The 115,343-nt window shown below is 52.7% G+C and carries 101 protein-coding genes, 6 tRNA genes, 3 rRNA genes and 1 pseudogene (2 of these 111 cut by a window edge); 73 read left to right on the top strand and 38 right to left on the bottom strand.

Annotated elements, in window-relative coordinates; all coding sequences use genetic code 11:
* Positions 1-829, bottom strand: partial view of an HTH-type transcriptional activator IlvY gene (gene ilvY, locus LCS67_RS22220; protein WP_001530887.1) — the 5' portion only. The gene continues 59 nt to the left of window position 1, outside the view; the window shows 829 of its 888 coding nt (coding positions 1-829); it begins with the start codon at positions 827-829; its stop codon lies off the left edge, out of view.
* A gap of 164 nt (positions 830-993) precedes the next feature.
* On the opposite strand from ilvY, the gene ilvC reads away from it, so the two are divergent.
* Positions 994-2,469: a ketol-acid reductoisomerase gene (gene ilvC, locus LCS67_RS22215; protein WP_000024943.1), complete on the top strand. Its 1,476-nt coding sequence runs from the start codon at positions 994-996 to the stop codon at positions 2,467-2,469.
* Positions 2,470-2,560: 91 nt separating this feature from the next.
* Here ilvC and ppiC read toward each other — a convergent pair whose 3' ends face one another.
* Positions 2,561-2,842: a peptidylprolyl isomerase PpiC gene (ppiC, locus tag LCS67_RS22210; protein ID WP_001096806.1), complete on the bottom strand. Its 282-nt coding sequence runs from the start codon at positions 2,840-2,842 to the stop codon at positions 2,561-2,563.
* 193 nt (positions 2,843-3,035) lie between these two features.
* Here ppiC and LCS67_RS22205 point away from each other — a divergent pair, with 193 nt between their 5' ends.
* From LCS67_RS22205 to rep, 4 genes are all read left to right on the top strand, one after another.
* Positions 3,036-3,737, top strand: a complete 702-nt coding sequence (locus tag LCS67_RS22205; protein ID WP_001024339.1) for a Crp/Fnr family transcriptional regulator — start codon at positions 3,036-3,038, stop codon at positions 3,735-3,737.
* Between the two features lie 28 nt (positions 3,738-3,765).
* A complete protein-coding gene (locus LCS67_RS22200) occupies positions 3,766-4,509 on the top strand; it encodes a nucleoside phosphorylase (RefSeq protein ID WP_001182428.1) in 744 nt (247 codons plus the stop codon).
* Positions 4,509-5,237: a nicotinamide riboside transporter PnuC gene (gene pnuC / locus LCS67_RS22195; protein ID WP_001543647.1), complete on the top strand. Its 729-nt coding sequence runs from the start codon at positions 4,509-4,511 to the stop codon at positions 5,235-5,237. Before LCS67_RS22200 ends, pnuC begins: the two co-directional genes overlap by 1 nt.
* Before the next feature lie 99 nt (positions 5,238-5,336).
* Positions 5,337-7,361 carry a DNA helicase Rep gene (gene rep, locus LCS67_RS22190; RefSeq protein ID WP_001238842.1) on the top strand — a complete coding sequence of 675 codons (2,025 nt, stop codon included), beginning with the start codon at positions 5,337-5,339 and terminating at the stop codon, positions 7,359-7,361.
* Positions 7,362-7,400: 39 nt separating this feature from the next.
* On the opposite strand, the gene gppA is transcribed toward rep, so the two are convergent.
* Both gppA and rhlB read right to left on the bottom strand, forming a co-directional pair.
* Positions 7,401-8,882, bottom strand: coding sequence for a guanosine-5'-triphosphate,3'-diphosphate diphosphatase (gppA, locus tag LCS67_RS22185; RefSeq protein WP_001089447.1), 1,482 nt, complete (start codon positions 8,880-8,882; stop codon positions 7,401-7,403).
* Between the two features lie 118 nt (positions 8,883-9,000).
* Positions 9,001-10,266: an ATP-dependent RNA helicase RhlB gene (gene rhlB, locus LCS67_RS22180; protein WP_000047524.1), complete on the bottom strand. Its 1,266-nt coding sequence runs from the start codon at positions 10,264-10,266 to the stop codon at positions 9,001-9,003.
* Between the two features lie 143 nt (positions 10,267-10,409).
* Between rhlB and trxA the strand changes: the two genes are divergently transcribed.
* The 20 genes from trxA to LCS67_RS22080 all read left to right on the top strand — a co-directional run bounded on the left by trxA (position 10,410) and on the right by LCS67_RS22080 (position 26,914).
* A complete protein-coding gene (gene trxA / locus LCS67_RS22175; RefSeq protein ID WP_001280776.1) occupies positions 10,410-10,739 on the top strand; it encodes a thioredoxin TrxA in 330 nt (109 codons plus the stop codon).
* Positions 10,740-10,986: 247 nt separating this feature from the next.
* Positions 10,987-11,070 carry a rho operon leader peptide gene (locus LCS67_RS22170; protein ID WP_134820045.1) on the top strand — a complete coding sequence of 28 codons (84 nt, stop codon included), beginning with the start codon at positions 10,987-10,989 and terminating at the stop codon, positions 11,068-11,070.
* 87 nt (positions 11,071-11,157) lie between these two features.
* On the top strand, positions 11,158-12,417 hold the full coding sequence (gene rho / locus LCS67_RS22165) for a transcription termination factor Rho (RefSeq protein WP_001054532.1): 1,260 nt from the start codon (positions 11,158-11,160) through the stop codon (positions 12,415-12,417).
* Between the two features lie 229 nt (positions 12,418-12,646).
* Positions 12,647-13,750 carry a UDP-N-acetylglucosamine--undecaprenyl-phosphate N-acetylglucosaminephosphotransferase gene (gene wecA / locus LCS67_RS22160; RefSeq protein WP_000771937.1) on the top strand — a complete coding sequence of 368 codons (1,104 nt, stop codon included), beginning with the start codon at positions 12,647-12,649 and terminating at the stop codon, positions 13,748-13,750.
* 11 nt (positions 13,751-13,761) lie between these two features.
* Entirely contained in the window at positions 13,762-14,808 is a 1,047-nt protein-coding gene (gene wzzE, locus LCS67_RS22155) for an ECA polysaccharide chain length modulation protein (RefSeq protein WP_000193413.1), read from the top strand.
* A 55-nt stretch (positions 14,809-14,863) separates the two neighbouring features.
* Positions 14,864-15,994 carry a non-hydrolyzing UDP-N-acetylglucosamine 2-epimerase gene (wecB, locus tag LCS67_RS22150; RefSeq protein WP_000866685.1) on the top strand — a complete coding sequence of 377 codons (1,131 nt, stop codon included), beginning with the start codon at positions 14,864-14,866 and terminating at the stop codon, positions 15,992-15,994.
* A complete protein-coding gene (wecC, locus tag LCS67_RS22145; protein WP_023197569.1) occupies positions 15,991-17,253 on the top strand; it encodes a UDP-N-acetyl-D-mannosamine dehydrogenase in 1,263 nt (420 codons plus the stop codon). Before wecB ends, wecC begins: the two co-directional genes overlap by 4 nt.
* On the top strand, positions 17,253-18,320 hold the full coding sequence (gene rffG / locus LCS67_RS22140) for a dTDP-glucose 4,6-dehydratase (RefSeq protein ID WP_031570786.1): 1,068 nt from the start codon (positions 17,253-17,255) through the stop codon (positions 18,318-18,320). Before wecC ends, rffG begins: the two co-directional genes overlap by 1 nt.
* Positions 18,263-18,577 carry a sugar phosphate nucleotidyltransferase gene (locus tag LCS67_RS22135; protein WP_223151143.1) on the top strand — a complete coding sequence of 105 codons (315 nt, stop codon included), beginning with the start codon at positions 18,263-18,265 and terminating at the stop codon, positions 18,575-18,577. Before rffG ends, LCS67_RS22135 begins: the two co-directional genes overlap by 58 nt.
* On the top strand, positions 18,555-19,232 hold the full coding sequence (gene rffC, locus LCS67_RS22130) for a dTDP-4-amino-4,6-dideoxy-D-galactose acyltransferase (protein ID WP_001145154.1): 678 nt from the start codon (positions 18,555-18,557) through the stop codon (positions 19,230-19,232). Before LCS67_RS22135 ends, rffC begins: the two co-directional genes overlap by 23 nt.
* Before the next feature lie 4 nt (positions 19,233-19,236).
* Positions 19,237-20,367, top strand: a complete 1,131-nt coding sequence (gene rffA / locus LCS67_RS22125) for a dTDP-4-amino-4,6-dideoxygalactose transaminase (protein ID WP_000612080.1) — start codon at positions 19,237-19,239, stop codon at positions 20,365-20,367.
* A 1-nt stretch (position 20,368) separates the two neighbouring features.
* Entirely contained in the window at positions 20,369-21,619 is a 1,251-nt protein-coding gene (wzxE, locus tag LCS67_RS22120) for a lipid III flippase WzxE (RefSeq protein WP_000050299.1), read from the top strand.
* Positions 21,616-22,695 carry a TDP-N-acetylfucosamine:lipid II N-acetylfucosaminyltransferase gene (locus LCS67_RS22115; protein ID WP_000217187.1) on the top strand — a complete coding sequence of 360 codons (1,080 nt, stop codon included), beginning with the start codon at positions 21,616-21,618 and terminating at the stop codon, positions 22,693-22,695. The genes wzxE and LCS67_RS22115 overlap by 4 nt, the downstream gene beginning before the upstream one ends.
* The gene (gene wzyE, locus LCS67_RS22110) at positions 22,692-24,050 is read left to right on the top strand and encodes an ECA oligosaccharide polymerase (RefSeq protein WP_000055605.1); all 1,359 of its coding nucleotides are present in this window, start codon (positions 22,692-22,694) and stop codon (positions 24,048-24,050) included. The genes LCS67_RS22115 and wzyE overlap by 4 nt, the downstream gene beginning before the upstream one ends.
* Positions 24,047-24,787, top strand: a complete 741-nt coding sequence (wecG, locus tag LCS67_RS22105; protein WP_000183625.1) for a lipopolysaccharide N-acetylmannosaminouronosyltransferase — start codon at positions 24,047-24,049, stop codon at positions 24,785-24,787. The genes wzyE and wecG overlap by 4 nt, the downstream gene beginning before the upstream one ends.
* 206 nt (positions 24,788-24,993) lie before the next feature.
* Positions 24,994-26,379: a bifunctional threonine/serine APC transporter ThrP gene (gene thrP, locus LCS67_RS22100; RefSeq protein WP_000818378.1), complete on the top strand. Its 1,386-nt coding sequence runs from the start codon at positions 24,994-24,996 to the stop codon at positions 26,377-26,379.
* 102 nt (positions 26,380-26,481) lie between these two features.
* Positions 26,482-26,558, top strand: a tRNA-Arg gene (locus LCS67_RS22095).
* A gap of 54 nt (positions 26,559-26,612) precedes the next feature.
* A tRNA-His gene (locus LCS67_RS22090) sits at positions 26,613-26,688 on the top strand.
* Positions 26,689-26,708: 20 nt separating this feature from the next.
* Positions 26,709-26,795: transfer RNA gene (locus tag LCS67_RS22085), tRNA-Leu, on the top strand.
* 42 nt (positions 26,796-26,837) lie between these two features.
* Positions 26,838-26,914 (top strand) — tRNA-Pro (locus tag LCS67_RS22080).
* Between the two features lie 581 nt (positions 26,915-27,495).
* On the opposite strand, the gene hemY is transcribed toward LCS67_RS22080, so the two are convergent.
* From hemY to hemC, 4 genes are read right to left on the bottom strand one after another with little or no spacing between them, the layout of a single operon-like run.
* Positions 27,496-28,692 (bottom strand): protoheme IX biogenesis protein HemY, encoded by a 1,197-nt coding sequence (gene hemY, locus LCS67_RS22075; protein WP_001546072.1) that lies wholly within the window; start codon positions 28,690-28,692, stop codon positions 27,496-27,498.
* A 2-nt stretch (positions 28,693-28,694) separates the two neighbouring features.
* Positions 28,695-29,864, bottom strand: a complete 1,170-nt coding sequence (gene hemX / locus LCS67_RS22070) for a uroporphyrinogen-III C-methyltransferase (protein ID WP_000138961.1) — start codon at positions 29,862-29,864, stop codon at positions 28,695-28,697.
* Between the two features lie 21 nt (positions 29,865-29,885).
* Positions 29,886-30,626 (bottom strand): uroporphyrinogen-III synthase, encoded by a 741-nt coding sequence (gene hemD, locus LCS67_RS22065; protein ID WP_000025502.1) that lies wholly within the window; start codon positions 30,624-30,626, stop codon positions 29,886-29,888.
* Positions 30,623-31,564, bottom strand: a complete 942-nt coding sequence (gene hemC, locus LCS67_RS22060) for a hydroxymethylbilane synthase (protein WP_001521319.1) — start codon at positions 31,562-31,564, stop codon at positions 30,623-30,625. The genes hemD and hemC overlap by 4 nt, the downstream gene beginning before the upstream one ends.
* Positions 31,565-31,940: 376 nt before the next feature.
* Between hemC and cyaA the strand changes: the two genes are divergently transcribed.
* Entirely contained in the window at positions 31,941-34,487 is a 2,547-nt protein-coding gene (cyaA, locus tag LCS67_RS22055; protein ID WP_000281719.1) for a class I adenylate cyclase, read from the top strand.
* 77 nt (positions 34,488-34,564) lie between these two features.
* Here cyaA and cyaY read toward each other — a convergent pair whose 3' ends face one another.
* From cyaY to LCS67_RS22040, 3 genes are all read right to left on the bottom strand, one after another.
* Positions 34,565-34,885: an iron donor protein CyaY gene (gene cyaY, locus LCS67_RS22050; RefSeq protein WP_000999927.1), complete on the bottom strand. Its 321-nt coding sequence runs from the start codon at positions 34,883-34,885 to the stop codon at positions 34,565-34,567.
* A 69-nt stretch (positions 34,886-34,954) separates the two neighbouring features.
* Positions 34,955-35,344, bottom strand: coding sequence for a DUF3021 family protein (locus LCS67_RS22045; protein ID WP_001125571.1), 390 nt, complete (start codon positions 35,342-35,344; stop codon positions 34,955-34,957).
* Positions 35,332-37,335 carry a hypothetical protein gene (locus LCS67_RS22040; protein WP_024151720.1) on the bottom strand — a complete coding sequence of 668 codons (2,004 nt, stop codon included), beginning with the start codon at positions 37,333-37,335 and terminating at the stop codon, positions 35,332-35,334. The genes LCS67_RS22045 and LCS67_RS22040 overlap by 13 nt, the downstream gene beginning before the upstream one ends.
* A 185-nt stretch (positions 37,336-37,520) precedes the next feature.
* Here LCS67_RS22040 and lptM point away from each other — a divergent pair, with 185 nt between their 5' ends.
* The 8 genes from lptM (at position 37,521) to corA (ending at position 44,624) form a co-directional block, all read left to right on the top strand.
* On the top strand, positions 37,521-37,724 hold the full coding sequence (gene lptM, locus LCS67_RS22035; RefSeq protein ID WP_000799903.1) for an LPS translocon maturation chaperone LptM: 204 nt from the start codon (positions 37,521-37,523) through the stop codon (positions 37,722-37,724).
* A 36-nt stretch (positions 37,725-37,760) separates the two neighbouring features.
* Positions 37,761-38,585 (top strand): diaminopimelate epimerase, encoded by an 825-nt coding sequence (gene dapF / locus LCS67_RS22030; protein WP_001160671.1) that lies wholly within the window; start codon positions 37,761-37,763, stop codon positions 38,583-38,585.
* Entirely contained in the window at positions 38,582-39,289 is a 708-nt protein-coding gene (locus LCS67_RS22025) for a DUF484 domain-containing protein (protein ID WP_000812760.1), read from the top strand. Before dapF ends, LCS67_RS22025 begins: the two co-directional genes overlap by 4 nt.
* The gene (gene xerC / locus LCS67_RS22020; protein ID WP_000132872.1) at positions 39,286-40,188 is read left to right on the top strand and encodes a tyrosine recombinase XerC; all 903 of its coding nucleotides are present in this window, start codon (positions 39,286-39,288) and stop codon (positions 40,186-40,188) included. Before LCS67_RS22025 ends, xerC begins: the two co-directional genes overlap by 4 nt.
* Positions 40,188-40,904: a 5-amino-6-(5-phospho-D-ribitylamino)uracil phosphatase YigB gene (gene yigB / locus LCS67_RS22015; RefSeq protein WP_001213560.1), complete on the top strand. Its 717-nt coding sequence runs from the start codon at positions 40,188-40,190 to the stop codon at positions 40,902-40,904. Before xerC ends, yigB begins: the two co-directional genes overlap by 1 nt.
* A gap of 135 nt (positions 40,905-41,039) precedes the next feature.
* A complete protein-coding gene (gene uvrD / locus LCS67_RS22010; protein WP_000383436.1) occupies positions 41,040-43,202 on the top strand; it encodes a DNA helicase II in 2,163 nt (720 codons plus the stop codon).
* Between the two features lie 259 nt (positions 43,203-43,461).
* Entirely contained in the window at positions 43,462-43,518 is a 57-nt protein-coding gene (gene ysgD / locus LCS67_RS22005) for a YsgD/CorL family protein (protein ID WP_213083418.1), read from the top strand.
* A 155-nt stretch (positions 43,519-43,673) separates the two neighbouring features.
* Complete coding sequence (gene corA, locus LCS67_RS22000) at positions 43,674-44,624, top strand: magnesium/cobalt transporter CorA (RefSeq protein ID WP_000947139.1); 951 nt, start codon at positions 43,674-43,676, stop codon at positions 44,622-44,624.
* Between the two features lie 47 nt (positions 44,625-44,671).
* On the opposite strand, the gene LCS67_RS21995 is transcribed toward corA, so the two are convergent.
* On the bottom strand, positions 44,672-45,052 hold the full coding sequence (locus LCS67_RS21995; protein ID WP_000619299.1) for a hypothetical protein: 381 nt from the start codon (positions 45,050-45,052) through the stop codon (positions 44,672-44,674).
* Between the two features lie 174 nt (positions 45,053-45,226).
* Between LCS67_RS21995 and LCS67_RS21990 the strand changes: the two genes are divergently transcribed.
* Positions 45,227-45,523, top strand: a complete 297-nt coding sequence (locus tag LCS67_RS21990) for a hypothetical protein (RefSeq protein WP_001156607.1) — start codon at positions 45,227-45,229, stop codon at positions 45,521-45,523.
* A 39-nt stretch (positions 45,524-45,562) separates the two neighbouring features.
* Here LCS67_RS21990 and rarD read toward each other — a convergent pair whose 3' ends face one another.
* Positions 45,563-46,450 carry an EamA family transporter RarD gene (rarD, locus tag LCS67_RS21985; RefSeq protein ID WP_000339081.1) on the bottom strand — a complete coding sequence of 296 codons (888 nt, stop codon included), beginning with the start codon at positions 46,448-46,450 and terminating at the stop codon, positions 45,563-45,565.
* Between the two features lie 43 nt (positions 46,451-46,493).
* The gene (gene yigI / locus LCS67_RS21980; RefSeq protein WP_001277145.1) at positions 46,494-46,961 is read right to left on the bottom strand and encodes an acyl-CoA thioesterase YigI; all 468 of its coding nucleotides are present in this window, start codon (positions 46,959-46,961) and stop codon (positions 46,494-46,496) included.
* A 164-nt stretch (positions 46,962-47,125) separates the two neighbouring features.
* On the opposite strand from yigI, the gene pldA reads away from it, so the two are divergent.
* The 3 genes from pldA (at position 47,126) to rhtC (ending at position 50,592) form a co-directional block, all read left to right on the top strand.
* Positions 47,126-47,995: a phospholipase A gene (gene pldA / locus LCS67_RS21975; protein WP_001201692.1), complete on the top strand. Its 870-nt coding sequence runs from the start codon at positions 47,126-47,128 to the stop codon at positions 47,993-47,995.
* Positions 47,996-48,078: 83 nt separating this feature from the next.
* The gene (recQ, locus tag LCS67_RS21970) at positions 48,079-49,908 is read left to right on the top strand and encodes an ATP-dependent DNA helicase RecQ (RefSeq protein ID WP_001614753.1); all 1,830 of its coding nucleotides are present in this window, start codon (positions 48,079-48,081) and stop codon (positions 49,906-49,908) included.
* Between the two features lie 63 nt (positions 49,909-49,971).
* Positions 49,972-50,592: a threonine export protein RhtC gene (rhtC, locus tag LCS67_RS21965; protein ID WP_000980078.1), complete on the top strand. Its 621-nt coding sequence runs from the start codon at positions 49,972-49,974 to the stop codon at positions 50,590-50,592.
* 39 nt (positions 50,593-50,631) lie between these two features.
* On the opposite strand, the gene rhtB is transcribed toward rhtC, so the two are convergent.
* Entirely contained in the window at positions 50,632-51,252 is a 621-nt protein-coding gene (rhtB, locus tag LCS67_RS21960; protein WP_000142520.1) for a homoserine/homoserine lactone efflux protein, read from the bottom strand.
* A gap of 110 nt (positions 51,253-51,362) precedes the next feature.
* Here rhtB and pldB point away from each other — a divergent pair, with 110 nt between their 5' ends.
* From pldB to LCS67_RS21945, 3 genes are all read left to right on the top strand, one after another.
* Positions 51,363-52,379 (top strand): lysophospholipase L2, encoded by a 1,017-nt coding sequence (gene pldB / locus LCS67_RS21955; RefSeq protein WP_000487685.1) that lies wholly within the window; start codon positions 51,363-51,365, stop codon positions 52,377-52,379.
* A gap of 15 nt (positions 52,380-52,394) precedes the next feature.
* Positions 52,395-53,195: a sugar/pyridoxal phosphate phosphatase YigL gene (yigL, locus tag LCS67_RS21950; RefSeq protein WP_000285336.1), complete on the top strand. Its 801-nt coding sequence runs from the start codon at positions 52,395-52,397 to the stop codon at positions 53,193-53,195.
* Positions 53,196-53,275: 80 nt separating this feature from the next.
* Positions 53,276-54,175, top strand: a complete 900-nt coding sequence (locus tag LCS67_RS21945) for a carboxylate/amino acid/amine transporter (protein WP_001196254.1) — start codon at positions 53,276-53,278, stop codon at positions 54,173-54,175.
* Here LCS67_RS21945 and metR read toward each other — a convergent pair.
* Complete coding sequence (metR, locus tag LCS67_RS21940) at positions 54,063-55,016, bottom strand: HTH-type transcriptional regulator MetR (protein ID WP_000569782.1); 954 nt, start codon at positions 55,014-55,016, stop codon at positions 54,063-54,065. The two genes, LCS67_RS21945 and metR, sit on opposite strands and share 113 nt — an antisense overlap.
* A gap of 248 nt (positions 55,017-55,264) precedes the next feature.
* On the opposite strand from metR, the gene metE reads away from it, so the two are divergent.
* The 3 genes from metE to LCS67_RS21925 all read left to right on the top strand — a co-directional run bounded on the left by metE (position 55,265) and on the right by LCS67_RS21925 (position 59,207).
* The gene (metE, locus tag LCS67_RS21935; protein ID WP_000154196.1) at positions 55,265-57,529 is read left to right on the top strand and encodes a 5-methyltetrahydropteroyltriglutamate--homocysteine S-methyltransferase; all 2,265 of its coding nucleotides are present in this window, start codon (positions 55,265-55,267) and stop codon (positions 57,527-57,529) included.
* 179 nt (positions 57,530-57,708) lie between these two features.
* Positions 57,709-57,855, top strand: coding sequence for a hypothetical protein (locus LCS67_RS21930; protein ID WP_001614756.1), 147 nt, complete (start codon positions 57,709-57,711; stop codon positions 57,853-57,855).
* 8 nt (positions 57,856-57,863) lie between these two features.
* Positions 57,864-59,207 carry an anaerobic sulfatase maturase gene (locus LCS67_RS21925; protein ID WP_023213954.1) on the top strand — a complete coding sequence of 448 codons (1,344 nt, stop codon included), beginning with the start codon at positions 57,864-57,866 and terminating at the stop codon, positions 59,205-59,207.
* A 79-nt stretch (positions 59,208-59,286) separates the two neighbouring features.
* Here the strand turns inward: LCS67_RS21925 and LCS67_RS21920 are convergent, their stop codons facing one another.
* Positions 59,287-60,099, bottom strand: coding sequence for a dienelactone hydrolase family protein (locus LCS67_RS21920; protein WP_000213959.1), 813 nt, complete (start codon positions 60,097-60,099; stop codon positions 59,287-59,289).
* A 258-nt stretch (positions 60,100-60,357) separates the two neighbouring features.
* On the opposite strand from LCS67_RS21920, the gene udp reads away from it, so the two are divergent.
* The 9 genes from udp (at position 60,358) to tatD (ending at position 68,411) form a co-directional block, all read left to right on the top strand.
* Positions 60,358-61,119, top strand: a complete 762-nt coding sequence (gene udp / locus LCS67_RS21915) for a uridine phosphorylase (protein WP_000045169.1) — start codon at positions 60,358-60,360, stop codon at positions 61,117-61,119.
* Between the two features lie 139 nt (positions 61,120-61,258).
* Positions 61,259-62,689: a DNA recombination protein RmuC gene (gene rmuC, locus LCS67_RS21910; protein ID WP_000355562.1), complete on the top strand. Its 1,431-nt coding sequence runs from the start codon at positions 61,259-61,261 to the stop codon at positions 62,687-62,689.
* A 95-nt stretch (positions 62,690-62,784) separates the two neighbouring features.
* A complete protein-coding gene (gene ubiE, locus LCS67_RS21905; RefSeq protein ID WP_000229009.1) occupies positions 62,785-63,540 on the top strand; it encodes a bifunctional demethylmenaquinone methyltransferase/2-methoxy-6-polyprenyl-1,4-benzoquinol methylase UbiE in 756 nt (251 codons plus the stop codon).
* Positions 63,541-63,549: 9 nt separating this feature from the next.
* Positions 63,550-64,155, top strand: a complete 606-nt coding sequence (gene ubiJ / locus LCS67_RS21900) for a ubiquinone biosynthesis protein UbiJ (protein WP_001116092.1) — start codon at positions 63,550-63,552, stop codon at positions 64,153-64,155.
* Entirely contained in the window at positions 64,152-65,792 is a 1,641-nt protein-coding gene (gene ubiB / locus LCS67_RS21895) for a ubiquinone biosynthesis regulatory protein kinase UbiB (RefSeq protein ID WP_000187559.1), read from the top strand. Before ubiJ ends, ubiB begins: the two co-directional genes overlap by 4 nt.
* A 206-nt stretch (positions 65,793-65,998) precedes the next feature.
* Complete coding sequence (tatA, locus tag LCS67_RS21890) at positions 65,999-66,253, top strand: Sec-independent protein translocase subunit TatA (RefSeq protein ID WP_000508972.1); 255 nt, start codon at positions 65,999-66,001, stop codon at positions 66,251-66,253.
* 3 nt (positions 66,254-66,256) lie between these two features.
* Entirely contained in the window at positions 66,257-66,805 is a 549-nt protein-coding gene (gene tatB, locus LCS67_RS21885; protein WP_000459612.1) for a Sec-independent protein translocase protein TatB, read from the top strand.
* Positions 66,806-66,807: 2 nt separating this feature from the next.
* Entirely contained in the window at positions 66,808-67,587 is a 780-nt protein-coding gene (gene tatC, locus LCS67_RS21880; RefSeq protein ID WP_000257554.1) for a Sec-independent protein translocase subunit TatC, read from the top strand.
* A 41-nt stretch (positions 67,588-67,628) separates the two neighbouring features.
* Positions 67,629-68,411: a 3'-5' ssDNA/RNA exonuclease TatD gene (gene tatD / locus LCS67_RS21875; protein ID WP_000459642.1), complete on the top strand. Its 783-nt coding sequence runs from the start codon at positions 67,629-67,631 to the stop codon at positions 68,409-68,411.
* A 7-nt stretch (positions 68,412-68,418) separates the two neighbouring features.
* Here the strand turns inward: tatD and rfaH are convergent, their stop codons facing one another.
* A complete protein-coding gene (gene rfaH, locus LCS67_RS21870; RefSeq protein WP_001192410.1) occupies positions 68,419-68,907 on the bottom strand; it encodes a transcription/translation regulatory transformer protein RfaH in 489 nt (162 codons plus the stop codon).
* Positions 68,908-69,092: 185 nt separating this feature from the next.
* Between rfaH and ubiD the strand changes: the two genes are divergently transcribed.
* The 3 genes from ubiD to LCS67_RS21855 all read left to right on the top strand — a co-directional run bounded on the left by ubiD (position 69,093) and on the right by LCS67_RS21855 (position 73,435).
* Positions 69,093-70,571, top strand: coding sequence for a 4-hydroxy-3-polyprenylbenzoate decarboxylase (ubiD, locus tag LCS67_RS21865; RefSeq protein WP_000339760.1), 1,479 nt, complete (start codon positions 69,093-69,095; stop codon positions 70,569-70,571).
* An 85-nt stretch (positions 70,572-70,656) separates the two neighbouring features.
* The gene (gene fre, locus LCS67_RS21860; protein WP_000209832.1) at positions 70,657-71,358 is read left to right on the top strand and encodes an NAD(P)H-flavin reductase; all 702 of its coding nucleotides are present in this window, start codon (positions 70,657-70,659) and stop codon (positions 71,356-71,358) included.
* A gap of 253 nt (positions 71,359-71,611) precedes the next feature.
* Positions 71,612-73,435, top strand: coding sequence for an aryl-sulfate sulfotransferase (locus LCS67_RS21855; protein WP_000669888.1), 1,824 nt, complete (start codon positions 71,612-71,614; stop codon positions 73,433-73,435).
* Positions 73,436-73,631: 196 nt separating this feature from the next.
* On the opposite strand, the gene fadA is transcribed toward LCS67_RS21855, so the two are convergent.
* Positions 73,632-74,795, bottom strand: coding sequence for an acetyl-CoA C-acyltransferase FadA (gene fadA / locus LCS67_RS21850; RefSeq protein ID WP_000438778.1), 1,164 nt, complete (start codon positions 74,793-74,795; stop codon positions 73,632-73,634).
* 9 nt (positions 74,796-74,804) lie between these two features.
* A complete protein-coding gene (gene fadB, locus LCS67_RS21845; protein WP_000966016.1) occupies positions 74,805-76,994 on the bottom strand; it encodes a fatty acid oxidation complex subunit alpha FadB in 2,190 nt (729 codons plus the stop codon).
* 189 nt (positions 76,995-77,183) lie between these two features.
* Between fadB and pepQ the strand changes: the two genes are divergently transcribed.
* From pepQ to rrf, 9 genes are all read left to right on the top strand, one after another.
* Complete coding sequence (gene pepQ / locus LCS67_RS21840) at positions 77,184-78,515, top strand: Xaa-Pro dipeptidase (protein ID WP_023137093.1); 1,332 nt, start codon at positions 77,184-77,186, stop codon at positions 78,513-78,515.
* Complete coding sequence (locus tag LCS67_RS21835; RefSeq protein WP_000378897.1) at positions 78,515-79,129, top strand: IMPACT family protein; 615 nt, start codon at positions 78,515-78,517, stop codon at positions 79,127-79,129. The genes pepQ and LCS67_RS21835 overlap by 1 nt, the downstream gene beginning before the upstream one ends.
* A gap of 38 nt (positions 79,130-79,167) precedes the next feature.
* On the top strand, positions 79,168-80,619 hold the full coding sequence (trkH, locus tag LCS67_RS21830) for a Trk system potassium transporter TrkH (RefSeq protein WP_000545688.1): 1,452 nt from the start codon (positions 79,168-79,170) through the stop codon (positions 80,617-80,619).
* An 11-nt stretch (positions 80,620-80,630) separates the two neighbouring features.
* Positions 80,631-81,176 (top strand): menaquinone-dependent protoporphyrinogen IX dehydrogenase, encoded by a 546-nt coding sequence (gene hemG, locus LCS67_RS21825; protein WP_000853983.1) that lies wholly within the window; start codon positions 80,631-80,633, stop codon positions 81,174-81,176.
* Positions 81,177-81,553: 377 nt separating this feature from the next.
* A 16S ribosomal RNA gene (locus LCS67_RS21820) occupies positions 81,554-83,095 on the top strand.
* 69 nt (positions 83,096-83,164) lie between these two features.
* Positions 83,165-83,241: transfer RNA gene (locus LCS67_RS21815), tRNA-Ile, on the top strand.
* Between the two features lie 111 nt (positions 83,242-83,352).
* Positions 83,353-83,428 (top strand) — tRNA-Ala (locus LCS67_RS21810).
* A 182-nt stretch (positions 83,429-83,610) separates the two neighbouring features.
* Positions 83,611-86,516: ribosomal RNA gene (locus LCS67_RS21805) — 23S ribosomal RNA — on the top strand.
* Between the two features lie 197 nt (positions 86,517-86,713).
* A 5S ribosomal RNA gene (gene rrf, locus LCS67_RS21800) occupies positions 86,714-86,829 on the top strand.
* The 16S, 23S and 5S rRNA genes sit together here with 2 tRNA genes alongside, the layout of an rRNA operon.
* 303 nt (positions 86,830-87,132) lie before the next feature.
* On the opposite strand, the gene mobB is transcribed toward rrf, so the two are convergent.
* Positions 87,133-87,648 carry a molybdopterin-guanine dinucleotide biosynthesis protein MobB gene (gene mobB, locus LCS67_RS21795; protein WP_076167072.1) on the bottom strand — a complete coding sequence of 172 codons (516 nt, stop codon included), beginning with the start codon at positions 87,646-87,648 and terminating at the stop codon, positions 87,133-87,135.
* The gene (mobA, locus tag LCS67_RS21790; RefSeq protein ID WP_001046880.1) at positions 87,645-88,229 is read right to left on the bottom strand and encodes a molybdenum cofactor guanylyltransferase MobA; all 585 of its coding nucleotides are present in this window, start codon (positions 88,227-88,229) and stop codon (positions 87,645-87,647) included. Before mobA ends, mobB begins: the two co-directional genes overlap by 4 nt.
* A gap of 69 nt (positions 88,230-88,298) precedes the next feature.
* On the opposite strand from mobA, the gene LCS67_RS21785 reads away from it, so the two are divergent.
* The 3 genes from LCS67_RS21785 (at position 88,299) to dsbA (ending at position 90,271) form a co-directional block, all read left to right on the top strand.
* Complete coding sequence (locus tag LCS67_RS21785; protein ID WP_000649858.1) at positions 88,299-88,568, top strand: YihD family protein; 270 nt, start codon at positions 88,299-88,301, stop codon at positions 88,566-88,568.
* Positions 88,569-88,644: 76 nt separating this feature from the next.
* Positions 88,645-89,631, top strand: a complete 987-nt coding sequence (locus tag LCS67_RS21780) for a serine/threonine protein kinase (RefSeq protein ID WP_000999260.1) — start codon at positions 88,645-88,647, stop codon at positions 89,629-89,631.
* 16 nt (positions 89,632-89,647) lie between these two features.
* A complete protein-coding gene (gene dsbA / locus LCS67_RS21775; protein ID WP_000725364.1) occupies positions 89,648-90,271 on the top strand; it encodes a thiol:disulfide interchange protein DsbA in 624 nt (207 codons plus the stop codon).
* A 12-nt stretch (positions 90,272-90,283) separates the two neighbouring features.
* On the opposite strand, the gene LCS67_RS21770 is transcribed toward dsbA, so the two are convergent.
* On the bottom strand, positions 90,284-91,192 hold the full coding sequence (locus tag LCS67_RS21770; protein ID WP_000196900.1) for an acyltransferase: 909 nt from the start codon (positions 91,190-91,192) through the stop codon (positions 90,284-90,286).
* 387 nt (positions 91,193-91,579) lie between these two features.
* On the opposite strand from LCS67_RS21770, the gene polA reads away from it, so the two are divergent.
* Complete coding sequence (gene polA, locus LCS67_RS21765) at positions 91,580-94,366, top strand: DNA polymerase I (RefSeq protein WP_000249960.1); 2,787 nt, start codon at positions 91,580-91,582, stop codon at positions 94,364-94,366.
* A 333-nt stretch (positions 94,367-94,699) separates the two neighbouring features.
* Here the strand turns inward: polA and yihA are convergent, their stop codons facing one another.
* A complete protein-coding gene (gene yihA / locus LCS67_RS21760; protein ID WP_000183327.1) occupies positions 94,700-95,332 on the bottom strand; it encodes a ribosome biogenesis GTP-binding protein YihA/YsxC in 633 nt (210 codons plus the stop codon).
* Positions 95,333-95,570: 238 nt separating this feature from the next.
* Between yihA and LCS67_RS21755 the strand changes: the two genes are divergently transcribed.
* From LCS67_RS21755 to hemN, 3 genes are all read left to right on the top strand, one after another.
* On the top strand, positions 95,571-95,795 hold the full coding sequence (locus LCS67_RS21755) for a hypothetical protein (protein ID WP_001541209.1): 225 nt from the start codon (positions 95,571-95,573) through the stop codon (positions 95,793-95,795).
* A 118-nt stretch (positions 95,796-95,913) separates the two neighbouring features.
* A complete protein-coding gene (gene yihI, locus LCS67_RS21750) occupies positions 95,914-96,429 on the top strand; it encodes a Der GTPase-activating protein YihI (RefSeq protein ID WP_000743297.1) in 516 nt (171 codons plus the stop codon).
* Positions 96,430-96,617: 188 nt separating this feature from the next.
* Entirely contained in the window at positions 96,618-97,991 is a 1,374-nt protein-coding gene (hemN, locus tag LCS67_RS21745; protein ID WP_000003520.1) for an oxygen-independent coproporphyrinogen III oxidase, read from the top strand.
* An 89-nt stretch (positions 97,992-98,080) separates the two neighbouring features.
* Here the strand turns inward: hemN and LCS67_RS21740 are convergent, their stop codons facing one another.
* The 4 genes from LCS67_RS21740 to glnA all read right to left on the bottom strand — a co-directional run bounded on the left by LCS67_RS21740 (position 98,081) and on the right by glnA (position 102,455).
* Positions 98,081-98,191 carry a YshB family small membrane protein gene (locus LCS67_RS21740; RefSeq protein WP_001578131.1) on the bottom strand — a complete coding sequence of 37 codons (111 nt, stop codon included), beginning with the start codon at positions 98,189-98,191 and terminating at the stop codon, positions 98,081-98,083.
* 112 nt (positions 98,192-98,303) lie between these two features.
* The gene (gene glnG, locus LCS67_RS21735) at positions 98,304-99,713 is read right to left on the bottom strand and encodes a nitrogen regulation protein NR(I) (protein WP_001188781.1); all 1,410 of its coding nucleotides are present in this window, start codon (positions 99,711-99,713) and stop codon (positions 98,304-98,306) included.
* An 8-nt stretch (positions 99,714-99,721) separates the two neighbouring features.
* Positions 99,722-100,771, bottom strand: a complete 1,050-nt coding sequence (gene glnL / locus LCS67_RS21730; RefSeq protein WP_000146192.1) for a nitrogen regulation protein NR(II) — start codon at positions 100,769-100,771, stop codon at positions 99,722-99,724.
* A 274-nt stretch (positions 100,772-101,045) separates the two neighbouring features.
* The gene (glnA, locus tag LCS67_RS21725) at positions 101,046-102,455 is read right to left on the bottom strand and encodes a glutamate--ammonia ligase (RefSeq protein ID WP_001271699.1); all 1,410 of its coding nucleotides are present in this window, start codon (positions 102,453-102,455) and stop codon (positions 101,046-101,048) included.
* A gap of 375 nt (positions 102,456-102,830) precedes the next feature.
* Between glnA and typA the strand changes: the two genes are divergently transcribed.
* On the top strand, positions 102,831-104,654 hold the full coding sequence (typA, locus tag LCS67_RS21720) for a ribosome-dependent GTPase TypA (protein ID WP_000572060.1): 1,824 nt from the start codon (positions 102,831-102,833) through the stop codon (positions 104,652-104,654).
* Positions 104,655-104,708: 54 nt separating this feature from the next.
* Here typA and LCS67_RS21715 read toward each other — a convergent pair whose 3' ends face one another.
* The 10 genes and pseudogenes from LCS67_RS21715 to LCS67_RS21670 all read right to left on the bottom strand — a co-directional run.
* A complete protein-coding gene (locus LCS67_RS21715) occupies positions 104,709-105,443 on the bottom strand; it encodes a Cof-type HAD-IIB family hydrolase (RefSeq protein WP_001270582.1) in 735 nt (244 codons plus the stop codon).
* On the bottom strand, positions 105,428-106,306 hold the full coding sequence (locus LCS67_RS21710; protein WP_001530741.1) for an STM4011 family radical SAM protein: 879 nt from the start codon (positions 106,304-106,306) through the stop codon (positions 105,428-105,430). Before LCS67_RS21710 ends, LCS67_RS21715 begins: the two co-directional genes overlap by 16 nt.
* Positions 106,303-107,543: pseudogene (locus LCS67_RS21705) on the bottom strand (STM4012 family radical SAM protein). Before LCS67_RS21705 ends, LCS67_RS21710 begins: the two are co-directional and overlap by 4 nt.
* A gap of 1 nt (position 107,544) precedes the next feature.
* The gene (locus LCS67_RS21700) at positions 107,545-108,420 is read right to left on the bottom strand and encodes an STM4013/SEN3800 family hydrolase (RefSeq protein WP_000282804.1); all 876 of its coding nucleotides are present in this window, start codon (positions 108,418-108,420) and stop codon (positions 107,545-107,547) included.
* The gene (locus LCS67_RS21695; RefSeq protein WP_077916041.1) at positions 108,413-109,438 is read right to left on the bottom strand and encodes an STM4014 family protein; all 1,026 of its coding nucleotides are present in this window, start codon (positions 109,436-109,438) and stop codon (positions 108,413-108,415) included. Before LCS67_RS21695 ends, LCS67_RS21700 begins: the two co-directional genes overlap by 8 nt.
* Before the next feature lie 12 nt (positions 109,439-109,450).
* The gene (locus LCS67_RS21690) at positions 109,451-110,299 is read right to left on the bottom strand and encodes an STM4015 family protein (protein WP_001042077.1); all 849 of its coding nucleotides are present in this window, start codon (positions 110,297-110,299) and stop codon (positions 109,451-109,453) included.
* 156 nt (positions 110,300-110,455) lie between these two features.
* The gene (gene ompL / locus LCS67_RS21685; protein ID WP_000838829.1) at positions 110,456-111,148 is read right to left on the bottom strand and encodes a porin OmpL; all 693 of its coding nucleotides are present in this window, start codon (positions 111,146-111,148) and stop codon (positions 110,456-110,458) included.
* 67 nt (positions 111,149-111,215) lie between these two features.
* The gene (locus tag LCS67_RS21680; RefSeq protein ID WP_000064888.1) at positions 111,216-112,637 is read right to left on the bottom strand and encodes an MFS transporter; all 1,422 of its coding nucleotides are present in this window, start codon (positions 112,635-112,637) and stop codon (positions 111,216-111,218) included.
* A 45-nt stretch (positions 112,638-112,682) separates the two neighbouring features.
* Complete coding sequence (locus tag LCS67_RS21675; RefSeq protein ID WP_000084245.1) at positions 112,683-114,065, bottom strand: MFS transporter; 1,383 nt, start codon at positions 114,063-114,065, stop codon at positions 112,683-112,685.
* A 45-nt stretch (positions 114,066-114,110) separates the two neighbouring features.
* On the bottom strand, positions 114,111-115,343 hold the 3' portion of the coding sequence (locus LCS67_RS21670; RefSeq protein ID WP_001087031.1) for an alpha-glucosidase. Its footprint extends 804 nt past the window's final position; 1,233 of the gene's 2,037 nt are visible here — the last part of the coding sequence; its start codon lies off the right edge, out of view; it ends in the stop codon at positions 114,111-114,113.

The following is a 115,343-nucleotide window of genomic DNA, read 5'->3' as shown; positions in this document are numbered from 1 at the left end:
GCGCACAGACGCCAAGCTCAAACGGCGTTTTTTCGTCGCTGCGCTCTAAAATCATCACCCGATTGCGCACTGGTTCCGGGCTGTTTTCCAGCACCACTTCCGGCAGCAGCGCCACGCCGCAGCCCAGCGCCACCATTGAGACCATCGCTTCGTGACCGCCGACGGTGGCGTAAATCTGCGGATTGCTGATTTTATGGCGGCGAAACCACAGCTCAATGCGGCGGCGTACCGGCCCCTGATCGGCCATGATAAACGGCACCGTCGACCAGTCGGGCTTATCGACCGACACCTGATTGCGCACTGGGCAGGGCAGCGCCGGGGCGATCAGCACCACCGCCAGATTTTCCAGCATCGAAAACGCCACCGCGCCGGGTAGCGTTTCCGGCTTACCAGCAATCGCCAGATCGGCTTCGCCGGTGACCACTTTGTCCATGGCATCGGCGGCGTCGCCGGTGGTGAGCTTAATTTCCACCGAGGGATGTTCGGCGCGAAAACGGTCGAGGATCGGCGGCAGATGACTGTATGCCGCGGTCACCGAGCAGAAAATATGCAGTTCGCCGGAAAGGGATGGCCCCTGCTGATCGAGGGTATGGCGCAACTGCTGATATTGCAAAAGTGTCTGTTGGGCAAACACTCGCAGCTCTTCACCCGCTTCGGTCAGCGTGACCGTGCGGTTATCACGCACAAACAGCGGCTGGCCGAGATCTTCTTCCAGCCGCTGGATCTGCCGGGAGAGCGTGGAGGGGCTGACGTGCATCGCCCGCGCGCTGCGGCCAAAGTGGCGGCTTTCCGCCAGATGCAGGAAGGTTTTTAGATCGCGTAAATCCACAGACAGACCTCCGGTTTTTGACGTTGCATAAACCGCAACATAACGTTGTGAATATATCAATTTCCGCAATAAATTTCCTGTTGTAATGTGGGTTCATTCGCACAGATAGCAATCTGTAAACCGAACAATAAGCGCGACAACACAACATCACGGAGTACACCATCATGGCTAACTACTTTAATACACTGAATCTGCGCCAGCAGCTGGCGCAGCTGGGTAAATGTCGCTTTATGGGCCGCGACGAATTCGCCGATGGCGCGAGCTACCTGCAGGGTAAAAAAGTGGTCATCGTCGGCTGTGGCGCTCAGGGGCTGAACCAGGGCCTGAACATGCGTGACTCCGGTCTGGATATTTCCTACGCCCTGCGTAAAGAAGCCATTGCTGAGAAGCGTGCTTCCTGGCGTAAAGCGACCGAAAACGGCTTCAAAGTGGGTACCTACGAAGAGCTGATCCCGCAGGCTGACCTGGTGGTTAACCTGACGCCAGACAAACAGCACTCCGACGTGGTGCGCTCCGTACAGCCGCTGATGAAAGACGGCGCGGCGCTGGGCTATTCACACGGCTTCAACATCGTGGAAGTGGGCGAGCAGATCCGTAAAGACATCACCGTGGTGATGGTGGCGCCGAAGTGTCCGGGCACCGAAGTGCGCGAAGAGTACAAACGTGGTTTCGGCGTGCCGACGCTGATCGCCGTTCACCCGGAAAACGACCCGAAAGGCGAAGGCATGGCGATTGCGAAAGCCTGGGCTGCGGCCACCGGCGGTCACCGTGCGGGCGTACTGGAATCTTCTTTCGTTGCGGAAGTGAAATCTGACCTGATGGGCGAGCAGACTATTCTGTGCGGTATGTTGCAGGCCGGTTCTCTGCTGTGCTTCGACAAGCTGGTGGCAGAAGGCACCGACCCGGCATACGCCGAAAAACTGATTCAGTTCGGCTGGGAAACCATCACCGAAGCGCTGAAGCAGGGCGGCATCACTCTGATGATGGACCGTCTGTCTAACCCGGCGAAACTGCGTGCTTACGCGCTGTCCGAGCAATTGAAAGAGATCATGGCACCGCTGTTCCAGAAACACATGGATGACATCATCTCCGGCGAATTCTCTTCCGGCATGATGGCTGACTGGGCTAACGACGATAAGAAACTGCTGACCTGGCGTGAAGAGACCGGCAAAACCGCGTTCGAAACCGCACCGCAGTTTGAAGGTAAAATCGGCGAGCAGGAGTACTTCGATAAAGGCGTGCTGATGATTGCGATGGTGAAAGCGGGCGTTGAGCTGGCGTTCGAAACCATGGTCGATTCCGGCATCATCGAAGAGTCCGCTTACTACGAATCACTGCACGAACTGCCGCTGATCGCCAACACCATCGCCCGTAAGCGTCTGTACGAAATGAACGTGGTTATCTCCGATACCGCAGAATACGGTAACTACCTGTTCTCTTACGCTTGCGTACCGCTGCTGAAACCGTTTATGGCGGAATTGCAACCGGGCGATCTGGGTAGTGCTATCCCGGAAGGCGCGGTAGACAACGCACAGCTTCGCGACGTGAACGATGCGATTCGTAGTCATGCGATTGAGCAGGTAGGTAAGAAACTGCGCGGCTATATGACGGATATGAAGCGTATTGCGGTAGCGGGTTGATATACCTTGTCGGGTGGCGCTAGCGCTTACCCGACCTACAAAATCAAGCAGACGATGTAGGCCGGGTAAGGCGTAGCCGCTACCCGGCTTTTTATTTGCGATACAATACTTTAATGATGTGGTAACCGAACTGGGTATGCAGCGGGCCGGTTGGCTCCAGTACCGGGCAGGAAAATACTACTTTATCGAATGCCGGAACCATCTGGCCCTGACGAAATTCGCCTAAATGACCGCCTTTTTTACCGGATGGGCAGATAGAATGCTTCTTCGCCAGCTTCTCAAAATCGCCGCCGTTTTTAATTTGCTCCAGAAGATCTAAAGCCAGTTTCTCTTCTTTTACAAGAATATGCAGTGCTGCTGCCATTTTTGCCATTATTGAGTTCTCACGTCGCAAAGATTGGCCGTCACTTTATCACTCCTTAGGCCGTCAGACATATACTCTTCGCCATTACAGGACAGATGTCCCGCCTGATTTAATGAACCGGGAGATAAGCGGCATTTTTAGCGGGCGTATTTCGGATGCGCGGGACGGCGGTCCTGTCCTTTCTGACAAGGGGCGAGATACCATGAACATAATGAAAAACGCAGAATTTCCAGACGACTGGCTTTTAGGGCTACGCCAGGTTGTACGCGACCCAGTGCTCTATGAATTACTCAAATACTGCCCGTTGGAAATCATGCAGTGCTGGCGATTTGACGACATTTCCCGCGGCGCGCTTATCTGCCGCCAGGGGGAAATATGCCAGCAATTTTCACTCATTGTGGCCGGCGAAGTGGATGTTTTTTACGAAGCTGAAGATGGACGCCGTTACCGGCAGGCGCGTTATGGCAAAGGAGATATGCTGGGCGAGCTAGAGATATTTGAGTCGCGGCATTACATCTGTTCTGTCGTAGCCGTCGGCAATGTACAGCTACTCAGCCTGCCGCAAGCGCATTTTTGCCGCTGGCTGGCGCTGGATAACCACTTTAACCAGCGAATGCTGCGGTTTTTCAGCCAACAGTATTACCAGTTGTCGAAAAAGGCCAGTAGCGACAATTTGTACTCGCTGCATCAACGCGTATGCCAGGCATTATGGCTGCGTTATCAACAATATGAATCAACCACTATTTTGCTTGATAAGCAGAATCTTGGTCAGGAATTTGCGGCGACGACGCGCAGTATCAACCGGATACTGCACGATCTGAAATCGCTGAACATTATCGATACCGACGGTGAGGGGATCATTTTACTGGCTCCTGAAAAACTCAAACAGGAGGCGGAAATCTGAACCTCTCAGAACAATAAGGAGACGGGAGATGCAACCCCATATTCGGCTTAACACAAGCATGACCCGCGCGAAATATGCGCTTTTGCCCGGCGATCCCGGGCGGGTGGATAGAATCGCCCGTTTTCTTGATAAGGCTGAGATTCTGGGGCAAAACCGGGAGTTTCGCGCGGCGCGCGGTTGGTACCAGGGGGTTGAAATAGTCGTGCTCTCCACGGGAATCGGCGGACCGTCAACCGCTATCGCCATTGAGGAGTTACGCCAGGTTGGCGTCAACACGCTAATCCGTATCGGTAGTTGCGGCGCGTTGCAGGACTCGCTGGCGTTGGGCGATGTGATCATCGCCCACGGCGCGGTGGCTGACGACGGTGCCAGCAAAACCTATGCGCCCGCCAGTTATCCGGCCTGTGCGGACCCGTATCTTACCGCCACGCTGATACAGCAGGCGAAACAGATGAACATCTCTGCCGTTTGCGGGCTGGTGCGCAGCCATGACAGTTTTTATACCGATCGCGAAGCTGAACTGGATGCCGAATGGTCGGCCAGGGGAGTTCTCGGCGCGGATATGGAAACCGCCGCGCTGATGGTGGTGGGGGCGTTACGTGGGCTGCGTACCGCGTCGTTGCTAAACGTGGTCGTCGCGCATAGTGGCTGTCTGGAGAGCAGCATTAACCATTATGTTCAGCAGGAAACCTTGTGCCAGCAAGGTGAAGAGCGCCAGATTTCTTTGGCGCTTCAGGCCATTTATTTCGATAGTTTGCAAGGAGAGCAATGATGGACTTTTTCATCATTAACAATGTAATGGTCAACATTCCTCTCGGCGAGGGAGGGTATGCGCTGTCGTGGATTGAGGCTATCGGCACCGTCTTTGGCTTATTGTGCATCTGGTGCGCCAGCCGGGAAAAAATCATTAATTACCTGTTTGGTTTGATTAACGTCACTCTGTTTGCCGCCATCTTTTTTCAGATTCAACTGTATGCCAGCTTGCTACTTCAGGTGTTTTTCTTTGCGGCGAATATTTACGGCTGGTACGCATGGAGCCGGCAGAATGACGCCCGGGAAGCCGCTCTGAAAGTACGCTGGCTTTCTCGTCAACAAACATGGAGGTTGGGGGGCATATGTATTATCGCCATTCTGCTGATGACGTGGTTTATCGATCCGGTCTTCGCTATGTTGACCCGCGTTATGCTCGCTCTGCTGCAAACGATAGGTATGCAGGTGGCGATGCCTGAACTCCAGCCGGACGCGTTCCCGTTCTGGGATTCCACCATGCTGGTGTTGTCGATTGCGGCGATGGTGCTGATGACCCGCAAGTACGTGGAAAACTGGCTGCTGTGGGTGATTATTGATGTAATTAGCGTCGTGATCTATGCAGTACAGGGCGTTTATGCGATGTCGCTTGAGTATGTTCTGCTGACGGCGATCGCGCTAATGGGTTCTTACAGTTGGATCAAGAGCGCACAGCGTAATGGCTATACGCCGCTTGCCGCCAGAGCCTGCTGATTGACCTTTTCCAGGCTGCCTGAAAAAGCAGCCTGGTCTTCTCTGGGCCTCGCTTTCTGCTACAATCCCTCCCCCGTTCGAAGATTGAGCACTATTCCCATGCGTTTAAATCCCGGCCAACAACACGCTGTCGAATTCGTCACCGGACCCTGCCTGGTGCTGGCAGGAGCGGGTTCTGGTAAAACTCGCGTAATTACCAATAAAATCGCCCACCTGATCCGCGGATGCGGCTATCAGGCCCGGCATATTGCGGCGGTGACGTTTACCAACAAGGCCGCGCGTGAGATGAAAGAACGCGTCGGGCAGACGCTCGGCCGTAAGGAAGCGCGCGGTTTGATGATCTCCACCTTTCATACGCTAGGGCTGGATATTATTAAGCGCGAGTACGCTGCGCTGGGGATGAAATCGAACTTTTCATTGTTTGACGATACCGACCAGGTCGCCTTGCTCAAAGAGCTGACCGAAGGCCTGATCGAAGACGACAAGGTTCTGTTGCAACAGCTGATCTCCACGATCTCCAACTGGAAAAACGATCTCAAAACGCCTGCGCAGGCGGCGGCCGGGGCGAAAGGTGAACGCGATCGTATTTTTGCTCACTGCTACGGGCTTTATGACGCCCATATGAAGGCATGCAACGTTCTCGATTTTGATGATTTGATTTTGCTGCCGACGCTGCTGCTGCAACGCAATGACGAGGTGCGCGAGCGCTGGCAGAATAAAATTCGTTATCTGCTGGTGGATGAATATCAGGATACTAACACCAGCCAGTATGAGTTGGTTAAGCTGTTGGTCGGGCAACGCGCGCGCTTTACGGTCGTAGGCGATGACGATCAGTCTATCTACTCCTGGCGCGGGGCGCGTCCGCAAAACCTGGTGTTACTGAGCCAGGATTTTCCGGCGCTGCAGGTGATTAAGCTGGAGCAAAACTATCGTTCTTCGGGCCGCATCCTGAAAGCGGCGAATATTCTCATCGCCAATAATCCGCACGTCTTTGAAAAGCGCCTCTTTTCCGAGCTCGGTTACGGCGCGGAACTCAAAGTGTTAAGCGCAAACAATGAAGAGCATGAAGCTGAGCGCGTTACCGGCGAACTGATTGCCCATCACTTTGTGAACAAGACCCAGTACAAGGATTACGCCATTCTGTATCGCGGGAATCATCAGTCGCGGGTATTTGAAAAATTCCTCATGCAGAACCGCATTCCGTACAAAATTTCCGGCGGCACCTCATTCTTCTCCCGTCCGGAGATTAAAGACCTGCTGGCCTACCTGCGGGTGTTGACCAACCCGGATGATGACAGCGCTTTCCTGCGCATCGTGAATACGCCAAAACGCGAAATCGGTCCGGCCACTCTGCAAAAACTGGGTGAATGGGCAATGACGCGTAATAAAAGCCTGTTTACCGCCAGCTTTGATATGGGGCTTAGCCAAAAGCTGACCGGACGTGGTTACGATTCATTGACGCGTTTTACCCACTGGCTGGGGGAAATCCAGCGTCTGGCCGAACGCGAGCCTGTCGCCGCCGTGCGCGATCTCATCCACGGTATTGACTATGAATCCTGGTTGTACGAAACCTCGCCGAGCCCCAAAGCGGCGGAAATGCGTATGAAAAACGTTAACCAGCTCTTTAGCTGGATGACTGAGATGCTGGAAGGCAACGAACTCGATGAGCCGATGACGCTGACCCAGGTGGTTACACGCTTTACGCTGCGCGATATGATGGAGCGCGGCGAGAGCGAAGAAGAGCTGGATCAGGTACAGTTGATGACGCTTCATGCATCTAAAGGACTGGAGTTCCCGTATGTCTATATGGTGGGAATGGAAGAAGGATTTTTGCCGCATCAAAGCAGCATTGACGAAGATAACATTGAGGAAGAGCGTCGGCTGGCCTATGTCGGGATCACTCGCGCGCAGAAAGAGCTCACCTTTACATTATGTAAAGAGCGCCGTCAGTATGGGGAACTGGTGCGCCCGGAACCCAGTCGCTTCCTGTTAGAACTGCCGCAGGATGATTTAATCTGGGAGCAGGAGCGCAAAGTGGTAAGCGCTGAGGAGCGAATGCAAAAAGGGCAAAGTCACCTGGCTAATCTGAAAGCCATGATGGCGGCAAAGCGAGCGAAATCGTAGGCCGGATAAGCGAAGCGCCATCCGGCAATCAGACCACGGTTAGCGAACGTCCAGCGGCCAGTGTACATAGCTTTGCCACTGGCTTTCCTGATCAATCAACTCTTTACCCAGCGGGTGATGCGCCAGCCAGTCGCCAGGCAAGGTTAACGTCAGATTTTCATTTAGCGCCTGTAGCGTAATTTCTGGTACCAGATCGTCACGACGGCGACCGGCAAAAAGAATCGCCAGGCGCAGCAAACGGCATAGCTGTTCCGCAACACGGGGCGGTACCGCATTTTGCTGATGAAGCGAAGAGAGATCGACCGGATTGGTCTGATTCAGTAAGAGGGTGGCGAGCAACTTTTTCTGCGCGGGCGTATAGCCAGGCAGATCCAAATGGCGTACTAAATAGGCGGCATGATAGGGCGCCTGTTTAAAATCAACGCTCAGACCGATCTCATGCAACTGGCAAGCGCTAAGCAACAGTTCACGACTGATAGGCTCAATATGCCAGGCATTTTCTACCTGTTTGAGGAAGTTATCTGCCAGCTTCGCTACGCGGTTCGCCTGATCGGTATCGACGATAAACCGACGCTGAATGTTTCGCAGCGTGCGGCTGCGGATATCCTGATCTACCGCCAGATGCAACATCCCATACACCAGCCCTTCGCGTAACGCGCCGCCTGCCAGCGTCATGCTCTGGATGTTCAGCTCGGTAAATATCGCGATCAGAATAGCCAGCCCACTTGGGAAAACCAGCGCGCGTTCCAGCGTCAGGCCTTCGATTTCCAGTTCTTCCAGACGCCCGCACTGTATCGCGCGTTGTTTTAGCTGCTGCAGTTTGGCGAGCGTAATGCGCTCGTCCATCCCCTGCGCCATCATGATTTCCTGCAATGCCTGTACGGTGCCGGAGGCACCCACGCAGACCTTCCAGCCATGAAAACGCAGTTCATCGGCAACCGGACGCAGTACATCGCGCGCGGCCTTCTCCGCATCATCAAAGTTTTCTTGCGCCAGATTACGATCGCTAAAATAGCGTTCAAGCCACGTTACGCAGCCCATCGACAGGCTAAACAGCGACGTGGTTTGCGCGCCAGTGCCGGTAACCAGTTCAGTGCTGGCGCCGCCGATATCCACCACCAGCCGCTGATCTGCGCCGCCGGTGGTATGAGCGACCCCCTGATAAATCAGCCGCGCCTCTTCTTCGCCGCTGATAACCTGCACCGGACAACCAAGGATAGTCTGCGCTTTCGCGATAAATTCACCCGCATTGACGGCGAGACGCAATGTTGCGGTGGCAACCACGCGGATTTGCGGCTGCGGAATATCCTGCAAACGTTCAGCAAACAGGCGCAGACATTGCCAGCCGCGTTCCATCGCTTCAGCTGAAAGGTGGTTGTCGTTGTTCAGACCTGCGGCCAGACGCACCTTGCGTTTTATTCGGGTCAGCGTCTGGATGCTTCCCGCCGCCTCGCGCACGACCAGCATATGAAAACTATTGGAACCGAGATCAATAGCGGCATACAACGAGGTGGAATTCATACACTTCATCCTTCAACCTGTATCCGTGTTGGCTGCGTACTCTTCCTAAGCTCATCGGGATTTGTTTTCTTGCCGCCTTGATACAGGCTAAATGATTTTGTGTATGGCATAACTTTTCTTAACCTGAACGACGACGATTACGCGGAGCGCCAGCGCGGCGCGGACCATTGCCAGGACGCGCACGCGTCAGGCGCAACGGCTTGGGTAGATCGTTCATGAGCGCTTCCGGATTGTATTTGCTGACCGGAATCGAGTGGCCGATATAGCTCTCAATGGCGGGCAGATTCAGCGCATACTCTTCGCAAGCCAGGCTGATGGAATGTCCGCTGGCGCCAGCGCGACCGGTACGACCGATACGGTGAACATAGTCTTCACAATCATCTGGCAGATCGTAGTTAAAGACGTGCGTTACGGCGGGGATATGCAACCCGCGCGCCGCGACATCGGTCGCCACAAGAATATCCAGATCGCCGCGGGTGAACTCATCCAGAATCCGCAGGCGCTTTTTCTGCGCGACGTCACCGGTCAGCAGACCAACACGATGGCCATCTGCCGCCAGATGTCCCCAGATATCTTCGCAACGATGCTTGGTGTTGGCGAAAATAATGGCGCGATCCGGCCACTCTTCTTCGATCAGCGTTTGCAGTAAACGCATTTTCTCTTCATTAGAGGGGTAGAAAAGCTCTTCTTTAATGCGGTGGCCGGTCTTTTGCTCCGGTTCCACTTCAACATATTCGGCGTTGTTCATCTGTTCAAACGCCAGCTCGCGAACCCGATAAGACAGGGTGGCGGAGAACAACATGTTCAGACGCTGCGCAGCCGGCGGCATACGACGGAACAGCCAGCGGATATCTTTAATAAAGCCCAAATCGTACATGCGATCGGCTTCATCGAGTACGACGACCTGAATGGCGCCGAGGTTAATGTGATTTTGTTTGGCGTAGTCGATCAGTCGGCCCGTCGTACCAATAAGAATATCAACGCCGCTTTCCAGCACTTTAAGCTGCTTGTCGTAACCATCGCCGCCGTAAGCCAGGCCTAATTTTAAGCCTGTCGCTTGCGCCAACGGTTCCGCGTCTGCGTGAATTTGTACGGCTAATTCACGCGTCGGCGCCATGATCAGCGCGCGCGGCTGGTTCACCTTGCGATCGTCGATCGCGGGATGAGAAAGTAAATAATGAAACGTTGACGTCAGAAACGCCATCGTTTTCCCGGTACCGGTTTGCGCCTGCCCTGCAACGTCACGACCCGCCAGCGTTAGCGGAAGGGCCAGTGCCTGAATGGGCGTACAATTATAAAACCCTTTTTTTTCAAGGGCTTCAACCACTTGAGGGTGCAGGGCGAAGTCGGAAAACTTCTGTTCTGTTAAATGTGTTTTGCTCATAGTGTGGTAGAATATCAGCTTACTATTGCTTTACGAAAGCGTATCCGGTGAAATAAAGTCAACCTTTGTTGGCGAAGTTAACATCAGCACCTCGTTGGTTAATGCTACACCAACACGCCAGGCTTATTCCTGTGGAGTTATATATGAGCGATAAAATTATTCACCTGACTGACGACAGTTTTGACACGGATGTACTCAAAGCGGACGGGGCTATCCTCGTTGATTTCTGGGCAGAGTGGTGCGGGCCGTGTAAAATGATCGCTCCGATTCTGGATGAAATCGCTGACGAATATCAGGGCAAATTGACCGTTGCCAAACTGAACATTGACCAGAACCCAGGTACTGCACCTAAATATGGCATCCGCGGTATTCCGACTCTGCTGCTGTTTAAAAACGGCGAAGTGGCGGCAACCAAAGTAGGCGCACTGTCTAAAGGTCAGTTGAAAGAGTTTCTCGACGCCAATCTGGCGTAATACCTTTTATACGTCGAATGACAAAGGCGCTGTATGGTCAGGCGTCTGTCATTCGACGAATGATTAAGGTATCAGGCAGTTTCGTGGCGTCTGTTGTCCTTACGTTATTCTTAAATTGTCAGGATCTCTGGACGCCCGGTCTGAGTCGTGCTAAGTTAGTATTGACTTCGAATTAAACATACCTTATTAAGTTTGAATCTGGTTTTATCCGTCACTTCCCGTTTTTTCTCGCACGAGAAGTGGAAAGATTCCTGGCTCTTCGCTCATTCCGTCTTGTCGTTTCAGTTCTGCGTACTTTCCTGTGACCAGACAGCGAACAGACATGAGTTGATAGCCGTAAACAGGCATGGATGACCCTGCCATACCATTCACAACATTAAGTTCGAGATTTACCCCAAGTTTAAGAACTCACACCATTATGAATCTTACCGAATTAAAGAATACGCCGGTTTCTGAGCTGATCACTCTCGGCGAAAGTATGGGGCTGGAAAACCTGGCCCGTATGCGCAAGCAGGACATTATTTTTGCCATCCTGAAGCAGCACGCAAAGAGTGGCGAAGATATCTTTGGCGACGGTGTGCTGGAGATATTGCAGGATGGATTTGGTTTCCTCCGTTCTGCAGACAGTTCCTACCTCGCCGGTCCTGATGATATCTACGTTTCCCCCAGCCAAATCCGCCGTTTCAACCTCCGCACTGGTGATACCATTTCTGGTAAGATTCGCCCGCCGAAAGAAGGTGAACGCTATTTTGCGCTGTTGAAAGTTAACGAAGTTAACTACGACAAACCGGAAAACGCCCGTAACAAAATCCTCTTTGAGAACTTAACCCCGCTGCACGCAAACTCTCGTCTGCGTATGGAGCGTGGTAACGGTTCTACCGAAGACTTAACGGCACGCGTTCTGGATCTGGCTTCGCCGATCGGTCGCGGCCAGCGCGGTCTGATTGTCGCGCCGCCGAAGGCGGGTAAAACCATGCTGCTGCAGAACATCGCGCAGAGCATCGCGTATAACCACCCAGACTGCGTGCTGATGGTGCTGCTGATTGACGAACGTCCGGAAGAAGTAACCGAGATGCAGCGTCTGGTGAAAGGCGAAGTGGTTGCGTCTACCTTTGACGAACCGGCATCCCGCCACGTTCAGGTTGCTGAAATGGTTATCGAGAAGGCGAAACGTCTGGTTGAACACAAGAAAGACGTTATCATCCTGCTCGACTCCATCACCCGTCTGGCGCGTGCCTATAACACCGTGGTGCCGGCTTCCGGTAAAGTACTGACCGGTGGTGTGGACGCTAACGCCCTGCATCGTCCGAAGCGTTTCTTCGGCGCGGCGCGTAACGTGGAAGAGGGCGGTAGCCTGACGATCATCGCGACGGCGCTAATCGATACCGGTTCCAAGATGGACGAAGTTATCTACGAAGAGTTTAAAGGCACCGGTAACATGGAGCTGCATCTCTCGCGTAAGATCGCTGAAAAACGTGTCTTCCCGGCTATCGACTACAACCGTTCCGGTACCCGTAAAGAAGAGCTGCTCACCACTCAGGAAGAGCTGCAGAAAATGTGGATCCTGCGTAAAATCATCCATCCGATGGGTGAAATTGACGCGATGGAATTCCTCATTAACAAACTGGCGATGACCAAAACTAATGACGACTTTTTCGAGATGATGAAGCGCTCATAACCTGGTCTTTACCTGAAAACGCCACGTTTTTACGTGGCGTTTTTGTTTTGCGATTCATCTTAGCGTCATGTCATATAAACTGGTCATCGGGATATGCGCTACAGAGTAACACCATGCACAATACACATTGTTTGCGGTAAAAAGTGTAATGTTCTAACAGGTCTCTTCTAGGAGCTGGCGTAACGCATTATACTTTAAGGAAATGATATATGCTGAGAGCACATACACTGTGAAGTTACTCACCGCTTTATCTGAGCTAATCAGTATTTTTTTATTCACGACCATTTTTATTTTTCTTGCGCGAAAAGTAGCCATAAAAATTGGTTTAGTGGATAAACCAAACTTTCGTAAACGACATCAGGGTGTTATCCCATTAGTCGGCGGGATTTCTGTGTTTGCAGGAATCTGCTTTATGTTTGGCCTCTCGGATTACTACATACCGCACTTATCGCTATATCTTATTTGCGCTGGTGTATTGGTTTTTGTTGGTGCGATGGATGACCGTTTTGATATCAGTGTAAAAATTCGTGCTGTGGTTCAGGCCGTTATTGCGGTTGTAATGATGGTTATCGCAAAACTTCACTTAGGTAGCCTTGGTTACATCTTTGGGCCTTGGGAGTTAGTGCTTGGCCCCTTTGGCTATTTCCTTACCCTGTTTGCGGTATGGGCGGCGATCAACGCTTTCAATATGGTGGACGGTATTGACGGCCTGCTGGGGGGGTTATCCAGCGTCTCATTTGCGGCGATGGGGCTGATTTTATGGTTTGATGGTCAGACTAGCCTGGCAATGTGGTGCTTTGCCATGATCGCCGCGATTCTGCCTTACATTATGCTTAATCTCGGTATTTTGGGGCGGCGTTATAAAGTCTTTATGGGCGATGCCGGTAGTACACTGATTGGCTTTACCGTCATCTGGCTCTTACTGGAAACGACGCAGGGGAAAACTCACTCTATCAGCCCGGTTACTGCGCTATGGATTATCGCTATTCCATTGATGGATATGGTGGCGATTATGTATCGCCGTCTGCGTAAAGGGATGAGCCCCTTTTCCCCTGATCGCCAACATATTCATCATTTGGTTATGCGAGCAGGGTTTACTTCCCGCCAGGCATTTGTTCTTATTACGCTCGCAGCGGCGATTCTGGCGGGAGTAGGCGTAACGGCAGAATACTCTCATTTTGTTCCTGAATGGGTTATGTTGGTGCTCTTTTTGCTAGCATTCTTCCTCTATGGCTACTGCATTAAGCGGGCCTGGAAGGTGGCGAGATTTATTAAGCGTGTGAAGCGTCGCCTGCGCAGGCAACGTGAGAACCGGCCAAACTTAACCAAGTAAATGAGGATACGATGACACAACCATTACCGGGGGCACGCGCGGTGAGCGCTGAAAATGAACTGGATATTCGCGGGTTGTTTCGTACTTTATGGGCTGGCAAATTCTGGATTATCGGCATTGGCCTGCTATTTGCCCTTATCGCGTTAGCCTATACCTTTTTTGCTCGTCAGGAGTGGAGTGCGACGGCGATCACCGATCGCCCAACCGTAAATATGTTGGGCGGTTATTACTCCCAGCAGCAGTTTCTGCGCAACCTGGATATTAAGACCGATCCTGCTTCTTCTGATAAGCCCTCGGTGATGGATGAAGCGTATAAAGAGTTCATCATGCAACTTGCCTCCTGGGATACGCGTCGCGATTTCTGGTTACAGACGGACTATTACAAGCAGCGAATGGTCGGGAATAGCAAAGCTGATGCGGCGATGCTTGATGAACTGATCAATAACATACAGTTTACGCCCGGCGATTTTACACGCGCCATCAACGACAATGTGAAGCTGATTGCTGAAACTGCGCCGGACGCCAATAATCTGCTGCGTCAGTATGTCGCATTCGCCAGCCAGCGGGCGGCGAGCCATCTGAATGATGAATTAAAAGGCGCCTGGGCTGCGCGTACCGTGCAGATGAAAGCGCAGGTCAAACGGCAGGAAGAGGTTGCGAAAGCGATCTATTCACGTCGTGTAAACAGTATTGAGCAGGCGCTCAAAATTGCGGAACAACATAATATTTCTCGTAGCGCGACGGATGTCCCGGCGGATGAATTACCGGACTCAGAGCTTTTTTTACTCGGTCGCCCTATGTTGCAGGCGCGTCTTGAAAATCTGCAAGCGGTTGGCCCTGCGTTCGATTTGGACTACTTTCAAAATCGGGCAATGTTGAATACGCTTAATGTGGGGCCGACCCTGGACCCTCGTTTTCAGACCTATCGTTATTTGCGTACGCCGGAAGAACCGGTAAAACGTGATAGCCCACGCCGAGCCTTCCTGATGATTATGTGGGGTATCGTTGGGGCGCTAATCGGTGCGGGCGTTGCCTTAACCCGTCGCCGCACGATTTAGCAACACCTCTGCAGTAGGGGGCTGGGCCCCTGCTGTCTATTCGAAGAGAATCGATGTGAAAGTACTGACTGTATTTGGTACACGACCGGAGGCCATTAAGATGGCGCCTCTGGTCCATGCGCTGGAAAAAGATCCTCATTTCGAGGCCAAAGTATGCGTTACTGCGCAGCATCGGGAGATGCTTGATCAGGTATTAACTCTTTTTTCTATTGTGCCTGATTACGATCTCAACATTATGCAGCCGGGACAGGGGTTGACGGAAATTACCTGCCGAATTCTGGAGGGATTAAAGCCGATCCTGGCAGATTTTAAACCTGATGTGGTGCTGGTTCATGGCGATACCACCACTACGATTGCTACCAGCCTGGCGGCTTTCTATCAACGAATTCCGGTAGGGCACGTAGAGGCCGGGTTGCGAACCGGCGATCTCTATTCCCCCTGGCCGGAAGAGGCAAACCGCACGCTGACCGGACATCTGGCGATGTACCACTTTGCGCCGACGGAAAACTCGCGGCAGAATCTGTTGCGGGAGAACATTCCGGATGAGCGCATTTTTGTCACTGGCAATACCGTTATCGACGCGCTGATCTGGGTACGCGATCGCGTTCTGACGAGCGATACATTACAGGCTGAACTGGCCGAGCAGTATCCTTTCCTCAACGCGAATAAGAAGATGATTTTAGTGACCGGTCATCGGCGTGAAAGCTTTGGTCAGGGCTTTGAGCATATCTGCCAGGCGCTGGCGGAAATCGCCGCCGCGAACCAGAATGTGCAAATTGTCTATCCGGTGCATCTCAATCCCAACGTCAGCGAACCTGTCAACCGTATCCTCGGCCATGTTGAAAACGTGGTACTGATTGAGCCGCAGGACTACTTACCTTTTGTCTGGCTGATGAATCACGCCTGGCTCATTCTGACCGATTCCGGCGGTATTCAGGAAGAAGCGCCGTCATTAGGTAAGCCGGTATTGGTCATGCGTGAAACCACAGAGCGTCCGGAAGCCATTACCGCTGGTACGGTAAGACTGATCGGCACGGACTCCCGGCGCATTGTGGCGGAAGTTATGCGTCTGCTGCACGACGAAAATGAATATCAAACCATGAGCCGCGCCCATAATCCTTATGGTGACGGGCAATCATGCGCGCGCATTTTACAGGCGTTAAAAAGTTATCGGGTATCGTTATGAGTTTTACGACCATTTCTGTTATTGGGCTGGGGTATATCGGATTACCGACTGCGGCCGCTTTTGCTTCCCGCCAGAAGCAGGTTATCGGCGTGGATATCAACCAACATGCGGTAGACACCATAAATCGCGGTGAAATTCACATCGTGGAGCCGGCGTTGGGCAATGTGGTGAAGATGGCGGTGGAGGGCGGCTTTCTGCGTGCGACGACGACACCTGTCGAGGCCGATGCGTACCTGATTGCCGTGCCGACACCATTCAAAGGCGATCATGACCCTGACATGGCCTATGTGGAAGCCGCGGCGAAATCCATTGCGCCGGTATTAAAAAAAGGGGCACTGGTAATTCTGGAATCAACATCGCCGGTCGGCGCAACGGAGCAAATGGCCGGCTGGCTGGCCGGGATGCGCCCGGATCTGACCTTTCCCCAGCAGGCGGGCGAGCAGGCCGACGTGAATATCGCCTATTGTCCGGAGCGCGTGCTGCCGGGTCAGGTGATGGTGGAACTTATTAAAAATGACCGCGTGATTGGCGGTATGACGCCAGTATGTTCGGCTCGCGCCAGCGCGCTGTACAAAATTTTCCTTGAGGGCGAATGCGTTATCACCAACTCGCGCACCGCAGAGATGTGCAAGCTGACGGAAAATAGCTTCCGTGATGTGAATATCGCATTTGCGAATGAATTGTCGCTGATTTGCGCCGAACAGGGGATTAACGTCTGGGAATTGATCCGTCTGGCGAACCGCCATCCGCGCGTCAATATTTTGCAGCCGGGCCCAGGCGTTGGCGGGCACTGCATTGCGGTCGATCCGTGGTTTATTGTGGCGCAAAATCCGCAGCAGGCGAGACTGATTCGCACCGCGCGTGAAGTGAACGACGGCAAACCGCACTGGGTGGTCGATCAGGTAAAAGCCGCGGTCGCAGATTGCCTGGCGGCCACCGATAAACGCGCCAGCGAAGTGAAAATCGCCTGTTTTGGGCTGGCCTTTAAGCCGAATATCGACGATCTGCGCGAAAGCCCGGCGATGGGGATCGCGCAAAGTATCGCCCGCTGGCACAGCGGCGAAACCCTGGTCGTCGAACCGAATATCCATCAGTTGCCGAAAAAATTGGACGGACTTTGCACGCTGGCGAAACTGGACGCGGCGCTGGCCGCCGCCGATGTGCTGGTGATGCTGGTCGATCATGACGAATTTAAAGCGATTCCCGGCGATGCGGTTAATCAACGTTATGTGGTTGATACTAAAGGAGTCTGGCGCTGATGAAACGGATTCTGGTGACCGGCGGCGCAGGCTTTATCGGATCTGCGGTGGTGCGGCATATCATCCATGAAACGGCAGACGCGGTGGTGGTGGTGGATAAACTCACCTATGCGGGCAACCTGATGTCTCTGGCGTCGGTGGCGCAAAGCGACCGTTTCGCCTTTGAGAAGGTGGATATCTGCGATCGGGCATCACTGGAGCGAGTTTTCCAGCAGTATCAGCCCGATAGCGTGATGCACCTGGCGGCGGAAAGCCATGTAGACCGTTCCATCGACGGCCCCGCGGCGTTTATTGAAACGAATATCGTTGGTACTTACACCTTGCTGGAAGCCGCTCGCGCTTACTGGTCCGCGCTTGACGCGGACGCTAAAGCGGCGTTCCGCTTCCACCATATCTCCACCGATGAAGTGTATGGCGATCTGCATACTGCAGACGATTTCTTCACCGAAACCACGCCATATGCGCCAAGCAGCCCTTATTCCGCCTCCAAAGCCAGCAGCGACCATCTGGTACGCGCCTGGTTACGTACCTACGGTTTGCCTACGGTTGTCACCAACTGCTCTAATAACTACGGGCCCTACCATTTCCCGGAAAAACTGATCCCGCTGATGATTCTGAACGCGCTGGCGGGTAAACCATTGCCGGTCTATGGCAACGGCCAGCAAATTCGCGACTGGCTGTATGTGGAAGATCATGCCCGTGCGTTGTATCACGTGGTGACGAACGGCGCGGTGGGCGAAACGTATAATATCGGCGGTCATAACGAACGTAAAAATCTGGATGTGGTCAGGACGATTTGCGCTCTGCTGGAGGAACTGGCCCCGCAAAAACCGCAGGGTGTGGCGAATTATCACGATCTGATTACCTTCGTCGACGATCGACCCGGCCATGACTTACGTTATGCCATCGACGCGTCGAAAATCGCCCGCGATCTGGGCTGGACGCCGCAGGAAACCTTCGAAAGCGGGATGCGAAAAACCGTTCAGTGGTATCTCGCCAATGAGGCCTGGTGGAAACCCGTGCAGGATGGCAGTTATCAGGGCGAACGCTTAGGACTGAAACGCTAAACGGCAGGTTCTTACTCCTGGAGGAGAAACGAATGAAAGGCATCATTCTGGCGGGAGGTTCCGGTACCCGGTTGCATCCCATTACGCGCGGTGTGTCAAAGCGCCAGGGCTTCAAAATTGCCTGTCTGGAGGAGATTGCCTGGCGCAACGGCTGGCTGGATGATGATGGTTTGAAACGCGCCGCCAGTCAGCTTGAAAAAACCGGCTATGGCCAATATTTACTGGAGTTGCTCCGTGCCCGTCCGCGCCAGTATTGAACCGTTACTCTGGGAAAATACGTTCTTTGGCGTGAATAGCGGCATTGTGCGTATCGATGCCTCAGCGCCCGAATTAACGCCAGAAGCGCTGCAGGCGTGGCAACGCGTGCAGGTAAAAGTGCCGGCTGAAAACATCGCCTGGCTGTCGGCGTTGCAATCGCTGGGATTCTCTTTGGTTGAAGGCGAAGTGGATTTTGCGTTGCCGGTAAAAGGGCATCGCGACCAGCATGGCGCGGAAATTGCACACCTTAAAGACATTCCTGCTTTGCGTCAGTTGGCCGGAGAGGCGTTTACGCAGAGTCGTTTTCGCGCGCCGTGGTATGCGCCCGACGCCAGCGCCCGTTTTTACGCCCAGTGGATTGAGAATGCGGTACGCGGCACGTTTGATCACCAATGCCTGGTGCTTCGCACAGAGACAGGCGCTATCCGCGGTTACGTCTCGCTGCGGGAATTGAATGATACCGACGCGCGCATTGGCCTGTTGGCCGGACGCGGCGCGGGAGCGGAACTTATGCAGGCGGCGATCTGTTGGGCGCAGAGTCGCGGCAAAGCAACATTGCGGGTGGCGACCCAGTTGGGCAACACCGCCGCGCTTAAACGTTACATACAAAGCGGTGCCAACATCGAAAGCACTGCGTACTGGTTATACAGGTGACAACATGATTCCTTTTAATGCGCCGCCGGTGGTGGGAACCGAACTCGAATACATGCAGTCTGCAATGAGCAGCGGCAAACTGTGCGGCGACGGCGGCTTTACGCGTCGTTGCCAGCAGTGGCTGGAGCAACATTTCGGCAGCGCGAAGGTGTTGCTGACGCCTTCCTGTACCGCATCACTCGAGATGGCGGCTCTGTTGTTGGATATTCAGCCCGGCGATGAAGTGATCATGCCGAGCTTTACGTTTGTCTCCACCGCTAACGCTTTTGTCCTGCGCGGCGCGAAAATTGTGTTTGTCGATATTCGTCCGGATACGATGAATATTGACGAAACGCTGATTGAGGCGGCAATTACTGATAAAACCCGCGCTATCGTGCCGGTACACTACGCTGGCGTCGCTTGTGAAATGGATGTCATCATGGCGCTGGCGGATAAGTATAATCTATTCGTTGTCGAGGATGCCGCCCAGGGCGTGATGTCCACGTACAAAGGGCGCGCGTTAGGAACGATCGGTCACATCGGCTGTTTTAGCTTCCATGAAACCAAAAATTACACCGCTGGCGGCGAAGGCGGCGCGACGCTGATCAACGATCGTACGCTGATTGAACGCGCGGAGATCATCCGCGAAAAAGGCACCAACCGCAGCCAGTTCTTCCGTGGTCAGGTGGACAAATACACCTGGCGGGATATCGGCTCCAGTTATTTGATGTCCGATCTGCAGGCTGCCTACCTGTGGGCGCAACTGGAGGCCGCCGATCGTATCAATCAACAGCGTCTGTCGCTGTGGCAGACTTACTACGATGCGTTAACGCCGCTGGCGCGCGCCGGGCGTATCGAGCTGCCTTCTATTCCGGAAAACTGCGGGCATAATGCCCACATGTTTTACATCAAACTGCGGGATATCGCCGATCGCAGCGCGCTGATTAATTTCCTGAAAGAGGCGGAAATCATGGCGGTATTCCATTACATTCCGCTGCATGATTGTCCGGCGGGCGATAAATTCGGCGAGTTTATCGGGGACGATGTCTACACCACAAAAGAGAGCGAACGTTTGTTGCGTCTGCCGCTGTTTTATAACCTTGCGCCCGTCGATCAACGAACGGTGATTACTACCTTGCTAAATTATTTCTCCTGATATGTCGCTTGCTAAAGCCTCCCTGTGGACGGCGGTCAGTACGCTGGTAAAAATTGGCGCCGGACTGCTGGTGGTGAAACTACTGGCCGTCTCTTTTGGTCCGGCGGGCGTCGGACAAGCGAGTAACTTCCGCCAGATGATCACCGTGCTGGGCGTATTGGCTGGCGCCGGGATATTTAACGGCGTTACCAAACTCGTCGCACAACATCATGATAACCCGGCGCAGTTACGTACCGTGGTGGGAACCTCCTCCGCGATGGTATTGGGTTTCTCTACGCTGCTGGCGCTGGTCTTCCTGCTGGCGGCGGCGCCGATTAGCCAGGGACTGTTCGGTCATACGGACTATCAAGGGCTGGTGCGTCTGGTTGCGCTGGTACAAATGGGGATCGCCTGGGCGAACCTGCTGCTGGCGCTAATGAAGGGCTTTCGTGACGCGTCGGGTAATGCCTTATCGTTAATTGTCGGCAGCTTTTTGGGCGTCGCCGCCTGGTATCTCTGCTACCGTGTCGGCGGCTATGAAGGCGCTCTGCTTGGCCTGGCGCTGGTGCCGGCGCTGGTGGTAGTGCCAGCCGGTATGATACTGATTAAGCGCGGCACCGTCCCGCTACGCTATCTCAAGCCCTCCTGGGACAACGGTCTGGCAGGGCAGCTCAGTAAATTTACCCTGATGGCGCTGATTACCTCCGTTACGATGCCGGTCGCCTATGTGATGATGCGAAACCAACTGGCCGCGCACTATAGCTGGAGCGATGTCGGGATCTGGCAGGGCGTGAGCAGTATTTCTGATGCCTATCTGCAATTTATCACCGCCTCCTTCAGCGTTTACCTGTTACCTACGCTCTCACGCCTGACGGAAAAACAGGACATTACGCGTGAAGTGGTAAAAGCGCTGAAATTTGTTTTACCGGCGGTCGCGGCGGCGAGTTTTACCGTCTGGCTACTGCGCGATTTTGCTATCTGGCTGCTTTTTTCCGCCAAATTCACCGCGATGCGCGATCTGTTCGCCTGGCAGTTAGTGGGCGACGTGCTGAAAGTCGGCGCCTATGTTTTCGGTTATCTGGTGATTGCCAAAGCGTCGTTGCGATTTTACATTCTGGCCGAAATTAGCCAGTTCATTCTGTTAACGGCGTTCGCTCACTGGCTGATTCCCGCTCACGGCGCGCTGGGTGCGGCACAGGCTTATATGGCCACCTATATTGTCTATTTTTCATTTTGTTGTGGCGTATTTTTACTCTGGCGTAGGCGAGCATGACTGTACTGATTCACGTCCTGGGATCGGATATCCCTCACCATAACCACACCGTGTTGCGGTTTTTCAATGATACGCTGGCCGCCACAAGCGAGCACGCGCGTGAATTTATGGTTGCTGGCGAAGATAACGGCTTCACGGAAAGCTGCCCGGCGCTCTCGCTTCGTTTTTATGGCAGTAAGAAAGCGCTGGCGCAGGCGGTCATCGCCAAAGCGAAAGCAAATCGTCGACAGAGATTCTTCTTTCACGGTCAGTTCAACACCAGCCTGTGGCTGGCGCTGTTAAGCGGCGGTATTAAGCCAGCTCAGTTTTACTGGCATATCTGGGGCGCGGATCTCTACGAAGTGTCCCACGGGCTGAAATTCCGCCTTTTCTACCCGCTTCGTCGTATCGCGCAGGGACGAGTAGGGGGCGTATTCGCGACGCGCGGCGATCTCAGCTATTTTGCGCGCCAGCACCCGGGCGTACGCGGCGAGTTGCTCTATTTCCCGACGCGCATGGACCCTTCCCTGAATGCTATGGCAAAAGAGCGCCAACGTGCGGGGAAATTGACCATTTTAGTAGGGAACTCCGGCGATCGCAGTAACCAACATATTGCGGCATTACGGGCGGTGTATCAGCAGTTTGGTGATACGGTAAACGTGGTGGTGCCGATGGGCTATCCGGCCAATAACCAGGCCTATATTGATGAGGTTCGTCAGGCCGGTCTGGCGCTATTTAGTGCCGAAAATCTACAAATTATTAGCGAAAAAATGGAATTTGATGCCTATCTTGCGCTGTTGCGCCAGTGCGACCTCGGTTATTTTATTTTTGCCCGCCAACAGGGGATCGGGACGTTGTGTCTGCTAATTCAGGCCGATATCCCGTGCGTACTGAACCGCGACAATCCTTTCTGGCAGGATATGGCGGAACAGCATCTGCCCGTCCTGTTTACCACGGACGATCTTAATGAGCAGGTCGTGCGCGAGGCGCAGCGTCAGCTCGCATCGGTAGATAAAAGCGGCATCACCTTCTTTAGCCCCAACTACCTGCAACCGTGGCATAATGCGTTGAGAATCGCCGCAGGAGAAGCCGAATGAGTTTAATGCAATTCAGCGGGCTGCTGGTGGTCTGGCTGCTCTCTACGCTGTTTATCGCCACGCTGACCTGGTTTGAATTCCGCCGCGTGCGTTTTAACTTCAACGTTTTCTTTTCGTTGCTGTTTTTGTTGACCTTCTTTTTTGGTTTTCCGCTAACCAGCGTGCTGGTATTTCGTTTCGACGTTGGCGTCGCGCCGCCGGAAATCTTATTGCAGGCTCTATTATCCGCCGCCTGTTTCTACGGCGTGTATTACGTGACCTATAAAACGCGTTTACGCAAACGCGTTGTGGATGTACCACGCAAGCCGCTATTTACCATGAACCGGGTGGAAACCCACCTTACCTGGGTGATCCTGATGGGTATCGCGCTGGTGAGCGTGGCGATTTTCTTTATGCATAACGGCTTTTTGCTGTTCCGGCTGCACTCCTACAGCCAGATCTTTTCCAGCGAAGTCTCCGGCGTGGCGTTAAAACGGTTCTTCTATTTCTTCATTCCGGCGATGCTGGTGGTCTATTTCCTGCGCCAGGACAGCAAAGCGTGGCTGTTCTTTCTGGTGAGCACCGTCGCGTTTGGTCTGTTGACCTACATGATTGTCGGCGGCACGCGCGCTAACATCATTATTGCGTTTGCTATCTTCCTGTTTATCGGCATTATTCGGGGCTGGATCAGCCTGTGGATGCTGGCAGCGGCGGGCGTGCTGGGGATTGTCGGTATGTTCTGGCTGGCGCTCAAACGCTACGGATTAAATGTGAGCGGCGATGAGGCGTTCTATACGTTTCTTTATCTGACGCGCGATACCTTTTCGCCGTGGGAGAATCTGGCGCTGCTGTTGCAAAATTACCACAATATCGATTTTCAGGGGCTGGCCCCTATCGTGCGTGATTTCTACGTCTTTATTCCCACCTGGTTATGGCCGGGACGACCCAGTATCGTGCTGAATTCTGCGAATTACTTCACCTGGGAAGTCCTGAACAACCATTCTGGCCTGGCGATATCGCCAACGCTTATCGGATCGCTGGTGGTCATGGGCGGGGCGCTGTTTATTCCGCTCGGCGCGATCGTCGTCGGGCTGATTATCAAATGGTTCGACTGGCTATATGAACTGGGTAACCGGGAGCCCAATCGCTATAAGGCGGCGATTCTGCACAGTTTCTGCTTTGGCGCCATCTTTAATATGATTGTGCTGGCGCGAGAAGGGCTGGATTCGTTTGTCTCGCGCGTGGTTTTCTTCCTGGTGGTTTTTGGCGCCAGCCTGCTGGTCGCTAAGCTTCTGTTCTGGTTATTTGATAGCGCCGGACTGATTCATAAACGTACAACTTCGCTCCCTCAGGCACAGGTGGAAGGAAAACTATGACTAACAATGCCGCTGCGCCCCTTTACTCGCTGCGAGGATTACCTCTGATTGGCTGGCGCGACATGTCACACGCGCTGAATTATCTGTTTGCCGATGGACAACTGAAGCAAGGTACGTTGGTGGCAATCAACGCCGAAAAGCTGCTGACGGCGGAAGATAATCCGGAAGTCCGCGCGTTGATAGCGGCGGCGGAATTTAAATATGCCGATGGCATCAGCGTGGTGCGTTCAATACGTAAAAAATTTCCGCAGGCGCAGGTTTCTCGTGTGGCTGGCGCTGACCTTTGGGAAGCGTTAATGGCGCGCGCGGGTAAAGAAGGCACGCCGGTATTTCTTGTCGGCGGCAAGCCTGAGGTGCTGGCGCAGACGGAAGCAAAACTGCGGACGCAGTGGAACGTCAATATTGTGGGTAGCCAGGACGGTTACTTTACGCCGGAGCAGCGTCAGGCGCTATTTTCGCGTATCCATGCCAGCGGCGCGAAAATTGTCACCGTCGCGATGGGATCGCCAAAACAGGAATTGCTCATGCGCGATTGTCGGGAAGTGCATCCCCATGCGCTATATATGGGGGTGGGCGGTACCTATGATGTGTTTACCGGTCACGTCAAACGCGCCCCCAAAATATGGCAGAACCTGGGGCTGGAGTGGTTGTATCGTCTGCTTTCTCAACCGAAGCGTATTACCCGCCAGATGCGTCTGCTGCGCTACCTTCGCTGGCACTATACTGGCGATCTCTAATTCTCCCTTCTGATGACTTGAGCAGCGGATTGTGCTTATGGCGCTGCTCATTTACAACACAATCGATGATTTCTTACACAATAAGTGCATTTTTTTAATGCTCCATTTGCCATTTGTCCAAATTTAAGAAAATATTCGCAACAATCGATGTACCCATAACAATAACCGGTACTACCGGAACCGTTGCAAACACGACATGAGGATTTATGGCAGAGAAAAAACCGGAGCTACAGCGTGGGCTGGAAGCTCGTCATATTGAATTGATTGCCCTCGGGGGCACCATCGGCGTCGGACTCTTTATGGGCGCCGCCAGTACGCTGAAATGGGCGGGCCCGTCAGTGCTGCTGGCGTATATCATCGCCGGATTGTTCGTCTTTTTCATCATGCGCTCGATGGGGGAGATGCTCTTTCTGGAACCTGTTACCGGCTCCTTTGCCGTGTACGCCCACCGGTATATGAGTCCTTTTTTTGGCTATCTTACCGCCTGGTCATACTGGTTTATGTGGATGGCGGTCGGGATCTCGGAAATTACTGCCATTGGGGTCTACGTCCAGTTCTGGTTTCCGGAGATGGCGCAGTGGATACCGGCGCTGATTGCCGTCGGACTGGTCGCGTTGGCGAATCTGGCTGCGGTGCGCCTGTATGGTGAAATCGAATTCTGGTTTGCGATGATCAAAGTCACCACGATTATTGTGATGATCATCATCGGTCTGGGGGTGATTTTCTTCGGCTTTGGTAACGGCGGCCAGGCGATTGGCTTTGGTAATCTGACCGAGCATGGCGGCTTTTTTGCCGGCGGCTGGAAAGGCTTTCTGACCGCATTATGTATCGTGGTGGCCTCTTATCAAGGGGTTGAGTTGATCGGTATTACCGCCGGTGAAGCGAAGAATCCGCAGGTGACGTTGCGTAGCGCGGTGGGTAAAGTGCTGTGGCGTATCCTGATTTTTTATGTTGGCGCGATTTTCGTGATCGTCACCATTTTCCCGTGGAATGAGATTGGCAGCAACGGCAGCCCCTTTGTGCTCACCTTCGCGAAAATCGGCATCACCGCCGCGGCAGGCATTATCAACTTTGTCGTGCTGACGGCGGCGCTCTCCGGCTGTAACAGCGGAATGTATAGCTGTGGGCGTATGCTTTACGCGCTGGCGAAAAACCGTCAACTGCCGGCGGCAGTCGCGAAAGTCTCTCGCCACGGCGTGCCGGTCGCGGGCGTGGCGCTCTCTATTTTGATTTTGCTGGTAGGTTCTTGCCTGAACTACATCATCCCCAATCCGCAGCGCGTCTTTGTTTACGTTTATAGCGCCAGCGTACTGCCGGGGATGGTGCCGTGGTTTGTCATTCTGATTAGCCAACTGCGCTTTCGTCGGGCGCATAAAGAAGCGATTGCGGATCATCCTTTTCGTTCCATTATGTTTCCGTGGGCGAACTATTTGACGATGGCGTTTCTGGTTTGCGTTTTAATCGGCATGTACTTTAATGAAGATACGCGCATGTCGCTGTTTGTCGGCGTCATCTTCCTGCTGGCCGTCACGCTGGTCTACAAAGTTTTCGGTCTGAATCGTCACGGAACCGCCCACAAGGTGGGGGAATAAGCGCCAAAATGCGCAAAGCATAACCAAACGCGCATTTTATTTAAAAAGGCACTGGACAGCGGGGTGTGAAGTCCGTATTATCCACCCCCGCAACGGCGCTAAGCGCCCGTAGCTCAGCTGGATAGAGCGCTGCCCTCCGGAGGCAGAGGTCTCAGGTTCGAATCCTGTCGGGCGTACCATTTATTTAGGTGCTTGAGCTGCGGTGGTTTAATACCGCGTAAAAAGTTTCAGTGGTGGCTATAGCTCAGTTGGTAGAGCCCTGGATTGTGATTCCAGTTGTCGTGGGTTCGAATCCCATTAGCCACCCCATTAATATAGAGTTGTGAAACGCGAAGGTGGCGGAATTGGTAGACGCGCTAGCTTCAGGTGTTAGTGTCCTTACGGACGTGGGGGTTCAAGTCCCCCCCCTCGCACCACGACTCAATGAATTGAACTAAAAATTCAAAAAAGCAGTATATCGGCGAGTAGCGCAGCTTGGTAGCGCAACTGGTTTGGGACCAGTGGGTCGGAGGTTCGAATCCTCTCTCGCCGACCAATTTTGAACCCCGCTTCGGCGGGGTTTTTTGTTTTCTGTTTCTTTTCAACCGCTTATCCCGCACGTGTTGCCATTATGGTTTATTGGCGATATCCCAGGCTTTATTTGTCGCTATTCGGTGACGAATAATCTATTGATTTATAATCACTTTATAAAAAACATCCTGTTCTGTCTCCGCCAGGCGACACGCTAAAACCTCGCCAGCGGCGGGGGGATGACAATCGCGTGAATTCTCTACGTTTTTTTAATACCTGCGCCTGTTTTTTAGCGGTGCAAAGATGGCACGTTATGTGCAATAATGTACGGGTAGATGCTCATTCCATCTCTTATGTTCGCCTTCTGGCCTCATAAACTCAGGAATGATGCAGAGCCGTTTACGGTGCTTATCGTCCACTGACAGATGTCGCTTACGCCTCATCAAACACCCTGGACACAACGTTGAGTGAAGCACCCCTTTATGTTGTCATACAGACCTGTTTTGACGCCTGCCCCTTAACCGGGCAGGCGTTTTTTTATGCATCCCGAATGATTTTGTGTAGGCGGTAGGCCCGGTAAGCGAAGCGCCACCGGGCAAGGGGGGATTACTGCGGGGGATTGTTCTGTAATGTCAGCATCAGGCCGTCGCGCCGCATGGCGGCGGCCTCTTCCGGTTGATGCAGTCGATCAAGCGCATCGGCAAGCCAGGCATAATCATACGCGTCCGGGCGTTGTTTCAGCGCGGCGCGGAAAGCCAGAGTCGCCTCCTGCCATTCACCGTGTTTCATTAGCGACTGACCGAGTGTGCTCCATAACAGCGGGCGATCGCCTACAGTCTTAATTTGCTGGCGCAGCACTTTCTCCAGTTGTTCCGGATTATTGGTTCTGAGGCGAGGAATGGGCAGCACCAGTCGATCGTCATACTGGCGTTTCAGACCGTCGATGATAATCTGCTGCGCCATATCATGATCGTCACATTCGATCAGATGCTCGGCCATCGCGACCTGCAGCGCCACCTGATGGCGGGTTTTACGGCTTTGGTTTTTCCACCAGGTGCGTAATCCTTCGCTGCCCTGCTCGGCGCGCGCCTGATCCATGAGTCCTATCCACGCCTGTTGTTCGAGCATGGCGCGATGCGCTTCATCGCCAACGTGCGCTTTCGCCATGGATGGGATGATATCCAGTAAAGAACTCCATGCGCTGGTGCGAATATAGGCCTGCTCCGCCAGACGCAGAACTTCCGGGTGACGCGGCGTGACCTCCAGCAGTTTGTCCACGCCGTGACGCGCCGCGTGATTTTCATTGCGCGCCAGCTGTAAGCGCACGCGTGTGATCTCGACCGGGATGGTGTCGTTCCCCGCCAGCTCTGCCGCACGTTCAAGGTGCTGATTAGCGCGTGCTTCATCGCCGCGCTGCTGCGCCGCTTCTGCCGCCAGCAGATAATTTACCACCGGTTGTTCAGCATGGTCGGCATTTTTTGACATCAGCTTTTCAACCTGCTGATAGTCGCCCTCCGCCAGCTTCAGCAGCGCCTGTTCGGTCTGCTTGCGGGCGCGACGGCGTTTACGGCCGGCAAACCAACCGCGGGTGTGCGCGCCGGTACGAAACAGACGGCGTAGCAACCACTCAATGGCGAATAGCACCACCATAGCGACGATGAGAATGATCGCCAGGCCGGTGACGCTGGTTTCAATGTTGTAGTTATCGGTCTGGATTAACACATAGCCCTGGTGACCGGCTATCATCGGGCCGACCACGATACCCGCGAGCAACAACACAAAGAGCAATAATACTTTTAGCATCATTATTCTCCTTGCGGCGCGGTTGCCGGAGCGTCTGTCTGCGTGGCAGGCGCTGCCGTAGAGACTGTCGGTTGCGCCAGTAGATTACGCACGCGGGTTTGCATCAGTTTTTCAAGAATCGCCTGGCTTTCCAGGGTTTCCGGCAGATCCATCGTGATATTTTGCTGGCTTAATTTATCGACCTCCTCCAGGAAGGCTTTTGTCGCGGCGTCGTCAGTATCGTAATAAGCGCGAACCCAGGTCGAAACGTTATCCAGCGCCTGACGGTATGTTTCTTCCTGATGGCGTGGCACGGCCTGCGCGGCGACTAACAGGCGGGAGCGAATATTTTCGCGTAAATAGACGTCCTGGTTGGGCGCCAACAGCGGTACGGCGGTATCATCGCGGCGACGAATGGTAATAAAGCTGTCCATAAAGTTCTGCCAGCTTTTTTGCAGGTTAACGCGCCATTCGCTTAGCGAGCTGGACAGCTCGCTGCTGTCTGAATCCATCGGCGAACCATCGGTATCGTTATCCGCCAGACGCAGGTTATCGATTTGGTTAGAGAGCTGATTGAGTTTGAGAATAATGCCGTCGTAGTCGATCTGCGCAACGGATGACAGGCTGGCGATATCGTCAGTAATCGCGCGTCGTGCGGTAATGAGGCTGGGGTCATTCATGTCCGCCAGACTGGCGTCAGCGCTTTTGAGCAACGCAGCGGCGGTAGTGACGTCCTGATCGCTCCACAGCTTGCGTCCGGCGAGTTTCACCAGGAAATCAGCCTGCGCCAGCAGCCAGGTTTTAGCATCGCTGCCGGAAATAGTGGCGACTTTTTGTTGTACTTCATCAAGCTGTTTCGCCAGCGCCGCCTGTTGGCGATTCGCGTCATCTAACTGCGCCGCTTGTTTTTTGATAATCCCTTCCAGCTCCGCTTTTTGGCTCTCCTGCGCCTTTTGCAAGGCGGTCAGTTGCGTCGCCAGCGCATCGCTGGTTTCCGTTTGCGCGGTTGCTTGCTGTTTCCCCCAGCCATAAAGCCCAATACCTGCCGCCAGGGCAATCGCGATCGCCACCGCGCTTAATACCAGCGCGGCGCCGTTCTTACTTTTTTTCTCGGTATTAACTGGCTGTGGAGTGGTTTCCACGCTCTCCCTGGTCTCATCAACCACGGCGGAGGATTTTTCTTGTTCCGTCATTATGGCATCCCATTATGAGAGTTATTGTAATGCGCGCAACAGCGCATCGTTGTCGGCGTTATCAGCGACCTTAATATCTTGCCAGCCCAGTTCCCGGGCGAGGTGCGCCAGACGCTCACTGACGACCAATAGCCGACAGCGTAGTAACCAGTGCTCACGATACCACTGGGGAGTCAGCGACCAGAGCCGTTGCAACATCTCGCCGCTGGTAACAACAAGCGTTGTTACGCCGCGAGTATGCCAGCGCATCGCTTCTTCCGCGCCATCGTAATGTTTCGCACATCGTTGATAACATTCACAAAAACTGACTTCGGCTCCGCGAGCTGTCAGGGTTTCGCCCAGCAGTTCGCGGCCGCCATTGCCACGCAAAATCAGCGCGCGTTTGCCCGCAATATTTTGTAATTCAGGTAATTGTAGCAAGGCTTCGCTGATTTCCCGATCCAATGGATAACGAATATCGAACCCGCTAACGGTATGAAGGGCGAGCGCCGTGGTGCGGCCAATCGCGAAATAGCGCGGCGACGCAGGCCAGTTTCGGCCATCCCGCTGGAGCTGGGCGTGAGCAAAGGCGACGGCGTGCTGTGAAAGGGCAAAAACCAGATCGTTTTCCGTCAGCGTCGTCAGGCGGTCGGCCAGGGTGGGTAGCTCCCGACCGGCGACAAATTCAATCAGTGGAAAACTCCAGGCCACCTGCCCCAGTGCGCGCAGACGGCTCACTAACGCTTCCCCTGCGGGAGAGGGGCGGGTGATCAGAATACTCATGCGGGCGTCTCGCCGTTATAAACTTCCGTCAGAATCGCGCGTGCGCCGTTTTCCAGCAGTTCCTCTGCAAGCGAGATGCCCATTTGCTCCGCCTGCTCGGGAGAACCACGACGTTCGCCGCGCACCATCACCGAACCGTCCGGCGCGCCAACCAGCGCGCGTAGCCAAATTTCACCGTTGATGATTTCTGCATAGCTGCCAATCGGCACCTGACAACCGCCTTCCAGGCGGGTGTTCATAGCGCGTTCCGCCGTTACGCGCAGCGCGGTTTGCGAGTGATTCAACGGTGCGAGCAGCGCCTGCGTTCGCGCGTCGTCAAGACGACACTCAATCCCGACGGCGCCCTGGCCTACGGCAGGAAGTGAAACGTCGGGCGGCAAGGCTGTGCGAATGCGCGACTCCAGACCTAAGCGTTTCAGACCGGCCACGGCCAGGATAATGGCGTCATAGTCGCCGTTGTCCAGCTTGCCGAGACGTGTGCCGACGTTGCCGCGCAACGAACGGATAATGAGGTCCGGACGGCGTTCCGCCAGTTGACACTGACGACGCAAACTGGACGTCCCGACGATACTACCCGCGGGCAGATCGTCCAGACTGTGATATTTATTCGAGACAAACGCGTCGCGCGGATCTTCGCGCTCGCAAATGGTCACCAGACCGAGACCGTCCGGGAAGGCCACCGGAACGTCTTTCATAGAGTGCACGGCGATATCAGCGCGCTTTTCCAGCAGCGCGATTTCAAGCTCTTTAACAAACAGTCCCTTACCGCCCACTTTCGCCAGGGGAGTATCGAGAATCACGTCGCCGCGTGTGACCATCGGCACCAGTTCTACCGTCAGTCCCGGATGGGTTGCCATCAATGCGTCTTTGACATAATGTGCCTGCCAAAGCGCAAGGGGACTTTGGCGTGTGGCAATTCTTAAAACATTGTCTAACATGCTTGTTACCGTCATTATCAATCATTGACCATCCTAACATCCTTATAGAGAGTATGTTAGTTTTCCGGTCACCGTGAGTGAGAGGATAAGGCGCAGTGTCGTCAATGACAGTGAATAATGACGAGAAACCGCCAGCCCGTATTTAAGAATTTACACGCAGCGAACGGTGCTACACTTGTATGTAGCGCATCTTTCTTTACGGTCAATGAGCAAGGTGTTAAATTGATCACGTTTTAGACCATTTTTTCGTCGGTATTAGATAAAAATATGCAGGCGAGAAAGGGTAACGGTTATTTTTGACATACGGTTTATCCCGAATGGCGACGGTCAAGTACTGACCTGCACCATGACGGGTAGCAACATCAGGCGATACGTCTTGTACCTCTATATTGAGACTCTGAAACAGAGACTGGATGCCATAAATCAACTGCGTGTGGATCGCGCGCTTGCTGCCATGGGACCCGCTTTTCAGCAGGTTTACAGTCTTCTGCCGACATTATTGCACTATCACCATCCACTGATGCCGGGTTACCTTGATGGTAACGTTCCCAGCGGTATTTGCTTCTACACGCCTGATGAAACCCAACGCCACTATCTGAACGAACTTGAGCTGTACCGCGGTATGACGCCGCAGGACCCGCCGAAGGGCGAGCTGCCGATTACCGGTGTTTACACCATGGGCAGCACCTCCTCGGTCGGGCAGAGCTGCTCGTCCGACCTGGACATCTGGGTGTGCCATCAGTCCTGGCTCGACGGCGAAGAGCGTCAGTTGCTGCAACGTAAGTGTAGCCTGCTGGAAAGCTGGGCCGCCTCGCTTGGCGTTGAGGTGAGCTTCTTCCTGATCGACGAGAACCGTTTCCGCCATAACGAAAGCGGCAGTCTGGGCGGGGAAGACTGTGGTTCTACGCAGCATATCCTGTTGCTTGATGAGTTTTATCGTACCGCTGTGCGCCTGGCCGGGAAGCGTATCCTGTGGAGTATGGTGCCGTGCGACGAAGAAGAGCATTACGACGACTATGTCATGACGCTCTACGCGCAGGGCGTATTAACGCCAAACGAATGGCTGGATCTGGGGGGCTTAAGCTCGCTCTCCGCCGAAGAGTACTTTGGCGCCAGCCTGTGGCAGCTATACAAGAGCATTGACTCGCCGTACAAAGCGGTGCTGAAAACGCTGCTGCTGGAAGCCTACTCATGGGAATATCCCAACCCACGTCTGCTGGCGAAAGATATTAAACAACGTCTGCATGACGGTGAAATCGTATCGTTTGGACTCGATCCCTACTGCATGATGCTGGAACGGGTCACTGAATACCTGACGGCGATTGAAGATCCGACGCGGCTGGATTTAGTCCGCCGCTGCTTTTACCTGAAAGTGTGCGAGAAATTAAGTCGCGAGCGTGCCTGCGTAGGCTGGCGTCGGGAAGTATTAAGCCAGTTAGTCAGCGAGTGGGGATGGGACGACGCGCGTCTGACCATGCTCGATAATCGCGCAAACTGGAAAATCGATCAGGTGCGCGAAGCCCACAACGAATTGCTCGACGCCATGATGCAAAGCTATCGTAATCTGATTCGCTTTGCGCGGCGCAACAACCTCAGCGTGAGTGCCAGCCCGCAGGATATCGGCGTACTGACGCGTAAGCTGTACGCGGCTTTTGAAGCGTTGCCGGGTAAAGTCACGCTGGTGAACCCGCAGATATCGCCGGATCTGTCCGAGCCGAATTTAACCTTTATCCATGTGCCGCCGGGACGCGCCAACCGTTCAGGCTGGTATCTCTACAACCGCGCGCCGAACATGGATTCCATCATCAGCCATCAGCCGCTGGAATATAACCGTTATCTTAATAAGCTGGTCGCGTGGGCGTGGTTCAACGGCCTGCTGACGTCGCGAACGCATCTGTTTATTAAGGGCAACGGTATTGTCGACCTGCCTAAGTTACAGGAGATGGTCGCCGATGTTTCGCACCATTTCCCGCTGCGCTTGCCTGCTCCGACGCCGAAAGCGCTCTACAGCCCCTGTGAAATTCGCCATCTGGCGATTATCGTTAACCTCGAATATGACCCGACGGCGGCGTTTCGCAATAAGGTGGTTCATTTTGACTTCCGTAAGCTGGACGTTTTCAGCTTTGGCGAAGAGCAAAACTGTCTGATAGGCAGTATCGACTTGTTATATCGCAACTCGTGGAACGAAGTGCGTACTCTGCACTTTAACGGCGAGCAGGCGATGATCGAAGCGCTGAAAACGATTCTGGGGAAAATGCACCAGGATGCCGCGCCGCCGGATAGCGTGGAGGTGTTCTGTTACAGTCAGCATCTTCGCGGTCTGATTCGCACCCGCGTGCAGCAACTGGTCTCCGAATGTATCGAGCTACGTCTTTCCAGCACCCGTCAGGAGACCGGTCGCTTCAAGGCGCTGCGGGTTTCCGGGCAGACGTGGGGGCTATTCTTCGAACGCTTGAATGTCTCGGTGCAGAAGCTGGAGAACGCTATCGAATTCTACGGCGCTATTTCGCATAACAAGCTGCACGGGCTGTCGGTACAGGTGGAAACCAACCAGGTGAAATTGCCGTCAGTGGTGGATGGCTTCGCCAGCGAAGGGATTATCCAGTTCTTCTTTGAAGAAACGGGCGATGAGAAAGGCTTTAATATTTATATTCTGGATGAAAGTAACCGGGCGGAAGTGTATCACCACTGCGAGGGTAGCAAGGAAGAACTGGTGCGCGACGTCAGTCGCTTCTATTCGTCATCGCACGATCGCTTCACGTATGGCTCCAGTTTTATCAACTTTAACCTGCCGCAGTTCTACCAGATAGTGAAAACCGATGGCCGCGAGCAGGTGATCCCATTCCGTACGCAGCCTATCAACACCGTGCCGCCAGCAAACCAGGATCATGACGCGCCGCTATTGCAGCAGTATTTTTCCTGAGGATTTTTGCCCGGTGGTGGCTACGCCTTACCGGGCCTACAGTAAGCCGGATAAGCAAAGCGCATCCGGCAAATAAATCAACGGAAGCTCACCTTTTCACCCGCCTGCTGCGTTGCCGCCTGCTCCAGCAGATCCCAGAAGGTTTCGCCGCTGCGATCGCAAATCCACTCGTCGCCTTTCAGGTCAAAGTGATAGCCGCCCTGTTTGGTCGCCAGCCATACCTGATGCAGCGGCTCCTGACGGTTAATAATGATTTTACTGCCGTTCTCAAAGCTGAGGGTCAGCACGCCGCCGTTGATTTCGCAGTCGATATCGCTGTCGCCGTCCCAGCTATCGAGGCGTTCTTCAATGGTGAGCCACAGGGCGTCAGCCAGGCGATGAAATTCACTGTCGTTCATTGTTTTATCCCGCTATTGAGTGATATCGCCAGTATAAGGGGAAGCGTCAGCTTCTGGAACCGATACGAATTACCGTTGTGAGCGGTAAAGGATAAAACCCAGCGGTAGATAAATGACGATAAATAGCGCACTGGTGATAAGTATGACGGACGCGTTAACCGGGAAATGGTTCAGAGCCGACAGCATTGCCACCATCAGCGCGACGCAGCCGCCGCAGAGGAGAAAATGCAACAGGATTAAGGGGGCGCGCGGCTTTGCTTTGATATCCAAAAGAGCGCTAAGCAGACCGAGTACCGCGCTTATCGTCAGAACCCCGGCAGCTTCAACACCGTTTATCGTGCCGTGCATAACGCTTTCAACAATGACGTAAATGCATGAACCGATCCCCACGCCCCGAAGGGCGTTTTTCAGATGTTTATTCAAACGCGCAAAACGGTTTAGCTGCGTCATTTTTGGCATTCCTGCGCCTGCGTTATGATGATGATGTCTTTATTGTTGGTGTACCTGACGTTCCTATTCAGAGTATGCGTCTTATCCGGGCAGGGGGATGCTGTTCGGTAAAGCTGGCTGCCAATCCACGTATAAACGTAGCGGTTGTCATACGCAAAACGCTCGGTGACTTTTAGCGGCCCATTGATGCTAAAGATCTGAATACCCTGACCTTGTTGGCTATCACGCATAAAATAGCCGTGCTCTTTTCCGGCGTTAATTTTCCGGTTCAGGAAGGGGGTTGCGCTATCCAGTTCCAGCGTTTCCAACTGGTCTTCGCCAAAAGGTGAGAGCCTCGCAATGTATAGCCGGTTCTTATATTGCGCGATGCGATCGTTAACCAGATGAAACTGACTCGGGTCAACGTTGGGAATGGTTTGCCAACGGCCCCACTCGCCGTCAGGTGACAGAGACTTGCGCCAGCGAACCGCTGTTTTGCCGATGTCAAAGGTGCCATCGGTTTTAACATAGGCTGTTTTTACGGAAGGATCGCGCGGGATACCCGTGGCGATAAAAGAGCCATCCTCCATGAGAGCGCCATCTAACTGGGCTATGCGGTAATCCACCCAATAGCCGTATCCTGAGTACGTTGTTTGCCATTTCACGCGTAGAGCTTTGGGATTGGGCGTGGGATAGCGCCACAGTTGAGCGCCATCAAACGCGTAAACATAGCGATCGTCGCGCGCGTACCATTTTTTGTAATGTGGGCTGTCGCCCAGATGCGCTTCTGTCTCGCCCGGAACGTGATAGTCCATCAGAATAAGCGGGCCAGCCGACTCGAATACCTGCAATCCGTCTTCTTCCTTAAAGTCGGATCGCGTTTTAGTGAGTAAATAACCGTGATGCCGCCCGGCATTAAAACGCTTGTCTATCACCAGATTTGGGTTATCCAGCGTGACGACATCCAGTTGGTTTTCGCCGAATTCCGTTTTCCTGATGACATAAAGCCGATCCTGATACTGCGCCACCGCATTACTGAGCGGATGAAATTGTTCCGGGTCAAGGCCGGGGATTTCGGCAAATTTACATCCCGGACCTTTACGCCACAGAACGCGTTTTTCCTGCAGGTTGAACGCATCACAGTGTTTTTCAATTTGCATGTCCCAATCCAGGTTGTTCTGGTTGAGAACGTAACGGTGCAAGCCGTTTTTATCGCGCCAGGTCAATAGAGAACCGGGCATCCAGCGCACCACGGAAAAGGTATCCGGATCGGCATCCAATAGTTCGCCATTGAGCATTATTTTTGTACGCGTGCGGGCCAGCGTATCCCAGGGACCAAAGGGGACAGCGACACACGGATTAAATGTGGCGGAAAATTTACCGCGCTGATCCCAGGGCTTTTGCGCCAGAACGGTGAAACTGTCCGGGTCGCTCAGGCGATGCCCTTCGACATAAAGAAAGCGATCGTCGCGCAGCGTCAAGCCCATCAGGTCTGGTTTCCACTGGCTGCTGAATTCAACTTTGCGCAATGACTGTAAATTAACGCGGTTTTCGCCGCCGTTGTCATCCGTTCGTTTGCCTTCGTAATAGAGACTATTTTTATCAACACCGATTTTGCCAAAGGCGCGAAATGAGGCGACATCTACCGATGGCGTCCCCGGCGGATTACGCATGATTTTTCCACCGTACAGAATAACGCGTCCGTCGCTGTAGTAGGAAAAGTGCGGGAAGATAGCCTGTGCACCGGTATGAACGTGATCGGTCGTCAGGTCGGTGAGCGGTGGTTCCCTGTCCCACTCATCCTGAGTTGCTGGGTTAATCAATGAATTGGGTAACCGACGCAGGCGTTTGAAATTCACCTCCGGCAACGAAAGATTGTTCTCCTCTTCTGGCTGGAGATAAACCACGCCGCTGCCTTGCCGTTGATAAACATTGTGCGGAGATTCACTTAGCCGGCATCCCCAGGCGGGAGGCAGCAGAAGTGAAAGCGAAAAAAGGCAAAACAAATTACGATATTGCATAAGGTCATCCGGACGTGGTACGTAAACCTAAAGTGATTAGCAAAGCATGTTTCCTGATGTAAATGCGCAATAATCATGGCAACGCGCCGCTTTTCAGATTTTATAAAGAGCCCCTAAACGCTTGCTTTTACGCCTTCTCCTGCGATGATAGAAAATAGAAAGCATGAACTTACAGGCAATCCATAATGAAAAACGTGTTTAAGACACTCGCTGTACTTCTGACTCTGTTCAGCCTGACGGGCTGCGGTTTGAAAGGGCCGCTTTATTTCCCGCCAGCCGATAAAAATGCGCCGCCGCCGACGAAAAAAGTCGATTCGCAAACGCAGTCCACGATGCCCGATAAGAACGATCGCGCAACGGGAGATGGCCCGTCCCAGGTCAATTACTGAGGATAGTTTTCTGTCCCCGCGTGAACGGAGTGAATGATGCAATTCTCTAAAATGCATGGCCTTGGCAACGATTTTATGGTCGTCGACGCGGTAACGCAGAATGTCTTTTTTTCGCCGGAACTGATTCGTCGGCTATCCGACAGACACCTGGGCGTAGGGTTCGATCAGCTGCTGGTGGTTGAGCCGCCCTATGATCCTGAGTTGGACTTTCATTACCGCATCTTCAACGCCGACGGCAGTGAAGTCTCGCAGTGCGGCAATGGCGCGCGCTGTTTCGCGCGATTTGTTCGCCTGAAAGGGCTAACCAATAAACGCGATATTCGGGTCAGTACCGCGAATGGCCGGATGGTACTGAGCGTCACGGAAGATGAACTGGTGCGGGTGAATATGGGGGAGCCAAACTTTGAACCCGCGCAGGTGCCTTTTCGCGCCAACAAAGCGGAAAAGACGTATATTATGCGAGCGGCGGAACAGACCATACTGTGCGGCGTGGTTTCAATGGGCAATCCGCACTGTGTCATTCAGGTTGATAACGTCGACACGGCGGCCGTTGAAACACTGGGGCCGGTTCTGGAAAGCCATGAGCGTTTTCCGGAACGCGCCAACATCGGTTTTATGCAGGTTGTAAGACGTGAGCATATCCGGCTGCGAGTCTATGAACGCGGCGCAGGGGAGACCCGTGCGTGCGGCAGCGGCGCGTGCGCTGCCGTTGCCGTGGGGATTCAGCAGGGGCTGCTGGCTGAAGAAGTACGCGTGGAATTACCGGGCGGTCGGCTGGATATCGCCTGGAAAGGTCCGGGTCATCCGTTATACATGACTGGTCCGGCGGCACATATCTACGACGGATTTATCCATTTATGAAGCAACCAGAGGAAGAACTACAGGAAACGCTCACGGAACTGGACGATCGAGCGGTCGTCGATTACCTGCGCCACCACCCTGAGTTTTTTATCCGTAACGCCCATGCCGTGGAAGCGATGCGTGTTCCACATCCCGTGCGGGGAACGGTTTCGCTCGTTGAGTGGCATATGGCCCGCGCGCGTAATCACATCAATGTGCTTGAAGAAAATATGACGCTGCTGATGGAACAGGCTCATGCCAATGAAAGCCTGTTTTATCGCTTGCTGCATCTGCAAAGCCGTCTGGTCGCCGCGGATAGTCTGGATGAGATGCTGATGCGGTTTCACCGCTGGGCGCGCGATTTGGGGCTTGCCGGCGCGACGCTGCGTTTGTTCCCGGATCGGTGGCGTCTTGGCGCGCCATCGCGCTATACGCATCTGGCTTTAAACCGTCAGGCCTTCGAGCCGCTGCGTATTCAACGACTGGGACAGTCGCAGCATTATCTTGGCCCGCTAAACGGCCCGGAACTGCTGGTGGTCTTGCCGGAGGCGAAAGCTGTAGGCTCGGTAGCTATGTCGATGATGGGCAGCGATGGCGACCTCGGGGTGATTCTCTTCAGCAGCCGTGACCCGCACCACTATCAGCCGGGGCAGGGGACGCAGCTTTTACAGGAGATCGCGCTGATGCTGCCGGAGCTGCTGGAACGCTGGATTAAACGCGTATGACGGATGTCGCGCTTTCTCAGGATGTCTCGCGGTTCCTGCGCTATTTAGGCGTGGAGCGCCAGCTTAGCCCCATTACCCTGCTGAACTACCAGCGTCAGCTTGATGCCATTATCGCTTTAGCCGGAGAAGCCGGGCTGAAAAGCTGGCAACAATGTGACGCTGCGATTGTGCGCAGTTTTGCGGTGCGCAGTCGGCGCAAAGGGCTTGGCCCTGCCAGTCTGGCGCTACGTCTCTCGGCATTGCGAAGCTTTTTTGACTGGTTAGTCAGTCAGGGCGAATTGAAAGCTAACCCGGCGAAGGGCGTCTCCGCACCGAAAGCGCCGCGTCATCTGCCGAAAAATATTGATGTCGACGACGTTAACCGCCTGCTGGACATCGATCTTAACGATCCGCTCGCCGTACGTGATCGGGCGATGCTGGAGGTCATGTACGGCGCGGGACTGCGTTTATCCGAACTGGTTGGCCTGGATATAAAGCACCTCGATCTCGATACCGGCGAAGTGTGGGTAATGGGTAAAGGCAGCAAAGAGCGACGCCTGCCGATTGGCCGTAACGCGGTGACATGGATTGAGCACTGGCTGGATCTGCGCGGACTGTTCGCCAGCGATGAAGAGGCGTTATTCCTGTCGAAGCTCGGCAAGCGTATCTCCGCGCGCAATGTCCAAAAACGGTTCGCTGAATGGGGCATAAAGCAGGGGCTAAACAGCCACGTGCATCCACATAAGCTGCGCCATTCGTTTGCGACCCATATGCTGGAATCGAGCGGCGATCTGCGCGGCGTGCAAGAGCTGCTGGGTCATGCCAACCTTTCCACCACCCAAATTTATACTCATCTTGATTTTCAACATCTTGCTTCAGTGTACGACGCGGCGCATCCGCGCGCTAAACGGGGGAAATAATGCGTTTTTACCGGCCTTTGGGGCGTATTGCCGCGCTCACCTTTGACCTGGATGATACCCTTTATGATAACCGTCCGGTGATTTTGCGTACTGAGCAGGAAGCGCTCGCTTTTATGCAGAATTATCACCCGTCGCTACGTTCGTTTCAAAACGTCGATTTACAGCGGATACGGCAGGCGGTGCGTGAAGCGGAGCCGGAAATCTATCATGACGTTACCCGCTGGCGCCATCGCGCGATAGAGCAGGCCATGCGGGATGCGGGATTATCGGCGCAGGAGGCCATTGCCGGCGCGAATGCGGCGATGATGCATTTTGCCAAATGGCGCAGCCAGATTGAGGTTCCGCAGGCTACCCATGAGACGTTACAGCAGCTTGCGAAAAAATGGCCGCTGGTGGCGATCACTAACGGCAACGCCCAGCCGGAACTGTTTGGCCTCGGCGATTACTTTAAGTTTGTACTGCGCGCCGGCCCGGATGGACGTTCCAAGCCGTTTAGCGACATGTATTTCCTGGCGGCGGAAAAACTGCATGTGCCGATCGGCGAGATCCTGCATGTCGGCGACGATCTGACTACCGATGTGGCTGGCGCTATTCGCTGTGGGATGCAGGCCTGCTGGATTAAACCTGAAAATGCCGACCTGATGCGGACGCAGGACAGCCGTTTACTGCCGCATATCGAAATTTCGCGGTTGGCATCTCTCACCTCGCTGATATAATCACCAGTAGTTCTGTATAAATTCCCAGTTATTCTGGCGGATGGCGTTATGCTTATCCGCCCTACGATAAGTAGCCCCGGTAAGCGAAGCGCCACCGGGCGTTTTTAGTTTTCATGTTTTTACGCGGCGGTGCCAATGGACGTTTCTTACCTGCTCGACAGCCTTAATGATAAACAGCGCGAAGCGGTGGCCGCGCCACGTAGCAACATGCTGGTGTTGGCGGGCGCGGGAAGCGGGAAAACCCGCGTGCTGGTGCACCGTATCGCCTGGTTACTGAGCGTAGAAAACAACTCGCCATACTCCATCATGGCGGTGACCTTTACCAACAAAGCGGCGGCGGAAATGCGCCATCGTATTGGCCAGTTGATGGGGACCAGCCAGGGCGGAATGTGGGTAGGGACGTTCCACGGTCTGGCGCACCGCCTGCTGCGCGCGCATCATATGGACGCTAATTTGCCGCAGGATTTCCAGATTCTCGACAGCGAAGATCAGATGCGTTTGCTTAAACGCCTGATTAAGGCGATGAATCTTGATGAGAAGCAGTGGCCGCCGCGTCAGGCGATGTGGTACATCAATAGCCAGAAAGACGAAGGGCTACGCCCGCACCATATTCAAAGCTATGGCAACCCGGTGGAGCAGACCTGGCAGAAGGTGTATCAGGCCTATCAGGAAGCGTGCGATCGCGCTGGTCTGGTGGATTTCGCCGAGCTACTGCTGCGCGCTCATGAACTATGGCTGAACAAGCCGCACATCCTGCAACACTATCGCGAGCGGTTTACTAACATCCTGGTGGACGAATTCCAGGATACCAACAACATTCAGTACGCCTGGGTTCGTCTGCTGGCGGGCGATACCGGTAAAGTGATGATTGTCGGCGACGATGACCAGTCGATCTACGGCTGGCGCGGGGCCCAGGTGGAGAACATCCAGCGTTTCCTCAATGATTTCCCCGGTGCGCAGACCATTCGTCTGGAGCAGAATTACCGCTCGACCAGCAACATTCTTAGCGCGGCGAACGCTCTGATTGAGAATAACAATGGGCGTTTGGGTAAAAAGCTGTGGACTGACGGCGTTGATGGCGAACCGATATCGCTGTACTGCGCTTTCAACGAACTGGATGAAGCGCGCTTTGTGGTTAACCGTATCAAAACCTGGCAGGACAACGGCGGCGCGCTTGCGCAATGCGCCATCCTTTATCGCAGCAACGCCCAGTCGCGCGTGCTGGAAGAAGCGTTATTACAGGCCAGTATGCCGTACCGGATTTACGGCGGTATGCGCTTCTTCGAACGCCAGGAGATCAAAGATGCGCTCTCTTATCTGCGTTTGATTGCCAATCGCAACGATGATGCCGCCTTTGAACGCGTGGTGAACACCCCGACGCGCGGCATCGGCGACCGCACGCTGGACGTGGTGCGCCAGACCTCGCGCGATCGCCAGCTAACATTGTGGCAAGCGTGCCGTGAATTGTTACAGGAAAAAGCCCTGGCCGGGCGTGCGGCCAGCGCGCTACAACGCTTTATGGAACTGATCGATGCCCTGGCGCAGGAAACCGCCGACATGCCGCTGCATGTGCAGACTGACCGGGTGATCAAAGATTCCGGCCTGCGCACCATGTATGAGCAAGAAAAAGGCGAGAAAGGCCAGACGCGCATCGAAAACTTAGAGGAACTGGTGACGGCGACGCGGCAGTTCAGCTACAACGACGAAGATGAAGATTTGATGCCGTTGCAGGCCTTCCTCTCTCACGCGGCGCTGGAAGCGGGCGAGGGGCAGGCGGATACCTGGCAGGATGCGGTACAGCTGATGACGTTGCACTCGGCCAAAGGCCTGGAGTTTCCACAGGTGTTTATCGTCGGCATGGAAGAGGGCATGTTCCCCAGCCAGATGTCGCTGGATGAGGGCGGGCGTTTGGAAGAGGAGCGTCGTCTGGCCTACGTCGGCGTTACCCGTGCCATGCAGAAGCTGACACTAACCTATGCCGAAACTCGCCGTCTGTACGGTAAAGAGGTCTACCATCGCCCGTCGCGTTTTATCGGCGAACTGCCGGAGGAGTGCGTGGAAGAGGTCCGTCTGCGCGCCACCGTCAGTCGTCCGGTGAGCCATCAACGAATGGGAACGCCGCTGGCGGAAAACGACACAGGCTACAAACTCGGCCAACGCGTGCGCCATGCGAAGTTCGGCGAGGGAACTATTGTCAACCTGGAGGGCAGCGGCGAGCATAGCCGGTTGCAGGTGGCTTTTCAGGGGCAAGGGATCAAATGGCTGGTTGCCGCGTATGCGAAGCTGGAAACGGTTTGACCGGCTCTCATATTGCCGGATGGCACCTCTTATCCGGCCTACGCACTGGCTAACATTTTGATTTGTAGGCCGGATAAGGCGAAGCCGCCATCCGGCGATATAGTGATGTTAATATTCTGAAATCATAGATAAATACTCTCACTCTGCTAACCTTTCTGCATAAGGGGAAATTATTGCTTTTTCGCGTTTCGTTGCGTGTTGACGGCAAATTTTTGCTGGCGTAACATGCGCCCACGATTACGCTAAGAGGACATTCGCCTTGGACACACCCAGTAGATACTGGCTCATTATCCTGTTATCCAGGATCAACTCCTAAGGCTATCCCTTTTTGCTGATAGCCTTAGCGGTTGTCAGCGACCTTTCATTTTTTCCCGTCGCGTTGAGTCAGGCTGTTTAATGGTCTGAAACCCAATTTGTTTCTGTGTGCCCATCTGAACTGTCCGATATTTTTACGCATTGGGAGTCCCGGTCATGCTGAGCGCATTTCAACTGGAAAAAAACCGACTGACCCGGCTGGAAGTCGAGGAGTCACAAAGCCTGATTGATGCCGTATGGGTTGATTTGGTCGAACCGGACGACGACGAGCGATTGCGCGTACAATCTGAGCTGGGCCAGAGTCTGGCGACGCGTCCTGAACTGGAAGATATCGAAGCATCCGCGCGCTTCTTTGAAGACGAAGACGGATTACATATCCACTCCTTCTTCTTCTTCGAAGATGCGGAAGATCATGCCGGTAACTCTACGGTGGCATTCACTATTCGCGATGGCCGTCTGTTTACGCTGCGTGAACGCGAACTGCCCGCCTTCCGTCTGTATCGTATGCGCGCCCGCAGCCAGGCGATGGTCGACGGTAATGCATACGAATTACTGCTCGATCTGTTCGAAACCAAAATTGAACAGTTAGCGGATGAAATCGAAAACATCTACAGCGATCTGGAAAAACTGAGCCGCGTCATTATGGAAGGGCATCAGGGCGATGAATACGACGAAGCGCTCTCCACGCTGGCGGAACTGGAAGATATCGGCTGGAAGGTACGCCTGTGTCTGATGGATACCCAGCGCGCGCTGAACTTCCTGGTGCGCAAGGCGCGCTTACCGGGCGGGCAGCTGGAGCAGGCGCGTGAGATCCTGCGCGATATCGAATCTCTGCTGCCGCACAATGAATCGCTGTTCCAGAAGGTGAACTTTCTGATGCAGGCGGCGATGGGTTTTATCAACATCGAGCAGAACCGCATTATCAAAATCTTCTCGGTGGTTTCCGTGGTGTTCCTGCCGCCGACGCTGGTCGCTTCCAGCTATGGGATGAACTTCGAGTTTATGCCGGAACTGAAGTGGAGCTTTGGTTATCCAGGCGCGATTATCTTTATGATTCTGGCGGGGCTTGCGCCGTATTTGTACTTTAAGCGCAAGAACTGGCTGTAAAATCAACGGACTGGCGATTTAACCGCCAGTCCGTTGGAAGTTCTTCATCATGAGGAAAGTTCTTGTTTTGAAGAAGCGATGAAAGATAGCAGTAGTGTTGTGAGTATTACCCAGGCAATATTGAGTTGTATACCAATATTATCGCAATCAGCCCCATTGAGTGCGACACTGACTGTACAGAAGACATTTACACCTATAGACAATGCGATGAAATAAAGTGCCCTGCAACCTGAATCTCTGATTCTCTTCGCGCCAATATTAATATGGATATAGGTATTGACAATAATAAATATTAAATCAAGATATTGGTTTTTAGGCATTATAGTAAATAATATTATCCATGATGATAATGTATAAATAACAAACTTTGCTCGCTTCAATGTATCCTTGGGGGAAGGCTGAAAAATATCTTTAATAATCCTAATCATATTATTTTTTCCATATTGATAACCAACTTCAGGTCTCACATGTAAATATATCACACTGAATTTTCTAATGACAGTAATGGTAAATAATGGCATGATAATTACGTTGCACAGCAATAGATAATAATTAAATATATTATCTGGTAATTAACAATTTCAATGAATGGATTTCATAAAATGCAAGAGAAAAATTTCTGGCAAGTTTATTTTGGTAAAGACCCTTTTTCTAAAGCCGAATTCATTAAAGCCTGGATTGGATGGTGGGTGATTGCTATTGTCCTGCTCGTTGTACTGTCGATTTGTACTTCATTAAATTTGAGGGGGATTGGAATAGCGTTGGGATTCGGCTTTTGCCAGATCCATGCCCGTTATTTAACGTTTGTTGGTTGGAATAAGTTTATTGGTGTGTTGGGCGTGTTTCCAGTAACAAATATTATATTATTTATTGTATTGCTATTTACTAAAAAGAAATAACATAAAATGGCAGCCAGATAATAGCTGCCATTTTATTATTTAATGCTTACGCCGTTGCGTATAAATCGCATCCATCACGAAAATCGCCAGCGCGACCCAGATAAACGCAAATGTCACCATCTTATCCGCGCCCGGCACTTCGCCATAAAACGTCACCGCCAGTAAAAACATCAGCGTTGGGCCGATATACTGAAAGAAGCCCAGTGTAGAAAGACGCAGACGCGTAGCCGCTCCGGTGAAGCACAGCAGCGGAATCGTAGTGACCACACCCGCCGCCATTAACAGCAAGTTCAACGATAGTGCGTTTTGCCCCATATGGCTGGTAGGGCTATCGGCGATGCCAAACAGATAAATTGCCGCGACCGGCAACAGCCATAGCGTTTCGACCAGCATACCCGTCTGCGCTTCAACGGCGATCTTCTTACGCACCAGGCCGTAAAACGCAAAACTAAACGCCAGCCCCAGCGCGATAATCGGCAGCGAGCCAAAGGTCCAGAGTTGCACCAGCACGCCGCACACCGCCAGAATCACCGCCAGCCACTGCATTCGACGGAAGCGTTCGCCAAGAAAAATCATCCCCAGCAAGATGTTAACCAGCGGATTAATGAAATAACCCAGACTGGCCTCCAGCATATGGTGATTATTTACCGCCCAAATGAACAATAGCCAGTTACCGCCGACCAGTACGGCGGACAGGGCCAGCAGAAAAATCTTCTTTGGCGTTTTCAGTAAGCGCTTAACCTGTCGCCACTGCCGGCTGACGCTAAGCAGCGCCACCATAAAGAAAAATGACCAAATCACGCGGTGCGTCAGGATCTCATCTGCGGGAACGTAATAGATCAGCTTGAAATACGCGGGGGCGATCCCCCAAATAAAATAGGCGGCAAGAGCGAGTAATACGCCCTGCCGTGTTTGTTTTGCGTCCATCCGGAAAACTCGTATCTGAAGTGTAACAACAGTTTACCTGCTTTTATCCCACCATATAAGTAGCGGTGGCGCTGGCGATGTACAGCTGATCTTCATTGTGTAATTCCACGCGGGCGACGGCCACTTTATTCCCTGCGCGCAGCAGGCTACTGGTGGCCGTAAAACGGTTGCCTCTGCCCGGACGCAGGTAATCGACGCGCAGGTCAATCGTTCCCATTCGCGACAGGCGCTGGCGTAGTTCATCTTCGCTGATGGTTTCGTGGCGAGTTAGCGTGCTGCCGACGCATACCAGTCCGGCGGCGACATCCAGCGCAGAGGCGATCACGCCGCCGTGTAAAATGCTTTGCGCCCAGTTGCCGACCATCATCGGCTGGTTGTTAAAGGCCAGTTGGGCGAACGCTTTTTCATAGCGTTCCAGCTCCAGCCCTAACGCCCGATTAAACGGCATGTGGTAGACAAACATTTCACCCACTAATCTCAGAGCTTGTTCAGCGGTAAGTACAGCGGACATAGATTCCTGACACCTCATTGGTTAATGAAATGTTGATATTATGCTTCTTAATTGTTGTTTTCTACTTTAAGAAGGGATAACTAACGGCTATGTGTGTAAATATGTAAAAATGGTTGGCAGAGAATGATTCAAGCTGAAAATACTTCGTCAGGAGAACGTCAAGAATGCGGGCGATTTTGAGAGGGTTGTTGCCAGCCACGCTACTGCCATTAGCGGCATATGCACAAGAAGCTACGATAAAAGAGGTTCATGATGCGCCTGCAGTACGGGGAAGTATCATCGCTAACATGCTACAGGAGCATGATAACCCTTTTACGCTTTACCCTTATGACACGAACTACTTGATCTACACGAACACCAGCGATCTGAACAAAGAGGCCATAAGTACCTACAACTGGTCTGAAAACGCACGTAAAGATGAAGTGAAATTTCAGTTGAGCCTGGCGTTTCCGCTGTGGCGCGGAATACTGGGGCCGAACTCGGTACTGGGTGCTTCCTATACGCAGAAATCCTGGTGGCAGCTTTCCAACAGTAAAGAGTCTTCGCCGTTTCGCGAAACCAACTACGAACCGCAGCTTTTTCTTGGTTTTGCTACCGATTATCGCTTTGCCGGCTGGACGTTGCGCGACGTAGAGATGGGCTACAACCATGACTCTAACGGACGTTCGGACCCCACCTCGCGTAGCTGGAACCGTCTGTATACCCGTCTGATGGCCGAAAACGGTAACTGGCTGGTAGAGGTCAAACCGTGGTACGTGATTGGCAGTACCGACGATAATCCGGACATCACCAAATATATGGGTTATTACCAGCTTAAAATCGGTTATCACCTGGGCGAGGCGGTATTAAGCGCCAAAGGCCAGTACAACTGGAATACAGGCTACGGCGGCGCGGAAGTTGGATTAAGCTATCCGGTCACTAAACATGTCCGGCTTTATACTCAGGTGTACAGCGGCTATGGCGAATCGCTGATCGACTATAATTTTAATCAGACACGTGTCGGCGTCGGCGTGATGCTTAACGATATCTTCTGATTGGATTGTGTTTTAAACATTGCAGTTTCTCTCGCAGGCGCTGAAAATAGCGCCTGTTTTGATTTATGGTGAACGGGGTTAATGTGGCGCAGGCGGAAGTGTTGAATCTGGAATTAGGGGCCAAACAGGTTTTGCAGGAAACCTTTGGCTACCAACAGTTTCGCCCGGGCCAGGAAGCGATTATTGATACTGCGCTCTCCGGCCGCGACTGTCTGGTCGTCATGCCCACCGGCGGCGGCAAATCTCTGTGCTATCAAATCCCCGCGTTGTTGCTGGACGGATTGACCGTCGTCGTTTCGCCCCTGATCTCGTTGATGAAAGACCAGGTCGATCAGCTACTGGCGAACGGGGTGGCGGCGGCGTGCCTGAACTCTACTCAAAGCCGCGAGCAGCAGCTTGAGGTGATGGCGGGGTGCCGTACCGGACAGATTCGTCTGCTGTATATTGCGCCGGAACGTCTGATGCTGGACAACTTTCTTGATCATCTGGCGCACTGGAATCCGGTATTGCTGGCGGTGGATGAAGCGCACTGTATCTCGCAATGGGGACATGATTTCCGTCCGGAATATGCGGCTCTCGGTCAGCTTCGCCAGCGTTTTCCCGCTTTGCCGTTTATGGCATTGACCGCCACCGCCGACGACACCACGCGCCAGGATATTATTCGTCTGCTTGGGCTTAACGATCCGTTAATCCAGATCAGTAGCTTTGACCGACCGAATATCCGCTACATGCTGATGGAGAAGTTTAAGCCGCTCGACCAGCTAATGCGCTATGTTCAGGAGCAACGCGGCAAATCGGGTATCATCTACTGCAACAGTCGGGCGAAAGTGGAAGATACCGCCGCGCGCTTGCAAAGTCGTGGCATTAGCGCGGCGGCCTATCATGCGGGGCTGGAAAACGCTATTCGCGCCGATGTGCAGGAAAAATTTCAGCGCGACGATCTGCAAATCGTGGTGGCGACCGTCGCTTTTGGAATGGGCATAAACAAACCTAACGTACGTTTCGTCGTGCATTTCGATATCCCGCGCAATATTGAATCCTACTATCAGGAAACGGGCCGCGCCGGGCGCGACGGACTGCCTGCGGAAGCCATGCTATTTTACGATCCGGCTGACATGGCCTGGCTACGTCGTTGTCTGGAAGAGAAACCAGCCGGACAGCTTCAGGATATTGAACGGCATAAACTGAATGCGATGGGCGCTTTTGCCGAAGCGCAAACCTGCCGCCGCCTGGTATTGCTTAATTACTTTGGCGAAGGCCGACAAGAACCGTGCGGCAACTGCGATATCTGTCTTGATCCGCCCAAACAATATGATGGCTTAAACGATGCCCAGATTGCGCTTTCTACCATTGGTCGGGTTAACCAGCGTTTTGGCATGGGCTACGTTGTCGAGGTGATCCGCGGCGCGAATAACCAACGCATCCGCGATTTCGGTCATGACAAACTCAAGGTTTATGGCATGGGGCGCGAAAAGAGCCATGAGCACTGGGTGAGCGTGATTCGCCAGCTCATTCATCTGGGGCTGGTAATGCAAAATATTGCGCAGCACTCTGCATTACAGTTGACGGATGCCGCGCGTCCGGTACTCCGTGGAGACGTTCCGCTAAAGCTTGCGGTGCCGCGCATTGTCGCCCTCAAACCCCGCGTGATGCAGAAATCGTTCGGCGGTAATTACGATCGCAAATTGTTCGCTAAGTTGCGCAAGCTGCGTAAAGCTATCGCTGATGAAGAGAATATCCCGCCGTATGTGGTCTTTAACGACGCCACGTTGATAGAAATGGCGGAACAGATGCCGGTTTCCGCCAGCGAGATGTTAAGCGTTAACGGGGTTGGGATGCGCAAACTGGAGCGCTTCGGGAAAGAATTCATGGCGCTCATCCGCGCGCATGTCGATGGTGATGACGAAGAGTAGTCAGCCCGGCAAAAAAGTGCCAGGATGGTGACTCACTGAACTATTTCCCCGCGAGCCATTTTTATGATGATGCTATTTTTCACCGTGGCAATGGTGCACATCGTTGCGCTAATGAGCCCCGGCCCCGACTTTTTCTTCGTGTCTCAAACTGCTGTCAGCCGTTCGCGTAAAGAAGCGATGATGGGCGTACTGGGCATTACCTGCGGCGTGATGGTATGGGCGGGCGTGGCGCTGCTTGGCCTGCATCTCATCATCGAAAAAATGGCCTGGCTGCATACGATCATTATGGTAGGCGGCGGCCTGTATCTGTGCTGGATGGGCTATCAGATGCTGCATGGCGCGCTGAAAAAACAGGATGCGGCGGCGTCTTCTCCGCACATTGAACTGGCGCAGAGCGGGCGCAGCTTTCTCAAAGGGCTGTTGACCAATCTGTCGAATCCGAAAGCGATTATCTATTTTGGTTCCGTTTTTTCACTGTTTGTCGGCGATAACGTCGGCGCTGCGGCGCGCTGGGGTATTTTCGCGTTAATTACCCTGGAAACGCTGGCCTGGTTTACCGTAGTCGCCAGCCTGTTCGCGCTGCCGAAAATGCGCCGCGGCTATCAGCGTCTGGCGAAATGGATTGATGGCTTTGCCGGCGCTTTGTTTGCGGGCTTTGGTATTCACCTGATTATTTCGCGCTAATTTACCTCCGGGCCGGATAAACATCATCCGGCACGACTATCACGCGTGTCTTGCCGACGCCAGGAGCGCGCCTACCAGCATAAACAACGAACCAAACGCTTTATTCAGCGCCTTCATCTGCTTTGGTCCTTTAATCCAGGCGGCAATGCGCTGCGCCAGTGTGGCGTAACCGGTCATCACAATCATATCCACCACAATCGTGGTGACGCCGAGAATGAGGTACTGCGCCAGTTGCGGTTGCTGCGGCATGATGAATTGCGGAAACAGGGCGGCAAGAAAGACAATGCTTTTGGGATTGGTTAGATTGACAAATATCGCCCGTTTGAACAGCCGACCCCGCGATTGCGTCTGGGCGAGAGTATGCAGATCGATAGCGCCTGCGGCGCGCCATTGCTGGATACCCAGCCAGATAAGATAAGCCGCGCCAGCCCATTTCAGAATTTCAAAAGCGATGAGCGAGCGCGAAAAGAGCGTACCCAGTCCGACGCCCACCAGTACGATATGTATCCCCAGCCCGGTCTGGAGTCCGGCGATAGAAGCCGCTGCGCCACGATATCCATGGTTGATAGACGTCGTCATGGTATTGATGGCGCCTGAACCCGGAGAAAGACTCAGCAGAGTTGAGGTCAGTAGATAGGCGAACCACCATTCAAAGGTCATGCGAAACTCCCTGGTTGTCTGTTTTTGTGCCACAATACGCTACTGCCGCTGTGTTGTGTCAGGCACGACGCAAAAAACGATTTTACCTGGTAAACGAGGCCGAAAACCCGATGTTTCAGCAGCAAAATGACTGGGAAACAAGAGAAAATGCGTTTGCCGCTTTTGCTATGGGGCCGCTGACCGATTTCTGGCGTCAGCGGGAAGAGGCGGAGTTTATCGGCGTGGGTAACATTCCGGTGCGCTTTGTCCGTTTTCGAAATGATTCCAACGATCGGACGATCGTCATTTGTCCTGGCCGCATTGAGAGTTATGTAAAATACGCTGAACTGGCGTATGACCTTTTTCATCTCGGTTTTGATATCTTCATCATCGACCACCGTGGTCAAGGGCGCTCCGGGCGGATGTTATCGGACCCGCATCGGGGTCATGTCGATCATTTTAACGATTATGTTGAGGACTTAGCGGCGTTCTGGCAGCAGGAAATTGAGCCGGGGCCGTGGCGTAAGCGTTATATCCTGGCGCACTCAATGGGGGGCGCGATAGCCACTCTGTTCCTGCAACGCCATCGTGTGCGGTGCGACGCTATTGCGCTCACCGCGCCGATGTTTGGTATTGTGATACGCTTGCCTTCCTTTATGGTGCGCCATATTCTCGACTGGGCCGAAGGGCACCAGCGTATCCGTGAAGATTACGCTATTGGTACCGGTCAGTGGCGGGCGTTGCCGTTTGGGATGAATGCGCTGACCCACAGCCGCCAGCGTTATCAGCGCAACTTACGATTTTATGCCGACGAGCCGCAGCTGCGCGTTGGCGGCCCCACCTGGCATTGGGTACGCGAAGGCATTCTGGCGGGTGAGCAGGTTCTGGCTGGGGCGAGCGATGACACGACGCCTACGCTACTGATTCAGGCGGAAGAAGAGCGGGTAGTGGATAACCGCACCCACGATCGTTTTTGTGAAATTCGCGCCGCGGCGGGATACCCTTGTGAAGGGGGAAAACCGCTGGTTATCAAAGGCGCGTACCATGAGATCCTTTTTGAAAAGGACGCCATGCGCTCAGTCGCGCTTAACGCCATTGTTGAATTTTTCAACAAGCCTAATTTATCCAGCGGAAATCGCTTTGCTTAGAGGTTAAATTTTATTATGTATCAGGTTGTTGCGTCTGATTTAGATGGCACGCTGCTCTCCCCCGACCATACGTTGTCCCCTTATGCCAAAGAGACTCTGAAGCTGTTGACCGCACGCGGCATCCATTTTGTCTTTGCCACTGGTCGTCATCATGTCGATGTAGGGCAAATCCGCGATAATCTTGAAATCAAGTCTTACATGATCACCTCCAACGGCGCGCGAGTGCACGATACCGACGGGAATTTGGTTTTTACGCATAATCTGGACAGCGACATTGCCAGCGACCTGTTCGGGGTGGTGAATGCGAACCCGGACATCGTGACTAACGTTTATCGCGACGACGAATGGTTTATGAATCGTCATCGCCCCGATGAAATGCGTTTTTTCAAAGAGGCGGTATTTAACTATTCGCTGTTTGAGCCTGCGCTGCTGGAGCCGGAGGGCGTCAGCAAAGTGTTTTTCACCAGCGACACCCATGAAAAGTTGTTGCCGCTGGAGCAGGCGATTAACGCGCGCTGGGGCGATCGGGTAAACGTGAGCTTCTCTACGCTAACCTGTCTGGAAGTGATGGCGGGCGGAGTGTCGAAAGGTCATGCGCTGGAAGCGGTCGCTCATGCGATGGGGTACAGCCTGAAAGAGTGTATCGCCTTTGGCGACGGAATGAACGACGCTGAAATGCTCACGATGGCGGGCAAAGGCTGCATCATGGGCAATGCGCACCAGCGTCTGAAAGACCTGTATCCCGAACTTGAGGTGATCGGCATCAACGCGGATAACGCCGTGCCGCATTACCTGCGCGATCTTTTCTTACGTTGATGTGATTGTTTGTTAGTTGACCAGTTGTCAACTTCACTCTCCGCTACAATGGGTGTTCCCTGTTTTAAGAGACATCCATTGTGGCGCTACTCATCATTACCACTATCCTGTGGGCTTTCTCCTTTAGTCTATTTGGCGAGTATCTTGCCGGGCATGTCGATAGCTATTTCGCGGTGCTGATACGCGTTGGGCTGGCGGCGCTCGTTTTTCTGCCGTTTTTGCGTTCTCGCGGGCACAACTTAAAAACCATCAGCCTGTATATGCTGGTGGGGGCGATGCAGCTTGGCATCATGTATATGTTGAGCTTCCATGCTTACCTCTACCTGACCGTATCCGAACTGCTGCTGTTTACCGTTCTGACGCCGCTCTATATCACGCTGATTTACGATGTGATGAGTCAGCGTCGTTTGCGCTGGGGCTATGCATTTAGCGCGTTGCTGGCGGTGATTGGCGCCGGGATTATTCGCTACGATCGCGTGACCGACCATTTTTGGGTCGGTTTGCTCCTGGTGCAGCTTTCTAATATCAGTTTCGCTATCGGAATGGTGGGGTATAAACGTCTGATGGAGACCCGTCCCATGCCGCAGCACAACGCCTTTGCGTGGTTCTATCTGGGGGCGTTTTTGGTGGCGGCGGTGGCGTGGTCGCTGTTGGGGAACGCGCAAAAGCTGCCGGAAACCACGCTGCAATGGAGCATTCTGGTGTTTCTCGGCGTGGTGGCGTCCGGCATTGGCTACTTTATGTGGAACTATGGCGCTACCCAGGTAGACGCCGGGACGCTGGGCATCATGAATAATATGCATGTTCCCGCAGGACTGCTGGTTAATCTTGCCATCTGGCATCAGCAGCCCCACTGGCCAAGCTTTATTACAGGCGCGGCTGTGATCCTGGCTTCGCTGTGGGTGCATCGAAAATGGGTCGCTCCGCGCTCCGCACAAACGGCAGATGATCGCAGGCGTGATCCCGCGTCGAGCGAATAAACGCCTCGGTCACCGCCTGACGCTGGTCGCCGTCGCGCACGGCGGCATACAGGCGGCTCCACAGACCATCACCCAGGGTTTTGGTCACCACCAGACCCTGGCGCTCAACGCTTTCCACCACCCAGTGCGGCAGGGCGGCAATACCCATTCTGGCCGCCACCATCTGAATCAGCAGTAGCGTATTATCCACGCTTTTCAGCAGCGGACTGATACCCGCCGGTTGCAGGAAATGTCGCCAGACATCCAGTCGGCTGCGATGCACCGGGTAAATCAACAGCGTTTCGCTGGCTAAATCTTCCGGCGTAATCTGCGTTTTGCTGGCCAGCGGATGGTCGGGCGCCAGCACCAGTCGGACTTCAAAATCAAACATCGGCGAATAATGCAGCCCGCTGCGCGGCAAAATATCCGACGTCATCACCAAATCCAGCTCGCCTTGTTGCAAGGCCGGTTGCGGATCAAAAGTGACGCCGGATGTGAAATCCATTTCTACCTGCGGCCAGCTTGCACGGAAGTTTTCCAGCGCCGGGGTCAGCCACTGAATACAGCTATGACATTCAATAGCGATGCGCAGACGAGTTTGCTGCGGTTCGTTGCACGCCTGCAGCGCACGGCTGATTTGCGGCAGCACCTGGTTTGCCAGTTGCAGCAGAACCTCCCCCTGCGGCGTAAAGCGCAGCGGCTGGCTTTTACGCACGAACAGGCGGAAGCCAAGGCGTTGTTCCAGATCGCTGAACTGATGAGACAGAGCGGATTGGGTCTGGTGCAGCACCGCCGCCGCGGCAGCCAGCGATCCACTATTCCGCAATGCCTGGAGTGTTTTCAGATGTTTAATTTCGATCATGAAAGTCCTTCACTTCGCCATGAACAAATTGCGCTTGAGGAATATACAGTACCTTTACATTATGGATGTGTAAACATCCAGACGTCTAAAACTCGTCATGTTTCGACTTGCAGATGCGTTGGCTTCCTTGCTTACCCCAGTCACTTACTTCAGTAAGCTCCTGGGGATGCGCTGTGTCGCCGCCTTCCTGCAAGCCGAACTATTTAGAGTTTTACTTTCAGATTCAATAAAATAAGAGAGTAAGTAAAATGACAATATTGACTCACACCCTCGGTTTTCCTCGCGTTGGCCTGCGTCGCGAGTTGAAAAAAGCGCAAGAGAGCTATTGGGCGGGGAACACAACTCGTGAAGCGTTACTGGCGGTGGGGCGCGAACTGCGCGCGCGTCACTGGGAGCAGCAGAAACAAGCGGGTATTGACCTGTTACCGGTAGGCGACTTTGCCTGGTACGACCATGTTCTGACCACCAGCCTGCTGTTAGGCAATGTGCCGGCTCGTCATCAGAACAACGACGGTTCCGTGGACATCGACACTCTGTTCCGCATTGGCCGCGGTCGCGCGCCAACCGGTGAACCAGCGGCGGCAGCGGAAATGACCAAATGGTTTAATACTAACTATCACTACATAGTACCGGAGTTCAGCAAAGGCCAGCAGTTCAGACTCACCTGGACACAGTTGCTGGAGGAAGTGGACGAAGCGCTGGCGCTGGGGCATAAGATCAAACCCGTACTGCTGGGGCCCGTCACGTATCTGTGGCTGGGTAAAGTGAAAGGCGAGCCGTTTGACCGCCTGACGTTGCTGAAAGACATTTTGCCGGTGTATCAGCACGTGCTGGCTGAACTGGCAAAACGTGGTATAGAGTGGGTCCAAATTGATGAGCCAGCGCTGGTGCTGGAACTGCCGCAGGCGTGGCTGGATGCCTTCAGACCGGCTTACGACGCGCTCGCCGGCCAGGTGAAGCTGTTGCTGACGACCTATTTTGAAGGCGTGACGCCAAACCTTGACACTATTATCGCGCTACCGGTACAGGGGCTGCATGTTGACCTCATTCATGGCAAAGATGATGTAGCGGAACTGCATCAACGTCTGCCGGTCGACTGGCTGCTCTCCGCAGGCTTGATTAACGGGCGTAATGTCTGGCGCGCCGATTTGACCGAAAAATACGCGCAGATTAACGCCATTGTGGGCAAACGCGCGCTGTGGGTAGCATCCTCCTGCTCTTTGCTGCATAGCCCGATCGATCTCAGCGTCGAAACGCGTCTGGATACGGAAGTTAAAAGCTGGTTTGCCTTTGCGCTGCAAAAATGCGGTGAACTGGCGTTGCTGCGCGATGCGCTGAACAGCGGCGAAACGGCGGCGCTTGAGGAATGGAGCGCACCGATTCAGGCTCGTCGTCACTCCCGTCGCGTACATAATGCCGCGGTAGAAAAACGCCTGGCGGCGATCACCGCGCAGGACAGCCAGCGTGAGAATCCGTATGAGGTGCGTGCTGAAGCGCAACGCGCCCGCTTTAAACTTCCCGCCTGGCCGACGACGACTATCGGTTCGTTTCCGCAAACCACGGAAATTCGCGGCCTGCGTCTGGACTTCAAAAAGGGCAACCTCGACGCGAATAACTACCGCACCGGCATCGCCGAACATATCAAACAGGCTATCATCGAGCAGGAGCGTTTAGGGCTGGATGTGCTGGTACACGGCGAAGCCGAGCGAAACGACATGGTGGAATACTTCGGCGAGCATCTGGACGGCTTCGTCTTTACCCAGAATGGTTGGGTGCAAAGCTATGGCTCCCGCTGTGTGAAACCGCCGGTAGTGATTGGCGATATCAGCCGTCCGGCACCGATTACCGTGGAGTGGGCGAAATATGCCCAGTCGCTGACCGACAAGCCGGTAAAAGGGATGTTGACCGGCCCGGTGACTATTCTTTGCTGGTCATTCCCCCGCGAAGACGTGACCCGCGAAACGATTGCGAAACAGATTGCGCTGGCGCTGCGTGATGAAGTCGCGGATCTGGAGGCGGCGGGGATTGGGATTATTCAGATCGACGAACCGGCGCTGCGCGAAGGTCTACCGCTGCGTCGCAGCGACTGGGACGCCTATCTGGAATGGGGTGTGGAAGCCTTCCGCATCAACGCGGCGGTGGCGAAGGATGAAACCCAGATCCACACCCACATGTGTTACTGCGAGTTCAACGACATTATGGATTCGATCGCCGCGCTGGATGCGGATGTGATCACCATTGAGACCTCCCGCTCGGATATGGAGTTGCTGGAGTCGTTCGAAGCGTTCGACTACCCGAACGAAATCGGGCCGGGCGTGTACGATATTCACTCGCCGAACGTGCCGAGCGTCGAGTGGATTGAAGCCCTGCTGAAGAAGGCGGCACAGCGTATTCCGGCACAACGCCTGTGGGTGAATCCGGACTGCGGTCTGAAAACTCGCGGTTGGCCGGAAACCCGCGCGGCGTTAGCGAACATGGTCAAAGCGGCGCACAATCTGCGTCAGGCGAAATAACCCATCCTGGCCGCTGCGTTTATCCGGCAGCAATGCGGCGCTACCCTTTGACGGGTAGCGCCCGTGTCTGACCTGATTAACAGCGCCTCTTTCTTCTCATTTCCCTTTTTCTTATTTTCCGCGCTGTCTTTTTCAGGATCTGGCTATTTGGCGATCTTGATAATAAAAAGGTTCTCCGTATGAATAACAATCAGGCGGATAGCGTCCCCGGAAGCAGCGCGGCGGATTTTATTGCCTCGCAGATCGTTTTTCCTGTCATGATCGCCCAGCGCTCTCATAGCACAAAACGAGGTTTTCCATTCTGTTATGTTCCCTGGCGACGGTAAACGTCGCATTGTCTCATGGCGCTGGTGAACCTTATTTTTTAACGGAGATGTCTGACATGGCGGTAGCAGGTTGTCACGTAATGGCCAAACCCGGCGGCGCGATCTGCAATATTGATTGCACATATTGCTTCTATCTTGAAAAAGAGGCGCTGTACCCGGAACGCAATAAAAACTGGCGGATGTCGGACGAGACGCTGGAACAGTTTATACGCCAGCATATTGCCGCGCAGAGTGGTGACCGCATTGACTTTGCCTGGCAGGGCGGCGAACCGACCATGATGGGGCTACCGTTTTTCCGCCGGGTTGTCGCATTATGTGAAAAGTACGGCGATGGGCGAAAAATCACTCATGCGTTGCAGACGAACGGCATCCTGGTGAATGACGAGTGGGCGCGCTTTTTCGCTGAACAGCATTTTCTCATCGGTCTCTCTATCGACGGCCCGGCGTCGTTACACAACCACTATCGGCTTAATCGCGCTGGAAAAGGAACTCATGAACAGGTCGTCGCAGCAATGGCGCGGCTTAAAGCGCACCATGTCGACTTTAATACCTTAACCGTCGTGGGAAAACATAACGTCGGTCATGCAGCAGACGTCTACGAATTTCTTCTGGCGGCGGGATCGCGTTTTATTCAGTTTATCCCGCTGGTAGAGCGAATGAGCACCGATAACTCATCGGTACTTAATCTGGTGATGCCCGGCGAAAGCGCGGCGACGCTGGCGCCATGGACGGTACCGTCGTGGCAATATGGCGAATTTCTCAACCAGATCTTTGATATCTGGGTTCGTCGCGACGTAGACCGCGTCTATGTGCAGATGTTTGACGTGGCGTTAGCCGCCTGGACGGCGCAGCAGCCGGTACTGTGTGTACATTCCGAGACTTGTGGACATGCCTTCGCGTTGGAGTCGAACGGCGATCTCTACAACTGCGACCACTTTGTCTACCCGGAGCATCTGCTGGGGAATATCCACCAGCACAGCATCAAAACCTTAAATAATAGCGAGCGGGCTATTGCGTTTGGCGAGGCCAAGCGGGAGACCCTGACCGCCGATTGTCGTCGCTGTGACTACCGCTTTGCGTGTCATGGCGGCTGTCCGAAGCATCGCTTTGCCGTCTCGCCGTCCGGTCATCCTGCGCATAATTACTTGTGTGCGGGCTATAAGCATTTTTTCCAGCACGTTACGCCGTATATGAATGCCTGGCGGGAGCTGCTGGCGCAAGGCTATCCGATGGCATCGATCATGCGCTGGCTGGCGCAGGACGCGCGTAAAGACACAGGAGCCGTCAGTCGTAACCATCTCTGTCCCTGCGGCAGCGGCAAAAAATATAAAAAATGCTGTGGTAAAGCATAGCTAACGTGGCGATGACGCTTTGTTGAGCCTACACCGACTCCGGTCTCGTAGGCCCAACAAACATCGTAATGCGCTGTGGTTAGCCTTTTTTCCCACCGTACTGCGCGAACCATTCCAGCATTCTTTGCCAGCCGTCTTTCGCCGAGGCTTCGTGGTATCCCGGACGATAATCGGCATTAAACGCGTGCCCTGCATCGGGATAGACCACGATTTCCGCCTTCGCATTAGCGGCGCGTAGCGCCTGGCGCATGGTTTCCACGCTCTCCTGTGGAATACTGGTATCCTGCCCGCCGTATAAACCCAGTACCGGCGCGTTAAGATCGGTGGCGATGTCAACGGGATGCTTCGGCGAATTGAGTGACGTGTCGCCCACCAGCTTGCCGTACCACGCTACCGCCGCTTTTAACTGTGGGTTGTGCGCGGCGTATAGCCAGGTAATCCGGCCTCCCCAACAAAAACCGGTGATCATTAGCCGATGCGCATCCCCGCCGTTGCGCGAAGCCCAACTGGCGACGTGATCCAGGTCGGCAAGGACTTGCGAATCGGGTACTTTAGCCACCAGCCCGCTCAATAATGTGGGTATATCGGCGAAATCATTGGGGTCGCCTTCGCGGAAATAGAGCTCCGGCGCGATAGCGAGATAGCCTTCCAGCGCCAGTCGTCGGCAAATATCGCGAATGTGTTCATGTACGCCAAAAATTTCCTGTACCACAATGACCACAGGCAATGCGCCGTCGCTCGCTTTTGGTCTGGCGTAATAGGCGGGCATATCGTCGCCCTGAGAGGGGATCGACGTTATCCCCGCGCTAATGGCCCCATCAGGCGTATGAATCATCGTAGGGGCAAGTGGGGAGGCTGCAGGTGCAAAGCCGGATGGATGTGTCGTTGTCATGGTATTCTCCGTACCCTTAAAAAATAGCGCAATCTTAACTATAGACAGTGTGTAACAAACCACATTGCCTTAAAGCGGCTATCTTTTGTGCAATGCCTGGCGATATTGATTATTTATTGTGATGTGCATCACTTTTTAATGGTAAGCGAGTGCAATTGTTTTACGCCATAGTGATGGTTGTCACGAAAATATCTTTATGCCTTAGGTAAAGTGTCTTTTTGCTTCTTCTGACAAACCCGATTCACAGAGGAGTTTTATATGTCCAAGTCTGATGTTTTTCATCTCGGCCTCACCAAAAACGATTTACAAGGGGCCCAGCTCGCCATCGTCCCTGGCGATCCTGAGCGTGTGGAAAAGATCGCCGCGCTGATGGATAAGCCGGTTAAGCTGGCATCTCACCGCGAATTCACCTCCTGGCGCGCTGAGCTGGATGGTAAAGCAGTTATCGTTTGCTCTACCGGTATCGGCGGCCCGTCTACCTCTATTGCCGTGGAAGAACTGGCGCAACTGGGTATTCGTACCTTCTTGCGTATCGGCACCACGGGGGCTATTCAGCCGCACATCAACGTCGGCGACGTTCTGGTAACGACCGCATCCGTACGTCTGGATGGGGCGAGCCTGCATTTTGCGCCGATGGAATTCCCGGCGGTTGCCGACTTTGCCTGCACCACCGCGCTGGTTGAAGCCGCGAAATCGATTGGCGCCACGACTCACGTTGGCGTAACCGCCTCTTCCGACACTTTCTATCCGGGTCAGGAACGTTACGACACCTATTCTGGCCGCGTTGTTCGTCGCTTCAAAGGTTCTATGGAAGAGTGGCAGGCGATGGGCGTGATGAACTACGAAATGGAATCCGCTACGCTGTTAACCATGTGCGCAAGCCAGGGTTTACGCGCAGGTATGGTGGCGGGCGTTATCGTTAACCGTACCCAACAAGAGATTCCGAATGCGGAAACGATGAAACAAACTGAAAGCCACGCGGTGAAAATCGTCGTGGAAGCGGCCCGTCGTCTGCTGTAATTCTCCTCTCTTTTGCAAAGGCCGACGCGTTCGGCCTTTTCTTTTTGCGTGGCGCCTCGCAGGAAATTCCTTTTAAACTGGACGTTTATACAGCACAATTCTATTTTGTGCAGGACAGTGTGGTTCCAGGAGAGGTGTTGTGGATATTACTCTTATGATAAGCGCCGTCGTGGCGCTGGCGGCTGGGGCGGTGATTGGCTGGCTGGCGACGAAAGCGCACGCCGATCAAATCCGCGCCGATCTTATCGAAGAACGGCGTGAGCTGGATATCGAACTTAGCGCGGCCCGGCAGCAATTAGCGCAAGAAGCGCACTGGCGCAGTGAATGCGAGTTACTTAATAACGAACTGCGCAGCCTGCACAGTATTAATACCTCTCTGGAAGCCGATCTGCGTGAAGTCACGACCCGTCTGGAAGCGACTCAACAACACGCGGAAGACAAAATCCGTCAGATGATCAACAGCGAACAGCGTTTAAGCGAGCAGTTTGAAAATCTGGCGAACCGTATCTTTGAACACAGTAATCGTCGCGTAGACGAACAAAACCGACAAAGCCTGAATAGCCTGCTGACGCCGCTGCGTGAGCAACTGGACGGTTTTCGCCGCCAGGTTCAGGAGAGTTTTGGCAAAGAAGCGCAGGAGCGGCATACGCTGGCGCACGAAATTCGTAATTTGCAGCAGCTTAACGCGCAAATGGCGCAGGAAGCGATCAACCTGACGCGCGCTCTGAAAGGGGACAATAAGGCGCAAGGAAACTGGGGCGAAGTTGTGCTGGCGCGGGTGCTGGAGGCATCCGGACTGCGTGAAGGCTACGAATACGAAACCCAGGTCAGTATTGAGAACGATGCGCGCTCGCGGATGCAGCCGGATGTCATCGTCCGCTTGCCGCAGGGCAAAGATGTGGTCATCGACGCTAAAATGACGTTGGTCGCCTACGAGCGTTACTTTAACGCTGAAGATGACTATACGCGCGAGGCCGCTTTACAAGAGCACATCGCCTCGGTGCGCAATCATATTCGCTTACTGGGGCGTAAAGACTACCAGCAGCTTCCCGGCCTCCGCTCGCTGGACTATGTTCTGATGTTTATCCCCGTAGAACCCGCTTTCCTGCTGGCGTTAGATAAACAGCCCGAACTGATAACCGAGGCGCTAAAAAATAACATTATGCTGGTAAGCCCCACGACGCTGCTGGTGGCGTTACGGACAATCGCCAACCTGTGGCGCTATGAACACCAGAGCCGCAATGCGCAGCACATCGCAGACAGAGCCAGTAAGCTCTACGATAAAATGCGGTTGTTCGTTGATGATATGTCAGCGATCGGTCAGAGTCTGGATAAAGCGCAGGATAACTACCGCCAGGCGATGAAAAAACTTGCGTCGGGGCGTGGCAATGTTTTGGCGCAGGCGGAGGCTTTCCGGGGGCTAGGCGTGGAAATCAAACGCGAGATTAATCCGGATTTAGCGGAACAGGCCGTTACGCAAGATGAAGAATATCGTTTACGATCGATCCCTGAAGGGCGGCAGGATGAACATTATCCCAATGATGAACGGGTGAAGCAGCAGTTAAGTTAACCCATACGGAGTAGTTTAGTCCTGGCGCAGAGTAGGGCAAATTGGCCCAATCTGTTACACTTCTTGAACATTTTTATCGATAAGCAGGCACTGAGATGGTGGAAGATTCACAAGAAACGACGCACTTTGGCTTTCAGACCGTCGCTAAAGAGCAGAAAGCTGACATGGTGGCCCACGTTTTTCATTCTGTGGCGTCAAAGTACGATGTGATGAATGACTTAATGTCATTTGGCATTCATCGTTTGTGGAAGCGCTTCACCATTGATTGCAGTGGCGTGCGTCGTGGACAAACCGTTCTCGATTTAGCGGGCGGTACGGGCGATCTTACCGCGAAATTTTCACGTATGGTCGGGGAAACTGGCAAAGTTATCCTGGCGGATATTAATGATTCTATGCTCAAAATGGGGCGTGAGAAGCTGCGTAATATCGGCGTGATCGGCAACGTAGAGTATGTGCAGGCAAATGCCGAAGCTCTGCCTTTCCCTGATAATACGTTTGATTGCATTACCATTTCGTTTGGTTTGCGCAATGTAACGGAAAAAGAAAAAGCGCTGCGGTCAATGTTCCGTGTGTTGAAACCCGGAGGACGTTTACTGGTGCTTGAATTTTCCAAGCCTATTATTGAGCCGCTGAGTAAAGCGTATGACGCTTATTCTTTCCATATTTTACCGCGTATTGGCTCGATGGTCGCGAACGATGCGGATAGCTATCGGTATCTCGCGGAATCCATCCGTATGCATCCCGATCAGGATACCTTAAAAGCCATGATGCAGGACGCCGGATTTGAGAGCGTGGATTATTACAATCTGACGGCGGGCGTTGTGGCATTGCACCGTGGTTATAAATTCTAGGAGGGTGGAATGCCTTTTAAACCCTTAGTGACCGCAGGAATTGAAGGTCTCCTCAATACGTTTCTGTATCGTTCGCCGGCGCTGAAATCAGCCAGAACGCGATTACAGGGAAAAGTACTGTGTGTGAAGCTAAAGGGATTTTCGACGCCATTAGTCCTGGTATTCAGCGAACGCCAGGTTGATGTGCTGGGGGCATGGGAAGGCGAAGCGGACTGTACGGTAATCACTCAAGCTAGCGTTTTGCCAAAACTACGCGATCGTCAGCAGTTGGCCGCGCTTATTCGCAGCGGCGAACTGGAAGTGCAGGGCGATATTCAGGTCGTGCAAAATTTTGTGGCGCTCGCCGATCTCGCCGAATTCGATCCTGCGGAGCTGTTGGCGCCATACACGGGTGATATTGCGGCGGAAAGTATCGGTAAGGTCGTGCGTGGCGGGGCTAAATTCCTGCGCCACGGGTTTCAACGCCAGCAGCGTTATGCCGCTGAAGCGATCACTGAAGAGTGGCGTATGGCGCCTGGCCCGCTGGAAGTCGCATGGTTTGCCGAAGAAACCGCGGCTGTTGAGCGCGCCGTAGATGCTCTGACCACACGGCTGGAAAAACTGGAGGCCAAATGACGCCAGGTGAAGTACGGCGCCTATATTTCATCATCCGCACGTTTTTAAGCTACGGCCTTGATGAACTCATCCCCCGAATGCGTCTTACACTGCCACTCCGATTATGGCGCTATTCGCTGTTCTGGATGCCAAACCGGCATAAAGATAAATTGCTGGGTGAACGATTAAGACTGGCGTTGCAAGAGCTGGGACCGGTCTGGATCAAATTTGGTCAGATGCTCTCCACACGCCGTGACCTGTTCCCGCCGCAAATCGCCGATCAGCTCGCTTTGCTCCAGGATAAAGTCGCGCCATTCGATGGTCGGCTGGCGAAAGCCCAGATTGAAGAGGCGATGGGGGGGCTACCTGTCGAAGCCTGGTTTGACGACTTTGATATCCAGCCTTTAGCGTCGGCGTCAATCGCCCAGGTACATACCGCGCGATTGAAATCAAACGGTAAAGAAGTGGTTATTAAGGTCATTCGCCCGGATATTTTGCCGGTAATTCAGGCAGACCTGAAACTGATTTATCGCCTTGCTCGCTGGGTACCACGCCTGTTGCCGGATGGACGTCGTCTGCGCCCGACGGAAGTGGTGCGTGAGTATGAGAAAACGCTGATCGATGAGCTGAATCTGCTGCGGGAATCGGCCAACGCGATTCAGTTACGCCGCAATTTTGAAAATAGTCCCATGCTGTATATCCCGGAGGTGTACTCCGATTACTGTAGCCAGAACATGATGGTGATGGAGCGGATATACGGCATTCCGGTTTCGGATGTGGCGGCGCTGGAAAAGAACGGCACCAACATGAAACTGCTGGCGGAACGCGGGGTTAAAGTTTTCTTCACCCAGGTTTTCCGCGACAGCTTTTTCCATGCGGACATGCATCCGGGAAATATTTTTGTCAGCCATGAACACCCTGAAAACCCGCAATATATCGGCATTGACTGCGGTATCGTCGGGTCGCTAAACAAAGAAGATAAGCGCTATCTGGCAGAAAACTTTATCGCGTTTTTTAACCGCGATTACCGAAAGGTGGCGGAGCTGCATGTCGATTCAGGTTGGGTTCCGCCAGATACCAACGTTGAAGATTTTGAGTTTGCCATCCGCACCGTCTGTGAACCTATCTTTGAAAAGCCGCTCGCGGAAATCTCGTTTGGTCATGTGTTGTTAAACCTTTTCAATACAGCGCGTCGATTTAACATGGAAGTCCAGCCGCAACTGGTGTTGTTGCAGAAAACATTATTGTATGTTGAAGGGGTTGGGCGGCAACTTTATCCTCAGCTTGATTTGTGGAAAACGGCGAAGCCGTTTCTTGAGTCCTGGATCAAAGATCAGGTGGGTATTCCGGCTCTCACGCGGGCTCTTAAAGAAAAAGCGCCGTTCTGGGTCGAAAAAATGCCAGAAATACCTGAACTGGTGTACGACAGTTTGCGCCAGGGCAAATATTTACAGCACAGTGTTGATAAGATTGCGCGCGAGTTACAGGTAAACCATGTGCGCCAAAGTCAGTCTCGTTATTTATTGGGAATTGGCGCAACGCTGTTACTGAGCGGGTCATTCTTACTCGTCAACCGCCCTGAATGGGGATTGATGCCTGGCTGGCTCATGGTCGGCGGCGTAGTTGTCTGGCTGGTTGGCTGGCGTAAAACTCGTTGAGATTTTTTTATCGCTCAACGCCGGTTGTGTCACGCAGGTACATATTATCACTCGAGGCAGTACTCAGGCCGCAAGTCAATGTCGTCCCGGTCGTATGTAAAAGTATGTGAATAGGGCGGGCGAAAGCGGTTAACAAAGAGGCAGCGCGAAGGATAATGTGTATAATGCGGCCCTAATAATTCATCATCTATCACAGAGGAACATGTATGGGTGGTATCAGTATTTGGCAGTTGTTGATTGTTGCCGTTATCGTCGTACTGCTGTTCGGCACCAAAAAACTCGGTTCCATCGGTTCCGATCTTGGCGCGTCTATCAAAGGCTTTAAAAAGGCCATGAGCGATGATGATGCCAAACAGGATAAAACCAGTCAGGACGCTGATTTTACCGCTAAATCTATCGCGGATAAGCAAGGCGAAGCGAAAAAGGAAGACGCTAAAAGCCAAGATAAAGAGCAGGTATAATCCGTGTTTGATATCGGTTTTAGCGAACTGCTGTTAGTGTTCGTTATCGGCCTCATTGTGTTGGGGCCGCAACGATTGCCAGTAGCGGTAAAAACGGTAGCGGGCTGGATTCGCGCGTTGCGATCCCTTGCGACAACGGTTCAGAATGAACTGACTCAGGAACTGAAACTTCAAGAGTTCCAGGACAGTCTGAAAAAAGTCGAAAAGGCGAGCCTGGAAAATCTGACTCCCGAACTGAAAGCATCTATGGATGAACTGCGTCAGGCGGCGGAGTCGATGAAACGCACCTACAGCGCTAACGATCCCGAACAAGCGAGCGATGAAGCGCATACCATCCATAATCCGGTGGTAAAAGGGAACGAAACGCAGCATGAGGGCGTCACCCCTGCCGCCGCTGAAACACAGGCGAGCGCGCCGGAACAAAAGCCGGAGCCCGTTAAAGCTAACGTGCCTGAGTCGACGGAAACCGCTTCCGTAGCCACGATAGACGCCGAGAAGAAATCCGCTGCGCCTGTTGTCGAATCTTCCCCCTCGTCGAGTGATAAACCGTAAACATGGCTGTAGAAGATACTCAACCGCTTATCACGCATCTGATCGAGTTGCGTAAGCGCCTGCTAAACTGCATCGTCGCAGTACTTCTGATTTTTCTGGCGTTAATTTATTTCGCCAATGATATTTATCATTTAGTCGCCGCACCGCTGATTAAACAGATGCCGCAAGGGGCGACAATGATTGCGACGGATGTGGCGTCGCCGTTTTTTACGCCTATCAAACTCACCTTCATGGTGTCTTTGATCTTATCCGCGCCTGTCATTTTGTACCAGGTTTGGGCCTTTATCGCCCCGGCGCTGTATAAGCATGAGCGTCGTCTGGTCGTACCGCTGCTGGTATCCAGCTCGCTGCTTTTCTACATTGGTATGGCCTTCGCCTATTTTGTCGTATTCCCTTTGGCCTTTGGTTTCCTGACGCATACGGCGCCGGAAGGGGTACAGGTTTCGACAGATATCGCCAGCTATCTTAGCTTTGTTATGGCGCTTTTTATGGCCTTTGGCGTAGCCTTTGAAGTGCCGGTGGCGATTGTGTTGCTGTGCTGGATGGGCATCACCACGCCAGAAGATTTGCGTAAAAAACGGCCTTATATCCTGGTCGGGGCATTCATTGTGGGAATGCTGCTTACGCCGCCAGATGTTTTCTCGCAAACGTTGCTGGCGATACCGATGTACTGCCTGTTTGAAATTGGCGTTTTCTGCTCACGCTTTTATGTCGGTAAGCGACGGACGCGCGACGAAGATAACGAGGCCGAAACCGAAAAGGCCGAGCACACTGAAGACTAAACACAACCGCCCGCCAGGGCGGTTGTCATATGGGGGCAAGCATGTTTGATATTGGCGTTAATTTAACCAGTAGCCAGTTTGCAAAAGATCGTGATGATGTGGTCGCCCGTGCGTTTGCGGCGGGAGTAAAAGGTATGCTACTGACCGGAACGAACATCCATGAAAGTCAGCAGGCGTTAAAACTGGCGCGGCGCTACCCCCATTGTTGGTCGACGGCTGGCGTCCATCCCCATGACAGCAGTCAGTGGTCATCCGCGTCTGAAGACGCCATTATTGCGCTGGCGAACCAGCCGGAAGTCGTCGCTATCGGTGAGTGCGGGCTGGATTTCAATCGCAATTTTTCCACGCCGCAGGAGCAGGAGCGTGCCTTTCAGGCGCAGCTACAAATTGCCGCCGAATTGCAGATGCCAATCTTTATGCACTGCCGGGACGCGCATGAGCGATTTCTGGCATTGCTTGATCCCTGGCTGGATAGTCTTCCTGGTGCAATACTGCACTGCTTTACTGGTTCACGCCAGCAAATGCAGGCCTGTGTGGACAGAGGGCTCTATATCGGTATTACCGGGTGGGTTTGCGACGAACGACGCGGACTTGAGCTACGTGAACTCTTACCGTTTATTCCAGCGGAAAAGCTACTGATAGAAACCGACGCGCCGTATCTGTTGCCTCGCGATCTTACGCCGAAACCAACGTCACGACGCAACGAGCCCGCGTATCTGCCTCACATCCTGGAGCGCATTGCGCTATGGCGTGGTGAAGATCCGCAATGGTTAGCGGCGATGACAGATGCCAACGCCAGAACCTTATTTGAGGTCGTATTCTGAACGATCGCTAAATCTTGCGAAAACCGGTGTTTTTTACGCTCTGCTTCACTTCTTTATTGAGTAAATTAAGCAGTAACATCGAACGCGTTTCGCCATCCGGTTCGGTAAAAATCGCTTTCAGCCCTTCAAATGCGCCTTCCGTGATGATGACGCTATCGCCGGGATAGGGGGTTTCAGGATCGACAACGCCTTCGGGCTTGTAGATAGAAAGCTGATGAATAACGCTGGAAGGCACGATCGCAGGATGCGCGCCAAAGCGCACAAAATGGCTGACGCCGCGCGTGGCGTTGATTGTAGTGGTATGTATCACTTCCGGATCAAATTCAACGAACAGATAATTAGGAAAGAGCGGTTCGCTGACGGAGGTACGTTTTCCGCGTACCATTTTTTCCAGGGTGATCATCGGTGTCAGGCAACTTACCGCTTGTCTTTCGAGGTGTTCCTGAGCACGCTGAAGTTGCCCGCGTTTGCAGTACAGTAAATACCAGGATTGCATAATGACTCTTATCCGCTTGTTCGGGGCGCAAGCATAGCAAAAGCCATGCGCGAAGTTAATTATACACTTCATCCTTTAAGCCGTATCTGGATTAGCGTTGGTTGCCAGAGTTCACGCTAATTTAACAAAAATACAGCATCCCGATGATGAACGCCGTATAATGATGCGCTTACCAAGAGGCTACAATGGACGCCATGAAATATCACGATTTACGCGACTTCCTGACGCTACTTGAGCAGCAGGGGGAACTAAAACGCATCACGCTACCTGTGGATCCTCATCTGGAAATCACGGAAATCGCTGACCGCACGCTGCGTGCCGGTGGACCGGCGTTGCTGTTTGAAAATCCTAAAGGCTACGCCATGCCGGTGCTGTGCAACCTTTTTGGCACGCCAAAACGCGTGGCGATGGGCATGGGGCAGGATGATGTTTCCGCATTACGGGAAGTGGGTAAATTATTAGCGTTTCTGAAAGAACCTGAGCCGCCGAAAGGCTTTCGCGATCTGTTTGACAAGCTGCCGCAGTTTAAGCAAGTGCTGAATATGCCGACGAAACGGTTACGCGGCGCGCCTTGCCAGCAGAAAATCGCGTCTGGCGATGATGTCGATTTAACGCGTCTTCCTGTCATGACCTGTTGGCCGGACGACGCCGCGCCGCTGATTACCTGGGGACTGACGGTAACGCGTGGTCCGCACAAAGAGCGGCAAAACCTGGGCATTTATCGTCAGCAGTTGATAGGTAAAAATAAGCTGATTATGCGCTGGCTGTCTCATCGCGGCGGCGCGCTGGATTTTCAGGAGTGGTTAGCCGCGCGTCCGGGTGAACGTTTCCCGGTCTCCGTCGCATTGGGCGCCGATCCGGCGACGATTCTTGGCGCCGTGACTCCTGTTCCCGATACTCTGTCGGAGTATGCCTTTGCGGGCTTGCTGCGCGGCACGAAAACTGAAGTGGTTAAATGCCTTTCTAACGATCTGGAAGTGCCTGCCAGCGCCGAGATTATCCTTGAAGGTTACATTGAGCCGGGAGAGATGGCGCCGGAAGGACCGTATGGCGATCATACGGGCTATTATAATGAAGTGGATAACTTTCCGGTCTTTACCGTCACGCATATTACGCAGCGTGAGGATGCCATCTATCACTCCACCTATACCGGGCGTCCGCCCGATGAGCCTGCGGTATTAGGGGTGGCGCTCAATGAAGTCTTCGTGCCTATTCTGCAAAAACAGTTTCCGGAAATCGTCGACTTTTATCTGCCGCCGGAAGGGTGTTCTTACCGCCTGGCGGTAGTGACGATGAAAAAGCAGTACGCTGGTCATGCGAAACGCGTCATGATGGGCGTCTGGTCGTTTTTGCGCCAGTTTATGTATACGAAATTTGTTATCGTTTGCGATGATGACGTTAACGCACGCGACTGGAATGATGTGATCTGGGCGATTACCACCCGTATGGACCCTGCGCGGGATACGGTGCTGGTTGAAAATACGCCGATTGACTACCTGGATTTTGCCTCGCCGGTCTCCGGGCTGGGTTCAAAAATGGGGCTGGATGCCACAAACAAATGGCCGGGCGAAACCCAACGCGAGTGGGGTCGTCCTATTGTTAAAGATCCTGAAGTTACCGCGCGTATTGATGCGATTTGGGATGAGCTGGCTATCTTTAAATAACTGAAAGCGGACATCGACATTTCAGGCTGCGGCGACTCGGCTTGAAAAATGTCGGTATTGACCCGACACCCGACAGAGGGAGCGCATGACAACCTTAAGCTGTAAAGTGACCTCGGTAGAAGCTATCACCGATACTGTATATCGGGTTCGTTTAGTGCCGGACGCGGCGTTTTCATTCCGCGCTGGTCAGTATTTGATGGTCGTAATGGACGAGCGTGACAAACGCCCGTTTTCAATGGCCTCAACGCCGGACGAGAAAGGGTTTATTGAATTACACATTGGCGCTTCCGAGCTCAATTTGTATGCGATGGCGGTCATGGATCGGATTCTAAAAGACCGGGAAATCGTCGTCGATATTCCGCATGGCGACGCCTGGCTACGTGATGATGAAGAGCGTCCGTTGATTCTGATCGCGGGCGGTACGGGCTTTTCTTATGTGCGCTCCATCCTGTTGACGGCGTTAGCGCGCAACCCGAACCGCGATGTTACTATTTACTGGGGCGGCCGCGAAGAAAAGCACCTCTATGATCTCTCTGAGCTGGAAGCACTCTCTGTTAACCATCCGAATTTGCGTATTGAACCTGTTGTTGAGCAGCCGGAAGAAGGCTGGCGTGGACGTACAGGAACGGTACTTACGGCGGTATTGCAGGATTATGGTACGCTGGCGGGGCACGATATTTATATTGCCGGACGTTTTGAGATGGCGAAAATCGCCCGCGATCTGTTCTGTCATGAGCGTAACGCGCGGGAAGATCGTCTGTTTGGCGATGCGTTCGCATTTATTTAACTATTCTATGGGACGCAGTAGCGTCCCTTTTTACGTTAGCCTACCTAAAAGTCCTCTTAAATATTAATTAATCGTCAACTATAAAACCTTATGATATTGAATATCTACAGGCTTTGTATTGCGTGTAATAAATTAAGTAATATTATGTCCTGAGGCTATCAATAAAAATAGTTAATTATATATGCTTCATTTATTTTTATAAAAGAAACATAAAATGGAAAGTTAGTTATTTATTTATAAGATGGAGAGTGTTATGAAATTTAAATATGCTTTAACTTCTCTCGCATTATCTGTTGCAATTTTGTCATCAGTACCTTCTACTGCTTTCGCCATCGGCGGCGCCAGCGGCGCTAAAGTGGACTATCAGGTCCAGGGAAAAATTGGCGAAGTTGTTATGAACCCCTATGATATCGCGCCGCTAACCGCCGTTATTCGTAATGGCGGTTACCAGTTACGTGACGTGCATGTACGGATTGTACCCAAAGAAAATGGCCAGGAGATCGCGTATAAAGTTAATAATAAATACCTTTTAACGTATGGCGGTATTCCCGTCTTTGGTCTTTACCCGGATTATGTCAATACCGTTGAAGTTGAATATACAAGAATCCAGGGTAGTAAAACCGAAAATATAAAAGAAAGCTATAAAATGTATGCACCGCCTGCCTATATTGAATCAGCGGGTACAAAAGAAGAACAATCAGCACTCTTTACTATCGATGTTAAAAAGGTTTCCCCAGAATTTAAAGATCGCTTGTATCTTTTGAATAATACGAAAGATAAGTCTGGGAATGGAACGCGTACTGTCTGGAACAACCCTACTGGGGGTGCATTAGAATGGAACTTCACTACAGCTAACGCTATTATCGACACCTCCGGTGATATTCGTTGGTTTATGAATCCAAGTTCAATTTATGATTTAAAGTCAATTTATCGTGCTGGCGTTATGATGGGCTTTAAACAAAACCAGGATGGCGCACTATCGTGGGGCTACGGTCAGCGTTATGTGAAATACGATATCATGGGGCGTGAAATCTTTAACCGCCGCCTGCCGGATAATTATAACGATTTTTCACACTCAATGGATAACGCGGCCAACGGTCACTACTTCCTGCGTGTAGCCAGCTCTAACTATAAACGTCCTGATGGAAAAAATGTTCGTACCGTGCGTGATGTGATTGCCGAAGTTGATCAGAACGGCGTGGTAGTGGATGAATGGCGTCTGTTTGATATCCTCGATCCTTATCGTGATGTGATAATGAAAACCCTCGATCAGGGCGCTGTGTGCCTGAATATCGACGCCAGCCAGTCCGGCCATACGTTGAGCGAAGAAGATCTGGCGGCGCTGGACTCCTCCGACAAATTCGGGGATATCGTGGGTAGTGGGGCTGGCCGCAACTGGGCGCATGTCAACAGCGTCGACTATGACAGTGAAGATGATTCCATCATCATCAGCTCCCGCCACCAGAGTGCGATTATCAAAATCGGCCGCGATAAGAAAGTGAAGTGGATACTGGGTACGCCTGCTGGCTGGAAAGCGCCATTTAATGCCGCAATTCTGACGCCAGTGGATAGCAAAGGCCAAAAAATTGCTTGCCAGGACAGTGGCTGCGAGGGTGACTTCGACTGGACATGGACGCAACATACGGCCTTTAAAATTGATAGTAAGAGTAAAGGCGATATCTTATACCTTTCCGCTTTCGACAATGGCGATGGCCGCGGCTTAGAACAGCCTGCTATGCAGAGTATGAAATACAGCCGCTCCGTGATTTACAAAATCGACCAGAAAAACAAGACAGTCCAACAGATCTGGCAATACGGTAAAGAGCGCGGGAACGAGTGGTTTAGCCCGGTAACCTCTATCACCGAGTACCAGACTGACAAGAATTCTGTGTTCGTGTATTCCGCAACAGCAGGTGGTGCGTTTGATTTGTCGGTAGGCGCATTTACCAGCTTGCCTAATCCGTATCTGGAAGAGTTCAAATGGGGAGAAAAAGAGCCTGTGGTCGAAATGCAAATACATGGTGCGCGTGGATATCAGGCTATGCCATTTAGCCTGACCAAAGCGCTTACTGAGTAGAGCGGGCCATACGGTGAAAAAACCCGCCCCTGACGGGCGGGAAAAACGGCAACTAAACTGTTTCCCGTCATAATTCGCGCAGCCTCTTTGTTGGCTGCCTTTGCTCACCCCGGGCACATAGTTATCTATGTTCCCGGGGATTCGCTCAGTTGCCGCTGCGCTGCAATGCGAGTTATTTAGGGGATATTATCTTTGATTAAACCCGCTCAAACACCGTGGCGATGCCCTGACCCAGACCAATACACATCGTCGCCAGACCAAACTGCGCGTCTTTGCGCTCCATCAGGTTGATAAGCGTGGTGCTGATACGTGCTCCGGAGCAGCCGAGCGGATGACCAAGCGCGATCGCGCCGCCGTTGAGGTTGATCTTCTCGTCTATCTGCTCCATCAATCCCAGATCCTTAATGCATGGCAGGATCTGTGCGGCAAACGCTTCGTTCATCTCAAACACATCGATATCGCTGGCCGACAGTCCCGCTTTTTTCAACGCCAGTTTTGACGCCGGAACCGGCCCGTAACCCATAATTGACGGATCACAACCCACCACTGCCATTGAACGAATACGGGCGCGAGGTTTCAGACCCAGCTCACGGGCACGACTTTCGCTCATTACCAGCATGGCGGCTGCGCCATCGGAAAGCGCGGATGAGGTGCCCGCCGTGACCGTGCCACTAACCGGATCAAATGCCGGACGCAGTGTTGATAGCGCTTCGACCGTGGTTTCCGGGCGGATCACTTCATCGTAGTTAAACTGCTTCAACACGCCGTCTGCATCATGACCGCCAGTCGGGATAATCTCCGTTTTGAATGCGCCAGACTGGGTGGCGGCCCAGGCGCGAGCGTGAGAACGCGCGGCGAACTGGTCCTGCATTTCCCGGCTAATGCCGTGCAGGCGGGAGAGCATTTCCGCCGTTAGCCCCATCATCCCTGCCGCTTTGGCGACGTTGCGACTCAGACCCGGGTGAAAATCCACGCCGTGACTCATCGGCACGTGCCCCATATGCTCCACGCCGCCAACCAGACAAACCTGCGCATCGCCGGTCATGATCATTCGCGCTGCATCGTGTAACGCCTGCATCGAGGAACCACAGAGACGGTTGACGGTGACCGCCGGTACCGAATGGGGAATTTCTGCCAGCAGCGCGGCGTTACGGGCAATGTTGAAGCCTTGCTCCAGCGTTTGTTGTACGCAGCCCCAGTAAATATCATCGAGGGTCGCCGCTGTAAGCGACGGATTACGCGCCAGCAGGCTACGCATTAAGTGGGCGGAGAGATCTTCTGCCCGCACGTTGCGAAACGCGCCGCCCTTCGAACGGCCCATCGGGGTGCGAATAGCATCGACAATGACAACCTGTTCCATTGTGACTCCTTAAGCCGTTTTCAGAGAACCAACCGGACGGGCTGGTTCAACCGGGGGATAATACGGTTCGTTATGGCGCGCTTTATTACGCAGCCCTTCCGGCACTTCATACAGCGGGCCGAGGTGTTGATACTGCTGCGCCATATCAAGATATTTCGCGCTGCCCTGTGTATCCAGCCAGCGGAATGCGCCGCCGTGGAACGGAGGGAAGCCCAGGCCGTAGACCAGCGCCATATCGGCTTCCGCCGGGCTTGCGATAATGCCTTCTTCCAGACAGCGAACCACTTCGTTAATCATCGGGATCATCATACGGGCGATTATCTCGTCGTCGCTGAAGTCGCGTTTCGGCTGGCTGACGCTTGCCAGCAGGTCATCCACCGCGGCATCTTCTTCTTTCTTCGGCTTACCCTTGTTGTCTTCTTTATAGCGCCAGAAGCCCAGACCGTTTTTTTGCCCAAAACGGCTGGCGTCAAACAATGCGTCGATCGCGTCGCGATACTCTTTCTGCATCCGTTGCGGGAAGCCTGCCGCCATTACCGCCTGCGCGTGATGCGCGGTATCAATGCCGACAACATCCAGCAGATAGGCCGGGCCCATCGGCCAGCCGAACTGTTTTTCCATCACTTTATCGACTTTGCGGAAATCCGCGCCGTCGCGCAGCAGTTGACTGAAACCGGCGAAATAGGGGAACAGCACGCGGTTAACAAAGAAGCCGGGGCAGTCGTTGACTACAATCGGCGTCTTGCCCATTTTGCTTGCCCAGGCGACGACTTTGGCAATGGTTTCGTCTGAACTCTTCTCACCGCGGATGATTTCAACCAGCGGCATCCGGTGTACCGGGTTGAAGAAGTGCATTCCGCAAAAGTTTTCCGGACGTTCAAGGGCGCTTGCCAGTTCGCCAATTGGGATGGTGGAGGTATTTGAGGCCAGCACGGTTTCCGGGCGCACTTTCTGCTCGGTTTCCGCCAGTACCGCTTTTTTGACTTTCGGATTTTCGACCACCGCTTCGACAACAACATCTACGCGATCGAAACCGGCATAATCGAGAGTCGGGTGGATGGTCGAAATGACGCCCGCCAGCTTCAGACCGTCGATCTTGCCGCGCTCCAGCTGTTTGTTCAGCAGCTTGGCCGCTTCGGTCATGCCGAGGTTCAACGATTTATCGTTGATATCTTTCATGATGACCGGTACGCCTTTCCAGGCCGACTGGTAAGCGATACCGCCGCCCATAATGCCCGCGCCCAGTACGGCTGCCTGTTTCGGCGTCTCAATATCTTTGGTCAGCTTTTTGGCTTTACCTTTTACATATTGATCGTTGAGGAAGATACCGACCAGCGCACGAGCTTCATTGGTATGCGCCAGCGGAACAAAGCTTTTATTTTCCAGATTCAGCGCTTCTTCACGACCAAAACGCGCGGCGGCTTCAATGGTTTTCACTGCGGTCATCGGCGCCGGATAATGTTTACCCGCCGTTTGTGCGACCATGCCTTTAGCGATGGTAAAGCTCATCGCGGCTTCAATTTTGCTGAGTTTCAACGGTTCCAGTTTCGGCTGGCGTTTAGCTCTCCAGTCGAGATCGCCGGTAATGGCCTGGCGTAACACCGCTATCGCGCCTTCAATTAGCTTCTCTTGTTTGACCACGCCATCGACCAGACCGATTTTCAGCGCGTGTTCAGCACCGACATCCTTACCTGCCGCGATAATCTCCAGCGCGCTGTCCGCGCCCAGCATACGCGGCATTCGCACCGAGCCGCCAAAGCCCGGCATGATGCCCAGTTTAGTTTCCGGCAGACCGATACGGAGGTCTGGCGTCGCCAGACGGTAATCGGTGGCCAGCACGCATTCGCACCCGCCGCCCAGCGCATAGCCGTTTACGGCGGCAAGGGTCGGTACGGGTAAATCTTCCAGACGGTTAAAGACGCTATTAGCGAAATGCAGCCATTGGCTTAACTGCTCTTCGGGGACGAGGAACAGTGAAAGAAATTCGGTGATGTCCGCGCCGACAATAAAGGCCGCTTTATTCGAGCGCAGCAGCAGCCCTTTTAAATCGTGTTGCTTTTCCAGCACCTCAAGCGCCTGGCCGAGGCTGGCGACGGTTGCGGTGTCGAGTTTATTGACCGAGCCTGGAGCATCGAACACCAGTTCGGCGATGCCATCTTCCAGCCAGTCGAGGTACAGGGTGTCGCCTTTATAAAGCATGTCAGTCTCCTGAATCCACAAGGTGATCTGGTCGTACCAGATGAAGCGAAGTGTGTATTTTGTGTTAATAAAATGCAAATAAATGATTAAAGAAATGCCGATGTGATCACGCTCGGCAGAGATCACGCTCTCGTGGGGCGATGTGCTAAGATGCGGGAACTTGAGGTCAAAAAAACAGAAGGGTAAAAAATGGAATCACTGGCCGCGCTCTATAAAAATCATATCGTTACCTTACAAGAACGGACGCGCGATGTTCTGGCGCGCTTTAAGCTGGATGCGTTACTTATTCACTCCGGCGAGCTATTCAACGTCTTTCTCGACGATCACCCTTATCCGTTTAAGGTCAATCCACAGTTTAAAGCGTGGGTGCCGGTAACTCAGGTTCCAAATTGCTGGCTGCTGGTCGATGGCGTCAACAAACCCAAATTGTGGTTTTATCTGCCGGTCGATTACTGGCATAACGTTGAACCGCTGCCAACGTCCTTCTGGACAGAAGAAGTCGAGGTCGTCGCCTTACCGAAAGCGGATGGCATCGGCAGCCAGCTGCCTGCCGCGCGTGGCAATATCGGCTATATCGGCCCGGTTCCTGAGCGCGCGCTACAATTGGATATCGCTGCCAGCAACATCAACCCGAAAGGTGTTATCGACTATCTGCATTACTACCGCGCCTATAAAACGGATTATGAACTGGCCTGTATGCGCGAAGCGCAGAAAATGGCGGTGAGCGGTCATCGGGCGGCGGAAGAGGCCTTCCGTTCCGGCATGAGCGAGTTTGACATCAACCTGGCGTACCTGACCGCCACGGGACATCGCGATACCGATGTTCCGTATAGCAACATTGTGGCGCTGAACGAACATGCTGCCGTGCTGCATTACACGAAACTGGATCATCAGGCACCGTCTGAAATGCGCAGTTTCCTGCTGGATGCGGGCGCGGAATACAACGGCTACGCGGCGGATCTGACGCGGACCTGGTCGGCGAAAAGCGATAACGACTACGCCCACCTGGTGAAAGATGTTAACGACGAACAGTTGGCGCTGATCGCTACCATGAAGGCGGGCGTCAGCTATGTGGATTATCATATTCAGTTCCATCAACGCATCGCGAAGCTGCTGCGTAAACATCAAATCATTACCGACATGAGTGAAGAGGCGATGGTGGAAAATGATCTCACCGGGCCGTTTATGCCGCACGGTATTGGTCATCCGTTGGGTCTGCAGGTACACGATGTGGCCGGGTTTATGCAGGATGATTCCGGTACGCATCTCGCCGCGCCGTCCAAATACCCGTATCTGCGCTGCACGCGTGTGTTACAGCCGCGAATGGTGTTGACCATAGAACCGGGGATTTACTTCATCGAATCGCTGTTAGCGCCGTGGCGCGAAGGGCCGTTCAGCAAGCACTTCAACTGGCAGAAAATTGAAGCGCTCAAGCCTTTCGGCGGTATTCGCATTGAAGATAACGTGGTCATCCACGAAAACAGCGTGGAAAACATGACGCGGGATTTAAAACTGGCGTAATGGACAGTTGGTTAATCCCTGCAGCGCCGGTCACCGTTGTTGAAGAGATCAAAAAAAGCCGCTTTATTACGCTATTGGCGCATACCGATGGCGTAGACGCGGCGAAAGCGTTTGTTGAGTCAGTCAGAGCTGAGCACCCTGATGCGCGCCACCATTGTGTGGCGTGGGTGGCGGGTGCGCCGGACGACTCACAGCAACTGGGCTTTTCAGACGACGGCGAACCGGCGGGAACGGCAGGCAAGCCGATGCTTGCGCAATTGATGGGCAGCGGCGTCGGAGAGATTACTGCCGTCGTCGTGCGCTACTATGGTGGTATTCTGCTGGGTACGGGCGGGCTGGTAAAAGCCTATGGTGGCGGTGTGAATCAGGCATTACGTCAGCTTGCCACACAACGCAAGACGCCATTAACCGAATATACTTTGCAGTGTGAGTACGGTCAGTTGGCCGGAATCGAAGCATTATTAGGACAGTTTGCCGGGAAGATCGTTTCCAGCGATTATCAGGCGTCTGTTCGGCTCAGGGTGGCGCTTCCTTTTGCTCATGTGAATGCATTTTCCACAAAACTGGCGGATTTTAGCCGTGGTTCATTGCAATTGTTAGCGATTGAAGAATAATCCCCACCTCATTTTTAAGAATAAAGGAAGCGGCAGAGATGCATTTTCGCGCCATTACCCGAATCGTTGGACTACTGGTTATCTTATTTTCGGGGACAATGATTCTCCCGGGACTGGTAGCGCTAATATATCGTGATGGCGCAGGAAGAGCGTTCACGCAGACCTTTTTTGTCGCGCTGGCGATCGGTTCCATACTGTGGTGGCCGAACCGTAGGGAAAAGGGCGAGCTGAAATCCCGCGAAGGATTTCTTATCGTGGTGCTGTTCTGGACCGTGCTGGGCAGCGTGGGTGCGCTGCCGTTTATTTTCTCGGAAAGCCCAAACCTCACCATTACCGATGCTTTTTTTGAATCGTTCTCCGGGTTAACCACCACGGGCGCCACTACGCTGGTGGGGCTGGATTCATTACCGCACGCCATTCTCTTTTATCGTCAGATGCTGCAATGGTTTGGCGGTATGGGGATCATTGTGCTGGCGGTAGCGATTCTCCCTATCCTCGGCGTCGGGGGGATGCAGCTCTATCGGGCAGAAATGCCGGGGCCGCTCAAAGATAACAAAATGCGCCCGCGTATTGCCGAGACGGCGAAAACGCTGTGGCTTATCTATGTTTTGCTAACGGTAGCCTGCGCGCTGGCGCTATGGTTTGCAGGGATGCCCGCGTTTGACGCTATCGGACACAGCTTCTCCACTATCGCTATCGGCGGCTTCTCAACGCATGACGCCAGCGTAGGCTATTTTGATAGTCCCACTATTAATACCATCATCGCTATTTTCCTGCTGATCTCCGGTTGTAACTATGGCCTGCATTTCTCTTTATTAAGCGGGCGTAGCCTGAAAGTATACTGGCGCGATCCGGAATTCCGCATGTTCATCGGCGTACAGTTGACGCTGGTGGTAATCTGCACGCTGGTACTGTGGTTCCATAATATCTACGACTCGGCGCTGACAACGCTAAATCAGGCATTCTTCCAGGTTGTGTCGATGGCGACAACGGCAGGGTTTACCACGGACAGTATTGCGCGCTGGCCGCTGTTTTTGCCCGTCTTGCTGCTATGTTCCGCGTTTATTGGCGGTTGCGCCGGGTCAACGGGCGGGGGGTTAAAGGTCATCCGTATTCTGTTGTTGTTTAAACAGGGGAACCGCGAACTCAAACGTCTGGTGCATCCGAATGCCGTTTACAGTATTAAGCTGGGGAACCGGGCGCTGCCAGAACGCATTCTGGAAGCCGTCTGGGGATTCTTTTCTGCCTACGCGCTGGTATTTATCGTCAGTATGCTGGCTATTATCGCTACAGGCGTAGATGATTTCTCGGCTTTCGCCTCGGTAGTGGCTACGCTTAATAACCTGGGACCGGGGCTGGGGGTGGTTGCTGATAACTTCGCCAGTATGAATCCGGTTGCGAAATGGATACTCATCGCCAACATGCTATTTGGTCGTCTGGAAGTATTCACTTTGCTGGTACTTTTTACCCCGACTTTCTGGCGTGAATAATGGAGTAACACGTGAAAACATTGATTCTTTTCTCTACCCGGGACGGACAAACGCGCGAAATTGCCTCTTATCTGGCTTCTGAACTCAAAGAGATGGGGATCTGGGCCGATGTCGTTAATCTGCATCGCGCAGAAGAGCCGGACTGGGATAGCTATGATCGCGTAGTGATTGGCGCGTCTATTCGTTATGGTCATTACCACAGCGCCTTTCAGGAGTTCGTTAAGAAATACGCCACGCGGTTGAACGGAATGCCGAGTGCCTTTTATTCCGTTAACCTGGTGGCGCGTAAAGCTGAAAAACGGACGCCGCAGACTAACAGCTACGCGCGTAAGTTTTTAATGAGCTCTCCGTGGCGACCTGACTACTGTGCCGTCATTGCAGGCGCGCTTCGCTATCCCCGCTATCGCTGGTATGACCGTCTGATGATCAAGCTTATTATGAAGATGTCGGGCGGCGAAACGGATACCAGTAAAGAGGTGGTGTACACCGACTGGGAGCAGGTTACGCACTTTGCCCGTGAAATAGCCCATTTAACCAACAAATCGTCGGCAAAATAAACGCAAAGAATAAAAAGTGCGCACTCAGAAAATTATTTTAAATTTCCTCTTGTCAGGCAGAAATAACTCCCTATAATGCGCCACCACTGACACGGAACAACGGCACACAGGCCGCCGGGTCAGCGGGGTTCAGACCAGAACCTCACGGAGAAAAGCGAAAATAAACGCTTGACTCTGAAGCGGGAAAGCGTAATATGCACACCCCGCGCCGCTGAGAAAAAGCGAAGCGGCACTGCTCTTTAACAATTTATCAGACAATCTGTGTGGGCACTCGAAGATACGGATTCTTAACGTCCTAGGACGAAAAATGAATACCAAGTCTCAAGAGTGAACACGTAATTCATTACGAAGTTTAATTCATTGAGCATCAAACTTTTAAATTGAAGAGTTTGATCATGGCTCAGATTGAACGCTGGCGGCAGGCCTAACACATGCAAGTCGAACGGTAACAGGAAGCAGCTTGCTGCTTTGCTGACGAGTGGCGGACGGGTGAGTAATGTCTGGGAAACTGCCTGATGGAGGGGGATAACTACTGGAAACGGTGGCTAATACCGCATAACGTCGCAAGACCAAAGAGGGGGACCTTCGGGCCTCTTGCCATCAGATGTGCCCAGATGGGATTAGCTTGTTGGTGAGGTAACGGCTCACCAAGGCGACGATCCCTAGCTGGTCTGAGAGGATGACCAGCCACACTGGAACTGAGACACGGTCCAGACTCCTACGGGAGGCAGCAGTGGGGAATATTGCACAATGGGCGCAAGCCTGATGCAGCCATGCCGCGTGTATGAAGAAGGCCTTCGGGTTGTAAAGTACTTTCAGCGGGGAGGAAGGTGTTGTGGTTAATAACCGCAGCAATTGACGTTACCCGCAGAAGAAGCACCGGCTAACTCCGTGCCAGCAGCCGCGGTAATACGGAGGGTGCAAGCGTTAATCGGAATTACTGGGCGTAAAGCGCACGCAGGCGGTCTGTCAAGTCGGATGTGAAATCCCCGGGCTCAACCTGGGAACTGCATTCGAAACTGGCAGGCTTGAGTCTTGTAGAGGGGGGTAGAATTCCAGGTGTAGCGGTGAAATGCGTAGAGATCTGGAGGAATACCGGTGGCGAAGGCGGCCCCCTGGACAAAGACTGACGCTCAGGTGCGAAAGCGTGGGGAGCAAACAGGATTAGATACCCTGGTAGTCCACGCCGTAAACGATGTCTACTTGGAGGTTGTGCCCTTGAGGCGTGGCTTCCGGAGCTAACGCGTTAAGTAGACCGCCTGGGGAGTACGGCCGCAAGGTTAAAACTCAAATGAATTGACGGGGGCCCGCACAAGCGGTGGAGCATGTGGTTTAATTCGATGCAACGCGAAGAACCTTACCTGGTCTTGACATCCACAGAACTTTCCAGAGATGGATTGGTGCCTTCGGGAACTGTGAGACAGGTGCTGCATGGCTGTCGTCAGCTCGTGTTGTGAAATGTTGGGTTAAGTCCCGCAACGAGCGCAACCCTTATCCTTTGTTGCCAGCGGTCCGGCCGGGAACTCAAAGGAGACTGCCAGTGATAAACTGGAGGAAGGTGGGGATGACGTCAAGTCATCATGGCCCTTACGACCAGGGCTACACACGTGCTACAATGGCGCATACAAAGAGAAGCGACCTCGCGAGAGCAAGCGGACCTCATAAAGTGCGTCGTAGTCCGGATTGGAGTCTGCAACTCGACTCCATGAAGTCGGAATCGCTAGTAATCGTGGATCAGAATGCCACGGTGAATACGTTCCCGGGCCTTGTACACACCGCCCGTCACACCATGGGAGTGGGTTGCAAAAGAAGTAGGTAGCTTAACCTTCGGGAGGGCGCTTACCACTTTGTGATTCATGACTGGGGTGAAGTCGTAACAAGGTAACCGTAGGGGAACCTGCGGTTGGATCACCTCCTTACCTTAAAGAAGCGTACTTTGCAGTGCTCACACAGATTGTCTGATGAAAAACGAGCAGTAAAACCTCTACAGGCTTGTAGCTCAGGTGGTTAGAGCGCACCCCTGATAAGGGTGAGGTCGGTGGTTCAAGTCCACTCAGGCCTACCAGATTTTCCCTGAATACTGCGTTGTGAAATAACTCACATACTGATGTATGCTTCGTTATTCCACGCCTTGTCTCAGGAAAAATTATCGGTAAAGAGGTTCTGACTACACGATGGGGCTATAGCTCAGCTGGGAGAGCGCCTGCTTTGCACGCAGGAGGTCTGCGGTTCGATCCCGCATAGCTCCACCATCTCGTGAGTGTTTACGAAAAAATACTTCAGAGTGTACCTGAAAGGGTTCACTGCGAAGTTTTGCTCTTTAAAAATCTGGATCAAGCTGAAAATTGAAACACAGAACAACGAAAGTTGTTCGTGAGTCTCTCAAATTTTCGCAACACGATGATGAATCGTAAGAAACATCTTCGGGTTGTGAGGTTAAGCGACTAAGCGTACACGGTGGATGCCCTGGCAGTCAGAGGCGATGAAGGACGTGCTAATCTGCGATAAGCGCCGGTAAGGTGATATGAACCGTTATAACCGGCGATTTCCGAATGGGGAAACCCAGTGTGACTCGTCACACTATCATTAACTGAATCCATAGGTTAATGAGGCGAACCGGGGGAACTGAAACATCTAAGTACCCCGAGGAAAAGAAATCAACCGAGATTCCCCCAGTAGCGGCGAGCGAACGGGGAGGAGCCCAGAGCCTGAATCAGCATGTGTGTTAGTGGAAGCGTCTGGAAAGGCGCGCGATACAGGGTGACAGCCCCGTACACAAAAGCGCATGTGCTGTGAGCTCGATGAGTAGGGCGGGACACGTGGTATCCTGTCTGAATATGGGGGGACCATCCTCCAAGGCTAAATACTCCTGACTGACCGATAGTGAACCAGTACCGTGAGGGAAAGGCGAAAAGAACCCCGGCGAGGGGAGTGAAAAAGAACCTGAAACCGTGTACGTACAAGCAGTGGGAGCACCCTTTTGGGTGTGACTGCGTACCTTTTGTATAATGGGTCAGCGACTTATATTCTGTAGCAAGGTTAACCGAATAGGGGAGCCGGAGGGAAACCGAGTCTTAACCGGGCGTTAAGTTGCAGGGTATAGACCCGAAACCCGGTGATCTAGCCATGGGCAGGTTGAAGGTTGGGTAACACTAACTGGAGGACCGAACCGACTAATGTTGAAAAATTAGCGGATGACCTGTGGCTGGGGGTGAAAGGCCAATCAAACCGGGAGATAGCTGGTTCTCCCCGAAAGCTATTTAGGTAGCGCCTCGTGAATTCATCTCCGGGGGTAGAGCACTGTTTCGGCTAGGGGGCCATCCCGGCTTACCAACCCGATGCAAACTGCGAATACCGGAGAATGTTATCACGGGAGACACACGGCGGGTGCTAACGTCCGTCGTGAAGAGGGAAACAACCCAGACCGCCAGCTAAGGTCCCAAAGTCATGGTTAAGTGGGAAACGATGTGGGAAGGCCCAGACAGCCAGGATGTTGGCTTAGAAGCAGCCATCATTTAAAGAAAGCGTAATAGCTCACTGGTCGAGTCGGCCTGCGCGGAAGATGTAACGGGGCTAAACCATGCACCGAAGCTGCGGCAGCGACACTCAGGTGTTGTTGGGTAGGGGAGCGTTCTGTAAGCCTGCGAAGGTGGCCTGTGAGGGTTGCTGGAGGTATCAGAAGTGCGAATGCTGACATAAGTAACGATAAAGCGGGTGAAAAGCCCGCTCGCCGGAAGACCAAGGGTTCCTGTCCAACGTTAATCGGGGCAGGGTGAGTCGACCCCTAAGGCGAGGCCGAAAGGCGTAGTCGATGGGAAACGGGTTAATATTCCCGTACTTGGTGTTACTGCGAAGGGGGGACGGAGAAGGCTATGTTGGCCGGGCGACGGTTGTCCCGGTTTAAGCGTGTAGGTGTGTGTTCCAGGTAAATCCGGTTCACTTTAACACTGAGGCGTGATGACGAGGCACTACGGTGCTGAAGCAACAAATGCCCTGCTTCCAGGAAAAGCCTCTAAGCATCAGGTAACATCAAATCGTACCCCAAACCGACACAGGTGGTCAGGTAGAGAATACCAAGGCGCTTGAGAGAACTCGGGTGAAGGAACTAGGCAAAATGGTGCCGTAACTTCGGGAGAAGGCACGCTGACACGTAGGTGAAGTGATTTACTCATGGAGCTGAAGTCAGTCGAAGATACCAGCTGGCTGCAACTGTTTATTAAAAACACAGCACTGTGCAAACACGAAAGTGGACGTATACGGTGTGACGCCTGCCCGGTGCCGGAAGGTTAATTGATGGGGTCAGCGCAAGCGAAGCTCCTGATCGAAGCCCCGGTAAACGGCGGCCGTAACTATAACGGTCCTAAGGTAGCGAAATTCCTTGTCGGGTAAGTTCCGACCTGCACGAATGGCGTAATGATGGCCAGGCTGTCTCCACCCGAGACTCAGTGAAATTGAACTCGCTGTGAAGATGCAGTGTACCCGCGGCAAGACGGAAAGACCCCGTGAACCTTTACTATAGCTTGACACTGAACATTGAGCCTTGATGTGTAGGATAGGTGGGAGGCTTTGAAGTGTGGACGCCAGTCTGCATGGAGCCGACCTTGAAATACCACCCTTTAATGTTTGATGTTCTAACGTGGACCCGTGATCCGGGTTGCGGACAGTGTCTGGTGGGTAGTTTGACTGGGGCGGTCTCCTCCTAAAGAGTAACGGAGGAGCACGAAGGTTGGCTAATCCTGGTCGGACATCAGGAGGTTAGTGCAATGGCATAAGCCAGCTTGACTGCGAGCGTGACGGCGCGAGCAGGTGCGAAAGCAGGTCATAGTGATCCGGTGGTTCTGAATGGAAGGGCCATCGCTCAACGGATAAAAGGTACTCCGGGGATAACAGGCTGATACCGCCCAAGAGTTCATATCGACGGCGGTGTTTGGCACCTCGATGTCGGCTCATCACATCCTGGGGCTGAAGTAGGTCCCAAGGGTATGGCTGTTCGCCATTTAAAGTGGTACGCGAGCTGGGTTTAGAACGTCGTGAGACAGTTCGGTCCCTATCTGCCGTGGGCGCTGGAGAACTGAGGGGGGCTGCTCCTAGTACGAGAGGACCGGAGTGGACGCATCACTGGTGTTCGGGTTGTCATGCCAATGGCACTGCCCGGTAGCTAAATGCGGAAGAGATAAGTGCTGAAAGCATCTAAGCACGAAACTTGCCCCGAGATGAGTTCTCCCTGAGACTTAAAGTCTCCTGAAGGAACGTTGAAGACGACGACGTTGATAGGCCGGGTGTGTAAGCGCAGCGATGCGTTGAGCTAACCGGTACTAATGAACCGTGAGGCTTAACCTTACAACGCCGAAGATGTTTTGGCGGTTGAGAGACGATTTTCAGCACTGATTCAGAGTTGAGTACGCAATAATTTGCGCAGCAGCAAGGCGGCAAGCGAAGGAAAGGAAGGAGCATACAGAAGTATGTGACTGACTTTACGAGCGCAGGCAACGCCGCTGATGCGATAAAGAATTGCGTACAGAGCACAAAAGAATTTGCCTGGCGGCAGTAGCGCGGTGGTCCCACCTGACCCCATGCCGAACTCAGAAGTGAAACGCCGTAGCGCCGATGGTAGTGTGGGGTCTCCCCATGCGAGAGTAGGGAACTGCCAGGCATCAAATTAAGCGAAGGGCCCTGTCGGAAGACAGGGCCTTTTGTTTTTGTCTGTAATCTGTCGGTGAGCACTCTCCTGAGGAGGACAAATCCGCCGGGAGCGGATTTGAACGTTGCGCAGCAACGGCCCGGAGGGTGGCGGGCAGGACGCCCGCCATAAACTGCCAGGCATCAAATAAGTGAAGAAGCCCATCCTGACGGATGGGCTTTTTTGCGTGTGTGGTAACTGTAAAAATGCAGGCCTGATAAGCGCAGCGCCATCAGGCAACCTGCACCGCCGGATGGCAGCTTCGCCTTATCCGGCCTACAAGGAATGTGCTTTCTCTAACCACCGCAAAATGAAGACAGAAATCTGCGATACATCATTAAGATCCAAAACGGGTACCGCTACGGCAAGTGGAATATCACTGGCAACCGCAATAACATGCTCATCAAGAATTAATTCTTCCTCGTTGTGCCCACATCCCTGACGAAAAAGTAAGATCTTCGCAACTGCTTCGTGTTTAAACCCTTCTACCAGCACCAGATCCAGTTTTGATGCATCCATCCGGCTCACCAGCCATGCCAGATCCAACTCTTCTTGCTCCGGCGTTTCCGTCATTAACGCCCAGCGCTGCTGACTGGCAACCAGCGTCTGTGCCGCCCCGGCTTTACGCAGCTCGTAGCTATCTTTACCCGGCTTATCGACATCCATATCATGATGGGTATGCTTAATCAGCCCTGGCCGAATACCGTGCGCACAAAGTGCTGGGATCAGTTTTTTCAGCAGTGTTGTTTTTCCCGTGCCGCTCCACGCGGCAATGGCGAGTAGCGGTATCATGGTCTCTTTTGCCATTGCGCGAGTTCCTCCGGCGTGTTGACGTTCACAAATGCCTCCTTACAATCGCTGAAATCAACGGCGTGTCCTCCTACCTGGCGCATAAAAATCATTACTCGCCGTTCGCCTGCTTGCAAATAAGCTGTCAACTGGGGCTCAACGGCACGATTAATCAACGCGATCGTTGGATGATCGCGTTCTCCATCATAAACCCAAACCACGGGTGCGCCATGACGCTGCGCTGCTAAACGATCGACCAGGTTGTGGGGGATACAGGGATTGTCACAGGGACAAAACAGAAACCAGTCGCCTGCTACCTGCTGAAAAACGGAAAGCATACCCGCCAGCGGACCGGGAAAGTCAGCGATTGAATCCGGAATGACTTTCAGGCCGCTGGCCTGGTAGATATCCAGATGGCGATTAGCACTAATGACGACCGTAGCAAGTTGTGGCGCGAGCGCGTCGGCAACGTGTCGCCAGAGCGGTTTCCCATCCAGTTCAAGCAGACCTTTATCCGCACCTCCCATCCGCCGGGCTTTACCGCCTGCCAGCACCACGCCGGTTATTACTTCATCCAGATTCACCGATATCGCCTCTTTTATTGTGGGATTGACCCTGCTACCGTGTCTGTATCAAGAATAAGGAGCACAGCTATGAAATGTAAACGCCTGAATGAAGTCATTGAACTCCTCCAGCCAGCCTGGCAGAAAGAGCCTGATCTTAATCTGACGCAATTTTTGCAGAAACTGGCGAAAGAGTCAGGTTTTGACGGCAAACTGGAAGATTTAACTGATGATATCCTGATCTACCATCTGAAAATGCGCGATTCCGCCAAAGACGCCGCCATTCCAGGGATTCAAAAAGACTATGAAGAGGACTTTAAAACGGCGCTTTTACGCGCCCGCGGCGTTATTAAAGAGTAAAACCTTGTAAGCGGCGCCACCGAAATCGTCACGAAATGATATCCTGAATCATTCGTAGTATTTTCCGGATGATGGGATGAACGACAACGCTTTTACTTTCCAGACGCTACACCCGGAAACCATCATGGATGCGCTGTTTGAACAGGGGATCAGGGTGGATTCCGGGCTGACTCCACTAAACAGTTATGAAAACCGCGTCTATCAGTTTCAGGATGAAGACCGTCGACGTTTTGTCGTTAAGTTTTATCGTCCTGAACGCTGGTCTGTTGATCAAATTCGGGAAGAACACCAATTCGCGCTTGAACTGGTGAAGGATGAGGTTCCGGTTGCTGCTCCGCTCGCGTTTAATGGCCAGACGCTGTTAGCGCATCAGGGCTATCATTATGCCATTTTCCCCAGCGTAGGCGGTCGTCAGTTTGAAGCAGACAATATTGATCAGATGGAGGCGGTAGGGCGTTATCTTGGTCGATTGCATCAGACGGGGCGAAAACGTCCTTTCACTTTCCGGCCTGACATTGGGCTTGCAGAGTATCTTTTTGAACCTCGCCAGGTATTCGAAGATGCCGCACTGATTCCCTCCGGGCAAAAAGCGGCTTTCCTGAAAGCCACTGATACTCTACTGTCTGCAGTTACCGAATGCTGGCGCCCCGATTTCGCCACGCTGCGATTGCACGGCGATTGTCATGCCGGCAACATTCTATGGCGTGATGGACCGCTGTTTGTCGATTTAGATGATGCCCGTAACGGCCCGGCGATACAGGATTTATGGATGCTGCTGAACGGCGACAAAGCCGAACAGCGAATGCAGCTTGAAACCATTATTGAAGCTTATGAAGAAGTTAGTGAGTTCGATACGGCTGAAATTGGTCTCATTGAACCTTTACGCGCCATGCGTTTAGTTTATTATCTTGCCTGGTTGATTCGTCGTTGGGGCGATCCTGCGTTTCCAAAAAACTTTCCCTGGTTAACAGGGGAAGATTACTGGCAGCGACAGACAACGACTTTTATTGAGCAGACTAAAATTTTGCACGAACCCCCTTTACAATTAACGCCAATGTATTAATCGGAGAGAGTTGATCATGAAAAAGATTTGGCTGGCGCTGGCTGGTATGGTTTTAGCTTTTAGCGCCTCGGCAGCACAGATCAGCGACGGTAAACAGTATATCACGCTGGATAAACCGGTCGCTGGCGAACCCCAGGTACTGGAGTTTTTCTCCTTCTACTGCCCACATTGTTATCAGTTTGAAGAAGTGCTTCATGTGTCTGACAATGTGAAGAAAAAGCTGCCGGAAGGCACCAAAATGACCAAGTACCACGTTGAGTTCCTGGGGCCGTTGGGCAAGGAGCTCACCCAGGCATGGGCGGTGGCGATGGCGTTGGGTGTAGAAGATAAAGTCACGGTCCCGCTGTTTGAAGCCGTACAGAAAACCCAGACAGTACAATCTGCCGCGGATATCCGTAAAGTGTTCGTTGATGCGGGCGTCAAAGGCGAAGATTACGATGCGGCATGGAACAGCTTCGTGGTGAAATCACTGGTTGCGCAACAGGAGAAAGCCGCGGCTGACCTGCAACTGCAGGGCGTTCCGGCGATGTTCGTCAATGGCAAATACCAGATTAACCCACAAGGCATGGATACCAGCAGCATGGATGTTTTTGTTCAGCAGTATGCTGATACCGTTAAATATTTGGTTGATAAAAAATAAAAAGAACGCCGGTCACTGACCGGCGTTTTTATAAGATGTTTTAATCTCTTCTATCTGTATATCTTTCTTATCCCACAGCGTATTAAGCCAACGTTGAAAACGGCGTTTGAATGTTTTGTCGTTCACGTAATCGCCGTGCAGTTCTTCATTTATGGGTTCCAGTTGCACCCGAACAATAATACGCGTCAGCCTACCGCTTAGCATATCGTAGAAGGGGTGACGATCGTTGTTTGGGTAACACAACGTAATATTAAGCAGCTTATCGAACTGTGAGCCTAAAACATTAATCGCCATTGCAATACCGGCTGCTTTTGGCGGCAACAGATGTTGATAAGGTGAATGCGTTTGCTGACGTTTCTCATGCGTAAATCGCGAGCCTTCAACAAAGTTAACGATAGTGGTGGGATACCGACGAAACTTTTCGCAAGAGCGACGAGTTGTTTCAACATCTTTGCCGCGTCGATCGGGGTGTCGGAGCAGGTAGCTACGGGAGTAGCGTTTCATAAACGGCATATCTAATGCCCAGCACGCCAGGCCGATGAACGGCACCCAGGCCAATTGCTGTTTAAGAAAGTACTTATTCATTGGGATATGCTTGCGGAACAGAACGCAAAGCACAACGATATCGGCCCAGCTGCGATGATTACAAATCAGTAAATACCAATTTTTCTTGCTCAGCCCTTCTAACCCTTCTACATCCCATTGCAAGTGCGGATTAAGGCGTAACAGCGCTGCAAGACCAGCACACCAGCAATACATCATGAAATTGCAGAAAATGGAGACCTTGCGCCAGATACCGGGAACAGGCAAAAGGAGCTTTACCATACCGGCAACGATGATCGGTACTGAGCAAACAATAGTGACCAGGATGGTCAATACGATACTCAATGGGAGCGTGATAGCCGCGAGTATTCTCGTCATAATAAATTATTCAAAAGTTAGCCATAAACGGTGCGCGAAAAGGGCGCAAGAGGCTGATTCTATCAGAAAACGATGCTAATGATGGCGCTAAGTGAAATAGAAACACTCGTAACAACTATCCACATTATGATAACGGCATGAATCAGATAATCAGAAAAACGTGATGTTAACAACTCATTGAAAATAATGGGTAATTATTAAGAGGAGAAGGCTATCGCGCTGATTTTAAAGTAATGGTAAGAATTTACACACAAAGTTATCCACAGGTTTTTTTGCGAGCGATCCTGAAGATCGACAAAACTTTTCCGCAAATGCGGCGAAAAACTCAAGTTTTCCTCCTGTATGTGGCATCCTTTAACCATAATCTGTTAAACAGGCACGGACATTATGGTTCAGATCCCAGAAAACCCACTTATTCTCGTAGATGGCTCATCCTATCTCTATCGCGCCTATCATGCGTTTCCGCCGTTAACCAACAGCGCGGGAGAACCTACGGGCGCAATGTATGGTGTCCTCAACATGTTGCGCAGCCTGATCATGCAGTATCAGCCGACGCATGCTGCGGTGGTGTTTGACGCCAAAGGAAAAACCTTCCGTGATGAGCTCTTTGAACATTACAAATCGCATCGCCCTCCGATGCCGGATGATCTGCGTGCGCAAATAGAGCCGTTACATGCCATGGTTAAAGCCATGGGGTTACCTCTGCTGGCGGTCTCTGGCGTAGAAGCGGATGACGTTATCGGTACACTGGCGCGAGAGGCGGAGAAGGTGGGGCGTCCGGTATTAATCAGCACCGGCGATAAAGATATGGCACAGTTGGTGACGCCGAATATTACGCTGATCAACACCATGACTAACACCATCCTCGGCCCGGATGAAGTCGTTAATAAGTACGGCGTGCCGCCTGAGCTGATTATCGACTTTCTGGCGCTGATGGGGGACTCCTCGGATAATATTCCAGGCGTACCTGGCGTGGGTGAGAAGACGGCGCAAGCTTTGCTTCAGGGATTGGGCGGCCTGGATACGCTGTACGCCGAGCCGGAAAAAATTGCCGGTCTCACTTTCCGCGGCGCCAAAACGATGGCCGCTAAATTAGCGCAGAATAAAGACGTAGCGTACCTGTCTTATAAACTCGCCACCATTAAAACGGATGTTGAACTGGAGCTGACCTGCGAACAGCTTGAAGTACAGCAGCCGATTGCGGATGAACTGCTGGGCCTGTTTAAAAAATATGAGTTTAAGCGCTGGACGGCGGACGTTGAGTCCGGCAAATGGCTACAGGCAAAGGGCGCGAAACCGGCGGCCAAACCGCAGGAAACGGTCGTTATTGATGAATCGCCCAGCGAACCGGCAGCGGCGCTCTCTTATGAAAATTATGTCACTATTCTGGACGACGTTACGCTGGAAAGCTGGATTGAAAAGCTGAAAAAAGCGCCAGTTTTTGCTTTCGACACGGAGACCGACAGCCTGGATAATATCGCCGCCAACCTGGTGGGCCTCTCGTTTGCCATCGAACCTGGCGTTGCCGCGTATGTACCTGTCGCGCATGATTATCTGGACGCTCCGGATCAAATTTCCCGCCAGCGTGCTCTGGAACTGCTGAAGCCGCTGCTGGAAGATGAAAAAGTGCGCAAAGTGGGGCAAAACCTCAAGTACGATCGCGGCGTCTTGCAAAATTACGGTATTGAGCTGCGCGGTATCGCCTTCGATACCATGCTTGAGTCTTACATTCTGAACAGCGTCGCCGGACGCCATGATATGGACAGCTTGTCCGATCGTTGGCTGAAGCACAAAACTATCACCTTTGAAGACATTGCCGGTAAAGGTAAAAACCAGCTCACCTTTAACCAGATCGCACTGGAGGAAGCGGGGCGCTATGCGGCAGAAGATGCGGATGTCACGTTACAGTTGCATCTCAAAATGTGGCCAGAGCTCCAGCAGCACAAAGGCCCGCTGAATGTTTTCGAAAACATCGAAATGCCGCTGGTGCCGGTGCTGTCACGCGTTGAGCGCAATGGCGTAAAAATCGATCCTGCCGTCCTGCACAAACATTCGGAAGAAATCACACTACGTCTGGCGGAACTGGAAAAGAAAGCGCATGACATTGCGGGCGAGGCGTTCAACCTGTCCTCAACGAAGCAGTTGCAGACCATCCTGTTTGAAAAGCAGGGTATTAAGCCGCTGAAGAAAACGCCTGGCGGCGCGCCGTCAACGTCGGAAGAGGTGCTGGAGGAGCTAGCGCTGGACTATCCGCTGCCGAAAGTGATTCTGGAGTATCGTGGTCTGGCGAAGCTAAAATCCACCTATACCGATAAGCTGCCGCTGATGATTAACCCGAAAACCGGGCGCGTCCACACCTCCTATCATCAGGCGGTAACGGCGACGGGACGTTTATCGTCCACCGATCCGAACCTGCAAAATATTCCGGTGCGCAATGAGGAAGGCCGCCGCATTCGTCAGGCATTTATTGCGCCTGAGGATTATCTCATCGTATCTGCGGACTATTCACAGATTGAGCTGCGTATTATGGCGCATCTTTCCCGTGATAAAGGACTGCTTACGGCGTTCGCCGAAGGGAAGGATATTCACCGCGCAACGGCGGCGGAAGTCTTTGGCTTGCCGCTGGATAGCGTGACCGGGGAACAGCGCCGAAGTGCGAAAGCCATTAACTTTGGCCTGATTTACGGGATGAGCGCCTTCGGTCTTTCTCGCCAGCTTAATATTCCGCGTAAAGAGGCGCAGAAGTATATGGATCTCTACTTCGAACGCTACCCTGGCGTGCTGGAATATATGGAGCGCACACGCGCTCAGGCAAAAGAACAAGGTTATGTGGAAACGCTGGAGGGACGCCGCCTTTACCTGCCGGATATTAAATCCAGCAACGCGGCGCGGCGCGCGGGGGCGGAACGCGCGGCGATCAATGCTCCCATGCAAGGAACGGCTGCCGATATCATCAAGCGCGCCATGATTGCCGTCGATGCCTGGCTACAGGCCGAGCAGCCGCGCGTGCGGATGATTATGCAGGTACACGATGAATTAGTGTTCGAGGTGCATAAAGACGACTTAGATGCGGTAGCAAAACGTATCCATCAGTTGATGGAAAACTGCACGCGTATTGATGTGCCGTTGCTGGTGGAAGTCGGTAGCGGAGAAAATTGGGATCAAGCGCACTAAGCATTTAAGGAATAACGCGCTTTTTTCGTAATTAAGCAACATAAGCACGGGGGTTTTGTGATGGGTATTAGAATTCCCTATGTAAAGAATGAAAAAAAATTACGAAAAGGTCTTTCTGTGTTGCTCAAAAAAGAGTAAAGTTATTCACGTAGGGTACAGAGGTAAGATGTTCTATCTTTCAGACCTTTTACTTCACGTAATCGGATTTGGCTGAATATTTTAGCCGCCCCAGTCAGTTATGACTGGGGCGTTTTTTATTGGGCGTAAGAAAAGTTTCGCTCGCACCGTAGGCCGGATAAGACGCGCAGCGGCGCCATCCGGCATAGCGGATGATTATTCCCCGTCCTGAATCTCTTCGACCGGTGCCAGTTCGCTAAACCAGCTATCCAGCTTCTGACGTAACTTATCCACGCCCTGCTTTTTCAGCGAGGAAAACGCTTCTACCTGCACATCGCCATTAAAAGCCAGCACGGCTTCACGTACCATATTCAACTGCGCCTTGCGCGCGCCGCTGGCCAGTTTGTCCGCTTTGGTCAGCAGAACCAGAACCTGGATATTGCTCTCTACAGCCCACTGGATCATCTGCTGGTCGAGGTCTTTCAACGGATGGCGGATATCCATTAAAACGACTAAGCCCTGTAGGCTTTGACGTTTCTCCAGATATTCCCCCAGCGCGCGTTGCCACTTGCGTTTCATCTCTTCCGGGACTTCCGCGTAGCCATAGCCCGGCAGGTCGACCAACCGTTTGCCATCTACGACTTCAAACAGGTTAATCAATTGGGTACGGCCCGGCGTTTTAGAGGTGCGCGCAAGGCTTTTTTGGTTGGTCAACGTGTTCAGGGCGCTGGATTTGCCTGCATTGGAACGGCCAGCAAAAGCCACTTCAATTCCGCAATCGGAAGGTAAATGGCGAATATCAGGCGCACTCATCACAAAATGCGTCTGTTGATAATTCAGGTTAGTCAAAGCGGTCGTCTCCGTCAGTCAAAGCATTGTGGCGATTATACCTGAACGCCAGCAAAAGACGGATTTTTCGGCGCGGCGGTGCTGTAAGTAAAAGCCATACGCTTTGTGAGACATTGTCCATTGCACTTATGCGACATGACAGAGTCGTTGTCAGGCTCAAAGCCAGTTAATATAGTTAAATCATGAATTTATAGAAAGGTAATTGTCTGAAAAAAGGGATTTGCCGTGTCGGTATCTTGTGAGTTTACCCCAAAAGAGTAAAGTAATGCACATAGCGAGGACGCTAACAGGATCAACGACTCAGGATGAGGGTCAGGAGCGCCAGGAGGCGAAGACACAGGATTGTCAGGAAGACAAACGTCCGGAGACGTTAGTAAAAGGAAATGGAAACAACATGGAATGTTCCAGGCTAAGGGAAAAACAGGGCGTGTTGATAGCCAACAGGGATGGTGGAACCCGTTAAGGGTCGTGAGTCAAGAAAAAAGGCGGCAGATTACTCTGTCGCCTTTTTTCTTTGCTTGCTTTCTGCTAGATTCCGCCTCAATTCTATACTGAATAAAACGGCTTAAAGATCTGACATCATGAAAAAACCAACCTCTGCACCGCGCAGTAAAGCCTTTGGCAAACAGCGTCGTAAAACGCGTGAAGAGTTAAACCAGGAGGCGCGCGACCGTAAACGCCTGAAAAAACATCGCGGTCATGCGCCGGGAAGTCGCGCGGCGGGCGGCAATTCCGTTTCGGGCGGCGGCAATCAGAATCAACAAAAAGATCCACGCATTGGCAGTAAAACACCTGTTCCATTGGGCGTGACTGAAAAAGTGACCCAACAGCATAAACCGAAAAGTGAGAAACCTATGCTTTCACCGCAGGCGGAGTTGGATTTACTGGAAACGGATGAGCGCCTGGATGCGCTGTTAGAACGTTTGGAAGCGGGCGAAACCCTGAGTGCGGAAGATCAAGCCTGGGTAGATGCCAAACTGGATCGTATTGATGAACTGATGCAGAAGCTTGGTCTGTCTTACGATGACGACGAAGAAGACGACGAAGAGGACGAGAAGCAGGAAGATATGATGCGCCTGCTAAGAGGCGGCAACTAACGGGTTTACACCGTGGGCTTGCCCGTCCTGCTTATAACCCTTCCGGTTATATGTTATCTGGTGTGGTTATTCGTTAAACTACAGCGATTGTCGCGGCGACAGAAATGGCTGCGCAGCCGGCTTGCCGCCCGTTATGGCGTGAAGCCGGTACGCCGTACCCGCCAGAGACGCCATCGGAAGGAGTGAGCATGTCTGAACAGCAAATAGACTGGGATCTGGCCCTGATCCAGAAATATAACTATTCCGGGCCACGATATACCTCGTACCCAACCGCGCTGGAGTTTTCTGAAGACTTCGAGGACGCCGCATTCTTGCAGGCTGTGGCGCGTTATCCTGAACGTCCGCTCTCGCTGTATGTGCATATCCCGTTTTGTCACAAGTTGTGTTATTTCTGCGGCTGCAACAAGATTGTCACCCGCCAACAGCATAAAGCTGACCAGTACCTTGACGCGCTTGAGCAGGAAATTCGTCATCGCGCGCCGCTGTTTGCAGACCGTCATGTCAGCCAGCTTCACTGGGGCGGCGGTACGCCTACTTACCTGAATAAAGCGCAAATCAGCCGCTTAATGACGCTGTTGCGTGAAAATTTCCACTTTAATACCGACGCGGAAATCTCGATCGAAGTCGATCCCCGTGAAATTGAGCTGGATGTGCTCGATCATTTACGTGCGGAAGGTTTTAACCGCCTGAGTATGGGGGTGCAGGACTTTAATAAAGAGGTGCAGCGCTTGGTTAACCGCGAGCAGGATGAAGAATTCATCTTTGCGTTGCTTAATCACGCCCGCGATATCGGCTTTACCTCGACCAATATCGATTTGATCTACGGTCTACCGAAACAGACGCCGGAAAGCTTCGCTTTCACGCTGAAGCGTGTGACGGAACTGAACCCCGATCGTTTGAGCGTCTTTAACTATGCGCATCTGCCAACGCTTTTTGCCGCCCAGCGTAAAATTAAAGATGCCGATTTACCCAGCGCGCAGCAGAAACTGGATATTTTGCAGGAGACGATCGTATCGCTTACTCAGGCCGGTTATCAGTTTATCGGGATGGACCATTTTGCCCGTCCGGACGACGAACTGGCCGTCGCGCAGCGCGAAGGCGTGCTGCACCGTAATTTTCAGGGCTATACGACCCAGGGCGATACCGATCTGCTGGGGATGGGGGTTTCTGCTATCAGCATGATTGGCGATGGCTACATGCAGAACCAGAAAGAGCTGAAGCGTTATTACCAGCAAGTGGATGAGCGGGGCAATGCGCTATGGCGTGGTATTACGCTGACCCGTGATGATTGCATTCGTCGCGATGTTATCAAAGCGCTGATTTGTAACTTCCGCCTGGATTTTAACGCTGTCGAACAACAGTGGGGTTTGCATTTCGCTGAGTATTTTGCCGAAGATTTGCAGTTACTGTCGCCGCTGGCAAAAGATGGGCTGGTGGATATTAGCGAGAAGGGAATTCAGGTGACGGCGAAAGGTCGTTTGCTGATCCGCAATATCTGCATGTGCTTTGACGCGTATCTGCGCCAGAAAGCGCGGATGCAGCAGTTCTCGCGCGTCATTTAGCCGGGTTGCCCGGTGGCGCTGCGCTTACCGGGCCTACACGTTGCGACAACCTGTAGGCCGGATAAGCATTAGCGCCATCCGGCACATTGTCAGCTGAACAGTCCCACCAGCGCGGCACACAATACGGCGGCTAGCGCAGTTTGTGGCGTGTGGCTGTCGACCGCTCCACTCGATACCAGATTAATAATAGATTCTAACATAATGAATCCCCCCGTTTGCCGGGCATGATCATACTGAACTCATCGGAACAGTAAAGCGCAAAATAGCAGCGTTTTGCGCTCAATTATTAATCTTTACACTCGCGGGTAATGTTTACTCCATTCCCAGCTCTTTCAACTTCCGCGTTAGGGTGTTTCGCCCCCAACCGAGCAGCCTGGCGGCTTCCTGTTTATGACCCTGCGTATGGCGTAACGCCGTGGTCAGTAGCGTTCTCTCCAGTTCTGGCTGCGCTTCAGAAAGCAGGTTTTGATGACCGGATCGCAAGGCGCGGTCCGCCCATTGTGCCAGTAATGTAGCCCAGCTATCCGGTGGCAGGTGGGACGGGCTATCCGGCGCCGAGGCTTCAAACAGGTCGCCAGGTAAATCCTGGATCAATACCTCCTGTCCGGCGGCCATGACGGTGAGCCAGCGGCAGGTATTTTCTAACTGACGCACGTTACCAGGCCATGCCAGGCGCGTTAACGCCGTTTCGGTTTCCGGATGTAATAATTTGGCTTCCACGCCTAATTCACGGGCGGCGACCTGCAAAAAATGGTGCGCCAGGCGCGGAATATCCTCACGGCGCTCGCGCAACGGCGGAAGATGGATACGAATCACGTTCAGGCGGTGGAACAGGTCTTCGCGGAATTTCCCTTCCTGAACGCGTCGTTCGAGGTTCTGGTGGGTGGCGGCGATAATGCGCACATCCACTTTTACCGGCGCGTACCCGCCCACGCGGTAGAACTGTCCGTCAGCCAGCACGCGTAACAGACGAGTCTGGACATCCAGCGGCATATCGCCAATTTCGTCCAGAAACAGCGTGCCGCCGTCAGCCTGCTCGAAACGGCCCTGCCGGATGGTATTCGCCCCGGTAAAAGCGCCTTTCTCATGGCCAAACAGTTCGGATTCAATCAAATCTTTCGGGATGGCCGCCATATTGAGCGCGATAAACGGCGCTTTGGCGCGTGGGCTATGGCGGTGAAGCGCATGGGCGACCAGTTCTTTACCAGTTCCTGATTCGCCGTTAATCAACACGCTAATCGAAGAACGCGACAGCCGACCAATAATGCGAAACACATCCTGCATGGCGGGCGCTTCGCCTATCATGTCTGTTGTCGGGCCGTTAACCTCGATATTACGCGGTTGCTGCTGCTCCTGATAGTGGCTAATCGCGCGCTCGACCAGAGCGACGGCTTCATCAATATCAAACGGTTTAGGCAGATAATCAAACGCCCCCTGCTGATAGGCGCTCACGGCGGCATCTAAATCGGAATGCGCGGTCATAATGATGACCGGAAGCATCGGGTGACGCTGTTTAATCTGCTTTAATAGCGCCAGCCCGTCCATTCCCGGCATTCGGATATCCGACAGCAAGACGTCCGGCGTTTTACTGGCCAGCGCAGCCAGTACTTCATTACCATTCTCAAAGGTGGTACAGGTCAACCCTGCCCCGGCGAGAGCACGTTCAAGCACCCAACGGATGGAACTATCATCATCGACGACCCAGACTATTCCTCGTTGCATAAACACCTCTATTTCCGAATCGGCAGGTAAACCGAAAACTCGGTATGCCCCGGCCAACTGGTAAATTCAATTTTGCCGGCGTGTTGATCGATAAGATTGCGGGCGATAGATAACCCAAGCCCGGTGCCGCCTTCGCGACCGCTGACCATCGGGTAGAACAGCGTATCCTGTAAATGGGGAGGAATGCCCGGCCCATTGTCTTCAACGTCTATACGCGCCGCCAGGCGATAGCGTTCGCCATGCAGCGTTAACTGGAAGGCGGTACGGGTACGCAGCGTAATTTCGCCGCCATCCGGCCCCAGCGCCTGCAAGGCATTGCGGACAATATTCAGCAGTACTTGCTCAATTTGTTCCGGGTCATGCGGCAGTTCTGGCAGACTGGGGTCGTAATCGCGGATAAGCCGGACATTATCCGGCAGTTCCATCGACACCAGCGCCACCACGCGCTCCGCGACTTTATGTATGCTCTCGGTAATGTGCATTCCCGGGTGCTGCGGCCCCAGCAAACGATCGACAAGGTTGCGTAGTCTGTCGGCCTGTTCAATGATGACTTTGGTATATTCCGTTAGCGCCGGGTCGGGCAGCGCCTTGCTGAGTAGCTGCGCCGCGCCGCGCAGGCCGCCGAGCGGATTTTTGATTTCGTGCGCCAGACCGCGCACCAGATCGCGGGCGGCGATTTGCTGCGCGTGCTGCAACTGCTCCTGACTCAGACGACGCTGGTTATCCATCGGTGCCATTTCGAGCAGTATAAAATCGTCGGGCAGACGTTGGGCGGTCAAAGAGAGAATATGCGAGCGACTATCAATCACCAGCGTCACTTCGTTATCGGTAAAGCCTTGCCCTGCCGCTAAACTTTCGCGCATCAGGTCAATGTTTAACGAAAAATAGCTCAACAGTTCAGGTAACGGCGTCCCGAACAGTTTGCGTGAGCTTTGCGCGAGCAACTGCTGCGCGGCAGGGTTGGCGTAATGGATTGCCAGCGCGTCGTCGACCACCAGCACGCTGTTGATTAACGAATTGAGGATCTGCCCAGCATCGGGCTGTATGCCGCTTGCCATTCAGCAGTCTCCTGGAAAAGGTTGCACCATTTTAGTGCATTATAGCTTTTTACCACTAAAAAGCGCGTGAGATCAGATTGTTGGTGGAGAAAAAAGCCCATCCTGGGATGGGCTGAAAGTTTCCACGGCAACTCAAAAACTCCTGACGCCTTTCACGCTGCTGATGCGTTGGCTGCCTTCGCTTACCCCAGTCTCATCGCTATCTATGCTCCTGGGGATGTGCTCAGTTGCCGCCTTGCAGCAACGCGAAATTCGTCGGATCTTTAATATACGATTAAACGCTGTAGTACAGCTCAAACTCTACCGGGTGCGGGGTCATACGCACGCGGTCATCTTCTTCGCGACGCAGCGCAATATACGCATCGATCGCTTCATCCGTGAACACGCCGCCTGCTTTCAGGAACTCGCGGTCCAGGTCCAGCGCGTTCAGCGCTTCTTCCAGAGAACCCGCTACCTGTGGGATCTCTTTCGCTTCTTCCGGCGGCAGGTCATACAGGTTTTTGTCCATGGCTTCGCCCGGGTGAATCTTATTCTTAATCCCGTCCAGACCGGCCATCAGCAGGGCGGCAAAGCACAGATACGGGTTAGCCGCCGGGTCCGGGAAGCGAACTTCGATACGGCGCGCTTTCGGAGACGCCACCACCGGAATACGGATGGAGGCGGAACGGTTACGGGCGGAGTAGGCCAGCATCACCGGCGCTTCGTAACCCGGGACCAGACGCTTGTAGGAGTTGGTGGTCGGGTTCGCCAGGGCGTTGATAGCTTTGGCGTGTTTGATGACGCCGCCGATGTAGTACAGCGCCTGCTCAGATAGACCGGCATATTTGTCGCCAGAGAACAGGTTGGTGCCGTTCTTCGCCAGCGACATGTGGCAGTGCATACCGGAACCGTTATCGCCGAACATCGGTTTTGGCATAAAGGTCGCGGTCTTACCGAAGCGGTGAGCCACGTTATGTACGACATATTTGTAAATCTGAATTTCGTCGGCTTTTTTGGTCATGGTGTTAAAGCGGGTCGCCACTTCGTTCTGACCTGCGGTCGCTACTTCGTGGTGGTGCGCTTCAACGACCAGGCCCATCTGCTCCATGACCAGACACATTTCAGAACGGATATCCTGCGCGGAGTCAACTGGCGGAACCGGGAAATAACCGCCTTTCACGCCCGGACGATGGCCTTTGTTGCCGCCTTCGTACTTGGTAGAGGAGTTCCAGGCGCCTTCAATATCGTCAATCGCCACATGTGAGCCGGAGATAGATGCGCCGAAGCGGATGTCGTCGAACAGGAAGAATTCAGGTTCCGGCCCAAACAGGACGGTATCGGCGATACCGGTCGCGCGCAGGTAGTCTTCCGCACGTTTTGCGATGGAACGTGGGTCACGGTCATAACCTTGCAGAGTGCCAGGCTCCAGGATGTCGCAACGGATAATCAGGGTAGAGTCCGCGAAGAACGGGTCAATCACTGCGGTGGATGCGTCTGGCATCAGCACCATGTCGGATTCGTTAATGCCTTTCCAGCCGCCGATAGAGGAGCCGTCAAACATTTTGCCTTCTTCAAAGAATTCGGCATTTACCTGATGAGCAGGAATCGTGACGTGCTGTTCTTTGCCTTTGGTATCGGTGAAGCGCAGATCGACAAACTTCACTTCGTGCTCGTTCAGCATCGTCAAAACGTGTTCAGCGGACATACTTGTACTCTCCCGGATTGGTCATGGTCGGTCGTCGTGGTAACGAGATCTTCAATTCTGCTGGCCGTGTCGCCGTAAAAATATAAAGCGAAATCTGTGCCAACTTTCACATTGCCCCCAAAAGGCGTTATCATGCGCACCATCGTGCAAAAGGGCTGCACCACGGTGACTATGTTGCACCAAAATAGTGCTTCAATGTGAACATTAAGCACCACATTGGTGCAATAGAACGCAAGCCACCCTTTTAACGCTCCGTGAAAGCGATCACAAAGAGACTCTGCAATACTTGTTTGCGGAGGATGTTTGTGATCCTGTTTTGTAGTGCGATTAATCCGTGTACAATAACGCGCTATTTCTAATGCCTGAGGCAAAGTTGTGATCGAAAATTTGCGTAACATCGCCATCATCGCGCACGTTGACCATGGTAAAACTACCCTGGTTGATAAGCTGCTCCAGCAATCCGGTACGTTCGACGCGCGTGCCGAAACTCAAGAGCGAGTGATGGACTCCAACGATTTGGAGAAAGAGCGTGGTATTACTATCCTCGCTAAAAACACCGCTATTAAATGGAATGATTACCGTATCAACATCGTTGATACTCCCGGGCACGCTGACTTCGGTGGTGAAGTAGAGCGCGTCATGTCCATGGTTGACTCTGTGCTGCTGGTGGTTGACGCATTTGACGGCCCGATGCCGCAAACGCGCTTCGTGACCAAAAAAGCCTTTGCTCATGGCCTGAAACCTATTGTGGTTATCAACAAGGTTGACCGTCCTGGCGCGCGCCCTGACTGGGTTGTTGACCAGGTATTCGACCTGTTTGTTAACCTCGACGCGACCGACGAACAGCTGGACTTCCCGATCATCTACGCTTCGGCGCTGAACGGTATCGCGGGTCTGGACCACGAAGATATGGCGGAAGACATGACCCCGCTGTATCAGGCGATCATTGATCATGTTCCGGCGCCGGACGTTGACCTCGATGGTCCGTTGCAGATGCAGATCTCCCAGCTGGACTACAACAACTACGTTGGCGTTATCGGCATCGGCCGTATCAAACGCGGCAAAGTGAAGCCGAACCAGCAGGTCACTATCATCGATAGTGAAGGGAAAACCCGTAACGCGAAAGTAGGTAAAGTGCTGACGCATCTGGGTCTGGAGCGTATCGACAGCGATATCGCCGAAGCGGGCGATATCATTGCGATCACCGGTCTGGGCGAGCTGAACATTTCCGACACCATCTGCGACCCGCAGAACGTTGAAGCGCTGCCGGCGCTGTCCGTTGATGAGCCGACCGTGTCTATGTTCTTCTGCGTTAACACCTCGCCGTTCTGCGGTAAAGAAGGTAAGTTTGTGACTTCTCGTCAGATTCTTGACCGTCTGAACAAAGAGCTGGTGCATAACGTGGCGCTGCGCGTTGAAGAAACCGAAGATGCGGATGCGTTCCGTGTATCCGGTCGTGGCGAACTGCACCTGTCCGTGCTGATTGAAAATATGCGTCGTGAAGGTTTCGAACTGGCGGTTTCCCGTCCGAAAGTTATCTTCCGTGAAATCGACGGTCGTAAACAAGAGCCGTACGAAAACGTGACGCTGGACGTCGAAGAGCAGCACCAGGGGTCTGTCATGCAGGCGCTGGGCGAGCGTAAAGGCGACCTGAAAAACATGAATCCGGACGGTAAAGGCCGCGTACGTCTCGACTACGTGATCCCAAGCCGTGGGCTGATTGGTTTCCGTTCAGAATTCATGACCATGACTTCCGGTACGGGTCTGCTGTACTCCACCTTCAGCCATTACGACGATATTCGTCCGGGTGAAGTGGGTCAGCGTCAGAACGGCGTACTGATCTCCAACGGTCAGGGTAAAGCGGTGGCGTTTGCGCTGTTCGGTTTGCAGGATCGCGGTAAGCTGTTCCTGGGTCACGGCGCGGAAGTTTACGAAGGCCAGATTATTGGTATTCACAGTCGCTCCAACGACCTGACGGTAAACTGCCTGACCGGTAAGAAGCTGACCAACATGCGTGCGTCTGGTACGGATGAAGCGGTGATTCTGGTTCCGCCAATTAAAATGAGCCTTGAGCAAGCGCTGGAGTTCATTGATGACGACGAACTGGTAGAAGTCACCCCAACCTCTATCCGTATCCGTAAACGTCACCTGACGGAAAACGATCGCCGCCGTGCGAACCGTGGTCAGAAAGAAGAGTAATTAACGTTCTTACGGATAAAAACCCTGCCGAAATGAAAGCTCGGCGGGGTTTTTTTATTCACGTTGAGAAAGGGATAAGGTTGCCAAAAAATCAGCAATCGCTGGCGTATTATGCCGACCAATGACGCTGTCCGCATAAACCTTTGCCCGGGCGCTGGCATTCCCCATCGCTACGCCCAATCCGGCTAAACGTAGCATTTCCGCATCGTTATCATTATCGCCAAACGCCATCACTTCGCGCATTGCGATATGCTGTTGCTGTGCATATCTGGCGAGGCTTTGCCCTTTGCTACACCCCTTCTGGAGAATATCCAGTTGATGATGCCAGGACCAGGTACAGCTTAGCTGTAATTCATGCTGTATAAACTCAGCAATATTTTGTAGTTGTTTTATGTGCCGATGAACGATGCTGATTTGCCAAATATTCTCCCTACTGCTTAGCTCATCAGCCTGAAAGATTATTTTATCATCAGCACGAATTGTCGGTTTAAGCGGATATACCCGCGCCAGTATTTTTTCCGTTTGTAAGTGCGTCAGCGGCAGCGGATCAAGGATCTGCTGTTGAGCCGGTTGATAAATATAGCTTCCGTTACAACAGATCATCGGTTCGGTGAGCGCCAGCGTTTGATAATACGCATAGGCTTCACGATGAGAGCGACCGGTGACAAGCATTATTCGGCAGCCCATGTCCTGAATCTGACGGATAGCGGTTAGCGACTCTGGCAGAATTTGCTTATTACGGTTTAGCAGCGTTCCATCAAGATCAAAAGCGATTAAACGATATCGCATGAGCGTCCGATCCTAAAACAGCGTGAGGCATCCAGGTGATTCAGCAATGGAATATCGAGACGGTGCTGATAAGCGAGAAAACAGTGGCATTGTTTTGCCTGGCAGGCGGGAGAATTAAGCCGTTGCTGATATAAATTACCCATTTTAATTTTGCTGATATGACAAGCAAAAAGATCGCCTTCTGCATTCATAAAAATACTTTTTCTTCCTGCGGTACAGATATCCAGCTGCGCTGGCCACTGCTGCGTTTCAATCACATACAGCGGATCGAGTTCGCCGAAGGCGATGGTTTCCTCAACGGTATGCCGGGTATTGGCACACTCGTTGGCGTTAAACCAAAAATAATTCTGGTCAGGCAACTGCTGGCGTAGCCAACGAAACTGGTCGATATCTTTCATACTGGCGACAGCCCCCGCGCACCAGGTTATTCCGGCGGCAGAGAGCGCTAAACACTGCTGGAGAAAGCGCTCAGCGGTAATTTGTGAGGGATGAAAAGAACACCATAACCGAAGCTTTGAGATATCTCCGCCGCCAGCATGAAATGACTCCAGCAATGACATTAACGAAAAAGAGGCGTTAGTTTGTATGCCGACCGCCTGAACATGAGGATAGCGGCTAATTTCTGCCAGCGCCGCCATGTAATAACGCAAGCGTAGCGCCTCGCCATAAGGCGTAATCATCACATTCAACGGCGTACCTAAAAGAGGCAAATGGTCAACCATACGCCATAGCGCGGCTTCGTCGCGTTTTTTATCGTTACGGGCGTGTTTATGGAACGGGCAATAGCCGCAATGATAATTACACGATTTAAGATAGCCGCGATAAAACAGCGTGTGAATATCGCGCAGGGCGGGGATGCTCATCTCTGCCGATTCTCCCGTAGCATCACCTCAGGCGAAACGAACACAGGAGCAAGGCAATCGGATAATGCCATACCGGTCTCCGTTAGCCGGAGGCGACTGCCATTCTGATAACAGTAGCCCTGCCGTATGAAGAGTTCCAGGTCGGGGAAATCCCTTAGCGCATCGCTGGCAAAATATTGCTGATAATCGCTAAGAGAAAGTCCCTGCCAGAAAAATAGATTTTTAATGATAAAGCGGCGTTTCATTTCATCAGGGGGGAGCAGATAACCGTGATTAATGACGGTTTTATCCGCGCTGTCGATAAACGCCTGAATGATTTTTCGTGATGTTTGCAGGTTCGACGACCACGGCGAACAGTAATGCAGATTGCCAAGATAACTTCTGCCGCCCGCGCCGAGCGCCAGTGAGTTTTCAAATCCGCAGCTTTCCGCCGCAGCGGATGGCGCTGGATTAAGGACGAAACGGCGCATGGACGTTTGGGTGTAGCCCGCGTTGCGTAAAAGATCGCGGGCTACAACGTAGTAGCTATGCATATTTTCCTGGCGAGGCATATTATAAAGCGGATAAAGAAACAGCTCTTCCGGTTGATAAACGAGCGCCTGATGTAACGATTCCGTCAGGCTTGCGTGAGTCTGGCCGGGAATGCCGTAAATAATATCAATATTGAGTGATGGAAAATGACCCGCCTTTAGCCACTCCAGCGCCTGGTGCGCGCTGGCGGCATTGTGGCGGCGATGCAGCGTATGTAACTCGCTATCATGAAAACTTTGTACGCCAATACTGACGCGATTAACGGAAAAGGCGTTTAATAGCGCTACTTTTCTGCTGTGGTATCCGTAGGGGAAGTTTCAATTGTTTTATAAATATTCCAGTCAACATTGAGCACCTCAAAGACGGAAAAAAATAACTTTTCTAATTGCGCAATGTTTAATAGCAGAGGCGTGCCGCCGCCTACGGTAAAGCTTGCCCAGTGGACGGGCGCCAGCGCCATTTGTCGGCCCTGGGTAATAATCGCATCGATATAGCTATCAATGAACGTATTATCTGCGCCTGTGCAGGTAAATAAATTACAGAACCCGCAGCGACTTTGACAAAAGGGCATATGAACATACAGATGTGTGTCGTGCTCGTAAATGCGCGGTTTTACTTCGCTAAAGCTGACGTTCTCCAGCTCCCGATAAGCCGTCTTATGCGGATAACTGTACATATACTGACGATAAATATCATTGTTATTCATATTAATGATTACAGCTCAGCAAGAAATGCATATAGGGAACGGTATTAACGATCGGATGGTTAAAACTATGGAAATATTTCCCGTCTTCGCCATAGCAGGTACCGTGATCGGAACAGACAATAACGAACGTTTCGCCGCCGGTTTGGCGGAAAATGTTCAGTAATCCGTCGATGCGGGCGTCGATATAGCGTAGCGCGGCGGCATGGGTCTCAACGGTATCGCCAGGGGCCGCGCCCTCCACGTAAAAATGGTTAGGATAATGAATCGTATCGATATTGATATACATCATGACCGGTTGGCTGCCAGCACGCTCGGCCATGATTTTCTGGATATAATGGATCTGGTTATCCATACTTTCTTTAACCGTACAGGCAAAGCGTGGATGCCAGTAACTCTCTTTAAACATTGACGGGAACACTTTTCCCATGCCGGAGCGGTTATTAAAGAAAGAGACGCCGCCAATACAGATGGTCTGGTAGCCTTTATTTTCCAGACTTTTTATCCATGTTGCGTCATCAAAGGCAAATGCATTTTCCGGCCCTTTACGACCAAGTCCGATATCTTTTGGGAAAAACAGCATGGTCTGATTAACGGTATCATCAATAGGTTTTGGCATAAAACCTGAAAACATGGCGTGATGCGAAGGCCAGGTAAAATTACCGGCCGCCTCGCATTTCGTCCATTGTCCATAATGATTAAGGTTGGGCGTATTTCCGGCGGTTTGTTCCTGAAGCGCAATATCGTAGCGTAACGAGTCCAGCACAATAAAAAGAATATGAGCGTTATTACTAATTAGCGCATTCATATCGAGTTCGCCATCGCCGGTGTCAATCGACGCGTGCAGCGAGACGGGGACTTCATCCATTGAATTATACATTTTGCTTCCTCATGGCCCGGATTTGCGCCTGATAAATTAGATTGTTCTGCTGCGCATCCTGATAAATCAAATCACCCTGGCCATTAATTTCAATAATATACGGCGTCAGGCTGGTAGTAAGTAAAACATCAATACCCGCTAAGCGAATGTCAGGAAAAAGCCGCATGGCATTTTGACAGAGCGTATCGATCTCAGTCACTTTTGCGGCAGATAACTCCAGACTTTCGAAGCGGTAAGCCTGGTTTTGCAGATGTAAGTTAGTAATGGGCTGCGAGGAGGTTCTGACCACTCGCCAGATAATTTCGCCATCCAGACAGACGATACGTAAATCATAGGTTTTATGCTTTACGCTGGCTTTGGGCAGCCACTGTTCGACGAGGTTTTCCTGCTGAAGAACGCCATCAATAATGAGCTGGATATCTTCTTTTTGACGATACTGTTGGATTTTTTTGCTGTTAAATAGCTGTTGTCCTGATATGGCAATCGCGCTGTAAAGCACCTGCTTTATGCCGTCAGGATGGCGGCGCAAAGCGATAACTCCCGCCGCGCCAGAACCCAGCGAGGGCTTAATGAACACGCTGGCGACCCTTTTTTCCTCCATGATGGCGGTGAGCTGTGCAAAACTTTTTACGTCTTCCGCTACCAACGGCGGCGTGGGGATGCCGTGTTCCAGTAAGCGCCGCTTGCAGCGTTTTTTATCCAACAGGTGAATGAGGCCCGCCGGATGGTTAAGCCAGGTGACGTCAGGACGCGCCGCCATGTTCTGCAAAAAATGGATATAGTCCAGACCGATCGCGTTTATTTTGCGGATGTCAGTTTCACTGTGTACTGGCGGGTCGATTTTAACGATGCCAGAGGTCAGCGAAGCGTCCAGCGCGTGCGGATGAGTCAGCACCGTGACGGATTCCCCAAGTACGGCGGTAGCCTGCATAAAATAATGCGTGCGCTTGCTCTGACGGGGGCCAATGAGCGTAATCACAATAAATCCCTTTATCGGTGAGTAGGGGAATGTGCACATTCCCCAACACAATCACTCGGTGTACATCGCATTCATATAAATATCGCCATCGTAATCTTCAGGCTCCAGAGCTTCTGAAAGATTCAGGTTTATCGGCAGTGTGGCTTTTAGCTTTTCCTGCATCTCCGGCGTCAAATAGTGGTGGTGGAGATCGAGTGTTTCCAGATGCGCAATTCGGTCTTTATGCTCCAGCAGCGCCTCTGCGCCGTTGTCCGTTAAGGTACCGCATGAGAGTTCCAGCACGTTAAGCTGCGGCAGGATATTACTTTCCAGCACCCGGCGGACGATACCATCCTGCTCTTCGCTATTCATCAACCCCAGATGGGTGAGCTGAGGGAAAAGATCTTTGGATGCCAGCGCCATCACGTTATCCAGCGAACCGTCAAAACCGTATTCCTCTACGCCCAGGAAGAGCTTCAGCGTTTTTAATGCAGGGAGCTGCGCATTTTGTAGTTCGGCAAGTACGTTAGAAGGGATGCCGCCGGAAATGATTTCCAGGTGCTCCAGTTTCTCATGATGTATAGCGCCCAGTCGCAGATCCGACGCGCCTTTAATAATCAGTTCTTTCAGATTGGGTAACGCCGCATAGAGCCTGGAATAGTCACCTTGTTTAATCCAGGAGATCTCGCAGTCTTCGCTCTCCATATCACCGATAAACAGTGATTCCAGGTGAGCAAAGCGGGGGGCGTTCTCCACAATCATATCAATAATAGGCTGGCAGGTTTCGTCTTCCCAACAATCACCCCAGTTACCAATGGTCAGCGAGCGAAGCTTTGGCAGATCTTCATCGGTTAAAATCAAATTAATGAGCTGTTCCTGGGTTAATTCATTGTCCCAATCAATATTAAATCGCTTATTCATTTGTTTCCCTTCTCTATAAGCATGAATACGGTAAAACGCTTTGTGAATATTATCATGGCGCTTAGGGGCAGGATATCGGGAGTCTGATTCAGGATGAATGAGCGGGCAGAACAACTACCCGCTGTGATGCAGATTCGGAAAATAGAGGCAATAATATCAGAAGAAATACTTCGCCCCGATACGAATCTGGTTTTGCTCTCTATGGTAGGGGCCCACGTTACGATCTAACCAGCGTAATTCAAAGTAGGGCAACCAGTGTTCATTGATACGATAACGGAAGGTATTAGTGATTTCCCAATGATGCTTCGTACCATTACTACTATTAAAATCATTAACGTTATAAAAATAGTGTGGTTCAAAGGTATAAGAAAATTTATCGGTAATGGTAAAATTCCAATAGTTACCGATTTCATAGCTGTCATTATTATCCAGTTCGCCATTCAAATCGGTTGAACTATAATTATTGTGATTATATCGGTTACGTACCGTAAGATTAAACCACGGGGTAAATTTATAGTTAACATCCAGATAGACGGCGCCGCCGGAACCAATGCTTTTGTCGTTTATTAACCCCCCTGGCTGAATGGTTAATTTATCTGTAGGTTTAAATAACGGATACCAGCCCTCAATCTCATTATAACCGTGCTTTAATTCATCATCACGCTGTAGCGTATAGGTATTGGTCAACATAATTCCGGCCCCCATATCGGAGTTATAGCCGACGCGCAGCATAAACTCCATTTGGTCAGACGCCAGGTTATAGGCCTCACGGTTTTCTACATAAGCGCCAGCAAAAACAGAGGTGGATATTACTGAAGTTAATATCACTAGAGTATTCAGAGATTTCATAATAAATCCATTTTTCAAATATAGGGAAGCCGCCATCCATCGGGATGGATAAAGCGGCAAGCGTCGTTTAATTATTTACAGTAGAAATACTTTGTTTATTATTAGTCGCGACAATTTGATTACCTGTTTTCTTTCGTTGGGCAATTTCCTCGATAATAAAAGCGAAACGTTGTTCATTGAGCTTATAAAAAAAGCCCATCGTTAGTGCTGCGATAATGGCAAGACCGCAAGGCCATAAAAAAATGAGCTGACGCAAACCAAGCAACGTGGTGTCACTTTGAGCTATGTTGGGGATATAACCGATTTGCGTCAGCATAATACCTGGCAAAAAGCCAGCAAGCGCAGCGGAAATTTTGCGGGAAAAGGTATAACCCGTATACACCGAGCCTTCAGCGCGAATACCCGTTTTCCATTCACCGTAGTCAACCGTATCCGGAACCAGCGCCCAGTTCAGGCTGTTGACGAAAGCGGTACCGAAGAAGGCGATACAAGAGAAAATAACAAACAGGAATGACGTTCCACCCCAGATAAAATTCAGGATATCGCCAACGGCCCACAATATCAGACCACCAAGATAAACCTGTTTTTTCCCGAAGCGTTTTACCGCAGCAGGTACTAATAAAACACCAATCAGGATACAGCCCATGCTGAAAAAACCCATCCATGACAACAAATGAATATCGTTCAGCACGTACTGAGTGTAATAAACCTGAATGGCCAGCTTGATATTAAAGGCGGCCAGCGTGCACAAATTGGCGACGCAGAGCACCAGCAGCGGCGGATTACGAAAAATCGCGCAGAAGGATTTCAATATGCTGGGTTTATGCGTGTCAGGCACGGTTTCGATATACCGTTCTTTCACCCCGCTAAAGCACCACCACATGCTGAACAGCCCGCAGACCGAAAAAATGACTGCTGCAATCAGATAACCCAGCGAAGGGGAACGGGTAAACAGCGCCTGAATGGGCATAAAACCTACGGTACAAAGAAGAAGGCCAATGGTAGCACCGCCTTGTCGCCATGCGGCGAGCTGGGCGCGCTCATGCGGATTTTTGGTAATAGCGGGTACCATCGCGCCGTATGAGCAGTTCATCAGGCTGTAGAACAGACCGAACAACATAAACAGCACCGTCGCGAAGGCTGTTTTAACGGGTAAAGTAAAGTGAGTGGCAAAGAATTGCGCAGTAGCAACCAGAGCGACCGGAAATGACGCATACAGAATAAAAGGCCGAAACTTTCCTTTTGCGCCAATATTACGGCGTGAGTCCAGCAATACGCCGGTGAGCATATCGGTAAAAGCGGTGAAGAATTTCGCCACCAGAAAGATAATTCCACCGTAATATGCAGGCATCCCGAGTTCATCGGTATAAAACTTCAGTAGATACAGCGTACCGATACACAGCATCAGATTTGAGCCGAAATCGCCCACGCCATAGGCGCATTTTTCCCGCAGGCTCAACTTTAGCGTTAGCGGATCATGATTAGACATAATCGCCTCTCAAAACGCCCCGCAGGGCGTTATATTTTATTGTTGTTAAACCGTATGTTTCCGGGCCTCAATCTCTTCCACAATTCGCACGTACATCTTCTCGTTGAGGTTGTAGAAACAGCCCATCGCAATAATGGTGATGACCGCCAGCACGCAAGGATAAATAAAGATCAACTGGCGTAGGCCTTCGACGGTGCCTGCCGATTGCACCACATTCGGGATATAACCGATTTGCGTCAGCATCCAGCCGGGGAAGAACCCTGCCAGCGCCTGGGAGACCTTACGGAAGAAGGTGAAGCCGGTGTAAACCGTCCCTTCCGAGCGGACGCCGGTGCGCCATTCACCGTACTCCACCGTGTCGGAAACCAGCGCCCAGTTCAGGCTGTTGACGAAGGCGGAACCGAAGAACGCCAGGCAGGAGAAGGCGACAAAACTGACCGAGCCGCCGCCAAAGAAGTAGTTGAGCAGATCGCCCGCCACCCATATTAACAGCCCGCCGATATAGACTTTCTTCTTGCCAAAACGCCTTACTGCGCCGGGCATCAAAAAGACGCCGATAAAAATACAGCCCATGCTAAAGAAGCCCATCCAGGAGAGGAGGATCGGGTCGTTAAGAACGTACTGTGTGTAATAAACCTGAATCGCCAGTTTGACGTTGAAGGCGCCGAGAGTACAAAGGTTGGCGATACACAGAATAAACAGCGGACGGTTACCGGCGATGGCGCGGAACGACTGCAATAATCCGGGCTTTTGCGCGTTATCGACAGGTTTCACTTCGACGTAGCGCTCTTTAACGCCGGCGTAGCACAGCCACATAAATAGCAGGCCAAACAATGAAAATAGCGTGGCGGCGAAAATATAGCTGAGCTGGGCATTGCCTTCGATCAGGTTCATGACCGGCACAAAGCCAACGGTACACAGCAGCAGGCCGAGAGTGGCGCCGCCCTGACGCCACGCGGCAAGCGAGGCGCGTTCATCCGGGTTCTTGGTAATCGCGGGCACCATCGCGCCATACGAGCAGTTCATCATGCTGAAAACCAGCCCGTACAGCATAAACAGTATCGTTGCGACGACGGTTTTTCCCGTCACCTCAAACGGTGTGCCGACAAAGTTAGCAATCGCCAGTAGCGTTACTGGAAATGCCGCGTAAAGCACGAACGGGCGGAATTTGCCCTTCGGACCAATTTTACGCCGCGAGTCGAGCATAATGCCGGTACCCATATCGGTAAATGCGGTGAAAAATTTGGCGATCAGGAAAATGATCCCGCCGTAAGTCCCTGGTAAACCCAGCACATCGGTATAAAATTTGAGTAAATAGAGGGTCCCGATATCTAACAGGATATTGGAACCTAAATCCCCCAGTCCATAGGCAAGTTTTTCTTTAAACGGCAAGCGTAGGGTTGCCGGATTCGATGATGTTTGACTCATTATTCTTCTCCATCTGCCCGCAGGTTTCCCTGCGGGCGAGCCGTATTAGATATTCCGTAAAGAAGCAAAAAGTAAAGCCCACTCGCTCTTCGCGCGATAGAAGACCGGCGGCTTGCCAATGGGCGCATCCACGGTAATTTCACCGCCGTGGTGAGCTTCGCCGGTCCAGATATTCACCCAGTGATCTTCCGGCAGATACAGCGTCCAGTCGCAACGCCCCTGCTCGTGAACCGGCGCGACCAGCAGATCCTGACCGAGCAGATATTGATATTTCAGGGTGTAGGTTGCGGCATCGTTCTCGTAGTGCAGGAATAGCGGACGCATGACCGGCAGACCGGTAGCCGCGTTTTGCGCCACCGCCTGCTTGAGATACGGTTTCAGCGTGGTAAAGACGGTGGTCATACGGGCAAAGTGGGCAATAGTTTCCGCGTCGCCGTCGAACTGCCAGTTATCGCCGGGGCGGTTGCCTTCATGGGTGCGCATCATCGGCGTAAAGGCGCTGAAATCGCACCAGCGCAGCAGCAACTCTTTGCTGCGTTTCATGTCAAACAGGGTGGTGTAGCCGCCGATATCGCTGTGATGCAGACCGTGGCCGGTCATCGCCAGCGACAATGCCGCAGGCACTACCGAGGCCAGACCATCATCAAGGCTCCAGTCAACGTTCTGGTCGCCTGCCCACATCATGGTGGAATATTTCTGACTGCCGGTGTAACCCGCACGCATAAAGAACAGGATCTCGCCGAGTTTGCCGGTCTCCTGTAGCGCTTCGTAGTTACATTTCGCCCACAGCGCAGGCCAGGCGTTATGCATGATCTCGGCGCTGACGCCGTTGTGCAGATACGTGTCGGTCGGCAGATATTCGCCGAAATCCGCCATCCAGCCGCTGCAGCCGAGCGCGATCATGTTCTTTTTGATGACGTCTTTGAACCAGTCGTAAGCTTCAGGATTGGTCAGATCGACCACGCCGCCATAGAATTCGCCAAACTCGACCAGATAGTCGCCGCCCGTGGCGTTTTTCGCCAGATAGCCGTGTTTCGCCGCCTCAGCGCAGAGGTCTTTATCACTGGCGACGTATGGGTTGATATAAGAGAGGAACTGGACGCCTTCTTCTTTCCACTGTTTGATCCGGCTATCCAGCTGTGGATAGTTGTCGCTATTCCACTTCCAGTTCCACATCACGCGCTTGCCAAAGGAGGTCATGCGGATACCGGACCAGTCCTGCGCCCAAATACCGTTCACTTTTACGCCTGCGTTGCGCATGGTATCCAGTTTTTGCTG

Source organism: Salmonella sp. A7 (assembly GCF_020181675.1).
GTDB lineage: Bacteria > Pseudomonadota > Gammaproteobacteria > Enterobacterales > Enterobacteriaceae > Salmonella > Salmonella enterica.
Note: the sequence above shows the minus strand (reverse complement) of the source record. Positions and strands in the feature narration are given on the sequence as shown.

What these genes read in the sequence shown, in the direction of transcription:
- ilvC (WP_000024943.1), top strand. Translation starts at nt 994, where the DNA reads ATGGCTAACTACTTTAATACACTGAATCTGCGCCAGCAGCTGGCGCAG.
- ppiC (WP_001096806.1), bottom strand. Translation starts at nt 2,842, where the DNA reads ATGGCAAAAATGGCAGCAGCACTGCATATTCTTGTAAAAGAAGAGAAA.
- LCS67_RS22205 (WP_001024339.1), top strand. Translation starts at nt 3,036, where the DNA reads ATGAACATAATGAAAAACGCAGAATTTCCAGACGACTGGCTTTTAGGG.
- LCS67_RS22200 (WP_001182428.1), top strand. Translation starts at nt 3,766, where the DNA reads ATGCAACCCCATATTCGGCTTAACACAAGCATGACCCGCGCGAAATAT.
- pnuC (WP_001543647.1), top strand. Translation starts at nt 4,509, where the DNA reads ATGGACTTTTTCATCATTAACAATGTAATGGTCAACATTCCTCTCGGC.
- rep (WP_001238842.1), top strand. Translation starts at nt 5,337, where the DNA reads ATGCGTTTAAATCCCGGCCAACAACACGCTGTCGAATTCGTCACCGGA.
- gppA (WP_001089447.1), bottom strand. Translation starts at nt 8,882, where the DNA reads ATGAATTCCACCTCGTTGTATGCCGCTATTGATCTCGGTTCCAATAGT.
- rhlB (WP_000047524.1), bottom strand. Translation starts at nt 10,266, where the DNA reads ATGAGCAAAACACATTTAACAGAACAGAAGTTTTCCGACTTCGCCCTG.
- trxA (WP_001280776.1), top strand. Translation starts at nt 10,410, where the DNA reads ATGAGCGATAAAATTATTCACCTGACTGACGACAGTTTTGACACGGAT.
- rho (WP_001054532.1), top strand. Translation starts at nt 11,158, where the DNA reads ATGAATCTTACCGAATTAAAGAATACGCCGGTTTCTGAGCTGATCACT.
- wzzE (WP_000193413.1), top strand. Translation starts at nt 13,762, where the DNA reads ATGACACAACCATTACCGGGGGCACGCGCGGTGAGCGCTGAAAATGAA.
- wecC (WP_023197569.1), top strand. Translation starts at nt 15,991, where the DNA reads ATGAGTTTTACGACCATTTCTGTTATTGGGCTGGGGTATATCGGATTA.
- rffG (WP_031570786.1), top strand. Translation starts at nt 17,253, where the DNA reads ATGAAACGGATTCTGGTGACCGGCGGCGCAGGCTTTATCGGATCTGCG.
- rffA (WP_000612080.1), top strand. Translation starts at nt 19,237, where the DNA reads ATGATTCCTTTTAATGCGCCGCCGGTGGTGGGAACCGAACTCGAATAC.
- wzxE (WP_000050299.1), top strand. Translation starts at nt 20,369, where the DNA reads ATGTCGCTTGCTAAAGCCTCCCTGTGGACGGCGGTCAGTACGCTGGTA.
- LCS67_RS22115 (WP_000217187.1), top strand. Translation starts at nt 21,616, where the DNA reads ATGACTGTACTGATTCACGTCCTGGGATCGGATATCCCTCACCATAAC.
- wzyE (WP_000055605.1), top strand. Translation starts at nt 22,692, where the DNA reads ATGAGTTTAATGCAATTCAGCGGGCTGCTGGTGGTCTGGCTGCTCTCT.
- wecG (WP_000183625.1), top strand. Translation starts at nt 24,047, where the DNA reads ATGACTAACAATGCCGCTGCGCCCCTTTACTCGCTGCGAGGATTACCT.
- thrP (WP_000818378.1), top strand. Translation starts at nt 24,994, where the DNA reads ATGGCAGAGAAAAAACCGGAGCTACAGCGTGGGCTGGAAGCTCGTCAT.
- hemY (WP_001546072.1), bottom strand. Translation starts at nt 28,692, where the DNA reads ATGCTAAAAGTATTATTGCTCTTTGTGTTGTTGCTCGCGGGTATCGTG.
- hemX (WP_000138961.1), bottom strand. Translation starts at nt 29,864, where the DNA reads ATGACGGAACAAGAAAAATCCTCCGCCGTGGTTGATGAGACCAGGGAG.
- hemD (WP_000025502.1), bottom strand. Translation starts at nt 30,626, where the DNA reads ATGAGTATTCTGATCACCCGCCCCTCTCCCGCAGGGGAAGCGTTAGTG.
- hemC (WP_001521319.1), bottom strand. Translation starts at nt 31,564, where the DNA reads ATGTTAGACAATGTTTTAAGAATTGCCACACGCCAAAGTCCCCTTGCG.
- cyaY (WP_000999927.1), bottom strand. Translation starts at nt 34,885, where the DNA reads ATGAACGACAGTGAATTTCATCGCCTGGCTGACGCCCTGTGGCTCACC.
- LCS67_RS22045 (WP_001125571.1), bottom strand. Translation starts at nt 35,344, where the DNA reads ATGCCAAAAATGACGCAGCTAAACCGTTTTGCGCGTTTGAATAAACAT.
- LCS67_RS22040 (WP_024151720.1), bottom strand. Translation starts at nt 37,335, where the DNA reads ATGCAATATCGTAATTTGTTTTGCCTTTTTTCGCTTTCACTTCTGCTG.
- lptM (WP_000799903.1), top strand. Translation starts at nt 37,521, where the DNA reads ATGAAAAACGTGTTTAAGACACTCGCTGTACTTCTGACTCTGTTCAGC.
- dapF (WP_001160671.1), top strand. Translation starts at nt 37,761, where the DNA reads ATGCAATTCTCTAAAATGCATGGCCTTGGCAACGATTTTATGGTCGTC.
- LCS67_RS22025 (WP_000812760.1), top strand. Translation starts at nt 38,582, where the DNA reads ATGAAGCAACCAGAGGAAGAACTACAGGAAACGCTCACGGAACTGGAC.
- xerC (WP_000132872.1), top strand. Translation starts at nt 39,286, where the DNA reads ATGACGGATGTCGCGCTTTCTCAGGATGTCTCGCGGTTCCTGCGCTAT.
- yigB (WP_001213560.1), top strand. Translation starts at nt 40,188, where the DNA reads ATGCGTTTTTACCGGCCTTTGGGGCGTATTGCCGCGCTCACCTTTGAC.
- uvrD (WP_000383436.1), top strand. Translation starts at nt 41,040, where the DNA reads ATGGACGTTTCTTACCTGCTCGACAGCCTTAATGATAAACAGCGCGAA.
- corA (WP_000947139.1), top strand. Translation starts at nt 43,674, where the DNA reads ATGCTGAGCGCATTTCAACTGGAAAAAAACCGACTGACCCGGCTGGAA.
- LCS67_RS21995 (WP_000619299.1), bottom strand. Translation starts at nt 45,052, where the DNA reads ATGATTAGGATTATTAAAGATATTTTTCAGCCTTCCCCCAAGGATACA.
- LCS67_RS21990 (WP_001156607.1), top strand. Translation starts at nt 45,227, where the DNA reads ATGCAAGAGAAAAATTTCTGGCAAGTTTATTTTGGTAAAGACCCTTTT.
- rarD (WP_000339081.1), bottom strand. Translation starts at nt 46,450, where the DNA reads ATGGACGCAAAACAAACACGGCAGGGCGTATTACTCGCTCTTGCCGCC.
- yigI (WP_001277145.1), bottom strand. Translation starts at nt 46,961, where the DNA reads ATGTCCGCTGTACTTACCGCTGAACAAGCTCTGAGATTAGTGGGTGAA.
- pldA (WP_001201692.1), top strand. Translation starts at nt 47,126, where the DNA reads ATGCGGGCGATTTTGAGAGGGTTGTTGCCAGCCACGCTACTGCCATTA.
- rhtC (WP_000980078.1), top strand. Translation starts at nt 49,972, where the DNA reads ATGATGATGCTATTTTTCACCGTGGCAATGGTGCACATCGTTGCGCTA.
- rhtB (WP_000142520.1), bottom strand. Translation starts at nt 51,252, where the DNA reads ATGACCTTTGAATGGTGGTTCGCCTATCTACTGACCTCAACTCTGCTG.
- pldB (WP_000487685.1), top strand. Translation starts at nt 51,363, where the DNA reads ATGTTTCAGCAGCAAAATGACTGGGAAACAAGAGAAAATGCGTTTGCC.
- yigL (WP_000285336.1), top strand. Translation starts at nt 52,395, where the DNA reads ATGTATCAGGTTGTTGCGTCTGATTTAGATGGCACGCTGCTCTCCCCC.
- metR (WP_000569782.1), bottom strand. Translation starts at nt 55,016, where the DNA reads ATGATCGAAATTAAACATCTGAAAACACTCCAGGCATTGCGGAATAGT.
- metE (WP_000154196.1), top strand. Translation starts at nt 55,265, where the DNA reads ATGACAATATTGACTCACACCCTCGGTTTTCCTCGCGTTGGCCTGCGT.
- LCS67_RS21930 (WP_001614756.1), top strand. Translation starts at nt 57,709, where the DNA reads ATGAATAACAATCAGGCGGATAGCGTCCCCGGAAGCAGCGCGGCGGAT.
- LCS67_RS21920 (WP_000213959.1), bottom strand. Translation starts at nt 60,099, where the DNA reads ATGACAACGACACATCCATCCGGCTTTGCACCTGCAGCCTCCCCACTT.
- udp (WP_000045169.1), top strand. Translation starts at nt 60,358, where the DNA reads ATGTCCAAGTCTGATGTTTTTCATCTCGGCCTCACCAAAAACGATTTA.
- ubiE (WP_000229009.1), top strand. Translation starts at nt 62,785, where the DNA reads ATGGTGGAAGATTCACAAGAAACGACGCACTTTGGCTTTCAGACCGTC.
- ubiJ (WP_001116092.1), top strand. Translation starts at nt 63,550, where the DNA reads ATGCCTTTTAAACCCTTAGTGACCGCAGGAATTGAAGGTCTCCTCAAT.
- ubiB (WP_000187559.1), top strand. Translation starts at nt 64,152, where the DNA reads ATGACGCCAGGTGAAGTACGGCGCCTATATTTCATCATCCGCACGTTT.
- tatA (WP_000508972.1), top strand. Translation starts at nt 65,999, where the DNA reads ATGGGTGGTATCAGTATTTGGCAGTTGTTGATTGTTGCCGTTATCGTC.
- tatC (WP_000257554.1), top strand. Translation starts at nt 66,808, where the DNA reads ATGGCTGTAGAAGATACTCAACCGCTTATCACGCATCTGATCGAGTTG.
- tatD (WP_000459642.1), top strand. Translation starts at nt 67,629, where the DNA reads ATGTTTGATATTGGCGTTAATTTAACCAGTAGCCAGTTTGCAAAAGAT.
- rfaH (WP_001192410.1), bottom strand. Translation starts at nt 68,907, where the DNA reads ATGCAATCCTGGTATTTACTGTACTGCAAACGCGGGCAACTTCAGCGT.
- ubiD (WP_000339760.1), top strand. Translation starts at nt 69,093, where the DNA reads ATGGACGCCATGAAATATCACGATTTACGCGACTTCCTGACGCTACTT.
- fre (WP_000209832.1), top strand. Translation starts at nt 70,657, where the DNA reads ATGACAACCTTAAGCTGTAAAGTGACCTCGGTAGAAGCTATCACCGAT.
- LCS67_RS21855 (WP_000669888.1), top strand. Translation starts at nt 71,612, where the DNA reads ATGAAATTTAAATATGCTTTAACTTCTCTCGCATTATCTGTTGCAATT.
- fadA (WP_000438778.1), bottom strand. Translation starts at nt 74,795, where the DNA reads ATGGAACAGGTTGTCATTGTCGATGCTATTCGCACCCCGATGGGCCGT.
- fadB (WP_000966016.1), bottom strand. Translation starts at nt 76,994, where the DNA reads ATGCTTTATAAAGGCGACACCCTGTACCTCGACTGGCTGGAAGATGGC.
- pepQ (WP_023137093.1), top strand. Translation starts at nt 77,184, where the DNA reads ATGGAATCACTGGCCGCGCTCTATAAAAATCATATCGTTACCTTACAA.
- LCS67_RS21835 (WP_000378897.1), top strand. Translation starts at nt 78,515, where the DNA reads ATGGACAGTTGGTTAATCCCTGCAGCGCCGGTCACCGTTGTTGAAGAG.
- trkH (WP_000545688.1), top strand. Translation starts at nt 79,168, where the DNA reads ATGCATTTTCGCGCCATTACCCGAATCGTTGGACTACTGGTTATCTTA.
- mobB (WP_076167072.1), bottom strand. Translation starts at nt 87,648, where the DNA reads ATGATACCGCTACTCGCCATTGCCGCGTGGAGCGGCACGGGAAAAACA.
- LCS67_RS21785 (WP_000649858.1), top strand. Translation starts at nt 88,299, where the DNA reads ATGAAATGTAAACGCCTGAATGAAGTCATTGAACTCCTCCAGCCAGCC.
- LCS67_RS21780 (WP_000999260.1), top strand. Translation starts at nt 88,645, where the DNA reads ATGAACGACAACGCTTTTACTTTCCAGACGCTACACCCGGAAACCATC.
- dsbA (WP_000725364.1), top strand. Translation starts at nt 89,648, where the DNA reads ATGAAAAAGATTTGGCTGGCGCTGGCTGGTATGGTTTTAGCTTTTAGC.
- LCS67_RS21770 (WP_000196900.1), bottom strand. Translation starts at nt 91,192, where the DNA reads ATGACGAGAATACTCGCGGCTATCACGCTCCCATTGAGTATCGTATTG.
- polA (WP_000249960.1), top strand. Translation starts at nt 91,580, where the DNA reads ATGGTTCAGATCCCAGAAAACCCACTTATTCTCGTAGATGGCTCATCC.
- yihI (WP_000743297.1), top strand. Translation starts at nt 95,914, where the DNA reads ATGAAAAAACCAACCTCTGCACCGCGCAGTAAAGCCTTTGGCAAACAG.
- hemN (WP_000003520.1), top strand. Translation starts at nt 96,618, where the DNA reads ATGTCTGAACAGCAAATAGACTGGGATCTGGCCCTGATCCAGAAATAT.
- LCS67_RS21740 (WP_001578131.1), bottom strand. Translation starts at nt 98,191, where the DNA reads ATGTTAGAATCTATTATTAATCTGGTATCGAGTGGAGCGGTCGACAGC.
- glnG (WP_001188781.1), bottom strand. Translation starts at nt 99,713, where the DNA reads ATGCAACGAGGAATAGTCTGGGTCGTCGATGATGATAGTTCCATCCGT.
- glnL (WP_000146192.1), bottom strand. Translation starts at nt 100,771, where the DNA reads ATGGCAAGCGGCATACAGCCCGATGCTGGGCAGATCCTCAATTCGTTA.
- glnA (WP_001271699.1), bottom strand. Translation starts at nt 102,455, where the DNA reads ATGTCCGCTGAACACGTTTTGACGATGCTGAACGAGCACGAAGTGAAG.
- LCS67_RS21715 (WP_001270582.1), bottom strand. Translation starts at nt 105,443, where the DNA reads ATGCGATATCGTTTAATCGCTTTTGATCTTGATGGAACGCTGCTAAAC.
- LCS67_RS21710 (WP_001530741.1), bottom strand. Translation starts at nt 106,306, where the DNA reads ATGAGCATCCCCGCCCTGCGCGATATTCACACGCTGTTTTATCGCGGC.
- LCS67_RS21700 (WP_000282804.1), bottom strand. Translation starts at nt 108,420, where the DNA reads ATGTATAATTCAATGGATGAAGTCCCCGTCTCGCTGCACGCGTCGATT.
- LCS67_RS21695 (WP_077916041.1), bottom strand. Translation starts at nt 109,438, where the DNA reads ATGTGCACATTCCCCTACTCACCGATAAAGGGATTTATTGTGATTACG.
- LCS67_RS21690 (WP_001042077.1), bottom strand. Translation starts at nt 110,299, where the DNA reads ATGAATAAGCGATTTAATATTGATTGGGACAATGAATTAACCCAGGAA.
- ompL (WP_000838829.1), bottom strand. Translation starts at nt 111,148, where the DNA reads ATGAAATCTCTGAATACTCTAGTGATATTAACTTCAGTAATATCCACC.
- LCS67_RS21680 (WP_000064888.1), bottom strand. Translation starts at nt 112,637, where the DNA reads ATGTCTAATCATGATCCGCTAACGCTAAAGTTGAGCCTGCGGGAAAAA.
- LCS67_RS21675 (WP_000084245.1), bottom strand. Translation starts at nt 114,065, where the DNA reads ATGAGTCAAACATCATCGAATCCGGCAACCCTACGCTTGCCGTTTAAA.